The following is a 113466-nucleotide window of genomic DNA, read 5'->3' as shown; positions in this document are numbered from 1 at the left end:
CCGCTACGGCCACTTCATCGGCGGCGAGTACGTCGAGCCGGTGCGGGGCGGATACTTCGAGAACCCCTCCCCCGTCACCGGCCGGCCGTTCACCGAGGTCGCGCGGGGCACGGCGGAGGACGTGGAGAGGGCCCTGGACGCGGCGCACGCGGCGGCGCCGGCCTGGGGCCGCACCTCGGCGGGCGAGCGTTCGACGCTCCTGCTGCGCATCGCGGACCGGATGGAGCAGCACCTGGAGGCCCTCGTGGTCGCCGAGACCTGGGAGAACGGCAAACCGGTCCGCGAGACCCTCGCCGCGGACCTGCCGCTCGCGATCGACCAGTTCCGTTACTTCGCGGGGGCGCTGCGCGCCCAGGAGGGGGCGCTCAGCCAGCTCGACGACGACACGGTGGCCTACCACTTCCACGAGCCGCTGGGTGTGGTCGCGCAGATCATCCCGTGGAACTTCCCGATCCTGATGGCCGTGTGGAAGCTCGCGCCGGCGCTGGCCGCCGGGAACGCGGTGGTCCTCAAGCCGGCCGAGCAGACGCCGGCTTCGGTGCACTTCTGGCTGAGCCTGGTGTCCGACCTGCTGCCGCCGGGGGTGCTGAACATCGTCAACGGCTTCGGCGAGGAGGCGGGCAAGCCGCTCGCGTCGAGTCCGCGCGTGGCGAAGGTGGCCTTCACCGGGGAGACCTCGACGGGGCGCCTGATCATGCAGTACGCGGCCGAGCACTTGAAGCCGGTCACCCTCGAACTCGGGGGCAAGAGCCCGAACCTCTTCTTCGACGACATCTGGACCACCGACGACGACCTGCGCGACAAGGCCCTGGAGGGCTTCACGATGTTCGCGCTGAACCAGGGCGAGGTCTGTACGAGCCCGTCGCGCGCGCTGATCGAACGCGGCCGGTACGGGGACTTCCTGGAGGCGGCCGTCGCCCGCACCGAGCTGATCGTGCCGGGCCACCCGCTGGACACCGACACCATGATCGGCGCGCAGGCCTCCGAGGAGCAGCTGCGGAAGGTCCTCTCGTACGTGGAGATCGGCCAGCGGGAGGGAGCGAAGATCCTCACGGGCGGCGGCCGCATCGACCACGGCGGCGATCTGGCGGGCGGCTTCTACGTCCAGCCCACCATCTTCGAGGGCGACAACCGGATGCGCATCTTCCAGGAGGAGATCTTCGGTCCGGTGGTGTCGGTGACCTCGTTCGAGGACTTCGACGACGCGGTCCGCATCGCCAACGACACCGCCTACGGCCTGGGCGCCGGCGTCTGGACCCGTGACATCAACACGGCGTACCGCGCGGGCCGCGCCATCCAGGCGGGCCGCGTCTGGACGAACTGCTACCACGCCTACCCTGCCCACGCCGCCTTCGGCGGCTACAAGCAGTCGGGCATCGGCCGCGAGACCCACAAGATGATGCTGGAGCACTACCAGCAGACGAAGAACCTCCTCGTCTCGTACTCCCCGAAGCGGCTCGGCTTCTTCTAGGCCGCCGGGAGCCGGTGCGGCCCGGCATGGCGCTCCCTGGAGCGCTATGCCGTTATTACGTGGATATCCTATGAAGTGTGATCGAGTCTGGAGGGCCGCGGCTCCGTCGCCTCCACGGTGGGGGGACGCTCGTGCGGCTGTCGCCGGTCGTCCTGACCATCGTGATCGCGGGGCTGGCCTACGCCACGCCGCCGGAGATGGCCTTCAGCCGGCTCCTGCCCGCGGCGCCGGCGCTGGCGGCCGCCATGTGGCCGGTGCTGCCCACCGTCCTGCTCGGGACGGTCTGCCTCTTCCTCATGATCGGTCTCAGCCTCGTCTTCCCCGATCTGGGGACGTGGTGGACGGCCGCGGGGATCATCGCGGTCACCGTGGCCGCCGCCTACGGGAGCCACGCCCGGCTCCAGCGCGAGCGCACCCTCTTCCAGGTACGGCTCGTCGCCGAGGCGGCGCAGCAGGTGGTGCTCAGCCCCATGCCGCGCCGCCTCGGAAACGTCGAGATCGAGTCGCTGTACCTCGCGGCCGCCGCGGAGGCCCGTATCGGCGGGGACTTCTACGAGGTCGCCGACACGCCGTACGGGGTCAGGCTGCTCATCGGTGACGTGCGCGGCAAGGGCCTGCCCGCGGTGGGGGCGGCCGCGGCGATCGTCAACGCCTTCCGGGAGGCGGCCTACGGCGAGAGCGACATGGTGGACGTCGCGCGCAGGCTGGACGCCAGCAGCATGCGGTACAACGCCGCCTTCCCCGCCGACGGACCGACGGAGCGTTTCGCCACCGCCCTGATCGCCGAGATCCCGCACGGGGCCGGCCATATCGACGTCCTGAACTGCGGGCACCCGCCTCCCCTGCTCCTGAACGGCGGGAAGCTCCACGTCCTGGAGTCCGCCGCCCCTTCACCGCTGCTCAGCCTCGCGGACCTGATCGGTGACCACTACACCGTCGACACCTTCGACCTGGCCCCCGGCGACCTGCTGCTCTTCTACACCGACGGGATCGCCGAGGCCCGCGCCCGTAACGGCGAGTTCTTCCCGCTGGCGGCCTGGATGCGCCGCCGCTCCCCCACCCCGCCCCGCGAACTGCTCGCGGCCCTCCACCACGACCTCCTGCACTACAGCCGAGGCCGCCTCGACGACGACATCGCCGCCCTGGCCGTGCGCCTGGGCGGGCCTGAGGAGCAGGTTCCGGCGAGCGGTACGGACGGCCGCCGGATTCGCTGAAACCGCCCTGCGGGCGGGAGTGCTTCTGGCAAGATCCGTCCATGCACACCAAGGGGGACGGGCTCCGCGCCTGGGTGACCGGGCTGGACGACCGCGCACTCCGAGAACTGCTGCTGATTCCGAACATGTTGGCGCACATACCGGGGATCGCCGGCGCCCCGAACGGGCTGACCCCGCGCCTACGGCGCCGAGAGGTCCAGGCGGCACGTACCTGGCTGAGCCGCACCGGCGCGGGCGGTCTCGCGGTGATCGCACAGTACGCGTCGGACTGGACGACATACCGCTTGGAGCGGTGTCACGGGTACACGTCGGAGCAGTTGTCGGAGCTCGCCGTGGAGCCGCTGCGGAAGATGCTGGGTGAGCTCGATCCCGTGCTCGCCCAGATCACCTTGTACGGCCTGCGCGACAGTCCTGTCGCCGAGGGCGGGTCGGTGGAGGACCACTGGGACGACCTGTGGGCCGCCGCGTCGGCCATGGGGACGCTGTGCAGGTGCGAGCGTGGCGACGGACCGTGCCGGCCTGCGGGCAGATCCGAGGTCGCGTTCGCGGATGGGGCCGACCCCGGCGAGGAAGCCGTCGAGACGGATGGCATACGAGAAGAGGGCTACCCGTTGACCGTGGGGATCACAGAGGAGCAGCTGCTCGCGTCGCGACAGGCGTTGAGGGAGGGGGCGGCGGAACTGGGCCGGGTGCTGGAAGAGGCACTCGGACGAGTCCGGGCGGGACGGGCCGTTCCGGAGCTGCTGTCCGTGCGGTTGGAGGAATGGCGCGAGATCCGGTCCCGGATCGCGGAAGGACTCGCCGTCGGCGGCCGGGCGTGGTCGGCGGAAGCGGGACTTCCCGAACTCGACCTACATATCCAGGGGGTGCGGGCCGCCGGGGAGGAGCTCCGCCGGCTGGACCAGGACCGCGAGGGGCTGCGCCTCGTATTGGAGCGGACCGCGTCCGACGCACCGCACCGCATTCCGCTGCAGCAGTCGCTGACGGCGCTGGAGGCGCGCATCGGCGAACTCGTGGCGGCGGGGGCCCATGCCGTATGCGCCGCACCGGGAGGGGTCGGGCCCACCGGTCCGGTCGAAGGTTCCGAGGCGGCAGGCCAACCGGAATCGGGCCCGGCGACGGAGCACGCACCGGCGACGGACGAGCTTCCGGAGCCGGCCGTCGAGTCCGGCCCGGCCACGGTGTCCGCCGTGGAGTCGGGCCGGGACCCGGGCTCGGAACCGGACCCCGTTGACGTCCCGGACGCGGAGCCGGCCGCGGTCCGGCCCCCGGAGGCCGGACCGACGGCCCTGGCGGCGGACTCCGTCCCCATGCGGCAGGCGGGCGCCACGCCGGTCACCGACGCCGAGGCCGTTCCCGGGCCGGGGCCCGGGCCGACCATCGGGGCCGGGGCGCCGGCGGCCGACACGGACACCCCCGGCGCTCCGGCGGGATCCGTCCCCGCTTGGCAGACCGAACCCGCCTCGGCACCCGAGGCGGAGGCCGTGCCCGACCCCGGCCGAGCCGGCGCCGCCGGGGCACTGGCCCCGCCCGAGAAGCGTGCAGACACGGATGCCCCTGCCGTCCCCGCGGAGACCGCGGCGCCGCCCGTGGCGGAATCCGTCCCCACTCAGCAGGCGGGGGCCGCGCCCGAGCCGGGGGCCACGGCTTCGGCTGCCGTCCCCACTCGCCGTGCAGCCGCCGCGTCGGCGCCCGACCCCGAGGGCGGTCCCGTGTCGGCCGTGCCCGACGGAGCGCGGGGCCCTGCGGCGAAGCGGGCCGAGACCGGCGCGACCGTACGGGCTCCCGGTGCGGTGGCGGCGGCCAAGGCGGCCTTTCTGCCCTGGAAACCGCCGGTGGTGGACGGTGTCGGGGAGGCCGCCGTGGCCCGGCTGATCGCCCAGGGCCGCTTCCAGGAGGCGTACTGGCTGACGGCCGGCTCGGCGGAGCCCGCACACCGCACCGATTGCCTCGCCTTCGCCGAGGCGGCCTTCGCCTGCGGCGACGAGGAGGAGGCCGTGGCCGTGATGACCGGCTTCGACCCGGAGATCCAGTTGCTCCAGGCCGACCGGCCTGCCCTGGTGCTGGCCGCCGTGGCCTCGCTGCGGGCCGGTCTGCTGGTGGGCTGGCCCAACGACCTCCTGATCCAGACGGACCTCTCCTCCACCGTGCCCGGCCCCTGGGGCAAGCTTCTCGAGCGGGCCGTCGACGCGCTGCGCCGGTACCACCGCCTCGACCTGGGCGCGACCCGCCTGGTCACCGACGACATGTCGGGACTCACCCCGGACCACCTCGCCTCCGAGGCCGCCGCCCTGCGCGACGCCCTGCGGCGCCAGCGCATCGGATACACCCGCGCGACCCAGGTCAGGACCCGTCTGATCGGTTCGGACCAGCCCCTGGGGAAGGCTCTGGACGGAGTCTGCGCCTGGGCCGCCGACCCGGCCGGGGCCGCCGGCCTGGACCAGATCTGGGAGCTCTTCCGCAAGCGCGGCTCCGCGGAACGCATGATCGAAGAGGCTGACGCCGAGATCCGCACGCCCAAGCAGGCGAAGGAGCCCATCGAGGCCGCCGCCAAGCGAGCCCTGTTGCGCAGCATCGAACAGGTGTCCGATCTGCTCTGCCGCGCGCGTGCTCTGGCCGCCCCCGTCGTCGACGAACGCGCGGACAGCACCACCGGCCTCCGTCACGCCCTGGACCAGGTACGCCTCGAAACGCCCCCGCCGGGCGTCGAAGGGGCCGCCCTGCTTCGGCTGCGCACCTGGCTGCTGGACGGTGACCGCTCCCCCGGCACCGCCGTCCCGGCACGCGACCCCGACGCCGTACGCGTGCTGGACCGACCCCAGGCGGAGGCCCTGCTCGCGGCGCCGGAGCTCCCGCGGTCGGCCGCAGGTACGCCCCGGCCCGACGCGGAGGGCTTCACCGAGGCCGTCCTCACCCTGCTGGAGCCGGTCGACGTGCGCACCGTACTGCGGACGTACGTCGAGCGCGGCGACCTGCACCTCGCCGACGCCCTGGTCGCGGCACTGGAACAGGACCTCGTCCCCGCCCTCCCGCAAGGCCTCGAATCCGTACCGCGCGATTGGCGCCAGCTGCGCGACCCGGAGTGGACACGCTGGAGCACGGTCCACCGCAAGGCCCACGCCGCAGTCGGCGCCCTCCTCGCCGAACTGCGCGCTCAGCAACTGGACATGCTGACGGAGCGGGAACTCGTCGGCCGCCTCGAAGAGCTCCGCCGACCCGTTCCGGAGGGGGCGTTCGGCCGTGCCTGCGCGGGCCTCGGCGTCCTGGAGGGCGAGATGCGGGCGAAGGTCCAGGAGTACGTGGAGCACCTCCACGAAAGCCTGGCCGCGCTGAACCCGGCAACCGAGGAACTGCAACGCCTCACCTCGCTGCTCGACGCCGGGGACACGGTCACCGCCGAGGAATGCCTGGCACTGCTGCGCGAGGGAAAGCCCCTCCCCGACTGGAGCAGTCCGGACTCGGGGGCGGAGCTGGAGCGCTTCACCGCCGGGATCGAGCTGTCCGGGGTGCGCAAAGCCACCGGAGCCCAGGGTTACTCCGCCCGACCGTGGGCCGACTTCTACCTGGACGGGGAGCCCCTCACCGAGGGCGCACGGAGCGGGCTGGACTCGTGGGACGCCCTATGCCGCCCCGCCACCCGCGGCTCGGAGTGGCAGCGCCACATCCCGTCGGTCCTGCGCGTGCTGGGACTGGAGTGTCCCCAGACACCGGTCCGGGACCAGCAGCACGAGGTGCGCGGGGTCCTGCGGCTCATGGCGCGGGCCCGGGCGAGCGAGACGGCTCCCGGCTACGTGGCGGCCCTGGGGTCGGCCGCGTCCTCGTACACGATCCTCGTCGTCTCCGACGAGCAGCGCGGCCGCAGTCCGCTGGAACTGCTGGACAGCAGCGACTCCGGGGCCTGCCTGATCCTTTACCTGTACCCGCTCGGGCTGAACGGGCGCCGGGAGATGGCGGCTCGTGCGCGCACTGCCTCCTCCCAGCAGGCGCTGGTGGTGGACCCCGCCGTGTTCGGGTGGGTCGCGGCGCGCTCCCCGCGGTCCTTCCGGGCCACCCAACGGGTCACCCTGCCCTGGACGGCGTACAACCCATACACGCCGTTCGTGGCCGGGCTCGTACCGCCGGAGGTCTTCTACGGGCGGCAGGAGGAGATCGCCGCCGTCACGGACCCGCTCGGCGCGCTGTTCCTCTACGGCGGGCGCCAGCTGGGCAAGTCCGCCCTCCTTCGCAAGGTGCAGGCGTCCTTCCCCGGCACCCCCGGCCACAAGGCCATCTACGTCGACCTCAAGGCGCGCGGGGTGGGTGAGGCCGAGCCCGCCGAACGCATCTGGGCGGTGCTCGGGGACGAGCTGCGGCGCGTGGGCGTGCTCGGCGATTCAGCGGATGCCGTCCACGCGCCTGACGTGCTGCTCGACCGGGTGGAGAGGTGGCTGGAGGAGAGCCACGACCGGCGGGTGCTGGTGCTCGCGGACGAGGCCGACGCCTTCCTGACCGCGGACTCCAAGGCCGTACGCGGGCGGGGCGGCGAGGCGACCTTCTCTAACGTCCTGCGGCTGAAGGGGCTGATGGACCGCACCGACCGGCGCTTCAAGATCGTCTTCGCGGGTCTGCACCAAGTGCAGCGCTTCAGCCACCTTTCCAACGTGCCTTTGACGCACGGCGGTCCGGACGTACTGATCAGCACGCTGAAGCCGGCCGAGGCGCAGCGACTGGTCGTCGAGCCGATGGCGGCCTTCGGGTACCGCTTCGAACGGCCCGAGCTGGTCTGGCGGGTCCTCGCCGCGACGAACTACCAGGCGTGCCTGGTCCAGATCTTCTGCGAGCGGCTCGTCGCGGCCCTGCGCGGGAAGTCGCTCGCCTCGGCGAAGTGGCCGATCACGGTCACCGACGAGGACGTCCGGTCCGTGACCGGATCCGCCCAGGTCCACCGGCACATCGCGGAGCGGCTACGGATCACGATCAACCTGGAGGACCGCTACCGGGTCCTCGCTCTGGTGATCGCGCTGCGCAGCCAGGAGGACCGCTATCGGTGCGGCTACGACGCCGACGAGCTGCTGAGGGCGGCCAAGGAGCGCTGGCGGGAGGGGTTCAGTTCGCTCACCGCCAGCGACGTACGGATCTACCTGGACGAGATGGTCGGGCTGGGCTTGCTGATCCAGCTTGCCGACGCGCGCCTGTACGCCGTCCGCAGCCCGAACGTCGTCAGCATGCTGGGCACCCGGGAGGATCTCGAACTCGAATTGCAGCAGACCGAGTTCGACCTCCCCTACGACTACAACCCGCGCTTCTCGCGGCGTTTCGTCGGTCCTGACGGCGAGGGCATCGCCCGCTACAGCCCGTTGACAGAACACCAGCTCCACCTGGTCACGACGCCGGGGGTGGCGGCGGTGTGCCTGACCGAGGCACACGGCCCGGTACTCGTGAAACGCGCGGTGAAGTCGTACTCCACGGCGCGCGCACTGGACTTCCGGGAGGCGGCGCCCGGGGACCTGCCCCGGGCGTGGACCGCGGACGCGGACACCCGGCCCTTCCTGCTCCTGGCGGACCTCCGGGGCCGCGGGCCGGCCGAGGTCACCGAATGGACACAGGCCCTGCACGCCCACGCCTCCCCGCCGGAGGGCGGCACGCCCCACCGGACGGCCGTCCTGCTGATCGACCCGGCCGAGCTGGGCCGGAAGGACGAACTCATCACGTGTGTGGTGCGTCCCGAACGGTGGACCGCGGACAGCCTGCGCGCCTGGCCCGAGTGTCCGTTCGACACCCCCGACAAACGGCGACGGGTCACCGAAGTCACCGGCGGCTGGCCACACCTGTTGGAGCGGACCGTACACCGCATCACCCGCGAGGGCTCCACGCTCGAAGCGGCTCTGGAGGACGCCCGGGACTTCATCGGGCGGCGCGACTTCGCCCGCGTCCATCTGGAGCGCGTCGGGCTCGACGCCCAGCTGACCCAGGTGCTGACCGAATGGAGCCAATATGTGGAACCGGGCGAGGGGTGTGACTACGCCGACATCGCCTCCGTCACGGGGCTGCGGATCGACGAGGTCGGATCGCTCGTGGAACGGCTGCTGGACCACGGGGTACTGGACGACGGACCGGAGGGCTGCTCGCTGGACCGGATCACCTTCCGGGCGCTCCAGGTCCTGTCGGAACTGTCGTGACTTCCGGGCCACGACCGCCCTCCGGGACCCAGGTGACCACGCTGCCCGGAACGCGGTTGTGGATGCGCGGGCTGCTGGGTGACCTCGGGGCGGGTAAAAGCTGCCTGTGCCTGTTGCCCGAGACCCAGTTGACCGGCGCACCGGCCGCCGCCGAAGTCCTGCTGGACGAGCTGCTGCACGAGCTGACGGACTTCGTCGTCGTCCCCGCGCCGGGGGACGGCGCTGCGCCGCCCGGAGGCCCCGCCCCGGCCCCGCCGCCCGCCGTGTCCCCGGAACCGTGGGGCGGCATGGAACCGATCCTGGACTACGACGACGGCCTGTCCGCCTTCTCGGCCGTTCGGACACGTAACGCGGCGGTGCCGCGTGCGCGCGCGGAGTCGGCGGCGCCGGACCCCCGCAAGGAGGAACCCGACTCCCACTCCCTGGCCGACCGGATCATCAAGGAACTCGGCGACGCGGCCTCCGACGGCTCGGACCGGTGCCAGGAAGGCACGGGGATCGAGGGGCTCCTCGAACGCCTCACTACCGATCCGGGCGGCCCCGGTGCGACTCGGGTGATCGTGGTACGCGGCTGGCGTGAGCCGGCTCCGGCCGCCGCAACCGATCTGCTGCGCCGACTGTCCGCCACCGTCAAGGCGGCCGGCCTGCCCCCGGACCTGCGGCCGCGGCTACTGGTGGTGACCACGCCCACGGGGCTGCCCGTCGAGCTGCCGGAACAGATCGTGCGCGAGGACGTCGGCGTGCACTGGTGGTGGGGCGCCCTCGGCCGACTGGACACCGCGACCGTGGTGGCCATGGCCCGGCCCCGCCCGTCCGGCCCGGCCGCCCGGCACCAGCTCCTCGAAGCGGTGGCGCAGGCGACCGTGGTCGAAGTGTGCGGGCCCTTCCTCGATCTGGCGGCGCGCCTGTCGGTCGAGTGGGACGGACTCCCCGACGGTCTTCCCGAGAGGTTACGACGCCTCACGGCCGGACGGGCTTCCGACCGGGTGCCGATGCCCGGTCCGCGCGGTGCGGAGACGGCCGCGCCCCCGCTCCACCCGAACGCCTCGCTGCGCCCCGAATGGAACCTGGGCGCCCTGGACAGGTGGGAAGGCCGGGTGCGCCGCCGCCCCGACGGCGGGCTCGAAAACGAAGACGGGGTGCGCACCAGTATCTGGCTGGCGCAGAACCACGCCCTGCTGCCCCTGCTCGACGACGCACGTGAGCGGTTCGCCGAGGTGATCGGGGCCCGGGCGCGCTTCTCCGCGGCCGAGCTCACCGCCCTCTACGGCCGGCAGGCCGAGATGGAACTCGGCGCGATGTGGCGCGCCCACCTCCAAGGCCACGTCCGGCTCACCCAGCGCGAGGCTGACCGGCTGCGCACCCTGTGGATGTCCCGCAACAAACTCGCCCACCGCACGGCGCTCGACAACACCGCCCTCGAAGCGCTGGTCGACGTGCTGTGCTCCTGAGCGACGGCATCTCCCGCGAGAAAACCAGGGCGCCTCCTTCTCGCCGCCGACGCTACCGGTCCCACGCCGGCGGCTGCCCCCGGGTAACGCGAGAGCGGTCTACTCCCAGTCGTCCCACGGCGGCTCCGTCTCGTCGAAGTCGAAGGGCGGCTCGTCGCCCTCCGCCGCGGCGGGCCGCGACTCGGGTACGGGGCCGGCCGGCGGCGCGGCGGTGGAAGCGGCCGGGGCGGGCTCGGCGCCGGCCGGGGGCGTGGCGGCGCATTCCGCCAGGGTGGCCAGGACGCCCTCGCCGTACTTGGCGAGCTTGGCCTCGCCGACCCCGCCCACCGTGGCCAGCTCCTCCACCGAGCCCGGCAGCAGGGTCGCGATCTCCCGCAGCGTCGCGTCGTGGAAGACGACGTACGCGGGGACGCCCTGCTCGCGGGCCGTCGCGGCGCGCCAGGCGCGCAGCGCGAGGAACACCGGCTCGGCCGCCGCCGGCAGGTCGACCGGCACGCGGGCCGCGCCCTTCCCGGAACGCGAACCGGACTCCTTGCGCGGCGGGGCCACGGGCGCCTTCTCCTTGCGGAGCATGACGGTGCGGCGACCGCCCAGCACCTCGCCGCTGTCGTCCGTCAGGACCAGCGTGCCGTAGTCGCCCTCCACCGCCAGCAGCCGCTGCGCCAGCAGCTGGCGGACGACGCCGCGCCACTCCGCGGTGCCCAGGTCGGCGCCGACGCCGAAGACCGACAGGCCGTCGTGGTCGAACTGGATGACCTTGGCGGTCTTCTTGCCCTGGAGGATGTCGATGATCTGCCCGGCGCCGAACTTCTGGCGCCGCTCCTTGGCCAGCCGCCACACCGTGGACAGCAGCTTCTGCGCGGCGACCGTCCCGTCCCAGGACTCCGCCGGGGTCAGGCACGTATCGCAGTTGCCGCACGGTTCGCCGGACTGGCCGAAGTACTCCAGCAGCCGCGAGCGCCGGCAGTCGACCGTCTCGCACAGCGCGAGCATGGCGTCCAGGTGCATGCCCAGGGACCGGCGGTGCGCCTCGTCCCCCTCGGAGCCCTCGATCAGCTTGCGCTGCTGGACCACGTCCTGGAGCCCGTACGCGAGCCACGCGGTGGCGGGCTCGCCGTCGCGGCCGGCGCGGCCGGTCTCCTGGTAGTAGCCCTCGACGGACTTCGGCAGGTCCAGGTGGGCCACGAAGCGGACGTCGGGCTTGTCGATGCCCATGCCGAAGGCGATCGTCGCGACCACCACGACCCCGTCCTCCCGCAGGAAGCGGGCCTGGTTGGCGGCGCGCGTCCGGGCGTCCATCCCGGCGTGGTACGCCACCGCGTCGATGCCCTGCTCGACCAGGAACGCGGCGGTCTTCTCCACCGAGGACCGGGACAGGCAGTAGACGACTCCCGCGTCCCCCTCGTGCTCGGTGCGGATCAGCTCCAGGAGCTGCTTGAGCGGGTTGTTCTTTGGGGCGATGCGGTACTGGATGTTCGGCCGGTCGAAGCTCGCGACGAACTGCCGGGCCTCCTCCAGGCCGAGCCGCGCCACGATCTCCGCGTGCGTGGCCTCGGTGGCGGTGGCGGTCAGCGCGATCCGCGGCACCTTCGGCCAGCGCTCGTGCAGCATGGACAGCGCGAGGTAGTCGGGCCGGAAGTCGTGGCCCCACTGGGCGACGCAGTGCGCCTCGTCGATCGCGAACAGGGACACCTTGCCCCGGTCGAGCAGCCGCCGCGTGCCCTCGCCGCGCAGCCGCTCGGGCGCCAGGTAGAGCAGGTCCAGCTCGTCGGCGAGGAAGGCCTGCTCGACGGACTGGCGCTCCTGCGGGTCCTGCGTCGAATTGAGGAAGCCCGCCCGCACCCCGAGCGCGGTGAGCGCGTTCACCTGGTCCTGCATCAGGGCGATGAGCGGCGAGATCACCACGCCCGTGCCCTCCCTGACGAGCGCCGGGATCTGGTAGCAGAGCGATTTGCCGCCGCCGGTCGGCATCAGCACGAGGGCGTCGCCGCCCGCGACGACCTGATCGATGATCTCCTGCTGCGCACCGCGGAAGGAGCTGTAGCCGAACACGCGGTGCAGTACTTGCAGCGCGTCGGAGGTGTCGGGGGGAGCGTCCGGAAGGGCCATTCGAGAAGCCTAGCGGCCCCCGCCGACCCCCCCGACCGCACGGCCCGAACCTGTGGACAACCCGGCGCCACGGGTCCGGCCCCGCCCGGTACGGGGCGGGGCCGGACCGTCCGCCGAAGGCTACGGCGCCATCTCGTACGCGCCGGCCAGCGCCTCGACGCGCTCCCAGACGCGGGCCGAGCGGGCCTCGTCGACGACGGGGCGCCGGACCGCGCCGAGCGCCCACTCCTGCTGGGCCGCGGTGGCGCTGTCCTTGCCGTGCAGCTCGACGGCGTGCGCGGAGAAGTCGCGCACGAGGACGGCGAACAGTTCGTCGAGCACGTCCTCGTCGAGGCCGGTCAGCCGGGCCTGCTCCAGGATCAGCTGGCCGTGGACGACGAGCGCGAAGAGCTGGCCGACGGCGAGCAGCAGGTCGAGATCGCGGCTCTGCTCCTCGTCGGGGGCGGCGGTGGTCACGAACGCGCACAGGGCGTCGGCCTGCTCGCGGAAGCGGGCGACGTTCGGGACGGCGGCGTAGACGTCGTAGGCGGGGCGCCAGTCGTGGAAGCGTACGGAGCCCAGGCCGCGGGCCGGTCCCTGCCGGAAGAGGAAGCCGTCGTCGGCGGCGTCGTGGCGGGTCGGTACGGGGGCGTACGCGACGGGCTCCAACAGGTGGTTGCGCATGAACTTGAGGATCAGCGCCAGGTTGACGTGGACCGTGCCCTCCAGCTTGGGCAGGCCGCGGATCTCGACGGCCGCCTGGGCGAAGTAGTTGTCCTTCTCGAAGCCCTTGGCGGCGATGACGTCCCACATGAGGTCGATGACCTTCTCGCCCTCCGTGGTCACCTTCATCTTCGTCATCGGGTTGAAGAGGAGGTAGCGGCGGTCCTCGGGACCGGCGGAGCGGAAGTAGTCGACCGCGCGGTCGCTGAAGAGCTTCATGCCGACGAGGCGTACGTAGGCGTCGGCCAGCTCGCGGCGCACGTGCGGGAACGCGGTGACCGGGCGGCCGTACAGGATGCGGCCGTGCGCGTGGGTGACGGCCTCGTACATCGCGTGCTCGCAGATGCCGATGGAGGCGGTGCAGAGGTTGAACTTGCCGACGTTGACGGTGTTGAGGGCGGCGTCGAAGGCGGCGCGGCCGGTGTGCAGGACGTCGGCGGCGGACACCGGGTAGTCCTCCAGGCGGAACTCGCTGACGAACTTGGAGGAGTCCACGACGTTCTTGACCAGGTGGTACGCCGGGTGGCGGCTGTCGGCGGCGAAGAAGACGTAGCCGTCGGGGCCCTCGACGTCGGTGCGGCGGCCGAAGACGGAGACGAGGCCCGCGGCGTTGCCGTTGCCGATGTAGTACTTGGAGCCGGTCGCGCGGAAGCCGCCGTCGCCGTCCGGCTCCAGCAGCATGTCCGTGGAGTAGATGTCGGCGCCGTGGGTCTTCTCGGACAGGCCGAAGGCGAAGACCTCGCCCTGCTCCAGGAGCTCGGCGGCGCGGGCGCGGGCGTCGGCGTTGTCGCTCTGCCAGACGGGGCCGAGGCCGAGGATGGTGACCTGCCAGGCGTACCAGTAGTCGAGTCCGTAGAACCCGAAGACCTCGTTCAGGGCGGCGATGCGGGCGGTGTCCCAGCGCTGGTCCTCGCGTCCGGCGGCGGAGGCCGGGGTGAGGAAGGTCGCGAACAGGTTCTCCTTGGCCGCGAACGCGAGGAAGTCGCCCAGCCAGGCGCGCGTGCGGTAGTCCTCGATGAGCCGGCGCTTGCCGCGCGCCTCGAACCAGTCGACGGTCGCGCGCAGCAGCCTGCGGGTCTCGGGGTCGAAGTGCGCCGGGTCGTAGGTGCGCGGGTTGAACAGCAGGTCGTCGGCCATGGAGGTCGCCTTCCGGGTGCGGTCGGGGAGGGGTCGGTCGGGGGGTATGCGCGTCAGCTGGGCGCGGGGCCGGCGGCGAGCCGGTGGAGGGTGGCGAGGACGTCGTCGAGCCAGGCGATCGTCATGCGCTCGTACGCGATGCCGCCGCGCAGCACGACGTGCTGGAGCTCCTGTCCGGCGTCGAGCGGGGCGGGCGCCTCCGGGCCGGTGAAGTCGCGCAGCTCGCCGGCCAGGTAGTGGGCGAGCCGGTCGCCGTGCGCCGCGCGGTGCCGTTCGACCTCGCCGACCAGGGCGGCCGGGTCGTCGAAGGCGGCGCCGCGGATCTTCACGGCGAGGTCGTGGCGCAGGCTTTCGGGGTCGATCGGTTCGTGCAGCCAGCGGGCGAGGGCGGCGCTGCCCGGGGCGGCAACGGAGTACTCCTTCTTGTCCGGCCGGCCCTGCTGCGGCACCTCGCGGACGGCCAGCAGGCCGTCGCGTTCCATCCGCCCGAGCACGCGGTAGATCTGCTGGTGGGTGGCGGTCCAGAAGTGGCCGATGGAACGGTCGAACCGCCGGGCCAGCTCGTAACCGGAGCCCGGTTTCTCCAGCAGGGAGACGAGTATCGCGTGGTCGAGCGCCATGCCCCGATCTTTCTATGCAACTCGTTGCATAGACAAGATCCGGCGCCCCGGTGAGACGCGGCTCACCCCGGCCTCCCCCACACACGTGTGGCCCCGCACGTCACGGGACGCGCGGGGCCACACACCGGATGGTGCGGGTGCCGGTCACCAATAGTGGCGCCGACCGCCGACGGCGTGACCGACCGAACCCAGGATCCACAGCACCGCCCCGATCACGAGCAGAACGATTCCGATCGTCCACAGGATGGAGATACCGGTCACGAAGCCGATGATCAGGAGGATGAGACCAACGATGAGCATGGTGTCCCTCGCTTTCCCGTCAGGAACGCGGCGGTGGATCCGCCGGGGGTGTCTCACTTGACGTTCTACCCTGCGCTCGCGTCCTTAGCCGGGTGCCGGCCCCGAAATATCGAACCGTCGGCCGAGCCCAAGGAGGTCAGAGGGGTTCGACGTCCAGGAACGCCGCGAGGGCCGCCTCCTCGGTCGTGGCGGCGCCCGGGGAGTCGGCGCCGCCGGGCTCGCCCGGCAGGTGCTGCTCCGCCCAGATGACCTTGCCGTCCGGCGTGTAGCGGGTGCCCCAGTGCTCGCTGAGCTGCGCCACCAGGAACAGCCCGCGCCCGCCCTCGTCGGTGGTGGCGGCGTAGCGCAGGTGCGGGGCGGTGCTGCTGCCGTCCCACACCTCGCAGGTCAGGGTGTGGTCGTACAGCAGCCGGACCCGGACCGGGGTGCCGCCGTGCCGCAGGGCGTTGGTGATCAGTTCGCTGAGGATGAGCTCCGTGGCGAAGCCGAGTTCCGCGAGGCCCCAGGCGTCGAGCTTGCGCGCCGCCGCGTTGCGTACGGTGGCCACCTCGCTGGGCTCGAACGGCACCTCCCATTCCGCGACCCGGTCCGGGCCGAGGACGCGCGTACGGGCGATGAGCAGGGCCACGTCGTCGGACGGCCGGGTGGGCAGCAGCCGGTCGAGGACGGCCCGGCAGCTCTCCTGCGGATCCCGGTCCGGGTGGCTCAGCGCCGCGCGCAGCAGTTCCAGCCCCTCGCCGATGTCGCGGCCACGCTCCTCGACCAGCCCGTCGGTGTACAGGACGATCTGGCTGCCCTCCGCGAGGTGCAGCTCGGCGGTTTCGAAGGGCATGCCGCCCAGGCCGAGGGGCGGTCCGGCGGGCAGCTCCAGGATCTCGGTCGTGCCGTCGGGGGCGACCACGAGGGGCGGCAGGTGCCCGGCCCGGGCGGCCGTGCAGAGCCGGGAGACCGGGTCGTAGACGGCGTAGAGGCAGGTCGCCCCGAGGACGCCGCCGCCGGTGTCCTCGGCTTCGTGGTCGATGCGCTGTACGAGGTCGTCCAGGCGGGCGAGAAGCTCGTCGGGCGGCAGGTCGAGGGAGGAGAAGTTGTGCACGGCGGTGCGCAGCCGGCCCATGGTGGCGGCGGCGTGCAGGCCGTGCCCGACGACGTCGCCGACGACCAGCGCGACGCGGCTGCCCGGCAGCGGGATCACGTCGAACCAGTCGCCGCCCACCCCGGACTGCGCGGGCAGGTAGAAGTGCGCCACGTCGACGGCGCTCTGCGCGGGCAGGGCGCGCGGCAGCAGGCTCGTCTGGAGGGTCACGGCGAGGGCGTGCTCGCGGGTGTAGCGGCGGGCGTTGTCCATGCTGACGGCCGCGCGGGCGACGAGTTCCTCGGCGAGCGAGAGGTCGTCCTCGTCGAAGGGCTCCGGCTTCTCCGAGCGCCAGAAGTTGACCACGCCGAGTACGACGCCGCGGGCCGTGAGCGGGGCGGCGATCAGCGAGTGGATCCCGTAGTCGACGATGGCCCGGGCGCGCGGCGGGTCCTGGGCCTGCCAGCCCGGGGCGGCGCCCAGGCTGGGCACCAGTTCGGCCTCGCCGGTGCCGAAGCCGCGGGCCTGGGGGGTGGACGGCAGGAAGTCGATCAGCTTGCCGCGTGGGTAGAGGGGGTGGTCGGAGCGGATGCCGCTGACGGCGGTGCGGCGCATGTCGGCGCCCGGTGCGGGCTCGTCGCCGTCGAGGACCTGGTCGGCGAGGTCGACGGTGACGAAGTCGGCGAAGCGGGGGACGGCGACCCGGGCCAGCTCCTCGGCCGTACGGACCACGTCGAGGCTGGTCCCGATGTCGACCCCGGCGTCGTACAGCAGCTTGAGGCGCCTGCGGGCGGTGTCGGCGCGGGCGGTCAGCACCTGCATCTCGGTGGAGTCGCGGATGGTGACGGCGCTGCCGTCGCGGCGGCCGCCGGGGTGGGTGGGGCGCTGGTTGACCACGAGGAGCCGCTCGCCGGTCTCCAGCACCTCGTCGGTGGCCACCCGGCCGGAGAGCAGCAGGTCCGCCATCCTGCGGTCGAGTCCGGGCACGTCCCCGACGGAGCGGCCCTCGGCGTCGTCGGGCAGGCCGAGCAGCCGTTTGGCCTCGTCGTTGGCCAGCAGCAGCCGCCCGTCACCGTCGGTGATGAGTACGCCCTCGCGGACGGCGTGGAGCACCGCGTCGTGGTGCTCGTACATCCGGGTCATCTCCTGCGTGCCGAGCCCGTGGGTCTGGCGGCGCAGGCGCCGGCTGATCAGGGCGGTTCCGGCGGTGGCCAGGGCGAGGCCGGTGGCGATGGCCAGGAGGATGACGGGGAGCTGGCGGTCGACGACACCGGACACGTTCTTCACGGTCAGGCCCGCCGAGACCAGCGCGGTCACCTTGCCGTCGGGCGAGGTGACCGGCACCACCGCCTGGATCTCCCGGCCGAGCGGCCCGTCGACGCTCTCGGTGTAGGTGTGTCCGGCGAGGGAGGGCCCGATGGTGCCGACGAAGCGTTTGCCGATGCGGTCCGGCTTGGGGTGGGTGTAGCGGATGCCCTTGGTGTCCATCACCACGATGAAGTCCACGCCGGCTTGCTTGCGGGTCGCCTCGGTGACGGGCTGCAGGAGGGCGGACGGGTTCGGGTTCTTCAGGGCCGTCTGGAGGCCCACCGAGTGGGCGAACGTCTCGGCGACGGCGACCGAGCGGTTGCGCGCCTCCCGGTCGATGTCGTGCTTCGACTGGAGCAGCAGGGCCAGCAGGGCTCCGGCCGCGAGCAACACCACGATCGCCACCTGGAGGACGAATACCTGTCCGGCGACGGTCCTGAAGCGCTTGCCTAGGGGTGACCGCACCGACGTGCCCGGCACGGCTGGCGGCGAAGAAGGGTCACACGCCCAGTTGTAGCACTTTCGCTTGCCGCCGGCCCCCGGCAAGCGCAAACGGGTTCCGCCCGCCCTGTGCCGTTTCCCGCGCGGCGGCCGGTCCGGCGGCCGTTACGCCAGGGGCGCGGCGGGCGCGCCGATGGCGGCGGCGGCCGCCTGGGACGGCGTCGGGGCGGGCGTGACCTGCGGTGTCGGCGCGGCCGGCGGGGTGGGCGTGGCCGGCGGGGTGCAGGTGACCTCGTCGCGCGGGGTGTAGTGGGTGGTGAGGTCCTGGCGCCCGACCTCCTTGCCCCCCTGGACGAAGACCCGGCCCACGGAGACGTCGAAGCCTTCCAGCGGGGTCTGGACCTCGCAGTCGGGCCCGCTGCCCGTGCGCTTGCCGGGGGGCGTGATGTGGCTGCGCGGCCCCTTGGTGGCGCGTACCTCGTCGTACTTCTTCGTGCCGAGGAGGGTGATGGTCAGCGAGGTGTCGGTGGACCGGGCCTGGACGTAGAGGGCGTGGCCGGAGTCGTTGACCCAGCGCAGGTCCAGCGAGCCCCAGGCCACGGTGGCCTCGCGGCCTTCCGGGTAGCGCTCGATGTAGAACGAGTGGGCGCCGTGCTCGACGAGCCGGACGCCCGCGAAGAACGCGGCGTTGTACATGGTGGTCGCGACGGCCGAGACGCCGCCGCCGGGCGACTTCACGTACTGGCCGTCGTTGATCATGATGCCGTCGACGAAGCCGTTCTCCTTGGTGCGCTCGCCGACGGTCCGGTTGAAGCTCCACTCCTCGCCGGGCCGGACGACGGAGCCGTTGATCAGCTGCACGGCGCGGCCGATGTTGGTCGTGCGGTAGGGCGCGGCGGGAAAGTTGACCGTGAAGGAGGAGACCTTCTCCTTGATCCCGAGGCGCTCGGCCTCGGCACTGCTGAGGTCCGGTTCGACCGGCTGGGTGGCGACCTCGCCGCTGCGGGCGGCGCCGGTACGGGTCAGCAGGGGCAGCACGGCCTGGCCGAGCGCGGCCTGGGTGACCTGCTGCCCGGTGCGGCTGTCGGCGTCCACGACCGCGCGGCCGGCCGCGTCGACGCCGAGGACGGCGTCCCGCGGGGCCTGCACGGCCCGCTCCACGGGGCGGGCCACGGCGGGGTCGGCCAGCAGGCCCTTGGAGTCGAGGGCCGGGACGAGGCGGCCCTGGGCGTCCGGCTCCATCTTGAGGTGCGCGCCGAGGACGGCGGGGCCTATGGGTATCCGTCGGCCCGCGACGGCGACCGTCACCGGCCCCGACATCGCGGGCCGCGCGAACTGGTTCATGGCCCGCCCGGTCTCCTCGGCGCCGACGCGCGGCTCCTGGCGATCGACCGGCAGCACGACGGGGGCGGCGGCGCCGGCTAGGTAGGCCGCGCGGACGGTGTCGAGGGCGCGGTCCGCGACGAGGTCGATGCCGGGCCGCGGTTCTACGGCCTTGACGGCACCCTTCTCGAACGCGATCGACCCCTCGCGGACCTCCTGGCGGGTGTCCGCGTCGATGCGGTCCAGGGCGGCGCGGGCGGTCGGCTCGTCGAAGCGGACCACGGGCTCCACGTCCCGGCCGCCGGAGCTGAGGAGCCGGCCGATGACCGTGACCGGGTCGTGGCCCGCGCGGGCGGCCCGGTCGACGGTCGCGGCGGTGTCGAGGGACAGGCCGAGGGAGGCCGGGTCGGCCTTCTCCACGTGGTCGCCGATCTTCATGGCGACGGGGGCCGCGGCGAGGGGGCCGAGCTCGCGGGCCAGCGTCCGCCGGGCTTCCGCGCGGCTCATCCCGCCGAGGTCCACGCCCCGGACCCGGGTGCCCTGGTCGATGTCGCCGCCGGTCATGAGACCGGTGACGTAGAGGCCGCCCAGTCCGAGGACGGCGGCGCCGCCGACCAGCGGCACGGCGATGCGCCAGTTGCCCGTCCAGTTGCCCGCGCGTCCCATGTCACTCCCGTCAGACGGCCAATGCGAACCTTCATGATTGACCCGAAAGGGGTAATTTGGCTTGATTTGCGAGTGAGGTGTAATCGTTCTCACTCCGGTCCGGAACGTGCGGGGACACGCGAAGGCGCCCGCCCGAGCGTGAGCTCGGACGGGCGCCTGGCGTGCGGGTGCGGCCGGTGGATCAGGCCTGCGGGACCGGGTACGTGGGGTACTCGACGCCCGAGACGTGCTGGACGACGCGCACGACCTGGCAGGAGTAGCCGAACTCGTTGTCGTACCAGAGGTAGAGGATCGCGTTGTCGCCGTCGACCTTGGTGGCGCCCGCGTCGATGATCGAGGCGTGGCGCGAGCCGACGAAGTCCATGGAGACGGCGTCGGGCGCGGTGGTGAAGTCGATCTGGCGCTTCAGCGGCGAGTGCAGCGACACGTCCCGGAGGTGGTCGAGGACCTCCTCGCGGGTGGTCTCGCGGCCCAGGCGCAGGCTCAGGATGGCGATCGAGACGTCCGGGACGGGGACGCGGATCGAGCTGCCGGTGATCGGCGCCTTCAGGTCCGGCAGCGCCTTGGCGACGGCGGAGGCGGCACCGGTCTCGGTGATGACCATGTTGAGCGGCGCGGACCGGCCGCGGCGGTCGGCCTTGTGGTAGTTGTCCAGCAGGTTCTGGTCGTTGGTGAACGAGTGGACGGTCTCCACGTGGCCGCGCAGCACGCCGTACTCGTCGTCCATCGCCTTCAGCGGCGGGACGATCGCGTTGGTGGTGCAGGAGGCGCAGGACAGGATCCGCTCGTCCGGCTTGATCGTGTCGTGGTTGACGCCGTGCACGATGTTCGGGACGTCGCCCTTGCCCGGGGCGGTCAGGACGACCTTGTCGATGCCGGGGCGCAGGTGCTTGGAGAGGCCCTCGCGGTCGCGCCACTTGCCCGTGTTGTCGATGAGGATGGCGTCCTTGACGCCGTACGCCGTGTAGTCGACCTCGGACGGGTCGTTGGCGTAGATCACCCGGATCGCGTTGCCGTTGGCGATGATCGTGCTGGTCGCCTCGTCCACGGTGATGGTGCCCTGGAACTGGCCGTGGATGGAGTCGCGGCGCAGCAGCGAAGCGCGCTTGACCAGGTCCGCCTCGCCGCCGCCGCGCACGACGATGGCGCGAAGGCGCAGGCCGTTGCCGGAGCCGGCCTTCTCGATGAGCAGGCGGGCGACGAGACGGCCGATGCGGCCGAAGCCGTACAGGACGACGTCGCGGCCCTCGCCGCGCTCGATCTTGTTCGCACCGGTGGCGCCGGCGACGGACTCGGCGGTGAACCGCTCGACCGACAGACCGCGGTCGTCTTCCTTGTACGTCGCGGCGAGCATGCCCAGGTCGATCTGGGACGGGCCGAGGTCCAGGGTGGTGAGCGCCTGGAGGAAGGGGAACGTCTCGGTGACCGAGAGCTCCTCGCCCGCGATCTGGCGGGCGAAGCGGTGGGTCTTGAGGATGCTGACCACCGACTTGTTCACCAGGGAGCGGCTGTGCAGCAGGATCGTCACGTCCCGCTCGCGGTGCAGCTTCCCGATGATCGGGATCATCGACTCCGCGATCTCTTCGCGGTTCTTCCAGTTGGTGAACGAGTCCTCGTTGACAGTCACAGATCCATCTTTCGAGCTAGGCAGCGCTCATATGCTAACCCCTTCGAAATTTTGTCCTTCCGGTGGTCCCTGCTACGGCGATTTCGCGGCCCGGCGGCCGAGGGGCAGGAGGTACTGGAGCGGCTGCTCCAGGTCGTCCAGGCCCAGGAGCTCGTGTGCCAGGTCGTCGTGGAAGCCGCCCAGCGGGGTGCCGCCCAGGCCCAGGGCCGACGCCGTCAGCAGCAGGGTCTGCGCCAGGTGGCCGGTCTCCAGCAGGGCCAGGCGCAGCGCGCGCAGGCCGTAGCGGCGGCGCAGCAGGCCGAGGTCCACGTACAGGCCGAGGACCACGGGGGCCTCGTCGACGCCGATCCAGTCCGGGTCCGTCGCCGGGCGGGACAAGTACGTCGAGAGCGCCTTGACGTCCTCGACCGGCGCTGCGGGGCCGATCCGGCGCAGGGTCCTGCGCTCGGGCACGCAGTCGTACGTACCGGGCTCGACGCCGGCCACGTCCAGCACCAGCAGGCGTACCCGGGCCGTGTACAGGGCGCCCGCGCTCGGGTAGGGGCGGTGGGTCAGGGTGCGCTCCGAGCCGTCCGCGAGGCGGGTCGCCGTCCGCCCGCTCTCGGCGAGGGCGTGCCACAGCAGGGAGCCCAGCGCGGCGGCGTCCAGCGGCCCGGTCAGCGGGCCGCGCGCGGAGGCCCGGGCGGCCAGGACGGCGCCCAGTGGCACCTCGGGCAGGGGCGCCGCCGGGAGGGGGATCTCGGGGAGCGCGGCCGCGGCCGACGGACGGGGGCCGGGGTCCCTCAGCGGCCGCAGGGCGGTGTCCTCGCCGCGGCCGATCTGGAATTTGCTGCGCTCCAGGTACTGCAGGTCGGGGGCGGTGTGCCCGGGCGGGAAGAACGCGGCCGGCTCGTCCGTCTCCAGCAGGGTCCGGGCCGCCAGCCGGCACACCGCCCGCTCCTCGTCGGGGCCGACGCCGAGCCGGTTGAACAGCATGTGCAGCTGCGAGCCCCACACCCACTCCGAGACGGCCGGCGAGAGCCCGCCCCCGGCGGCGGCGCGCAGCCGGGTGTCGGCCTCGCGGACCCGGTCGGCCCAGTACGTGAGCCAGGGCCGGGCCGCGCCCGCCCCGGCGAGCCCCTCCCGCAGGGCCGCCGCGCGACGGACCAGCCCGGCGCGCTGGGCGGCGTACACGGTGTTTACCCGGGTGTGGACCGCCGCGCCGGGCAGCAGGGGCAGGTCGGTGACCCAGCGCCAGCCGGCCGCGTGCCGGCGCAGCCAGCGGGCGGCGGCCAGGCGGTCCATGCCGAGGGCGTACGCGGTCGCGTGGGCAAGGTCGGCCGCACGGGCCAGCCGGGCCGCGTCCGCCGCCGGGCCGGAGGCGTCCCGCAGGGCGTCCAGCACCACGCGGGTGGAGCCGGCGAAGACCTCCTCGGCGACCGGCAGCGCGCGCGGGCCGCCGTAGCGCTCCGTCTCGGGCTCGTACGGGACGGCGCGGACCTCCCCGTGCCGGGAGGGCCAGGGGCCGGGCACGGCGGGCACCTCCCGCGCCGCCCGGGCCAGCTCCCCCGGCAGCCGGCCGGCGGCCTGACCGGACAGCCCGCGCACGCGGATCCGCAGGTGGGGGCCGTCCTCCCCGTACCGGATGAAGAACCACCCGGCGGCGTCCCCCGAGGCGACCAGGCCGTCGAGGAGCGGGGCGACGGAGCGCACCAGGAAGGCGTCGGTGTCGGCGGTCGCGGAGTGCAGGAAGAGGTGGAGGCCGTGCCAGGCGTGGGACGGGCCGGACGGGCCGGTGGCGGTCGGGCCGGTCGGGTCAGTGGCGGTCGGGTCGGTGGCGGTCACGCGCGGGCCGTCCTCGGGGTGTCGGGGGTCAGGGATCAGGGGGTCAGGGGAAGGGGTGCGGATGCGGCGCCAGGTCCTCGGGGCGCAGGGGCCGGGCGGTGCGGCCCAGCCGGTACGGCACCTCCAGCAGCCGGGGCAGGCCGCGGGTGCGGCGGTTGACGTGGCCGAAGGTCATCGGCAGCGCGCCGGGGACGAGCACCTTCACGCAGTGCAGGCCGAGCCCGGCGCGCAGGCCCGGCTCGCTCTGGTCGACGGCGATCACCTCCAGGCCGGCCCGCGACAGCCGCTCCACCGTCGTACGGAGCAGCTCGGACAGGTCGCCGACCGGCTCGGGCGCCCCCGGCCAGGCTTCCGCGACGCAGACGCGCGGGGTGTCGGCGAAGAGGAACTCCAGGCGCGGGCCCGCTTCGGGCAGGGCGTTCAGGCCGACGTGGTCGTCCAGGGTCACCACCCGTGCGGGCTCGCGCAGCATGGGCCGCAGCCGCGCCGGATCGCGCGGGGCGCCCGCCGCGAGGGAACGCGCGGGGGCCTCCAGGACGTTGGTGACCACCTCGGCCACCGCCGAGCGGATCGCCGCCCGCGGATCGTGGTGCGCGCCGGCCGCGAGGAACATCCGGGGGGCGTCGGGGTGGTCGCCCCGGTGGCGGCAGACGGCGATGACCGCCGGGACGCCGAAGTCGTTCGTCGCGTCGAGGAGGGAGAGGCGGTAGCCCGCGAGGGCCGCGCGGTCCGCCAGCAGGGCGGTGTCGAGGTCGTCCGGCGGGAGTTCGACGCGGCGCAGCGGGGTGGCCGCGTACCAGGCCATCAGGAAGGCGTCGCGCTCGGCGACCTCGAACAGGCCGTAGAGGGCGGCCTCTTCGGGGCTGTTGCCGAGGCCGCAGCCGTTGGAGGACTCGTAGACCACGCGCGGGCCGTCCGGTACGTCCCAGTAGGCGACGTGTTCGGGTACGGCCGTGGCCCGCCGGCGGGTGAGCGACCAGGCGCGCACCCAGTCCAGTTCGAGGTCGGGGGTATAGGGGACGGACCGGGAGGCCGGATGCCCGTGGTGGGCGGGGTCGGGCAGGCCGAACCGCTCGGGGTCCACCGCGCGGTCGGGGCCGAGGGCGGCGAACGAGGCCCGCAGGTCGGTGCGGCGGGCGGTGGGGCGCATCCCCGCGTACCGCTCGACGCCCTCGAACAGCGCGATCCGCTCGCTGGCGGGGAAGTCCCGGGCCCGGCCGTAGCCGCCGTCCTCGACGAGCCGGCCGTCGGTGACGAAGGCGGCGGTGAGCGAGAAGGGCGAGTCCTCGGCGCGCAGCAGCCGGCGGACCGGCCCGAACCGCTCGTCGTAGAGCGCCGCGCGCAACCGCTCGGGCGTCGTACGGGGATTGGGGGCGCGCAGGACGTACGGATCCGGGAGCGCGCGGGGCCCGGCGGGCAGCGGCGCGGGGTCGGCGGCGGAGTCGGCGGGCAGCGGGCGGCAGACGGCGCAGCCGCCGACGGGGCGGATCCGGTGCGCCGACCAGGTGGCCCGCTCCTGGTGGACGACGTACACGAGGGCGGTGTCGAGGCCGGCGGTGGCCTGCGGGCCGGTCGCCTCGGCCAGCAGCTCCAGGGCCAGCGCGCCCGCCGCCTCCGCGAGCGCCGGGGACGGTACGCCGGCCAGCGCGAGTTCCGCGCTCTGCCAGGGCACCCGGCCCCCGGCCGTGGCCAGCCGCTGGTACTCGGCGCAGCACAGGCAGGCCGCCGCACCGGGCCGCAGCACCGGGCCGACCACCAGCAGCGCCCCGTCGCACCGGACCGGCACCAGCTCGACGGGGTGGCGCAGCGCGTGCCGGCTCAGCTCCTCGGCCAGGCCCAGCGTCCACCGCGTCAGCAGGACCACGCCCGGCCCGGCGGTGACCGCCCCCGCCGACGCGGCGTCGAGAAGCGGCACCCCCAGCTCACCGAGCGGGCCCGCCTCCGGGGCGTCGGCGCACCCGAACGCCCCCAACTGGTCGGCGGATCCCACCCACCGGGCCGGCGCGTGCCCGGGGGCTCCGCCGAGTCGGGTCATCGCGGTCACGAAGCGGCCTCCGGAGTGCGCAGGGCGGCGAACCCGAACGACGGCAGCCGGTCGGCGAGTCGACCGGTCGGCCCGGGCGACGGGGGCACGGTGTGAACGGCTCCCGCCGGTGCGGGCCCGGGGGCACCGCCGAGCGGAGTCATGGGGGTCACGAAGCGGCCTCCGGGGTGCGCAGGACGGTGAAGCCGAACGACCAGAGCCAGTCGGCGAGTCCACCCGCCGGGCCGGACGGCGGGGGCTCGGTGTGGAGGGGGCCCGTCAGTCGGGTCAGGGCGTGTTGGAAGGCCTCCTCGCGGGTGGCGACCCCGGCGAGCCAGTGTCCGGTCCAGCCGGGGTCCTCCCAGGCGGCCGTCCGCGCCCCGGCGGCGGCCAGCGCGGCCGCTGCGCCCCCCGAGGGCCGGACGGCGGCGGAACCCCCGGTGACGGTGGCCACGGCGGCCAGCCCCGCGAACGCGGCCGCGTCCCCCGGGGTCGCCTCGACGGCCTCTCCGAGCACCCGGTCCCCCTCCACGACGGCCCGGTACACCTCCGCACCCGGAGCGGCGCGGACCACGTACAGCCGGGCGGGGACGGCGAGGCGCTCCGTGAGGGCGGCCCACCAGTGGCGGGCCTGCGCATGCCCGGACCAGCGCTCCGGGGCCACCGGCGACGACCCGGCGCCCCGCGCGGCGCTCGCGCGCAGGGCCCGACCCCGGGCGTGGGCGGGGTTCGCGCCCACGGTGAGGCCGGCTCCGTCCAGACCCAGTTCGGCCGCCCGGCAGAACACCTCCAGGCGCGCCAGGTCCAGCCTCGGGGCGCCCCCGGTCAGGGTCGTCCCCGGCAGCGCGCAGGCGGCCAGCGGCACCGGCAGCTGCGGCAGCTCCCCCGGCCCCGGGTCGGGCAGCACCCCGACCCGGTCGTCGCCGAGGGCGGCCACCCGGCGCAGTGCCTCGCGCAGGGTGTCGGCGGGGTCGAGGGCCCGGCCGGTGTGGCCGGGCCCGAGCCAGGTCCGGTACCCGGCACGCGCCGGGCGGTCCCGCGCGAGCAGCACCGTGGGCAAGCCGGCCGGCAGCCCCCCGTCCTCACCTTCCTCCGCCGGATCCGCCAGCCCCGCCACCGCATGGAGCAACCGCTGCGCGGCCGCCCCCGCGAGCAGCGCGACCGCCGCCCCCGCGACCGCCCCCGCGGCAGGACCCGCGTTCCGGGCGAGGCGGGCCTCCAGCGCGGTCGCGGTGGCGTCGAGCGGGCCGGGGGCGGTGACCGGGGTGACGTAGCCGCCGGCTCCGCCCCGGCCCGCCGCCACGGCCGAAGCGCCGTCCGGGCCGTGGGCGAGGAGATGGACCCGGTCCTCCGGCAGGGCCGGATCGGCGGTGAACGTGACGGGCAGCCCGGACCGTTCCAGGGCCCGCCCGGCGGCCAGGGCCAGCGGGGCCCCGACGGCAGACGCCACCACCTCCGCCCGCGCCGCCCCCAGCGCCCGCGCCGCCCCGGCCGGATCCGCCGCGCTCACCGCGAGCCAGCGGTCCACGGAGCCGCGTACCGGGCCGGGGGGCGCGGTGACCAGCAGGTCGTGGGCCTCCAGTTGCGCGACCAGGGCTTCCACGGCCGCCCGTACGGCGGAGCCCGCCGCCAGCCCGGCCAGGAGGGCCTCGACCCCGTCGGCCCGCAGCCGCGGTTCCAGCGAGCGCCACAGCGCGGGCAGCCCGGCGCCGCCCTCGATGGTGACGCTGCCGCGCCGGCCCCGCAGGTGGAGGCCGCCGCGCAGCGGGGTCACGGCGGTGCCGGGGCGCAGCCGGCGCACGGCCGCGCTCACGCGCCGCGCTCCACGGCGCCGATGGCGGCGCCGATCTCGGCGCGCCAGTCGCAGCCGGTGAGGGCGGGTACCGCGCGTACGACGAGGTGGGCCGCCAGGTAGCGCTCCAGCGGGCGGACGTCGCACAGGGCGAGGAGCCGGTACAGGGCGTTGGTGCAGGCCCGGTGGATCAGGTAGTCGGGGCGGCTGAACATGGCGCCCCGGGGGTCCGAGCGGGCCAGCAGCCGGTGGAACTCGCTGTACCGGGTGCGGGCTTCGTGGTTCCAGCGCTCCTCCGCCGCCGCGTCCCCGGTGGCGGCCGCCCGGGCCCGGTAGGCGAGCGGGTCGCCGCGCAGGTCCGTCCCGGCGTCGTGGCGGGCGCGCACCCGCTCCCAGGCGCCGGCCGAGAACTCCGCCCAGCCGCGCTCCCAGCCCCGCGCGCCACCGCCGGCGACGCGTCCGACGAGGGTGGTCACGGCGTCGCCGGCCCGTTCGGCGTGTTGCTCGAAGCGGGCTCGCACCCGCCCGTCCGGGTCGTCGTGGACGAGGAAGTCCTCCAGGTGGGAGACGTACGAGTAGTGGGCGCCGGCCAGGCCCCCGGGGTGGGCGGCGGCGTGCGCGGCGAGCGCGGTGACCGCCAGCTGGAGCCGGGCCGGCGCGCCGTCCCCGTGCCCGCCGAGGAAGCCGGCGCCGGCCCGCAGTGCGTCGAGCCCGTCGCGCAGCAACTCCTCGCGCAGGGCCGTCCCTTCCTCGCCGAGCAGCGCGCCCGGCGCGGTGCGGTCGGCGGGCTCGACGCGGACGGTGTTGTCCGGCTCGACGGGCCCGTACGGCGGCGGGACCAGTTCGGCGCGCCCGGCCTCGGCCGCCCGTTCCAGCAGCTCGGCCTCCGTCAGGCCGGCCCGCGAGGGGTGGGCGCGGAGCCAGTCGCGCAGCCGCGCGGCGGCGGCCTGCGCGGCGGGGCCGACCCGTGCGGGCGGTCCCTGGAGGCGCAGGCGCAGGTGGGGGCCGTGCAGCCAGTGCCGTTCGATGTGGGCGGTGAGCCCGTCGGCGGCGCAGGAGGCCGCCAGCGGCAGCATCACCTCGCGCAGCAGCGGCGCCTTGACCGGGTGGTGGTGGAAGGCGATGACGTCGAGCGCGGCGCCGTTCATCGGCTCGCTCCGGCCCCGGCCCGGTAGACCTCCAGGACCAGTTCGACCGCGCGGGCCGGGGCGGCCAGGCCGCCGGGTGCGGGCAGCGCCTCTTCGAGGACCGCGCCGTCCGGGTGCCGGGAGAGCCATTTGGGCAGGCAGCGCAGGTGCAGGGCGTTGCCGAGGTCCACGAAGTGCGGTTTGGGCCGGTTCAGCCGGGTCAGGAAGTCCTCGGCCGCCCGGCCGGTGGGCGCGGTCCCGGCCGGGTGCAGGAAGAGCTGTTCGGGCAGGTCCAGCAGCGCGCGCCAGCGGGCGGCGGCCTCGGCCGGGACGGGCGCGGCGGCGAGGTCGGCGCGCAGCTCCCGCACCACGCCGGGCGGCAGTTGCCAGCGGCGGCGGCGCAGGACGACGTGCCGGTGGCGCAGCCGGGGGCTGTGCGCGACCCGGCCGCCGGGCGCGGGCAGGGCGCGCGAGGGGGCCAGGGCCCGGAAGTCGACGACGCCGTGGGGGTGGTCGCAGAGGTGGGCGCCGATGCGGCGGGGCAGCAGGACGGGGGCGAGGAACCCGGGGTAGAGGACGTCGAGGAGTTCGCCGGTGGCGCGCAGCCGGAAGCGCACCTGGTCGGTGGGTTCGTCGTGCACGAGGTCCAGGTCGCCTTCGCCGATCGAGGCCCGGCCGCGGTCGGGGCCGATCTCGTCCGGAACCAGCAGGGGGTGGAGGTTGGCGTTGAACCCGCCGACGGGCCGGATCTGCGCGGCCCGGGCGCCGGGGTCCAGGCCGCGCCGGATCTCACGGGAGGTCGCGGCGGTGGCGCGCGGGTCGAGGGCGTCGAGGAACCGGCTGCCGAAGCGGCCCCAGCCGCCGTACACGTGGTTGACGGCGAGCAGTCCGCGGCCGGGGTCGCGCTGGAGGAAGTAGGCGTAGCTGAGGGGGCGTTCGACGGCCCAGCGCGGCAGCCGCCCGCCGAGGGACCGGACGGGACCGGGCGGGAGGACGACCTCGTGGGCGTCGGCGGGCGCCCCCGCACGTGTTTCCCGTACGTCGGCCAGGAACGCGGCGCGCATCTGCGCGAGTTCCTCCGCCCCGGTCGGAAGGCCACTCGGGCCGGCGGCGTCCAGGTCGCCGAACCGCCCCAAGGACTCCCAGGCCTCCGCGACCTCGGCTCCGAACTCCCACGGGCGGGGGCAGGTGCCGCCGCGGCCGTAGCGCGCGACGAACCGGTCGCGGACGAGGCGCCGCAGCAGGTGGCCGAGGTCGAACAGCTCCGCCAGCGGGGTGACTTCGGCGAGCGCCTCGTGATCGGCGGCGCCGAGGAAGCCGTCGAGCGACGGCGGGAGCGGGGCGACGACGTCCTCGGAGAGCACCGACAGCGGGGCCGAACCGGGCGGGACGGGACGGCCAGCGTCGGCGAGTTCGGCCGCCCAGCGCTCGGCGAGGCCGGCCAGCAGGGCGGGGCGGTCCTCGGCGGGGGCGGCGGCGAAGAAGGCGGTGGCCCGGCCGAGCCCGGCGATGCGGTCGGCCCGCGCCCCGTCCCCCGCCGCGTCGGCCACCCCGGCCGCCCCGGCCGAGCGCAGCCAGGCGGCGATGCGCTCCAGCGGGTCGGGGTCCTGTGCCGGCACCGGATCGGCGGGAACCAGCAGACCCGCCTCGCGGAGGCGTTCGAGGAAGGCCGCGGCGGCGGCCCGCCGGTCCGGGCCACCGTCCGCGTCCCCCCGTAAGGCGGCGGCGAGCCGGTCGGTCAGCTCCGCCATCGCCAGCGGGCTCGCGGCCAGTTCGGTGACCAGGCTCAGCGGGCCGCTGCCGGGCAGCTCCGCCTCGTCCTCCCGGGCCACGAGGTAGCGGCCTCCGGCGAAGGCGGTCCGGTCCCGCGCATAGGCCGCCCGCCCGTCGGCGGTGGTCCGCGCGGTGCTGGTGATCCGGTGCGGGAGGGCGGCCCGGCGGTGCGGGGCGTCCAGCAGGGCGAGGGTGAGGGCGGTGGTCAGGGTGCGGTTGGCCCGGACGACCGCGTGCAGGGAGCCGCCGAACAGGTCCGCCCCGCCCCAGGAGGCCACCGGTCGGGCCGGCTCCGCGGGCAGGGGGCCCCAGCCGACGGCGGTGAACCAGGACAGCGGGCTGGTCTTGGTGCTGGCCCGCAGGGCGTGCCGCAGGACTCCGGCCTCCTCCTTGCGGGCCCGCCGGTCGGCCGCGCCGGTGCCCGCCCGGAGCACGGCCCGCAGCAGGTCGGCGCTGGTGAGGGCGACGGCCTTGGCGAGCGCGGGCTCGCGGCACAGCCCGGCCAGGGCCGCGCGTTCGGCGGCCAGGGCCGGTGCGGTGGCGGCGTCGAGGGCGGCGAGGAGACCGGCGCGGTCCGCGCGCAGCCCGGTCCAGGTGGCGAGCCGGGGGACCCGGGCGGGCAGGTCGCCGAGCCGGGCCAGCAGCGCGGGGCGGGGTTCGCGGCCGTTGTGCAGGGCGCGGCGCAGGGGGAGGACGACGTCACGGTGGAAGCCGGCCGGATGGCCGCCCCGGCTGTCGTGCAGGTCGTCGCAGAGGGGGCCGGTGGTGCGCCGCAGTTCCGTTTCGACCCGGTGCAGGCGGCCCAGCAGGGCACGGTACCTCTCGGCGTCGGGGCGCTGGGCGGGATGGGCGAGCACGGTGGCGCGGACCAGCGCGTACGGGGCGGACCGCACCCGGTAGCCGGGGGCGTCGGCGCCCGTACCGCCCCATGGCTCCCGCGAGGACAGCGGTGTGGGCTGCGGCATGGGACTCCCCCGTTCCGGTCGGTCGGTGATGAGTGGTCGGTGACGGTGCGGTGTTCGGTGGGGGCGGGCCTCCCGCCGCACACGGAGTGCGGCGGGAGGCCCCGTACGGGGAGCGGGGTCAGAGGGTGGGGGTGTCGGTGGCGGGCTGCGCGCAGGAGGAGGAGCCCTGGCAGGAGCACGAACCCCAGGACGCTCCCCCTTCGGGCAGCGCCGCGGTGTCGCGCATCGAGGTGACGGTGAGGTCGCCGAGGTCGAGCTCCAGGTCCTGGAGGTCGAAGGCGGCGGCGGGTGCGGTGTCGGACATGGGTGTCTCCCGGGGGTGGAAGTGATAGCCGAATGTGCGCGGAATGAAATCGGCAGCCGCGGCGGTTCTTTTCCACCTGATTCCGCGACTGCCTTTCACCGGAAGTATGGCAAGACGCGGAGGGCGGCGGCAAGCATCGGAGAAATATGCCAGCAGCCCCCGAAAACCTTTCCTCCACCACCAAAAAACAGGGGTTTCACCAGGTCACAGCCACTGGATAGCGAACTCCAGACACCTTTCCGAAAACACTGACAGCCGCTCGGGCGAATTAAGTCAGCGACGCGTCAGCACCGCGTCAGAATTACGGCACCCCAAAACCGTCCGCGCGGCCGAATGCGCAACAGAATGCACAGCCGAATCCGGGTCCGCATCCGAGCCGGCCCCCGGAGCCCGGCGGCGCGTGGCCGCCGGGCGCGGCGGGCGCGGTCGGGTTCGGCCCCACGGGTCCACACCGGGTCCGCACCGGGCCCGCGCCGGGCCCGCGCCGGCCCCCGATGCGTCCGAGCGGCCCTCGCGGCATGCGCTTTCGAGTGACACCGCCGCCCGGGCTCGGGCGCGGCGGCGGCCGGGTACTCGACCATCTCAGGCGGCCGGTCATGTTCCGGTCACGAGTTGCCGATCAGGCCGGGCACCGCACGTCGGAGGCCGGGCCGCCGCTGGGAGAACCCGTGTACGTCCTGCTCGTCGCGAGCGCCTTCAACAGCCTTACGCAGCGCGTCCACGCCGAGCTGCGCGACCACGGCCACCGGGTGGCGGTGGAACTGGCCCTGCCCGGCGTCCGCCTGGCCGACGCCGTGCGGCGCCACGATCCCGACCTGGTCCTCGCCCCGATGCTGAAGACGGCGCTCCCCGAAGAGGTCTGGGCGGCCCGCACCTGCCTGATCGTCCACCCGGGGCCGGTCGGCGACCGGGGCCCCTCCTCCCTCGACCGGGCCGTGCAGGAGCAGGTGACCCGCTGGGGCGTGACCGTGCTCCAGGCCGGGGCGGAGATGGACGCGGGCGACGTGTGGGCCTGCGTCGAGTGCCCGGTGCCGCCGGTCGCCAAGAGCGACCTGTACCGGGGGGAGATCGCCGACGCGGCGCTGCGGGCCGTGCTGCTCGCCGTCGAGCGCGTCGCGTCCGGCACCCACGTCCCCCTCCCCCAGGACCCGGCCGCCGCCCGCACCCTCCCGTACCTGCGCCAGGACGCCCGCCGCATCGACTGGCAGAGCGACTCCACCGACCGGGTCCTGCGCACGCTGCGCGCCGCCGACTCCCAGCCGGGCGTACTGGACGAGCTGCTGGGCGGGGAGTGGTACCTGCACGGCGGCCACCCGGAGCCCCGGCTGCGCGGCCGGGCCGGTGAGCTGCTGGCGACGCGGGCCGGCGCGGTCTGCCGGGCCACCGCCGACGGCGCCGTGTGGATCCCGGAGCTGCGGGCCCGCCGGATCCCGGGAGAGCCGGCGCCGGTGAAGCTCCCCGCCACCCTCGCGCTCGGCGACCGGCTGCCCCCGCTGCGGGAGCACCCCGCGCCGCCGCCGCACGCCGACGCCCGGGGCCGTACCTGGGCCGACATCCGCTACCGGGAGGAGGGGCCGGTCGGGTTCCTGTCGTTCGCCTTCCCCGGCGGCGCCATGAGCACCGAGCGGTGCCGCCGGCTGCTGGACGCCTACCGGGCCGCCTGCGCCCGGCCCACCTCGGTGCTCGTCCTCGGCGGGGGCCGCGACTTCTTCTCCAACGGGATCCACCTGGGCGTCATCGAGGCGGCCGCCGACCCGGCGCGGGAGTCCTGGGAGAACATCAACGCCATGGACGACCTGGTCGAGGCGGTCCTGACGACCACCGACCGGCTGGTCGTCGCCGCGCTCGGCGGGAACGCCGCCGCGGGCGGGGCGATGCTGGCGCTCGCCGCCGACGAGGTCTGGTGCCGTGCGGGCGTGGTGCTGAACCCGCACTACCGCCTGATGGGGCTGTCCGGCTCCGAGTACTGGACGTACACGCTGCCGCGCCGCGTCGGGGCGGCCGCCGCGGACCGGCTGACCTCGGAGGCGCTCCCGGTGAGCGCCGCCGCCGCGCAGCGGGCCGGGCTGGTGGACCGGATCGTCGACTGCGCGCCGCAGGCCTTCGCCGGGGAGGTCGCGCGGCTGGCGGCGCACCTGGCGGCGCTGCCCGCCGCCCACTCCCGGACGGCCGCCAAGAAGGCGCTGCGGGAGCGCGACGAGGCGGCCCGGCCGCTGGCCTCGTACCGGGAGGCGGAGCTGGCGGCGATGCACCGCACCTTCTTCGACCCCGGGGCGCCCTACCACGCCCTGCGCCGGGCCTTCGTACGCAAGGAGGCTCCGGCGGGGACGCCACCGCACCTCGTCCGGGCCCGTCCCGCGCGGCCCGCCGCGGCCGTCACCCCACCGGCCGTACATGACGGGGCGTCCGGGCCGGGGGGCTGTTAGCAAGAAGGGTGGGGCCGACCGGCCCGCCGCGCATCCCGCCCCGTACCCCTCCCCGCCCGTCCCGAAGGAGGCATCCGTATGGATGCAGCACCGTCCGCCCCGGCAGAGGACCCCCCGATCCACATCCTCTGGATCAACGCGGGGCTGAGCTGCGACGGCGATTCCGTCTCGCTCACGGCAGCGATGCAGCCCAGCATCGAGGAGATCGTCATGGGGGTCCTGCCCGGTCTCCCCAAGATCGCCGTGCACTGGCCCCTGATCGACTTCGAGTGCGGCCCCGTCGGGGGCGCGGACACGTTCATCGAGTGGTTCTTCAAGGGCGAGCGGGGGGAGATCGACCCGTTCGTGCTGGTGGTCGAGGGATCGATCCCCAACGAGAAGATCAAGCCCGAGGGTTACTGGTGCGGGTTCGGCGACGACCCGCAGACCGGTCAGCCCATCACCACCAGCGAGTGGATCGACCGGCTGGCCCCCAAGGCGCTGGCCGTGGTGGCCATCGGCACGTGCGCCACGTACGGCGGCATCCACGCGATGGAGGGCAATCCGACGGGCGCCATGGGCGTGCCGGACTACCTCGGCTGGGACTGGACGTCCAAGGCCGGGATCCCGATCGTGTGCGTGCCCGGCTGCCCGATCCAGCCCGACAACTTCTCCGAGACCCTCACCTACCTCCTGTACCAGGCGGCGGGCTCGGCGCCGATGATCCCGCTGGACGACAAGCTGCGTCCCACGTGGCTGTTCGGCGCCACCGTCCACGAGGGCTGCGACCGGGCCGGCTACTACGAGCAGGGCCAGTTCGCGCACGCCTACGACTCCCCCAAGTGCCTGGTCAAGCTGGGCTGCTGGGGGCCCGTCGTCAAGTGCAACGTGCCCAAGCGGGGCTGGATGAACGGGATCGGCGGCTGCCCGAACGTCGGCGGCATCTGCATCGCCTGCACGATGCCCGGCTTCCCCGACAAGTTCATGCCGTTCATGGACGAGCCCCCCGGCGCGAAGGTCTCCAGCAAGGCGAGCGGCGCGTACGGCGCGGTGGTCCGCAAGCTGCGCTCGATCACGGCGCACACCGTGGACCAGGAACCGAAGTGGCGCCAGAGCGGCCGCACGCTGACCACGGGCTACCGCCCGCCCTGGTGAGCGCCGGCGGCCTCCTCCCCCGCACCGCACGCACCCACCCCCGCACCGAAGAAGGGTCACGGCAGACACGATGACACCGAAGACGAAGGCGGCCGGCGACGGCAGCGGCCTGGTCGAGATGGCCTGGGATCCGATCACCCGGATCGTGGGCAGCCTCGGCATCCACACGAAGATCGACTTCAAGCAGAAGCGGGTCGCGGAGTGCTACAGCACCTCGTCGGTCTTCCGCGGCTACAGCGTCTTCATGCGCGGCAAGGACCCCCGCGACGCGCACTTCATCACCAGCCGGATCTGCGGGATCTGCGGTGACAACCACGCCACGTGTTCGGTGTACGCGCAGAACATGGCCTACGGGGTGAAGCCGCCCCACCTCGCCGAGTGGATCATCAACCTCGGCGAGTCGGCGGAGTACATGTTCGACCACAACATCTTCCAGGAGAACCTGGTCGGGGTCGACTACTGCGAGAAGATGGTCCGCGAGACCAACCCGGGCGTCCTGGAGAAGGCGGAGCGCACCCCGGCCCCGCACGCCGGCGAGCACGGCTACAAGACCATCGCCGACATCATGCGCTCCCTCAACCCCATCGAGGGCGAGTTCTACCGCGAGGCCCTCCAGGTCAGCCGGTACACCCGCGAGATGTTCTGTCTGATGGAGGGGCGCCACGTGCACCCCTCCACCCTCTACCCGGGCGGCGTCGGCACCATCGCCTCCGTGCAGCTCTTCACGGACTACCTGAGCCGCCTGATGCGGTACTGCGAGTTCATGAAGCGCGTCGTCCCGCTCCACGACGACCTCTTCGACTTCTTCTACGAGGCCCTGCCCGGGTACGAGGAGGTCGGCCGGCGGCGCGTGCTGCTGGGCTGCTGGGGCGCGCTCAACGACCCGGAGCACTGCGACTTCACGTACGCCAACATGACCGACTGGGGACGGAAGATGTTCGTCACCCCGGGCGTGATCGTGGACGGCAAGCTGGTCACCAACGACCTCACCGAGATCAACCTCGGCATCCGCATCCTGCTGGGCAGCTCGTACTACGACGACTGGGAGGGCCGGGAGCAGTTCGTCACGCACGACCCGCTCGGCAACCCGGTCGACCCGCGCCACCCGTGGAACCAGCACACCATCCCGGCCCCGCAGAAGCGGAACTTCGACGACAAGTACAGCTGGGTGATGTCGCCGCGCTGGTTCGACGGCAAGGACCACCTCGCGCTGGACACCGGCGGCGGCCCCATCGCCCGCCTGTGGTCCACGGCGCTGTCCGGACTGGTGCAGACCGACTACGTGCAGGCCACCGGCCACAGCGTGGTCATCACCCTGCCGAAGACGATGACGAAGCCCGAGACCCGCTTCGAGTGGAAGATCCCGCAGTGGAGCAACGCGCTGGAGCGCAACCGCGCCCGCACGTACTTCCAGGCCTACGCCGCCGCGATCGCGCTGCACTGCGCCGAGAAGGGGCTGGCCGAGGTCCGCGCCGGACGCACCCAGACCTGGGAGAAGTTCGAGGTGCCGGACGAGGGCCTGGGCGTCGGCTTCACCGAGGCGGTGCGCGGCGTGCTGTCGCACCACATGGTGATCCGCGACGGCAAGATCGCCAACTACCACCCGTACCCGCCGACCCCGTGGAACGCCAGTACGCGCGACACCTTCGGCACCCCGGGCCCCTACGAGGACGCCGTGCAGAACACCCCGATCTTCGAGGAGAACTCCCCGGAGAACTTCAAGGGCATCGACATCATGCGCGCGGTGCGCAGCTTCGACCCGTGCCTGCCCTGCGGGGTCCACATGTACGTGGGCGGCGGCAAGACGGTCAAGACGATGCACGTCCCCACCGGCCTGAGCGGACTGGGCGGATGAGCGCCGCCACGGACGCCCGGCAGGCGGGCGCGCGCGTGGAGGAGGTCCTCGACGGGCTCGCCGCCGGCGGGGACCGCGCGGCGTGCGCGGCGGCCGAGGAACTGGTGCGCGTGCTGATGGACTTCTACGGGGCCGGGCTGGCCCGGATCGTGGAGCGGGTCGGCGCCCGGGCCCTGGCCCCGGTGCTGGACGACGAGCTGGTGGCGAGCCTGCTCTCGCTGCACGACCTGCACCCCGAGGACGTCCGGACGCGGATCGGGCGCGCGCTCGGCGCCGCCGGGGACGCGATGGAGCTCGTCGGCTTCGAGGAGGCCACCGGCGTGCTGCGGGTGCGCCCCCGGGCCGCGGCGGCCTCCGGCTGCGGCTGCGGGAGCGGTTCGGCGGAGGAGGCCGCGCGGGGGCTGGAGGAGGCGCTGGCCTGCTTCGCGCCCGAGGTGACGGCGGTGGAGGCGGAGCCCGCTCCGGCCCCGGCGCCGCCCCTGCTCCAGATCGGGACCCGCCCGAACGCCCCGGTGCGGGTGCCGTGACGGCGCCCGGCGTCCTGACGGGCGGCCCGCGCGGCCTGCGCCGGTTCGCGGGCCCGCGCCCGCCCCGCCCCGAGAGCTGCGAGCTGTGCGGGACGGTGGTGGCCGAGGACGGCCACCGCCACCTGGTGGAGACCGAGAAGCGGACGCTGGTCTGTGCCTGCATCGGCTGCGCCCTGCTGTTCGACCGGCCGGGCATCGTGACGGGCCGCTTCCGCGCGGTCCCCGACCGGTACCTGGCCGACCCCGGGCACCGGCTCGACGACGGAGCCTGGGAGCTGCTGCAGATCCCGGTCGGCGTGGCGTTCTTCTTCCGCAACGCCGCGCTCGACCGGCTCGTCGCCCTCTACCCGAGCCCCGCCGGGGCCACCGAGAGCGAACTCGACCCGGAGGTCTGGCAGCGCGTCCTCGGCGCGGGCCGGCTCTCGGATCTGCTCGAACCCGACGTGGAGGCGCTGCTGCTGCGCCGCTCGGAGGGCCGCACCAGCTGCCACCTCGTACCGATCGACATCTGCTACGAGCTGGTGGGGCGGATGCGGCTGCTGTGGCAGGGCTTCGACGGCGGGGCCGAGGCCCGGGCCGCGCTGGACGCGTTCTTCGAGCGGGTCGAGCGGCGCTCCCGGGTGCTGGCCGAGGGAGCGCCGTCATGAGCGGCGCCACCGACCTCGCCTTCTCCTGCGTCGGCGTACGGGCCGACCCGTACGCCGCCGGCCCGACGCTGGTCTTCCGGCTGCGGATCAGCGCCGGGGCGGGGGTGCGGGTGCACGCGCTCGCGCTCCGCTGCCAGCTGCGGATCGAGCCGGCCCGGCGGAGCTACGCGGACGGCGAGGTGGCGGCGCTGGGCGACCTGTTCGGGGAGCGGTCCCGCTGGGGCAGCACGCTGCTGCCGGTGCAGTTCGCGCAGGTGGCGCTGATGGTGCCAAGCTTCACCGGGGAGACCGAGACCGATCTGGTCGTGCCCTGCACCTACGACATGGACATCGCGGCGACCCGCTACTTCAGCGCCCTGGAGGAGGGCGAGGCGCCGCTGCTGATGCTGTTCTCGGGGACGGCCTTCACCGGCGACGGCGGCTTCCGGGTCGAGCCGGTGCCCTGGGACCGCGAAGCCTCGTACCGGATGCCGGCGGCGGTGTGGCGGGAGATGGTCGAGCAGCACTTCCCGGGCTGCGGCTGGCTGCGGCTGCCGGGCGACCTGATGGCGGAGCTGCTCGCCTTCCGCTCCCGGCACGCGCTCGCCTCCTGGGAGTCGACGGTACGCCGGCTCCTCGACGGCGCCGAGGGCGGCGGCGAGCCCGGGGGCGGGACGGCGCCGCCCCCGCTGCGGCTGGGGACCGTGCGGCCGCGGGTCACCGTCACCGAGAGGGCGGCCCCGTGACCGCCGCCACCGAGCGGGACTCCCGCTTCGACACCGCCCGGCACGTCGCGGACGCCGTCCTCTTCGAGGGGTACGTGCTCTACCCGTACCGGGCGTCGGCGGCCAAGAACCGGCTCCGCTGGCAGTTCGGCGTCCTCGTCCCGCCCGCCTGGGCCCCCGCGCACGGCGAGCACTCCTTCCAGCGCACCGAGGTCCTGATGGAACCCCGGGGCGAAGCCGTGCTCCACCTGGAACTGCGCTTCCTGCACGGCCAACGGCGCACGGTGGAGCGCCTGCGCGCCGACGGCGGCTTCGAGGAGACCGCCGAACTGCGCCTGCCCGACCGGATCCTGGTCCCCTGGGACGAGGGCACGGAGGAACGGGTGGAACTGGCCGTCCCCGTCGCCTCGCTGGCCGGGGAGAAGGTCGTCCTCCCCTTCACCCGGCCGGCCCGGGAGGAGAGCGAACCCGTACGGGACGCCGAGGGGCGCGTCCTCGGCCGGCTCGTGCGGCGCACCGCCGAGGCCGAGGGCCTCGTACGGGTCTCGGCGACCGCACTCGACGGCCCCTACCGGGTGCTGCGGCTCACCGCGGTCGTGGAGAACACCAGCCCGTGGACCCCGGACGGCGCGGACGCCACCCGGGAGGCGGCCCTGCCCCGCTCGCTGGTCGGCGCGCACCTGCTGCTGGGGCTCAGCGCCGGCTCGTTCCTGTCGATGACCGACCCGCCCGAGTGGGCCAGGGGCGCCGTCGCCGCCTGCGAGAACCGGCACACCTGGCCGGTGCTGGCGGGCGGCCCCGGCCGCTCCGACGTGGTCCTGTCCTCCCCGATCATCCTGGAGGACCACCCGGCCATCGCGCCCGAGAGCGCCGGGGCGATGTACGACGCCCTGGAGATCGACGAGATCCTCGCGCTGCGCACCGCCACGCTCACCGACGAGGAGAAGCGGGAGGCGCGCGGCACGGACGCCCGGGCGGCCGCCGTGATCGAGCTCGCCGAGTCGATGCCGCCGGAGGTGCTGGAGCGGCTGCACGGGGCGGTGCGCGGACTGCGCGAGATCACCGGCCCGGACGCCTTCGACGGACCGCCCGCCCTGACGGAACTCCCCGCCGAGGAGGCGGTGTTCCGGCCCGACACCCCCTGGTGGGACCCGGCCGGCGCGGACCCGGCGGGGCCCGTCCCGGACCGGGTCACGGTCGACGGGGTCGAGGTGGGCGCGGGCAGCCGGGTCGTGCTGCGGCCGGGACTGCGCCGGACCGACGCCCAGGACCTGTTCCTCAAGGGGCGTACCGCGCTGGTCGAGACCGTCCTGCACGACGTCGACGGCGGGGTGCACCTCGCCGTCACCGTGGAGGGCGACCCCGGCGCCGACATCCGCCGGGAGCAGGGCCGGTTCCTGTACTTCCAGCCGGACGAGGTCACCCCCCTGGAGGACGCGTGAGCGGCGGCGGGGGCGGCGGCCCGGTGCTGGTCGCCGGGATCGGCAACGTCTTCCTCGGCGACGACGGATTCGGCGTGGAGACGGTCCGCGCCCTGAGCGCCCATCCCCTGCCCGAGGGGGTCGAGGTGGTGGACTTCGGGGTGCGCGGGGTCCACCTCGCCTACCAGCTCCTCGACGGCTACGACACCCTCGTCCTCGTCGACGCCACCGCGCGCGGCGGCGCCCCCGGGACGCTGTACCTGATCGAGGCCGGGGAGCCGGGGGGCGCCGTCGGCGCGCCGGCCCTGGACGGCCACCAGATGTCCCCCGACACCGTCCTGGCCCTGTTGGGCACCCTGTGCGCGGGCACCGGCGCCACCCCGCCCCGGCGCACGCTCGTCGTCGGCTGCGAACCCGCCCGCGTCGAGGAGGGCATCGGGCTGAGCGCCCCGGTGGCCGCCGCGGTGCCGGAGGCCGTACGGATGCTGCTGGACCTGCTCCGGCGCCAGGACCCGTACGGGGCCGAGGGGGAAGACGGGGACGCCGTCCCCGTGGGCGCCGCCGAACCGACCCCGCGCGAACCGAGGAGAACCCCATGAAGAAGGCCGTCATCGCCGTCACCGGCGTGGTCCTGGTCGCCGTACTGGCGCAGGCCCTCCCCGACCTCAGGCGCTACCTGCGCATCCGCTCCATGTGAGCACCCGGGACGCCCCGCCCGCCCGAATGGCGTACGGGGCGTCCCGCACGTCGGCGTGCCCGCCCGTCGCGCCCGCGTCCGGCCGGTGTAATGAGCCCCGGCAGGACGGAGTCCCATGCACGAGATGTCGATCGCCATGGCGGTCGTTGGCCAGGTGGAAGAGGCGGCCCGGACGGGCGCGGCGAGCGCCGTGAGCCGGGTCGAGCTCCAGGTCGGTGAGCTGGCCGGGGTGGTTCCGGACGCCCTGGCCTTCTGCTTCGAGCTGGTCTGCGCCGGGACGGTGCTGGAAGGCGCCGAGCTCGTGACGCGGCCGGTGACGGCCCGCGCGCGCTGCGGCGCCTGCGCGGGCGAGTGGCCCGTGGGCATGCCGCCCGACCTGTGCTGCCCCGCCTGCGGCCGGGCCACTCAGGTGGAGCTGCTCTCGGGGCGCGAGTTGTGCGTGCTCAGCGTGACCTGGGAGGACGCCGCGCCCGTGGCCCCCCGCCGCGAACCGATCTCCGAGGAGGCCTGAACCATGTGCCGAGTGGTCGACCTGCACCAGGCGGTGCTCGCCAAGAACGACGGCGCCGCGCGCTCGCTGCGCGCCGCGCTCGCCGCGCGCGGGACGGCGGTCGTCAACCTGCTGTCCAGCCCCGGCAGCGGCAAGACCGCCCTGCTGGAACGGGAGTTGACGCTCGCGCGGGAACGGGGCGTGCCGGTCGCCGCCCTCACCGCGGACCTGGCCACCGAGAACGACGCCCTGCGGCTGGCCCGTTCGGGCGTCCCCGTCAAGCAGGTGCTCACCGACGGGCTCTGCCACCTGGAGGCGCCGATGCTGGGGCGCCACCTGGCGGGGTGGCTGCCGGAGGACACCCGGCTGCTCTTCGTGGAGAACGTCGGCAACCTGGTCTGTCCGGCCTCGTACGACCTCGGGGAGTCGCTGCGCGTGGTGCTGGCGTCGGTGACGGAGGGCGAGGACAAGCCCCTCAAGTACCCGACCGCCTTCGGGCTGGCCCAGCTGGTGGTGGTCACGAAGACCGACATCGCGGCGGCCGTGGAGTTCGACGAGGCCGCCTTCCGCGCGAACGTCCAGCGGGTCAACCCGGGGGTGGAGGTGCTGCTCACCTCGGTCCGCGCGGACGAGGGCACGGGCCTGCTGCTGGAACGGGCCCTGGCGGTCGCCGCGGGTGCGGCGGCGCACGTCCCCGTGATGGCCCGCCAGCGCCTCGCCGAGGAGCGGCACGCGCCCGACTGCGACCACGACCACGAGCACGACGACGAGCACGACCACGAGCACGAAGACGGCGACCACGGCCACGAGCACGGCCCGGGGCACACGCACACGCACCCGCATCCGCACGTCGACACCCACCGCCACGGCCACGGCGACCGCCACGCCCCGGCCGGTCCGGCCGGTCCGGCCGTCGCGCCGGCCCGCTGATGGAGGCACCGGAGCGCCGCCGGGTCACCGTGCGCGGGGTGGTCCAGGGCGTCGGGTTCCGGCCGTACGTGTACACCCGGGCCACCGGTCTCGGTCTCGCCGGGCACGTCACCAACACCCCGGACGGGGTGGTCGCCGAGGTGGAGGGCGCCCCCGCCGCCGTGTCGGAGTTCTGCGAGCGGCTCGCCGCCGACGCGCCCCCGCTGGCCGTGGTGGACGCCGTCCACCACCGCCGGGTGGCGCCCGTCGGGGACGCCGGGTTCACCATCATCGCCTCGCGCACCGGCGGCCCCGGCCGGACGCTGGTCTCCCCGGACGTCGCCACCTGCGCCGACTGCCTCGCCGAGCTCGCGGACCCGGCCGACCGCCGCCACCGCCACCCCTTCATCACCTGCACCCACTGCGGCCCCCGCTTCACCATCGTCACCGGGCTCCCCTACGACCGGGCCCACACCACGATGGCCCGCTTCCCGATGTGCCCCGACTGCGCCCGGGAGTACGCCGACCCCGCCGACCGCCGCTTCCACGCCCAGCCGGTCGCCTGCCCGGCCTGCGGGCCCCGGCTGCGACTGCTCGCCGGGCGGCCGCCGCGCGAGGTGACCCACGCCGACCCGGTCGCCGGGGCCCGTGCGCTGCTGGCCGACGGCGCGGTGCTCGCCGTGAAGGGGCTCGGCGGGTACCACCTGGCCTGCGACGCCACCCACCCCGGGGCCGTCGCCGCGCTGCGCCGCCGCAAGGACCGCGGGGCCAAGCCGTTCGCGCTGATGGCCCGGGAGCCCGCCGACGTCGAGGGCCTCGTCCGGCTGGGCCCCGAGGAGCGGGAGCTGCTCACCGGGGCGGTACGGCCCATCGTGCTGCTGCGCCGCCGCCCGGACGGCGCCCCGCTGCCCGGCGTCGCCCCCGGCAGCCCCGACCTCGGCGTGATGCTCCCGTACACCCCCCTCCACCACCTGCTGCTCGGCCTGGACGGCGACCCGGAGGGCCCGCGGCTGCTGGTGATGACCAGCGGGAACCTGTCGGGCGAGCCCATCGTCACCGACGACGCCGAGGCCCTGGAGCGCCTCGCCCCGCTCGCCGACGCCTGGCTGACGCACGACCGGCCGATCCACGTGCCCTGCGACGACTCCGTCGTACGGGTCTGCGACGGGGAGACGGTGGTGCTGCGCCGCTCGCGCGGGTACGCGCCGCTGCCGCTCACCCTGCCGCTGCCGGTCCCGGCCACGCTCGCCGTGGGCGGTGACCTCAAGAACGCGTTCTGCCTCGGCGAGGGCCGCCGCGCCTGGCTGTCGGCCCACATCGGCGACATGGACGACCTCGCCACCGGGTACGCCTTCGCCCGCGCCGAGCGGCAGCTGGAGTCCGTCACCGGCGTCTCCCCCGCCCGGCTCGCCGCCGACCGGCATCCCGGCTACCGCTCCGGCCGCTGGGCCCGCGAGCAGGCCGGCGGGCGCCCGCTGGTCCTCGTACAGCACCACCACGCGCACGTCGCCTCCGCGCTGGCCGAGCACGGCCTCGACGGGACCCGCGAGGTCATCGGGGTCGCCTTCGACGGCACCGGGTACGGGGACGACGGCGCCGTGTGGGGCGGGGAGGTGCTGCTCGCCGACTACGCCGGCTACGCGCGCTTCGCCCACCTGGCCTACGTACCGCTCCCCGGCGGCGACGCGGCCGTACGGCGGCCCTACCGCATGGCCCTGGCGCACCTGTGGGCCGCGGGCCTGGACTGGGCGCCGGACCTGCCCTGCGTGCGCGCCTGCCCGCCCGGGGAACTGCGGGTCCTGCGGACGCAGTTGGAGCGGGGGCTGAACTGTGTGCCCACCTCCAGCATGGGCCGGCTCTTCGACGCCGTGTCGGCGCTGGCGGGCGTCTGCCAGCACGCCGGGTACGAGGCGCAGGCCGCCATCGAGCTGGAGGGCGCCGCGGTCGGGGTGCCCGACGCCCCGCCCGACGCCGCCAGCGGTTACGCGTTCGCCCTCCGTACGCCCCCCGCCGGGGCCGCGGGCCCGGTCACGGCCGACCCGGCGCCGGTGCTGGCCGCGGTGGTGGCCGACGTACGGGCCGGGGCGGGGCGGCCGTTGATCGCCGCGCGCTTCCACGGCGCCGTCGCGGACCTCGTCGCCACGCTGTGCGGGCTCGCCCGGGACCGGCACGGCCTGGACACGGTGGCGCTGACCGGCGGGGTCTTCGCCAACACCCTGCTCTCCTCCGCCTGCGCACGGCTGCTGCGCGCGCGGGGGTTCACCGTCCTGCGGCACGGCGCGGTCCCGCCGGGCGACGGCGGGCTGGCGCTCGGCCAGCTCATGGTGGCGGCGGCCGCGCCCGTCACGGAACACCCACAGCGAGGAGAAGCCCATGTGCCTGGCGGTACCCGGCAGAGTGATTGAGATCGGGGAGAAGGACGGCACCCGGATGGCCACCGTCGACTTCGGCGGCGTCCAGAAGGAAGTGTGCCTGGAGTACCTGCCGGACCTGCGGGTCGGCGAGTACGCCATCGTCCACGTGGGGTTCGCGCTCCAGCGCCTGGACGAGGAGTCGGCCCGGCAGACCCTCGAACTCTTCGCGGAACTCGGCCTGCTCCAGGAGGAGTTCGGCGATCCCTGGGAGCAGGCGGCCGAGGCCGCCGGCGGCGACTGGCCGTTCGCCGACGAACCGGCGGCGCCCGCCGCACCGCACACGGCCGACGTCCGGCAGGAGGAAGTACCCCGGTGAAGTACATCGACGAGTTCCAGGACCCCGCGCTGGCCCGGCGGCTGCTGGACGACATCCACGCGACCGTGACCCGGCCCTGGGCCCTGATGGAGGTGTGCGGCGGGCAGACGCACACCATCATCCGGCACGGCATCGACCAACTGCTCCCGGAGCAGGTCGAGCTGATCCACGGGCCGGGCTGTCCGGTGTGCGTGACGCCGCTGGAGGTCATCGACAAGGCGCTGGAGATCGCCTCCCGGCCCGGGGTGATCTTCTGTTCGTTCGGGGACATGCTCCGCGTCCCCGGGACGGGCCGCGACCTGTTCCGGGTGCGGAGCGAGGGCGGCGACGTACGGGTGGTGTACTCCCCGCTCGACGCGCTGCGGATCGCGCGGGAGAACCCGGAGCGGGAGGTGGTCTTCTTCGGCATCGGCTTCGAGACCACCGCGCCGCCCAACGCCATGACGGTGTACCAGGCCAGGAAGCTCGGCATCCGCAACTTCAGCCTGCTGGTCTCGCACGTCCGGGTGCCCCCCGCGATCGAGGCGATCATGCGGTCGCCGAGCTGTCGGGTGCAGGGCTTCCTGGCCGCCGGGCACGTGTGCAGCGTGATGGGGATCTCCGAGTACCCGGAGCTGGCGGAGCGCCACCGGGTGCCGATCGTGGTGACGGGCTTCGAGCCGCTGGACATCCTCGAAGGGGTGCGGCGGGCGGTGCGGCAGCTGGAGCGCGGGGAGCACACCGTCGACAACGCGTACGCGCGAGCCGTCCGCCCGGAGGGCAACCCGGCCGCGCTCGCGATGCTGGAGGACGTCTTCGAGGTCACCGACCGGGCCTGGCGCGGCATCGGCGTCATCCCGGACAGCGGCTGGCGGCTGTCGCCGCGCTACCGGGAGTTCGACGCCGAGCACCGCTTCTCCGTCACCGGGATCACCACCCGGGAGCCGGCCGCGTGCCGCAGCGGGGAGGTGCTCCAGGGGCTGCTGAAGCCGCACGAGTGCGAGGCCTTCGGCGGTCTGTGCACCCCCCGCAATCCGCTCGGCGCCACGATGGTGTCCAGTGAGGGCGCGTGCGCGGCGTACTACCTCTACCGGCGCCTGGACCTGCCGGCGCCCGCCACCGCGGGCTCCGCGCCGGATCCCGTACCGGATCCCGTACCGGATGCCACGCCGGATCCCGCACCGGCCCCCGTACCGAACGCCGCGAACGCCGCGAACGCCGCGCTGGAGGCGAGCCCCGTTGCCTGAGACCGCACCGTCCGAGGCCGTCCTCGACGTCACCGGCTGGACCTGCCCCGCCCCGCTGCGCGACCACCCCCGGGTCGTGATGGGCCACGGCGGGGGCGGCGCGCTCTCGGCCGAACTGGTCCAGCACCTCTTCGCCCCGGCCTACGGCGGCGAGGCTCTGGCCCGGCTCGGGGACTCGGCCGCCCTCACCCTGGGCGGCGCACGGCTGGCCTTCTCCACCGACTCCTACGTGGTGCGCCCGCTGTTCTTCCCCGGCGGGAGCATCGGGGACCTGGCGGTCAACGGCACCGTCAACGACCTGGCCATGAGCGGGGCCCGGGCTGCTTACCTCTCCTGCGGGTTCATCCTGGAGGAGGGCGTCGAGATGTCCGTGGTGGCCCGGGCCGCCGAGGCGCTGGGCGCCGCCGCGCGGGCCGCCGGCGTGGAGGTCGTCACCGGGGACACCAAGGTCGTCGAGGCCGGTCACGGGGACGGGATCTACCTCAACACGGCGGGGATCGGGCTGATCCCGGACGGGGTGGACCTGCGCCCGCAGCGGGTGGTCCCCGGGGACGTGGTGATCGTCAGCGGCGAGATCGGCCTCCACGGGGTGGCCATCATGAGCGTGCGCGAGGGCCTGGAGTTCGGGGTCGACATCGAGAGCGACTGCGCGGCCCTCGGCGGGCTCGTACAGGCCATGCTCGCGGTCACCCCGGACCTGCACGTCCTGCGCGACCCCACCCGGGGCGGACTCGCGGCCTCCCTGAACGAGATCGCGGCCGCCTCCGGCACCGGGGTCGTCCTGCACGAGGGCAGCGTCCCGGTCCCCGAGGCCGTCGCGAACGCCTGCGCCATCCTCGGGCTCGACCCGCTGTACGTGGCCAACGAGGGCAAGCTCGTCGCGTTCGTGCCCCGCGAGCATGCCGACGCCGTCCTCGACGCGATGCGCGCCCATCCGCTGGGCCGCCGCGCGGCGGTGATCGGCGAGGCCGTCGCCGCACACCCGGGCATGGTCGTGGCCCGGACCGGCCTGGGCGGGACCCGGGTGGTCGACCTGCCGCTCGGCGAGCAGCTTCCGCGGATCTGCTGAGGCCGTCCCGCGAGCCCGCCGACCTGTCCACGGCGGCGGGCTCGCGGTCCGTGTTTCGACATGGCGGCAGGCCCCGCGGGCGCCCGGTTCCCCGCATGATCGGTTGCTCCGCCCCCGATCCAGGAGCCGCCCCCATGTCCGACATCACCGTCCGCGCCGCCCGCCCCGCCGACTTCGCGCACTGGCGCGTCCTCTACCGCGGTTACGCCGACTTCTACCGGGTGGAGCAGACGGAGTCGGCCGCCGCCACCGTGTGGGGGTGGATCAACGATCCCGCTCACGAGGTCGGCGCGCTCGTCGCCGAGGACGGCGCGGGCCGCCTCCTGGGGCTGGCGCACTACCGCCCGTTCGCCCGGCCGCTGTCCGCGACGGTCGGCTGCTTCCTGGACGACCTGTTCGTGGCTCCGGAGCACCGCGGTTCGGGCGCCGCCGACCTGCTGCTCGGCGCGCTGAGCGAGCTGGCGCGGGAGCGCGGCTGGAGCGTGGTCCGCTGGATCACCGCCGACGACAACCACCGGGCCCGCGCCAAGTACGACCAGGTGGCCACCCGCACCATGTGGGTCACGTACGACATGGCCCCGGCCGCCGCACCGGCTCAGGCCGACTCCTAGGAGTCCGCTCGATTTTCCGACGGTCCATCAGGTCATCCGTCCCGGACCCTTGACTCCGCTCGCGGCACTCGGGATTCTCGACGCACTGTTTGTGCGGGGCATGACAATTCATGCCCGGATTCGTCCGCGCCCCTCCGCCGACCGAAGACGCGAGTGATGACCTTGACCCCTCACCCCCGCCCGCGACGCCCCCGCCGCGGGCGCCGCCGGCCCTTGGCACTCCTGTCGCTGTTCGTCGCCGCCGTCCTGGCCGTACTGCTGGGACCCGTACCCAGCTCCTCGGCCGACACCGACTGGTGGACCCCCACCGCCCGCCCCCAGCCCGACGCGCAGGTTAACGTCACCGGCGAGCCCTTCAAGGGCACCGACGCCCAGGGGCGGGTCCGCGGCTTCGTCGACGCGCACGACCACATCATGTCCAACGAGGGCTTCGGCGGCCGGCTCATCTGCGGCAAGCCCTTCTCCGAGCTCGGGGTCGCCGACGCGCTCAAGGACTGCCCCGAGCACTACCCCGACGGCACCCTCGCCGTCTTCGACATGATCACCAAGGGCGGTGACGGCAAGCACGACCCCGTGGGCTGGCCCACCTTCAAGGACTGGCCCGCCCACGACTCGCTGACCCACCAGCAGAACTACTACGCCTGGATCGAGCGTGCCTGGCGCGGCGGCCAGCGGGTGCTGGTCAACGACCTGGTCACCAACGGGGTCATCTGCTCGGTCTACTTCTTCAAGGACCGCGGCTGCGACGAGATGACCGCGATCCGCCTGGAGGCGCAGAAGACCTACGACATGCAGGCCTACATCGACACGATGTACGGCGGCCCGGGCAAGGGCTGGTTCCGCATCGTCACCGACTCCGCGCAGGCCCGCGACGTGGTCAAGCAGGGCAAGCTGGCCGTCGTCCTCGGTGTGGAGACCTCCGAGCCCTTCGGCTGCAAGCAGGTCCTGGACGTCTCCCAGTGCAGCAAGGCCGACATCGACCGGGGCCTGGACGAGCTGCACCGGCTGGGCGTGCGCAGCATGTTCCTGTGCCACAAGTTCGACAACGCCCTGTGCGGGGTCCGCTTCGACGAGGGCACCCTGGGCACCGCGATCAACGTGGGCCAGTTCCTGTCGACCGGCACCTTCTGGCAGACGGAGAAGTGCACGGGACCGCAGAAGGACAACCCGATCGGCCTCGCCCCGGCCCCGCAGGCCCAGAAGGAGCTCCCGGCCGGCGTGTCCGTCCCGTCGTACGCGGCCGACGCGCAGTGCAACACCCGCGGCCTGACCGACCTCGGCGAGTACGCCGTACGCGGGATGATGCAGCGCAAGATGATGCTGGAGGTCGACCACATGAGCGTGAAGGCCGCGGGCCGGGCCTTCGACATCATGGAGTCCGCGTCCTACCCGGGCGTGCTCTCCTCCCACAGCTGGATGGACCTCGGCTGGACCGAGCGCCTCTACAAGCTCGGCGGTTTCGCCGCCCAGTACATGAACGGCTCCGAGGCCTTCAGCGCCGAGGCCAAGCGCACCGACGCGCTGCGCGAGAAGTACCACGTGGGCTACGGCTACGGCACCGACATGAACGGCGTCGGCGGCTGGCCCGGCCCGCGCGGCGCCGGCGCCCCGAACGCGGTGACGTACCCCTTCCGCAGCACCGACGGCGGTTCCGTCCTCGACCGGGTGAGTGCCGGGCAGCGGACGTGGGACCTCAACACCGACGGCGCGGCGCACTACGGACTGGTCCCCGACTGGATCGAGGACATCCGGCTCGTCGGCGGCCAGGACGTGGTGGACGACCTGTTCCGGGGCGCCGAGTCCTACCTCACGACCTGGGGCGCCACCGAGCGGCACCGGGCGGGGGTGAACCTCGCGGCGGGCGCCGCCGCCTCGGCGAGCTCCGCCGAGTGGAACCCGTTCACCAGCTACGCGCCGGGCCGGGCCGTGGACGGTGACCGGGACACCCGCTGGGCCAGCGACTGGAGCGACGACCAGTCCCTCACCGTCGACCTGGGAAGCGCGAGCCTGGTGGGGCGGGTGACGCTCGACTGGGAGCGCGCGTACGGGAAGGCGTACCGCGTCGAGCTCTCCACGGACGGCTCGGACTGGCGGACCGCCTGGTCGACGACGACCGGTGACGGCGGCCTGGACACCGCGCTGTTCGCCGGGACCACGGCGCGCTACGTACGCGTCCACGGCGTCGGCCGCGGCACGCAGTGGGGCTACTCCCTGCGCGAAGTGGGCGTCTACGGCGGCTGACGCCGCACCGACCGGGGCCGGCCGGACCAGACCCCCTGGTCCGGCCGGTCCGGCCGGCCCCGTACGTACCGGAAGGACCCACCATGGCCAGGATGCCCTCGGCCGAGCGGCGCCGGCAGCTGACCGAGGCGGCGATCCGCGCGATGACCCGCGACGGCGTCGCCCGGACCACGACCCGCTCGATCGCCGCCGAGGCGGGCGTGTCCCTGAGCGTGTTCCACTACTGCTTCGAGTCCAAGCAGGCGCTGCTGGCCTCGGTCATCGACGCGATCACCGCCCACTACGTCGCCGTGGTCAAGGAGGCCATCCGGCCGCGGGCCACCGTGCGCGAGAGCGTCCGGGCGGGCTTCCAGGCGTACTGGGACCACGTCCGCGCGCGGCCCGGCGAGCACATGCTGACGTACGAGCTCACCCAGTACGCCCTGCGTCAGCCCGGCTTCGAGCACCTGGCCCGCCGCCAGTACGAGCTGTACTGCGAGACGCACGCGGAGCTGCTGGCCCAGCTGCTGCGGGAGAGGGACCTCGACCCGCGGGTGCCGGTTGCGGTGCTGGCCCGCTACCTGGCGGCCATGACCGACGGGCTGACCCTGAACGCCCTCGTCCTCGGCGACGCCGGGGCCGCGGCCGGCGTCCTGGACCTGGTCACCGAGCACGTCGTCGCCCTGGTGGAGCCGGCGGCCGGGGCCGGCCCGCGGCCGCTCAGCCCGGATCGGCTGCCTGCCACACCGTGGTGACGTTGCAGAACTCCCGGATGCCGTGCCCGGACAGCTCCCGCCCGTACCCCGAGCGCTTGACCCCGCCGAAGGGCAGCGCGGGGTGGGAGGCGGTCATGCCGTTGAAGAAGATCCCGCCGGCCTCCAGGTCGCGCACGAAGTGTTCGACCTCGGCGTCGTCGCGGGTCCAGACGTTGGAGCTGAGGCCGAAGGGGGTGTGGTTGGCCCGTTCGACGGCTTCGGCCAGGTCCGCGGCCCGGTAGAGGGTGGCGACGGGGCCGAAGGTCTCCTCCTGGTCGATGCGCATGTCCGGGGTGATGTCGGCCAGGACCGTGGGCGCGTAGAACCAGCCGCCCGGGTGGTCCGCCGGGCGCCCGCCCCCGCACAGCACGGTGGCGCCCTTGCCCACCGCGTCCTGGACGAGTCCCTCCACGTCGTCGCGGCCCGACTCGGTGGCCAGCGGGCCGACCTCGGTGGCTTCGAGCATCGGGTCGCCGACGGTGAGGGCGTCCATCCCGGCCGTGAAGAGCCGGGCGAACTCGTCGTAGACGTCGGTGTGGACGATGAACCGTTTGGCGGCGATGCAGGACTGGCCGTTGTTCTGCACCCGGGCGGTCACGGCGGTGCGGGCCGCGCGGGCGATGTCCGCCGACGGCATCACCACGTACGGGTCGCTGCCGCCCAGCTCCAGGACCGTCTTCTTGACCTCGTCTCCGGCGACGGAGGCGACCGCGCGCCCGGCGGGCTCGCTGCCGGTCAGGGTGGCCGCCGCCACCCTCGGGTCGCGCAGGACGGCCTCGACGGCGCGCGAGCCGATCAGCAGGGTCTGGAAGCAGCCGCGCGGGAACCCGGCGCGGTGGAAGAGGTCCCCGAGGTAGAGGGCGGTCCCGGGGACGTTCGAGGCGTGCTTGAGCAGGCCCACGTTGCCGGCCATGAGGGCGGGCGCGGCGAAGCGGATGACCTGCCAGAGCGGGAAGTTCCACGGCATCACGGCGAGCACGACCCCGAGCGGGCGGTAGTGGACCCGGACGCGGGAGGCGCCCGAGTCGCGTACGTCGTCCTCGGCCGGGCGCTCGTCGGCGAGGAGGGACTCGGCGTGGGCGGCGTACCAGCGCATCGCCTTCACGCATTTCGCGGCCTCGGCGCGGGCCGCCGCCAGGGGCTTGCCCATCTCGGTGGTCATCGTGCGGGCGATCTCCTCCGCGTCGGCCTCCAGGACGGCGGCCGCGCGGGTGAGGAGTGCGGAGCGTTCGGCGAAGGTGGTGCGCCGGTAGGTGGCCGCGGTCCGCGCCGCCTCCGCGAGGGCGCGCTCGATGCCGTCGGCGCCGAGCTCGTCGAAGGTGCGCAGCGTCTGGCCTGTCGTGGGGTTCACGGTGGCGATGGGCATGGTCCGGCCTTCCTGCGAGGTGTCCGCCCCACCGACCCTGCCCCCGCCCCCGCCGCCGCGCAAGACGTGGAACGGGCCGCCGGCCCTCGTACGGGCACCCGTCGCGCACCCGCGGCCGGTCGGGACAGGCCGCGGCGGCCACGCGCCCGGCGGCTACCGGCCGCGGCGGGGCTTGCCGCGTTTGGCGGGCTTCGGGGCGGCCGAGCCGCCGCGGGCGGGCTTGCCCGTCGTCTTGCCGCCGCTCTTGGCACCCGACTTCCCGGCCCCGGTCTTCGCGGCGCCCGGCTTGCCCGTGGCGGCCTTGCGCTGCTTGGGCTGGGGCGGCGTCGGGGGACGGCCTCGGGTGCTGTTCACCGTCCGGCCCCGGACGATGCCGATGAACTCCTCCACCAGGTCGGTGGTCCGCTCCTCGGGCCAGCACAGCGCGATGCGCGAGGCGGGGGCGTCCGTCACCGTCCGGTACGTGAGGTCCTTGCGGTGGTGCAGCCGGGCCAGCGACTGCGGGACGAGGAGGACGCCGATGCCCGCCGCCACCAGCTCGATCGCGTCCGCCGTGGTCGCGGGACGCTCGAAGGCGGGGCGGCCCGGCGGGGTGTCCCAGCCGAGCACGTCGTCGAGGGGGTGCAGCACGATCTCGTCGGCCAGGTCCTCGGTGGACACCTCTTCCACGGCGGCCACGAGGTGGTCCTTCGGGATGACCACCACGGTGGTCTCGGTGTACAGCGGGATCGCGCTGAGGTCCGTACGGTCCACGGGCAGCCGGACGAACCCGGCGTCCGCGTCACGGGCGCGCAGCGTCCCGTACGCCTCGGCGGCGCTCACGCCCACGAGGGTCAGCGGGACGTCGGGCAGCCGCTCGTTCCAGATCCGCACCCACTTCGTGGGCGTCACTCCCGGGACATAGGCGAGCCGGAACGAAGGGGGTACATCCGAGCCTGTCACTCCGCCAGGTTACCGGTCGTGGTCGGAGGTAGCGCACACGCTCGATACCCTTGACCCCATGACGTCGCACCAGAGCACCCAGACGATGAAGCCCGCCACCGCGGCGAAGAAGCTGGGTGTGTACCTCGAAGCCACCCCCGCAGAGTTCCAGGAGGGTGTGGTTTCGCGCTCCGAGCTGAACGCACTCCAGACCGAGCCGCCCGCCTGGCTCGTGGAGCTGCGCCGCAACGGCCCGCACCCGCGGCCCGTCGTCGCGGCCAAGCTCGGCGTGTCCATCGCCGGTCTCGCCCGCGGCGGGGTCACCGAGGCCCTCACCACGGACCAGATCGAGGCCATCAAGCAGGACAACCCGGAGTGGCTGCAGAAGGAGCGCGCCACCCAGGCCGACGTCCGCAAGGAGGCCGTGCGCATCAAGGAGAAGAACGCGCAGAAGTCCGAGAAGCAGTCCGGCGACCCCCGCTAGTCCCCCGCCGGCCCGCCGGTCCGCGGCGCGTCACCCGAGGGGACGCGCGGAGGCCGGCCGCTCCGGCGGCGGCCGCCGCCCCGGCGCGGGCCGTCAGCCGGGCAGGGTGACCAGCCCCGCCTCGTAGGCCATGATCACGAGGTGCACCCGGTCCCGGGCGCCCAGCTTGGTGAACAGCCGGGCCACGTGCGTCTTGGCGGTGGCCTCCGAGATGAACAGCTCCGCGGCGATCTCGCTGTTCGACCGGCCCCGCCCGACCAGGGTGAACACCTCCCGTTCCCGGTCCGTGACCCCGGCGAGCGGCTGTTCGCCCCTGCGCGGCGCCCTCGCGCCGGGGCCGCGCGTGAAGTCGGCGATCAGGCGACGCGTGACACCGGGGGCGATCAGCGCGTCCCCGGCGGCCACCACCCGGACCGCCGCGAGGATGTCGTCCAGGGCCATGTCCTTCACCGCGAACCCGCTCGCGCCCGCGCGCAGCGCCCCGTAGACGTGCTCGTCCTCGTCGAAGGTGGTCAGGACCAGGACCCTGGGCGCGTCCGGCTCCGCCGCGATCCGGCGGGTGGCCTCGATGCCGTCCATGCCGGGCATGCGTACGTCCATCACCACCACGTCGGGGCGGTGCTCGGCGGCGAGCCGGACGGCGTCCGCGCCGTTGCCCGCCTCGGCCACCACCTCCAGGTCATCCGTGTCGGCCATGAGCATGCCCAGGCCGGAGCGTACGAGCGGCTGGTCGTCCACGAGCAGGACGCGTATCCGGCTCACCGGCCGGCCCCCGCTCCGTCACCGGCGGCCGGCAGCGGCAGTTCCGCCGCCACCCGGAATCCGCCCTCGGGCCGGGGTCCGGCGCTGAGGCTGCCGTGGAGGAGGGCGACCCGCTCGTACATGCCGGTGATCCCGAAGCCGCCCCGGCCGGCCGGGGCGGACGCCCCCCGGCCGTCGTCGACGACCTCCACCCGCAGCCCGTCCGCCGAGAAGTCGAGGCCCACCCGGGCGTGGGCGGCGGGGCCCGCGTGCCGGACCACGTTCGTGAGGGCCTCCTGCACGATGCGGTACACCGACAGGTCGATGTCCGGCGGAAGGCGCCGCTCCGCCCCCGTCCTGTGTACGTCGACCCGTACCCCGGCGTCCGCCAGCGAGGCCGCCAGGGCGTCGAGTGCGGCCAGGCCGGGCGCGGGACCCGTCGGGACGTGGCCGCCCTCCCCGTCCGGCTGGGCCCGCCGCAGGCCGGTCAGCGTGCGGCGCAGGCCCGCCAGGGTCTCCCGGCTGGTGGTCTCGATGGCCGCCAGCGCCTTCCGCGCGTCGTCGGGCCGGGTCCCGATCACCCGGCTGCCGGCGCCCGCCTGGATGGCGATCACGCCGATGCTGTGGGCGACCATGTCGTGCAGCTCCCGCGCGATGCGCAGGCGTTCCGCGGTCAGGGCTTCGGCCACCTCCGACTCGCGCAGCTCGGCGGCGTGCTCGCGGCGCTGGCTCAGCAGCAGTCCGGCCAGGCCGGCGGCGGCGGTCCCGAGGACCGTGACGAGCAGGCTGCTCGTCATGGCGTCGGGTCCGTTCGCCATCGCGGCGACCACCGGCACCTCCACCAGGCCCACGGCGACGGCGGCGATCACCGCGTGGCGGCGCGGGCGGGTGGCGACGACGACCCCGAAGACGATGGCGACCGGTACGAAGGCCAGGTAGCGGTCCGGCACCAGTGAGCTCCCCTTGACCGAGAAGGCCAGCACCGTGACGACCGTCAGGGTGAGGGCCAGCGCCGCGGCGGGCCGGCGCCGCAGCAGCCCCGTGAGCAGGCCGAGCCCGAGCGTCAGGACGGCCGCGAGCAGCGACCCGGTGGCGCGGGAGATCCCGCCCACCAGCAGCAGGGCGACGAAGACGTAGAGGACGCCTCCGCCCCAGTCGAGGAAGGCCGAGGCCCCTTTTCGGCTGGTGGCGAGGGGTGCGGGCAGCGCTGTCGTGTTCATGCCCCGACCCTAGAACGCACCCCGGCCCGTGGGCGTCGGCCGCCGGGCGTACACCCCGGGGCGGATGTCGGCGTACCGGGCGGGGCCGTGCTGAAACCCGTTCGGCCGTGGGGCGTTAGAAGGGCGGAACGAGCGCCACGCACGAGGACGAGGAGCGAGATGACCGACCCCACACCAGCAGGACCGGGCCGCCGGAGACTGGCCGCCCACTGCCGGCACATCAGCGAGGACCCCTCGTTCGGGATGGCGGTCTTCGTCGTGATCCTCCTCAACGCGGGGCTGATGGGCGCGGAGACGTACAGCGGGCTGGCCGCCGCGCACCGGCAGGTCCTGCAACTGGCCGAGCAGGGCTGCCTGACCCTGTTCACGCTGGAGATGCTGCTGCGTCTCGGAGCGCACGCCGACCGGCCGAAAGCATTCTTCAGGGATCCGTGGAACGTCTTCGACCTGTTGATCGTCGCCTCGGCCTTCGTGCCGTTCCTGCGCGAGAACACCACCGTGCTGCGGCTGCTGCGCCTCGCGCGCGTCCTGCGCACCGCCCGTTTCCTGCCGCACCTGCGGATCCTGCTGATCGCGGTGGGGCGCAGCCTGCCGGGCACCGCCAGCTTCCTGTTCGTGGGCGCGCTGGTGGTGTACGTGTACGCGATGGTCGGCTGGGTCTGCTTCGCGCACTCCGACCCGCAGCACTACGGGTCGATCGGCCGGGCGGCGCTCACCCTGTTCCTGCTCACCACCCTGGACGGCCTGACCGATGCCGTCCGGGCGGGGCTGCAGATCTCCCGGTTCAGCATCGTCTACTACGCCTCGTACGCGCTGCTCGCCTCCTTCGTGCTGGTCAACGTCCTGATCGGGGTGGTGCTCAACTCCCTGGACGAGGCGCGGGAGATGGAGGAGGCGCAGGCGCGGGCCCGGGAGCGCGCCGGGCGGGGCACCGACCCGGCCGACGAGGTCCGGGAGCGGATCGTCGCCGCCCGGCTCGCCCTGGCCGACCTGGAGGCGAGCCTCGCCCACGTCCCCTCCGGCGCCGCCGGTACGGCGGAGCGGCAGCTCGAAAACGCCGGGCGGACCGCACCCCGGGGGATGTGACGGAAGTCTGACGGACGGCCGTCCGCCCTGGCGCCGGGGTGGCGGCGGGTGGTCGAATCGGCGGGTGAGCACAGACACGCGTACGGAGGACCCCGACGGGCACGGCGCCCCGGTCGGCCGGCGGCTGGTCCTGGGTACGGTCGGGCTCGGCGCGGCCGCGCTGGTGGCCGCGCCCGTGCTGCGCCGGGCCGTGGAGAGCGGCCTCGGCGCGGCCGCCGGCAAGGATCCGACCGGGCTGACGGGGCTGCTGCCGAACGGCGGCGGGTTCCGCTACTACTCGGTCGCCGCCTCCGTCCCCCGGCGCGGTCCGGCCGACTACCGGCTCACCGTCGACGGCCTGGTGGACCGGCCGGCGACGTACGACCTCGACGCCCTGCGGCGGCTCCCGCAGACCCGGGTGGTGCGCGACGTGCAGTGCGTCACCGGCTGGCGGGTGCCCGGCACGCCCTTCGAGGGGGTGCCGGTGGCCCGGCTGCTGGACGCGGCCGGGGTGCGTCCTGAAGCCCGGGCGATCCGCTTCAGCTGCTTCGACGGCACCTACACCGAGAGCCTGACGCTGCCCCAGGTCCGCCGCGACGACGTGCTGGTGGCGCTGCGCATGCGGGACGCCCCGCTGGGGCACGACCACGGCGGGCCGGCCCGGCTGTACGTCGCGCCGATGTACTTCTACAAGTCGGCCAAGTGGCTGTCCGGCATCACCGTCACCGACGGGGTGGAGCCGGGCTACTGGGAGCGGCTCGGCTACGACGTCGACGCCTGGGTCGGCCGCTCGAACGGACGTGACGATGCCCCCACGGTCTGATCTCCCGCCCCGCGTGCGCCGCTTCAGTGCCGCCGAGCGCTGGGTGCACCGTACGACCGCGGTCCTCGCCGGGGTGTGCGCCGGCTCGGCCGCCACTCTGTACCTGCCGCCGCTCGCCGAGCTCGTCGGGCGCCGGCACCTGGTGGTCACCGTCCACACCTGGTCGGGCCTGCTGCTCCTGGTGCCGTTTCTGCTGGGGCTGCTCTCCCGCGCCTTCCGCGCCGACCTGCGGGTGCTGAACCGGTTCGGGCCGCACGACCGGGTCTGGCTGCGCGCGGTGCTGCGCCGCCGGGGGCCGCGGCCGGCCGGGAAGTTCAACGCGGGCCAGAAGGTCTACGCGGCGTGGCTGGCCGGTGCGGTACTGGTGATGCTGGGCACCGGGCTGCTGATGTGGTTCACGGGGCTCGCGCCGCTGGTGTGGCGGACCGGGGCCACCTTCGTGCACGACTGGCTGGCCCTGGCACTGGCCCTCGTACTCGCCGGGCACATCGGCAAGGCCCTGGGCGATCCGGAGGCCCGGCGGGGCATGCGCACCGGCTTCGTGGGCCGGTGGTGGGCCGAGCGGGAGCACCCGCTGTGGCGGCCCGGGGACTGAGCCCCGGGCCGGGCCCGGTCAGCCGCCGTCGCGGACGGCGACGATGCCGTTGAACACGCCGACGTAGGCGGTGCCGTCGGGGCCGAGGGTGATCGGCGCCCAGTTGTTGTCGTACAGCGGGCCGGTGCCGGTCAGCTGCCGCCAGCGGCGCTCACCGGTGCGGAAGTCCACCGCGGTGAGGTACCAGGCGTCGATGCCCCAGGCGTTGGGTTCCTTCTCGTAGAAGTAGAGCAGCCCGTTGCCGGTGGAGAGCTTGGGGACGACGGAGGGCGAGCGGACGGCGCTCTGCCAGACCGTGTCGCAGCCACTGCCGTCGGGGCGCACGTCGATGCGGCTGACGCCGCCGGGGACGGACGTGCCGAGCAGCAGCGAGGTGGGGTTCTCGTAGCCGAAGTTGTTCTCGACGACGATGCTGTCGCCCCAGGTGATCAGGGAGTTGTCGGTGGTCGAGGCGCCGGAGCCGAAGACGGGCACCGCGCAGACCAGCCGCCGGCCGTCGGGGACGTCGGTGCCCCGCTTGTAGACCAGGACGTGCATCCGGTCGTCGGCGTTGTCGGTGATGGCGACGTAGCCGTGGCCGAAGAGGTCCGGGGTGGTGCCCGAGCCCTGGTTCACGGAGCCGGGCTTGGTGCCGGTCCCGCGGTCGTACGTCTGGCGCCACTGGGTCTCGGGGGTGCCGTCGGCGGTGGCGCGGAAGCTGTAGAGCGCGTGGTCGGTGACGATGGAGACCCCGTCCTCGGCGACCGAGAAGGAGTTCTGGATCTCCTCGCCGGCGAGGCGAACCGAGCGGACCGTCCCCGTGCCGGGATCGACGGTGCCGACGCGGCCCTGGCGGGTGACCCACCAGATGCGGCCGTCCCAGTCGGGCATGACGGAGGTGACGGGGTCGCAGGTGCCGCTGGGCCGGAGGTTGGTCCAGCCGACGCAGTCGTGCGGGACCTGGCCGGTGAGGTCCCAGTCGTCCTCGACGGTGAACGTCCAGCTGCCGTCGGGGCGCTGGGCGTGGGCGAGGCGCAGGACGTGCTGGCGGGAGTCGGCCAGCACGGCGCGGTCCTGGTCGTCGAGGTAGAAGTACGCGCCGCCCGAGGTGTCCTTGAAGATCTTCGTGAAGTCGAGCGAGGTGATCGCCTCGACCGTCGAGGAACGCTGCGGGAGCGGGTACTCCGCGAGCGCGGCGAGCGTACGGGGCTCCAGGAGCTTGACCTTGAAGCCGGAGAAGGTGCCGCAGACGGTGACCAGCCGCCCGCCCGCGTCGAAGGTGGCGGTGGCGCACTCCCCGCCGAGGGCGGCGATCTTCTCGCTGGTGACCCGGGGGCTTCGGCCGAGCGGGCCGGACCACGGCGAGGTGGCGCTGCCGGCCGCGTCGGAGTGCATGCCGCTGCGGCCGTTGGGCGCGAGGTGGGGGTGCTGCGGCGGAGCCACGCCGGGCAGCGGGGCGGCGACGGCCGGAGCGCCGTCGTAGTGGCTGACCAGGCGGTGGCCGGGGGCCTGGGGGATCGCCTCGGCGTGGGCCGCCGGGGCCAGCCCGTACAGCACCGTCAGTGCGGCGAGGGCGGGGGCCACGGCGCAGTCCAGCGTTCTCCGGAACATCCGGGCGTCCTCCTGTCCTGTTGTCCTTCGGGCCTGTCGACCACGTGTCCGGCATCGCGCACGCCGCTGCCAGACGCTAGGCCGCGCCGCCCGAGGAGTCCATGGACGGGCCGCGTGCTTCACGAACGCGCAACAAGCCGGGGACCAACGTCCGCAGGGGCCTTGCCCGGTCGGCGCTGAACGTGCCATATATGTCTAGACCTTTAACGGCAGTTCCCGGCCAGGAAGCGCAGGAAGGCACCCCGTGCGACGCACCGCTCCCCCGCGCCCCCTCACCGCGGCCCTCGCCCTGTGCCTGGCCCTCGGCGCGCTGACCGCGGGCTGCGACGAGGGCGACACCCGGCCCCCGCACCCGCCCGGCGGTCTCACCGCCCAAGCGGCCAGCGCCACTTCGGCCCACGTCATGTGGCACTCCGCCGATCCCGCCGACGGGGTCACCGGTTACCAGGTGTTCCAGGCCGGGCGGCTGGTCCGCGAACTCCCGGCCGACAAGACGATGGTGGACGTCACCGGGCTCAGCGCGCTGACCGCCTACGACTTCACGGTCCGCGCCCGGGACGCCGCCGGGAACCGCTCCGCGCCGAGCGCGCCCGTCCGGGTCGCCACCCCGGCGGCCAGGGCCGAGGACCACCAGGCCCCGACGGCGCCGCCCGCCACCACCGGCCGCGCGGAGGGCCCCCGTACCGTCCGGCTGGAGTGGGAGGCCGCGACGGACGACGCGGGGGTGACGGCGTACGACGTCTACCAGGGCGGCGTCCGCATCCACACCACCGGCCCCGGCGAGCACGGCACCGCCCTGACCGGCCTCCAGCCGGGCACCGCCTACTCCTTCACCGTCCGGGCCCGCGACGGCGCCGACAACTCCTCGCCCGACGGGCCGGCCGTCGCCGTGACCACCCCGGCGGACGCCGCCCAGGGCCCCGGCACGGCGCCCGGCGCGTTCACCGCGACGGCCTCCCCCGGCACGGTCGACCTCGCCTGGACCCCGCCGGACACCGGGCACCCGGTCGGCGAATACCAGCTCTACGTCAACGACCGGCCCGTCACCGTCATCCAGTTCGGGGCCGGAGCCGTCCCCGCCGGCCGGGCCTCCTACCGGCTCGCCACGGCCGAGCCGGCCGGGACCGTGTGGACCCTGAAACTCCGCGCCCGGCTGCCCGACGGCAACTGGGGGGCCTTCTGCGAGGAGCGCCGGATCACGCTCGCCGGCTGAAGGAATCCGCCCCGGGCGGGCCGGGGCGGGCGGGACCGGACCGCGATCGGGTGCCGATCCGACGCTTCCGGCACTGCCGCGAAAGAAGATCGCGCAGAATACAACCGTGTTCGGTGAGTACTCGGTCAACGACAATCAGGCATCCTCCGCAGGCCGCGGCCCTGCGCCAGACTCTGGCGCCGTGCCGGGAAACCTGCCGCCGGAAGCGGCGAGCTTCGTCGGCCGGGAGCGGGAACTCGACCGGCTGGACGCCCTGTTGGACGACCGAAGACTGATCACCCTGACCGGGGTGGGCGGTGTGGGCAAGTCCCGCCTCGCCCGCCGCGCCGTCGCCCGCGCGGCGGCCCGGGCCGACGGCGTCTGGTGGGTCCACCTCTCGCCGCTGCGCGACCCCCGGCTGCTCACCGCGACCGTGGCCCACGCCATCGGTCTCGCCGACCACTCCGCGCACGCCCTCGACGAGGAGCTGTGCGCCTGGATGGCCGACAAGCAGCTCCTCCTCGTCCTCGACACCTGCGAGCACCTCGTCTCCGCGGTCCGCCACCTCGCGGCGGAACTCCTCCAGTCGGCGCCCGGGCTGACCGTGCTCACCACCTCCCGGGAGCGGCTCGGATCCCCCGGCGAATGCGTGCTGGAGGTGCTCCCGCTGCCCTCGGAGGGCCCCGACAGCGACGCCCTGGCCCTCTTCCGGGCCCGCGCCCTGGCCGCCGCCCCCGAGGCCGTCGCGGTCTTCACCGACCCGGGGCGGGTCCACCTCGCCACCGAGGTGTGCCGCCGCCTGGACGGCATCCCGCTCGCCCTCGAACTGGCGGGCGCCCGGCTGCGGTTGTGGACGCTGGAGCAGCTGGCGCAGCGGCTCGGCACCCGCTTCGAGGTCCTCGCCCACGGCCGGGCCGCCCGGCCGCCCCGGCACCGGACGATGCGGACCGCGATCGGCTGGAGCCACGAGCTGTGCGAACCGGTGGAACGCCTGCTGTGGGCCCGGCTGTCGGTGTTCACCGGCGACTTCGACGTGGCCGCCGCCCGGGCGGTGTGCTCCGGCGGGCCGCTGGCCCCGGCCCGGGTGGAACGCGTGCTGGAAGGCCTGGTCGGCAAGTCCGTCGTACGGCGTTCCGAGGAGCGGGGAGCGGGCGCCCGCTACGTGATGCTCGACACCATCCGCGAGTTCGGCCACGACTGGCTCGCGGAGCTCGCCGAGGTGCGCACCGTCGCCGACCGGCACGCGCACTGGTACGCGGCGCTGTGCCGGGCCGCCGAACAGGGGTGGATGGGGCCCGGCCAGGTGGACTGGTACCGCAGGATGACCGCCGAGCACGCCCAGGTGCGCACCGCGCTGGAGCACCTGCTCGCCGCCGAGCCCGCCGCGGCCCTGGAGATGGCCGGCGCCCTGTGGTTCTTCTGGTTCGCCTGCGGCCACGTCCACGAGGGCCGGGGTTTCCTCGAACGGGCCCTGGAGCAGGCCCCGCCCGGGGGCGCCGCGCAGGCCCAGGCGCTGTGGGCCGTCGGGCTGACGATGCTGCTCCAGGGGGACATGGAACGGGCTCGGGAGACCGGCGCCCGGTGCACCCGGGTGGCGGCCGTGCTCGCCGACCCGGAGCCGGAGCTGCGCGCCGCCTACCTGCGGGCGGTGTCGGTCCTGATGCCGGGCGACCCCCGGACGGCGCTCGCGCTGGCGGGGCCCCGGGCGCGGGCGGGCCACGGCGGGCGGGCCACCGGGGCGGGCTGGCTGATGTGCCGGCTGGCCACCGGATACGCCCTGTGCGACCTGGGGCGCTTCGAGGAGGCCGCCGAGGAGGCCCGGGAGCTGCGGGCGTCCTGCGTGGAACTGGGCGAGCGCTGGCTGCGGGCGTACGCGGACTACGTCCTCGCCGTCGCGGCGCTGGGGCTCGGGCAGCACGGGGAGGCGGCCCGGCACGTACGGGCCATGCTCTCCGGGAAGCGGTTGCTGGGCGACCGCTTCGGCATCGCACTCGGCCTGGACGTGCTCGCGGCGGCGGTGGCGGGCCTGGGCGACGGGGAACTGGCCGCGCGGCTGCTCGGCACCGGGCACGCGTGGTGGCGCACCGTCGGGCGGCCGCAGATGGGCGGGTCGCCCTCGCTGACGGCCCTGCGCGACCAGGGCGAGCGGCAGGCACGGGCGGCGATCGGCGACGCGGCGTACGAAAGGGCGTTCCTGAGCGGTGCTGCGGCGCCCACCGGCTGAGGCGCGGCCGGCGGACGCCGTAATTCCGGGGCTCCCGTCAGTACGGGAGGGGTCTGCCCGACGGTGTACGGAGGTCCAGGTCTCGGGGGGCGGGCTTGGGGACGGGCTTGCGGATCAGCTGCTGGCGCATGCTGCCTCCTCGGCTCAGACCAGGGCCGGCCGACGGGGTTCCACCGTCCGGCCTTCGGGGAGCAGTTCACCGGTGTCGTCGAACACCACCACGCCGTTGCAGAGCAGGCTCCATCCCTGTTCGGGGTGGGAGGCCACGGTGCGGGCAGCGTCGTGATCGGCGCTGTCGGCAGGCGGGCAGGGGGGCTGGTGGGAGCACATGGCGCACCTCCTCGCGATGTGGGGCGGGAGGGCCGGTGGTCACCCGGTCGAATCCGCGATCCACGGTGGCGGTGAGTATTACTGATCGCCACCCCCCGACGGAACCCATAATCGAGGTCCAGTTCAGGGTGTGTATGCCCGCTTACCATGCGCTCATGCCGCTCATCCGGATCATTCGCCGCACTCCCCTGCCGCCCGCCGAGGCCTGGCGGCGGGTGACGGACTGGGAACGGCACGGCGCACCGGTCCCGCTGACCCGGACGATCATCGACACGCCGCCGCCGACGGGCCTCGGCACGCGCTTCACGGCGCGCACGGGCGTGGGCGGGATCACGTTCGACGACCCCATGGAGATCGTGCGCTGGGACCCGCCGCGGCTGGTCCGGCTGGAGAAGCGCGGCCGGGTCGTGACGGGCTGGGCGGAGATCGAGGTCCGCTCCGCCCCCGGCGGTGGCGCGGAGGTCCGGTGGCGCGAGGAGCTCCGGCTGCCCGCCCTGCCGCGCTTCCTGGACCCGCTGACGGCCGGTGCGGGCCGCCTGCTGTTCGGCCACGCCCTGACCCACCTCCTGCGGCCCTGAACGGCCCGGCTAGGGTGCCGTGATCACCGCACGATGATCACCGCGCACCAGGAGACCACCGTGGCCACACCCCCGCCACCGCCCGGCCCGGGCCCCTACGGCCCGTACGCCCCGACGCCGGGCCCCCAGGGCCCGTACGCCGCCCCGACGCAGGCGCCGCCCCCGTACGCCGGGCCGTACGGGCCGCAGCCGGGGGCCGCCTACGTCCACCCGTACCCGCCGGGCGTCACGGGCTGCCGGGTGTGCGGGGCGGTGCCCGCCGCCCCCGGCACGGTGCGGGGCCACCAGGGCCTGCTCGTGCTGATGCGTTTCCTCAGCGCGCCGGGGCCGTTCTGCCGCGACTGCGGCACCGCCACCTACCGGCGGATGTCCGGGGACACCCTGTGGCAGGGCTGGTGGGGTCCTCTGTCGCTGTTCATCACCCCGGTGACGCTGCTGGTCAACCTGGGCCCGCGGGCGGCCTTCCGGCGCCTCGGCCCTCCGGTGGGCGGCTTCCGGCCCCCGCTGGATCCTGGGCCGCCGTTGTGGCGGCGTCCGGCGGCGCTGCTCTTCCTGGTGCCGGTGGCGCTCCTCGTCCTCGCCGTCACGGCCCTCCTCGTGATCGGCGTGGCGGTCGGCGACGACGAGCCGCCCACGCTGGGCGTCGGTCAGTGCGTGCGCAACGCGGGCGACTGGCACGAGCAGGACCTGCGGGTGGTCCCCTGCGGCTCGCTGTCGGCCGAGTTCCGCGTCGCGCGGCTGCTGGAGCCCGGCACGACCTGCGCGGACGGGGAGTACTACGCGGACCTCCGGTACGGGCCGGGCGGCACCCGGACCAACTGCCTCGCACCCCTGCGCTGACCCGCGGCCAGAGGAAAGAGGGGACGGGGCCACCGGCCCCGCCCCCTCCCCCTCTCCGCGGCTAGCGGATCGGCATGCCCGAGAGGGTCCGGGCGATGACGAGGCGCTGGATCTCGCTGGTGCCTTCGAAGATCGTGTAGATCGCGCTGTCCCGGTGCATCCGCTCCACCGGGTACTCCCGGGTGTAACCGTTGCCGCCGAGGATCTGCACCGCCTGGGCGGTCACCTTCTTCGCCGTCTCGCTCGCGAAGAGCTTGGACATCGAGCCCTCCGCCGAGGTGAACGGCTTGCCCGCCACCGCCATCCAGGACGCCCGCCACACCAGCAGCCGGGCGGCGTCGATTCGCGTGCGCATGTCGGCGAGCTGGAAGGCGACGCCCTGGTTGTCGATGATCGGGCGGCCGAACTGGGTGCGGGTCTTGGCGTAGTCGAGAGCGACCTCGTACGCGGCCCGCGCGGTGCCCACGGCCATCGCGCCGACCGCGGGCCGCGAGGCCTCGAAGGTGGCCATCGCGGCGTTCTTCACGCGCTCGCCGCCGCCGGCCGCCGCCCGCTCGCGGGCCCGGGCGAGCCGCTCGTCGAACTTCTCCTTGCCGCCGAGCAGGCAGGACCCGGGTACCCGTACGTCCTCCAGGACCACTTCGGCGGTGTGCGAGGCGCGGATGCCGTGCTTCTTGAACTTCTGGCCCTGGGACAGGCCGGGGGTGTGCGGCGGCACGATGAAGGAGGCGTGCCCCTTGGTGCCGAGCTCGGGGTCGACCACGGCGACGACGATGTGGACGTTGGCGATGCCGCCGTTGGTCGCCCAGGTCTTGGTGCCGTTCAGCACCCACTCGTCCTTGGCCTGGTCGTACACCGCCCGGGTGCGCATCGCGCCGACGTCGGAGCCGGCGTCCGGCTCGGAGGAGCAGAACGCGGCGACCTTCACGTCGTCCGGGGTCCCGTACATCTGCGGGATCCAGGTGCCGATCTGCTCCTCGGTGCCGTTGGCGACGACGCCGATGGCGGCGAGCCCGGTGCCGACGATCGAGAGGGCGATGCCCGCGTCGCCCCAGAAGAGCTCCTCCATGGCCATCGGGATGCCGAGGCCGGTCGGGTCGAAGAACTGCTGGGCGTAGAAGTCCAGGGAGTAGATGCCGACTTTGGCGGCCTCCTGGATGACGGGCCACGGAGTCTCTTCCCGCTCGTCCCATTCCGCGGCCGCGGGCCTGATCACGTCGGCGGCGAAGCCGTGGATCCAGTCACGCACCTGCTTCTGGTCGTCGTTCAGCTCCATGGTGAATTCCGCCATGTCCCCTCCAGCTGTCTCACACGGTCGCCGGCGGTCCCGCTCAGCGCGTTACTGTCGGTAACCCCAACAGTGGCGCCAGTCTGTTACCGGTCGGTAAGCACTGTCAAGCGCCGCCGGATCGAACACGAGGGTGTGCGGGGTGTTACGTTGCGTGGGCGTCACGCACATCGCCAGGGCGGGGAGAGAAACACGTCATGCACACCACACAGCAGGCCGGTGAGCCGGGAGCGGCCGAACGCCGTCGGCGGGAGCTGCTGGAGGCGGCGGACCGCGTCGTGCTCAGGGACGGCCCCAAGGCCTCCATGAACGCCATCGCGGCCGAGGCGGGCATCACGAAGCCGATCCTCTACCGGCACTTCGGCGACAAGGCCGGGCTCTACCAGGCCCTCGCCGTCCGGCACACCGACGCCCTGCTCGGCTCGCTGCGGGCCGCGCTCGACGCGCCCGCCGAACGGCGCCGCCGGGTGGAGGCCACCCTCGACACCTATCTCGCCGCCATCGAGGCCCGGCCTCAGGTGTACCGGTTCCTGATGCACCCCGCCGAGGACCCGCAGAGCCCCGAACGCGGCTTCGACGTGGGCCTGCACTCGGCCCCGCTGCTGCGCCGGCTCGGCGAGGAACTCGCCGAGGTCATCGGCGAACGCGTCGACCTCGGCCCGGGCGGCGAACGGCTCGCCCGCATCTGGGGGCACGGCATCGTCGGCATGATGCACGCCGCCGGGGACTGGTGGCTCGGCGAACGCCCCTGCGGCCGGGCCGAACTGGTGGCCGGGCTCACCGACCTGCTGTGGGGCCGGCTGGCCACCGCGGGCAACCGCGCGGACGGCCCGGGCTTCTAGCCGGTGCCGCCCGGCCCGCACCCGGCCGGGCATCCGGCCCCGGCACCCGGCCCCAACGGCTCAGCGCGAGCGCGCGGCCGACGACCACGGGGCCCGGCGGATCGCCCGGCGCAGCCGACGGGCGCGCAGCCCGGTCACCCGGTCCGCGTACACGGTGCCGTCGAGGTGGTCGCACTCGTGCTGGAGGCAGCGGGCGAAGAAGCCCGTGCCCTCGATCCGTACGGGGGACCCGTCGGAGGTCACCCCTTCGACGACCGCCCGGTCGAAGCGGACGGTGCCCGCCTCCAGTCCGGGCAGCGACAGACAGCCCTCGGGGCCGCGGAACTCGTCGCCGTCGGCGAGGACCAGACGGGGGTTGACGACGTGGCCCACGTGGCGGACGTCCTCGTCGTCGGGGCAGTCGTAGACGAAGACGCGCTGCCCGGTCCCGACCTGGTTCGCGGCGAGGCCGACGCCCTGGGCGGCGTACATGGTGGCGAACATGTCCTCGATGAGGCGGTCGAGTTCGGGCCCGAAGGCGGTCACCTCCGCACAGGCGGAGTGGAGCACCGGATCACCCAGCAGGCTCATGGGGCGGACGAGGCCGGTGGTACCGGGGATGGGGCGCTGTCGCATGGCCGTAAGGGTACGACGGGCGAAGATATGAGGAGATCCGCGGCCGCCCGGGGGCGCCGCGGTCAAGGCCCCGGCCGGTACTGGATAGGCTGGGGCCGACCGACGCAAGGAGGACAAGGGACGATGGCAGGCAACACGGAGCCGCTTTCGCCGCGGGCCAAGCTGGCCGTGACGGCGGGCAAGGCCGCGGCGGCGGTGTCGCGGGCCGCGGGACGCGGAAGCGGATCGGTGATCGGTGGCAAGGTCGCACTCAGGCTGGACCCCGATCTTCTCGGCGCGCTGGCGCAGCATCTCGATGTCGTCCTCGTCTCCGCGACGAACGGCAAGACCACGACGACCCGGCTGATCGCGGAGGCCCTGCGGGCCAGCGGGCCGGTCGTCTCGAACGCCCTCGGCGCCAACATGCCGGCGGGCATCACCTCGGCCCTGGCCGGCGGCTCGGACTCCAAGTACGGCGTCATCGAGGTCGACGAGAAGTACCTGGCCGGGGTGGCCCGGGACGTCACCCCCAAGGTGATCGCCCTGCTGAACCTCTCCCGCGACCAGCTGGACCGCGCCGCGGAGACCCGCATGCTCGCCGAGAAGTGGCGTGAGGGGCTCCAGGGCTCCAAGGCGGTCATCGTCGCGAACTGCGACGACCCCCTGATCGTGTGGTCGGCGTCCTCCTCGCAGAACGTCGTGTGGGTGGCCGCCGGGCAGGAGTGGAAGGACGACGCCTGGTCGTGCCCCTCCTGCGGTGGCGTCATGCAGCGCCCGGGCGACGACTGGTTCTGCGGCGAGTGCGGCTTCCGCCGCCCGACCCCCAGCTGGGTGCTCTCCGGCGACCACGTGCTCGACCCGCACGGCAGCGCCTGGCCGATCCACCTCCAGCTGCCGGGCCGCGCCAACAAGGCGAACGCCGCCACCTCGGCCGCCGTGGCCGCCGTGTTCGGCGTGCCCCCGCAGGTCGCGCTGGAGCGCATGTACCAGGTGCAGGCCGTCGCCGGACGGTACGACGTCGTGAACTTCATGGGCCGCGAGCTGCGGCTGCTGCTCGCGAAGAACCCGGCGGGCTGGCTCGAAACGTTTTCGCTGATCGACCCGCCGCCGACGCCGGTGATCCTCTCGGTGAACGCGCGCGGCGCCGACGGCACGGACACCTCCTGGCTGTGGGACGTGGACTACCCGCGCCTCGTCGGCCACCCGATCTTCGTGATCGGCGACCGCAAGCTGGACCTCGCGGTCCGCCTGGAAGTGGCCGGTCTGGATTTCCGGGTCTGCGAGACCCTCGACGAGGCCGTGCAGCTCGCGCCGCCCGGGCAGATCGAGCTGATCGCCAACTACACCGCCTTCCAGGACGTGCGCCGCCGCGTCGGCAACTAGCGCCCCGTCAGAACCGCAGAGGACAAGAGCATGAGCGACAACAGCCTGCGTCTGGTGTGGGTCTACCCGGACCTGCTCAGCACGTACGGAGACCAGGGCAACGCCCTCGTGGTGGAGCGCCGGGCGCGCCAGCGCGGCCTGGACGTCCAGCGCGTGGACGTGCGCAGCGACCAGCCCATCCCCACGTCGGGCGACATCTACCTGATCGGCGGCGGTGAGGACCGGCCGCAGCGGCTGGCCGCGGACCGGCTGCTGCGCGACGGCGGCCTGGAGCGCGCCGTCTCGAACGGGGCGATCGTCTTCTCCGTCTGCGCCGGGTACCAGATCCTCGGCACGGAGTTCGTCAACGACATGGGCCAGCGCCAGGAGGGGCTGGGCCTGCTGGACGTCGTGACCACGCGCGGCGAGGGCGAGCGGTGCGTCGGCGACGTGCTGGCCGACATCGACCCGCGGCTGAACCTGCCGCCGCTGACGGGCTTCGAGAACCACCAGGGCATCACGCACCTGGGCCCGACGGCCCGGCCCTTCGCCCGCACCCGGCTGGGCCGCGGCAACGGCACCGGGGACGGCACCGAGGGCGCGTACAACGACACCGTCTTCGGCACGTACATGCACGGCCCGGTCATGGCCCGCAACCCGCTGATCGCGGACCTGCTGCTGAAGCTGGCCCTCGACGTGAACGCGCTGCCGGCCATAGACGACCGCTGGTACGAGGCGCTGCGCAACGAGCGCATCGCGGCGGCCACGCAGCCCGCGTAAGGCCCGTCCGCACGGCGCGTCGGCCCGGATCCCCCTGGGGGGTCCGGGCCGACGTCCGTTCGTACGACGGATGCGACCAGCATGTGGAGGATGGTTCAGTCCATCCGGGATCCGCTTGTAGGCTGGCTTCCAGTTCCAACCGGACGACGTGGTCCGGTCGTCGGCCCACGTTGCAAAGGTTCTTCCTGCCATGCGCATTGGTGTGCTCACTTCCGGCGGCGACTGCCCCGGCCTCAATGCCGTCATCCGTTCCGTCGTGCACCGTGCCGTCGTCGACCACGGCGACGAGGTGATCGGTTTCCGCGACGGCTGGCGGGGTCTGCTGGAGTGCGACTACCGCAAGCTCGATCTCGACGCCGTGAGCGGCATCCTGGCCCTCGGCGGCACCATCCTCGGCTCGTCCCGGGTCCAGCCCGCGCACCTGCGCGACGGCGTGGAGCGGGCCCGGGGGCACGTCGCCGACCTGGGTCTGGACGCGATCATCCCGATCGGCGGTGAGGGCACCCTGAAGGCCGCCCACCTGCTCGCGCAGGCCGGGCTGCCGATCGTCGGCGTGCCGAAGACCATCGACAACGACATCGCCTCGACCGATGTCACCTTCGGTTTCGACACGGCCGTCGGCGTGGCCACCGAGGCCCTGGACCGGCTGAAGACCACGGCCGAATCGCACCAGCGGGTGATGGTCGTCGAGGTCATGGGCCGGCACACCGGCTGGATCGCGCTGCACTCGGGCATGGCCGCCGGCGCGCACGCGATCGTCGTGCCGGAGCGCCCCTTCGACATCAAGGAGCTGACGGCGATCGTCGGCGAGCGGTTCTCGGCGGGCAAGCGGTTCGCGATCGTCGTGGTCGCGGAGGGCGCCAAGCCGGCCGAGGGCTCGATGGCCTTCGAACAGGGCGGTACGGACATGTACGGCCACGAACGGTTCGCCGGCATCGGCAACCGGCTGGCCGTCGAGCTGGAGGCGCGGCTCGGCAAGGAGGCCCGTCCGGTGATCCTGGGCCACGTCCAGCGCGGCGGCACGCCCACCGCGTACGACCGGGTGCTCGCGACCCGCTTCGGCTGGCACGCGGTGGAGGCGGCGCACCGGGGCGAGTTCGGCATGCTGACGGCGCTGCGCGGCACGGACATCGTGATGGTGCCGCTGGCCGAGGCCACGTCCACCCTCAAGACCGTCCCGGACGCGCGCTACGACGAGGCGCAGACCGTTCTGTGATGTTTCCCCCCTGCTGAGTGCCGCCCCCGGACGCGATCGCGTGCGGGGGCGGCACTACTGTGGTGGGGCGCCACAGTCAAGGGAGTGAACAGATGGATCACAGCGGGCACGGCATGGACATGGACATGGACATGAAGATGGACATGAACATGGACCTGCCGCCGTTCACCCTCGGGCGCGGGCTGGAGTTCTCCTTCGACGCCTTCTTCCTGTTCGGCTCCCTCATCGGGCTCGCCCTCTACGGGTGGGGCGCGCTGCGGCTGCGCCGGCGCGGGGACGCCTGGCCGGCGGGCCGTACGGCCGCCTTCGTGATCGGCGTGCTGAGCGTGGCGCTGATGATGTGCACCAAGCTGAACGACTACGGCATGGTCATGTTCAGCGTCCACATGGTCCAGCACATGGTGATCAGCATGGTCAGCCCGATCCTGCTGCTGCTCGGCGCGCCGGTGACGCTGGCGCTGCGCGCGCTGCCGCCCGCGGCCCGCGGCACCAAGGGGCCGCGCGAGCTGCTCCTGATGCTGCTGCACAGCCGGTACATGCGGATCGTCACGCACCCGGCCTTCACCATCCCGATGTTCATCGCGAGCCTGTACGGGCTGTACTTCACCCCGCTGTTCGACTTCCTGATGGAGTCGCGGACGGGCCACATCGCGATGATGGTGCACTTCCTCGCGGTCGGTCTGATCTTCTTCTGGCCGATCATGGGCGTGGACCCGGGCCCGCACCGCCCCGGCTACGTGATGCGGATGCTGGAGCTGTTCGCGGGCATGCCCTTCCACGCCTTCTTCGGCATCGCGCTGATGATGGCGAGCGAGCCGATGATCTCGACGTACGCGAACCCGCCGGCCTCCCTCGGCGTCGAGCCGCTGCTCGACCAGCAGTGGGGCGGCGGCATCGCCTGGGCCTTCAGCGAGATCCCCTCGGTGCTGGTGCTGATCGCGCTGGTCTACCAGTGGTACCACTCGGAGCAGCGGGCCGCGCGCCGCTCGGACCGGGCCGAGGACCGCAACGGTGACCAGGAGCTGGCGGCGTACAACTCGTATCTCGCCTCGCTCCGAGGGCGCGGCCAGTAGCGCTGGAGCGGTCCGGGGCGCCACCATGGGGCATGACCGGATCCGTTAAGGCGATGGCCGTGACGACCTTCGCCGCCCTGGTGGCCGTCTCCGCCTATTCCGTGGCGCTCGGCAGCAACGGCTGGCTGTGGTTCGGCTGGGTGGTGCTGGGCCTGCTGACCCTCGGCGCGGCCGCCACCGGCGGCGGCTGACCGTACCGCGCCCGTCTCCCGGCCGGGCGCGGCCGCGGCATGTCCATCCGGCACCGGTTCCGTCACACTGATCGGATCGTCAGGTGAAGGGAAGCGCCGGGTGTTCTACCACTTGCTCAAGCACGTGCTGCTCGGTCCGCTGCTGCGGCTGCTGTTCCGGCCGCGGATCGAGGGGCTGGAGCACGTCCCGCCGGACGGGGCGGCCATCGTCGCGGGCAACCATCTGTCCTTCTCCGACCACTTCCTCATGCCCGCGATCCTGCGGCGCCGGATCACCTTCCTCGCGAAGGCCGAGTACTTCACCGGTCCGGGCCTCAAGGGCCGGCTGACCGCCGCCTTCTTCCGCAGCGCCGGCCAGATCCCGGTGGACCGCTCCGGCAAGGACGCCGGGAAGGCGGCCCTGCGCGAGGGCCTGGGGGTGCTGGCCAAGGGCGAGCTGCTCGGGATCTACCCGGAGGGCACCCGCTCGCACGACGGGCGGCTCTACAAGGGCAAGGTCGGGGTGGCCGCGATGGCCCTGGGCGCCGGGGTGCCGGTGGTGCCCTGCGCGATGGTCGGCACCTTCGAGATCCAGCCGCCCGGCCGGAAGATCCCGAGGATCCGGCGGGTGACCATCCGTTTCGGCGCTCCGATGGAGTTCTCCCGGTACGCGGGGATGGAGGGCGAGCGGGCCGTGCTGCGCGCCGTCACCGACGAGATCATGTACGCGATCCTCGGCCTCTCCGGCCAGGAGTACGTCGACCGGTACGCCGGCGAGGTCAAGGCCGAGGAAGAGGAGAAGCGGAAGAAGGCCCGGCGCGGTACGCGCTGAGCCTCCTCCCGCTCTGTCGTGCTCTGTCGTGCTCGGTGTTCCCGGTGCGGCCTAGCGGACTGCCGGGAGCTCCTCGGGCGCCGGCAGGGCGGCGTCGGCGGACTGCGTCAGCGCCTTCGCGGCGGCCGGGGCGGGCGCGACGGGCGTGGCGTGCGGGCCGCACTTCACGTCCTTGGCGTCGACCTTGCCGGTCAGCAGGTAGGTGTCGACCCGCGTGTTGATGCAGGGGTTCACCAGGCTGGTCACACCGTGCGAGCCGGCGTTCTGCTCGGTGATCAGGCGCGAACCGGCCAGCCGGCGGTGCAGCTCGACACCACCCTGGTACGGGGTGGCCGCGTCACGCTCGGACTGGACGATCAGGACCGGCGGCAGACCGTGCTTGGCGCCGACCTCGATCGGGGTGCTCTGCTTGGACTTCCAGGTCGCGCAGGGCAGGTTCATCCACGCGTTCGACCAGGTCAGGAACGGGTACTTCTGGTGCAGCGCGGTGTTGTCGCGGTCCCACTTGGCCCAGCTGGTCGGCCACTTGGCGTCGGCGCACTCGACCGCGGTGTAGACGGCGTTGCTGTTCTCCGACGCGGCGTTGCCGGCGGTGTCGGACATGTCCGGGGCGACCGCGTCGATCAGCGGCTTCTCGTCACCGGCGACGTAGGCGGCGAACGCCTTCGCGACCGGGACCCACGAGGAGTCGTAGTACGGGGCGCCCTGGAAGAAGCCGATGAGCTCGGCCGGACCGGCGACGCCGCCCAGCGGGTTGGCCTTGGCCTTGGCCCGCAGCTCCAGCCACTTGGCCTCGACCTTGGCGCGGGTGTCGCCGATGTGGAAGACGGAGTCGTTCTTGGCGACCCAGTCCTCCCAGTCGTTCCAGCGCATCTGGAACGCGACGTCCTGCTCCAGGTTGGCCTGGTACCAGATGTTGTCCTGGGCCGGGTTGACCACACTGTCGACGATCATGCGGCGCACGTGGGTCGGGAAGAGGGTCGCGTAGACCCCGCCCAGGTAGGTGCCGTAGGAGACGCCGAGGTAGTTGAGCTTCTGCTCGCCGAGGGCGGCCCGGATGACGTCCAGGTCGCGCGCGGTGTTGGGCGTGGTCATGTGCGGCAGCATCTCGCCGCTGCGCTCCTTGCAGCCGTCCGCGTACTCGGCGGCGAGCTTGCGCTGGGCGCGCTTGTCGGCCTCGTCGGAGGGGACCGGGTCGGCCTTGGGGGCCTTGACGAACTCCTGCGGGTCGATGCAGGAGATCGGCGCGGAGTGGCCGACGCCGCGGGGGTCGAAGCCCACGAAGTCGTACGCCTTGGAGGTGTTCACCCACAGCGGGCTCTTGTTGGTGATCCGCAGCGGGAAGCGCATGCCGGAACCGCCGGGGCCGCCCGGGTTGTAGACGAGGGCGCCCTGGCGCTCCGCCTTGGTGCCCGTGCTGACGGCGCGGTCGACCGCGAGGTCGATGGTCTTGCCGAACGGCTTGGTGTAGTCGAGCGGGACCTTGACCCAGCCGCACTGGACGGGCTTGGCGTAACCCCAGTCGGCGGGACAGTCCTTCCAGTCGATCCCGGCGCGCGCGGCGCGGGCGGCGGCGATCTGGGCGCCGACCGCCTCGGCGGCGCCGTTGTCACGGCCTGCGGAGGCCGCCGAGGCGGACGGCGCCAGCAGCAGGCCGGCTGCCAGTGCACCGGTGATGAGAGTGGCGGCGCTCCCCAGCGCCGCGGTGCGTATCACGTGGTTGTTCCCCCTGCGTATGTGCCGCCGTGGGCGGCCGGGTTCGGTCGGGTTTCGGTCGTCGGCGTGCAGGGGGATCCTTGCGCCTGACCGATACCCGACAACAGAGCACGGTCGACTTCTTTGCCAACCCGATAACCGGAGACGGGTGTACCGCTGAGCGGTGTCCCATTCGCCCCGAGTACGACCCCGCGTCACCACCCGTACGTGTCGGTCCCCTTGCGCGTCACCAGCCGTACGTCCCGGCCGCCGCGTCCAGCAGTTCGCGCAGCCGCAGCGCGTCCGGGGCCAGCGCCGTCACCAACACGGCCGGGCCCGCGAGCGGGGTGAGCGCCGCGAACTCCCCCAGCACCCGCGCCGGGGGCGGATCCGCCTCGAAGCGCGGGTCCACCACGAGGAGCTGGCCGAGCGCCCGGTGGCCGGCGATCCCCGCCGGGCCGTCCCAGCCGCCGGGGGCGCCCGGGCCGCAGCACAACTCCTGGTCCAGCAGGGGCCGGCCGCCCCGGCGGACCGTGAGCCGCGCGCGCAGCAGGCCCGGGGCCTCCGCGGTGCGGCCCAGCACCTGTTCCTCGCGCAGCATCAGCCGGGCGGTGGGGGCCAGTTCGGCCCGGGTGCGCACGCGCAGGTCGCTGCCGCGTACGGAGACCAGCGGCTCGGGCAGCCAGCGCACCTCCGCGTCCTCGGCGAGGGCGAGCCGTACGTCGTACCGGGCGGGCTCGCCGCCCCGGCCCGGCAGGGCCAGGGTGGCCGCCGCCGAGCGCAGCAGCAGCCGGGCGCCCGGCCCCGCCTCGGCCTCCACCGTGAGGTGGTCGCCGCCGAGGGGGGCGCTCATCGCGCCGACCAGCATCACCCCGGCCTCGGCGCCCTCGCCTCGGGTGCGGCGCAGGGCGAGCGGCCCCTCCCCGGCCAGCAGGGGCAGGGCGGTGCCGCCGCGCCCGTCGCGGACGGCGCCGATGCGGGCGGTGGCGCGCAGTCCGGTGGCGGGGAGCGCGGGGAGGGGGAGTGCGGCGGCGGGGGGTGCGCTGGTCACCGTACGATCCAGGCGGCGATCCGCTCGCGCACCCAGCCGGCCACCGGGGCCACGCCCTCGGCGGAGCGCAGGGACTGGAAGGCGACGGGCAGTTCGCCGCGCTGCTCGGCGGCGTCGCGGGCCATCCGGTCCAGGTCGGAGCCGACGTACGGGGCGAGGTCGGTCTTGTTGACGACCAGCAGGTCGGCGGTGGTGACGCCGGGGCCGCCCTTGCGCGGGATGTCGTCGCCGCCCGCCACGTCGATGACGAAGATCTGGGCGTCGACCAGGCCTCGGGAGAAGGTGGCGGTCAGGTTGTCGCCGCCGGACTCGACGAGGATGAGGTCGAGGGGCCCGACGTTCTCCTCCAGCTCCTCCACCGCCTCCAGGTTCGCGGAGATGTCGTCGCGGATGGCGGTGTGCGGGCAGGCGCCGGTCTCGACGGCGCTGATCCGCTCGGGCGGCAGGACGGCCTCGCGGAGCAGGAACTCGGCGTCCTCGCGGGTGTAGATGTCGTTCGTGACGACGGCCATGGACAGTTCGGCGCGCAGCGCCCGGCAGAGCGCGGCGACGGTGGCGGTCTTGCCGGAGCCGACGGGTCCGCCGAGTCCGATGCGCAGGGCGCGGCGGGTGCCGTCGGCGCGGCGCGGGTCCGCGCTGTGGGTGTGGCGGTGCGGGTACGTCACGTCGTGGTCGAGGTGCACGGGTTCTCCTTGAAGTCGTGGGGGTGGCCGGTCGGCGCGCCGCGCGCTCAGGACGCGAAGAGGCGTACCGGCCAGTCGGCATGGGCCTGCGCGGCGATCTCCAGCAGGGGCGAGGAGGGGGCGGGCAGGGCGTCCGCGCCCTCGGTGCGGGCGAGCAGGGCGGCCTCGGCGGCCCGGGCGGCGACGGCGTCGAGCTCGGGTGCCAGCCGGGCCAGCACCCCGGTCGCCTCGAAGGGGTCCAGGCCCAGCAGCCGCACCGTGGCGGTGGCCGGCCCGCTGACGCTCTCGTACGCGGACACGTGCGCGGCGTCCAGGGCGCCGAGCCCGGCCGCCCGGGCGGTGACCCCGAGCACCACGGGCTGGTGCGCCCCGCGCGGGAAGGCCGCGGCCAGCGCGTCGAGCGCGGGGTCGGGCCAGGTGGCGCGGGCGGCCCGCAGGAGCTGGCGGCCGAGCCGTCGCGCGGCGGCGCGCAGCGCGGGCGAGGGGGTGCGGGCGTCGGCGGCGGCGTCGAGTTCCACCGGGTCGAGGCCGAGGGCGGCCGCCGCCGCGAGCGCGGCGGCGGTCAGCCCGGCGGTGTGCAGGCGGCCGCGGCAGAAGTCGGCGAGGCTCGCCGCGTCGTGGATGCGGCCCGCCTTGCAGGCGGCCTCCGCCCCGCCGGAGTGCGCGTGGCCTCCGGCGGGGAAGCGGCCGTCCGCGAGGACGAGCAGCGCGGCGAGGCTCATCGGAGGGGCTCCCCGCGACCGTGTCCCCGCACGCCGCGGGGCGCCGGAAGGGTCCGGCGCATCGGAAGGGTGCGGCCCATCAGAACAGGAAGTATCTCTGCGCCATGGGCAGTTCCGCCGCGGGCGCCGGCTCCACGACCTCGCCGTCGATGCTGACGGTGAAGGTGTCGGCGTCGACGTGGACCCGGGGCATCGCGTCGTTGTTGCGCATGTCCGTCTTGCCCACCTTGCGGGTGTTCTCGATGGCCACGAACGGCTTGCCCAGACCCAGCCGTTCCGGCAGGTCGTCGTCGAGCGCGGCCTGCGCGGTGAAGTTGAGCGAGTTCAGCGCGGGCGCGCGGCCGATGCTGCCGAACATGGGGCGGGGCAGGACCGGCTGCGGGGTGGGAATGGAGGCGTTGGCGTCGCCCATCTGCGCGTAGGCGATCTGGCCGCCCTTGACGACCACCTCGGGCTTGACGCCGAAGAAGGCCGGGTTCCACAGCACCAGGTCGGCGAGCTTGCCCACCTCGACCGAGCCGACCTCGCGGGCGAGGCCCTGGGCGACGGCGGGGTTGATCGTGTACTTGGCGACGTAGCGGCGGGCCCGGTGGTTATCGGCGGGACCGTCTCCGGCCAGGAAGCCGCGCCGCTTCTTCATCACGTGGGCGGTCTGCCAGGTGCGCATCACGACCTCCCCGACCCGGCCCATGGCCTGGGAGTCGGAGGAGATGATGGAGATGGCCCCCATGTCGTGCAGGACGTCCTCGGCGGCGATGGTGGAGGGCCGGATCCGGGATTCGGCGAAGGCGAGGTCCTCGGGGACGGCCGGGTTGAGGTGGTGGCAGACCATCAGCATGTCGAGGTGTTCCTCGACCGTGTTGACGGTGTGCGGCCGGGTCGGATTGGTCGAGCTGGGCAGGATGTAGGGCTCGGAGACCACGGTGATGATGTCGGGAGCGTGCCCGCCGCCCGCGCCCTCGGTGTGGTACGAGTGGATCGTCCGGCCGGCGATGGCCGCGAGGGTGTCGCCCACGAAACCGGCCTCGTTGAGGGTGTCGGTGTGGATGGCGACCTGCGCGCCGGTCTCGTCGGCGACGCTCAGGCAGGCGTCGATGACGGCGGGGGTGGCCCCCCAGTCCTCGTGGATCTTGAAGCCGAGGGCGCCGCCGCGCAGCTGGGAGCGCATGCCCTCGCGGGACATGGTGTTGCCCTTGCCGAGCAGCCCGATGTTGACGGGGTAGGCCTCCAGGGCCGCGAACATCCGGGCCAGGTGCCAGGGGCCGGGGGTCACGGTGGTGGCCTTGGAGCCCTCGGCGGGGCCGGTGCCGCCGCCGACGAGGGTGGTGATGCCGGAGGCGAGGGCCTCGTCGATCACGGTTGGCGAGATGAAGTGGATGTGGGTGTCGATGGCGCCCGCGGTGACGATCTTCCCGTTGCCGGCGATGATCTCGGTCTCGGGGCCGATGACGAGGGCCGGGTCGACCCCGTCCATGGTGTCGGGGTTGCCGGCCTTGCCGATCCCGCAGATCCGGCCGTCGCGGATGCCTATGTCGGCCTTGACGATGCCCCAGTGGTCGAGGATCACGATGCCGGTGATCACGGTGTCGGGGGCGCCCTCGGCGCGGGTGGTGCGGGCCTGTCCCATGGACTCGCGGATGACCTTGCCACCGCCGAAGACGGCCTCGTCACCGGAGTTCCCGGGTCCGCCGCTGAGGTCCTCCTCGATCTCGACGAAGAGGTCGGTGTCGGCGAGCCGGATCCGGTCGCCCTTCGTCGGTCCGAACAGGTCGGCGTACACCTGGCGTGAGATCTCAGCCATCGAGCGGCCCTCCGGTCTCCCCGCGCAACCCCGGTACGGTGCGCAGCCCGCCGAGCGGGACGAGTTCCACGGCGACCGGGATGCCCGGCTCGAAGCGGACGGCGGTGCCGGCGGCGATGTTCAGGCGCAGGCCGTGCGCGGCCCGGCGGTCGAAGTCGAGGCCGGGGTTGGCTTCGGCGAAGTGGTAGTGGGAGCCGACCTGGACGGGCCGGTCGGCGGCGTTGAGCACGGTGAGACGGGTGACGGGACGGCCCTCGTTCAGGCGCACCGGACCGTCCCCGAAGGCGATTTCGCCGGGGATCATCGGGCTGCTCCCGTTCAGACGATGGGGTCGTGGACGGTGACGAGCTTGGTGCCGTCCGGGAAGGTCGCCTCGACCTGGACGTCGTGGATCATCTCGGGGATCCCCTCCATGACCTGGGCGCGGGTGAGCACGGTACGGCCGGAGGCCATCAGCTCGGCCACGGTCCGCCCGTCGCGGGCGCCTTCGAGGATGTGCGAGGTGATCAGCGCCACGGCCTCGGGGTGGTTCAGGAGGACCCCACGCGCCCTGCGCTTTTCGGCCACGTCGGCGGCCACGTGGATCATGAGTCTCTCTTGTTCGTGCGGTGTCAACTGCACCTGATATCACCAAGCTTCCGGGACATGATCAACATCGCGCCAGGAAGACCGTACCCGTCTTCAACACTCTGTTGACCTGTGCATATCCATGCCAAGCATGTCTTGCCCAACACGGGCAGAGGCTTTCCGTCCCGATCGCCGGTCCTTTACCGGCCCATGGCTGAATCTTGACGGAAAGCCGGACCGCACACGCTACGGCCCGCAGTTTTCCGCCGAGTTAACCCATGTTTCAGGCGTCAGCAGCCGCGGGCGCTCCGGCCGGCCAGGGCAGCGCGATCCACACGGTCTTGCCGCCGTCCGGGGTCGGGCTGACCGAGAGCCGGCCGCCGGCCTCCGCCGCGAGCCAGCGGATGATCACCATCCCACGGCCGTTGTCCTGCTGCACGGCGGCGGGGAGCCGGCGGGGCCAGCGCGGGTGACTGTCGGTCACGCCGACCCGCAGCCATTCCTCGCGTTCGAGGCGGATCTCGACGGTAAAGGTGGGCGACTGGCCGAAGGTGTGCTGCACCGCGTTGGTGGCCAGCTCCGAGACGATCAGCCGGACGGCGTCGGCGGTCTCGGCGTCCCGGGACAGACCCCACTCCCCCAGCACCTGCGAGACGTACCGGCGGGCGGCGGCGACCGAGACCGGGTCGCTCGGCAGAGTGACGGAGGCTTCCTGCTGATCTGCCATGGCGACGTCCCTTTCCCACCGGGGCGCAGCCGCCCCGGACCTTACGCTGAGCGCCAGAGTGTCACCCATGGTGCCGTCGTTTCCTCCGTTCCCCCAAGATATGCATATATCTGTCCCTCAATGCGGTGAACTCTGCTACGGAAGAGCGTATTTGGACGGCAGACTGGTGCGAGCTGTGCCGGTGGAAGGAGAGCGGGTATGCAGCACGGTCCCGCGGTGCGTCGGCGCAAGCTCGGCGAGGAACTGCGCGCCCTCCGCGACCGCGCCGGGCTCACCAGTGGTGAGGTCGCCCGGATCGTCGGATGGCACCAGTCGAAAATAAGCCGTATCGAGACGGGTCGCAGTGGCGTGAAGTCGGAGGACATCCGGCTGCTGCTCGACGCCTACGGAGAGGTGGTCAGCGTCCAGCAGCGCGCCCTGCTGGAGGCGCTCGGGGCCTCGGCCGCGGGCCCCGCGCCGAGCGGGGCCGCCGCGGGCGGACGGCAGTGGTGGCACGACTACCGGGGCCTGCTCCCGCAGGAGTACCGGGACTTCATCAGCCTGGAGGCCGGGGCCCGGGCGGCCCGGACGGTGGAGCTGTCGGTGGTGCCGGGTCTGCTGCAGACCCCGCAGTACGCGCGGGCCGTGACCCGGGCCGCGCTGGGCGGGCTCCCGGAGCCGAAGGTGGACGCGCTGGTCGACGTACGGCTGGCACGGCAGGCGGTGCTGCGGTCGGATCCGCCGCTGGAGCTGAGCGCCGTACTGGACGAGGCGGTGCTGCGGCGGCAGATCGGGGGGCCGGGGGTGATGCGCGAGCAGCTGAGGCACCTGGTGGAGGTGGCGCGGCTGCCCCAAGTGCGGCTGCAGGTACTGCCGTTCACCGTGGGGGGTCATCTCGGCCTGACAGGACCGTTCGTCATCTTCTCATTTCCGAACATCGCCGATCTGGATGTGGTGGTACTCGACCATTTGACGAGTAGCCTCTATCTGGAGCGGAAGGAAGACCTGGAGGCCTACGGCGCCGCGTTCCGCACCATCCAGGCGCATGCCCTCCCGCCCCATGACTCGTCGGATCTCATCAGCTCACTCGCTGACGACGCGTAAGGAGGCACCCCCCGTGTCCGCAACCCCCTTATCCGCCCGCGGACTTCTGCACAGCGCGCGGTGGCGGCGCAGCAGCCGCAGCACCGGAATGAACAACTGCGTGGAAGCGGCCGCCCTGACCGGCGGTCTGCTGGCCGTCCGCGACTCCAAACGGACGGACGGACCGGCCGTGCTCTTCACCGGGCCGGCCTGGGACGGCTTCCTCGCCTGCGTACGGGCGGACGTGCCCGGCCCGCTCTAGGGCGGGCGGTGCGCCTACCGGTCCGTGGCCCCGGCCGGAGCGGTCCCCAGGACCGTCGCGACGGCCCGCCCGATCTCCTCCCCCGTGAGATCGGCCCGAGCGGTCAGCCGCAGCCGGGAGACACCGTCCGGCACCGACGGCGGACGGAAGCACCCCACGGACAGACCCGCCCCGCGGCAGTCGGCGGCCCAGCGCAGTGCCGCCGCCGCCGACGGGGCCCGTACCGACACCACGGCCGCGTCCGGCCTGACCGCGGTCAGGCCGGACGCGGTGAGCCGCCCGTACAGCTCGGCGGCCACCTCCCGCACCCGGTCCGCGCGCTGCGGTTCCCGCCGCAGCAGGCGCAGACTCGCCAGCGCGGCGCCCGCGGCGGCCGGGGCGAGCCCGGTGTCGAAGATGAAGGCGCGCGCGGTGTTGACCAGGTGCCGGATCACCTTGGCCGGCCCCAGCACCGCCCCGCCCTGACTGCCCAGCGACTTCGAGAGGGTCATCGTCGCGACCACCCCGGGCGCGCCGGCGAGACCGGCGGCGTGCAGGGCTCCGCGGCCGCCCGCGCCGAGCACCCCCAGGCCGTGCGCGTCGTCGACCACCAGGGCCGCGCCCGCGTCCCGGCAGGCCGCCGCGTGCCGCGCCAGCGGGGCGGCGTCCCCGTCCACCGAGAAGACCGAGTCGGTGACGAGCAGAGCCCGGCCGTCGTGGGCGGCCAGGGTCTTGGCGACGGCTTCCGCGTCGCCGTGCGGGGTGACCGCGACCTCGGCCCGCGAGAGCCGGCAGCCGTCGACGATCGAGGCGTGGTTCCCGGCGTCGGAGACGACCAGCGCACCCCGCCCGCTCAGCGCCGTCACGGCGGCGAGGTTGGCCGCATACCCGGAGGAAAGCACCAGGGCCGCCTCGAAACCGGTGAAATCGGCCAGCTCCCTTTCGAGTTCGGCGTGCAGCTCTGTCGTCCCCGTGACCAGCCGGGAGCCGGTGGCGCCCGCTCCCCAGCGGCCGGCCGCCTCGCACGCCCCGCGCACGGTCTCCGGATGCCGGGACAGGCCCAGGTAGTCGTTGCTGGCCAGGTCCAGCAAGGGCGAGGAGGCGGACCTCGGGCGCAGGGTCCGTACCAGCCCCGCCCGCTCGCGGTCCCGCTCCGCGCCGTCGATCCAGGCGAAGACGTCCTCGGGTCCGGGGGTGTGCTGGCTCATCGGCGGTCCTCGTGTTTTGTCGGCAGTCGACAGATCTGCTCGACCCTAGCCGCCGGGGCCGGAGGGACCGGTGTGGCGATCCACACACTCCCTTCAGGCCATGTTGTCCGATCTCTCCTTGGCCGGGAGTGCTCGTGTGGTCCAGGATCGGGCTCATGGACCTGCTGAACACCCTGGTGGAAAAGGGACTGCGGCGCGAGCTGCCGACCCGCGAAGAGGCGCTCGCCGTACTGGCGACCTCCGACGACGAACTGCTCGACGTGGTGGCCGCGGCCGGCAAGGTGCGCCGCCAGTGGTTCGGGCGCCGCGTCAAGCTGAACTACCTGGTCAACCTGAAGTCGGGGCTCTGCCCCGAGGACTGCTCGTACTGCTCCCAGCGCCTGGGGTCGAAGGCCGAGATCCTCAAGTACACGTGGCTGAAGCCGGAGGAGGCCTCCCAGGCCGCCGCGGCGGGCGTCGCGGGCGGCGCGAAGCGGGTCTGCCTCGTGGCCAGCGGACGCGGTCCGACGGACCGGGACGTGGACCGGGTCGGCAAGACGATCGCGGCCATCAAGGAGCAGAACGAGGGCGTCGAGGTCTGCGCGTGTCTCGGCCTGCTCTCCGACGGCCAGGCCGAGCGGCTGCGCGACGCGGGTGCCGATGCCTACAACCACAACCTCAACACCTCCGAGGCCACGTACGGCGCGATCACCAAGACGCACACGTACGCGGACCGCGTCGACACCGTCCGGAAGGCGCACGCGGCCGGCCTGTCGGCCTGCTCGGGCCTGATCGCCGGCATGGGCGAGAGCGACGAGGACCTGGTCGACGTCGTCTACTCGCTGCGCGAGCTGGACCCGGACTCCGTGCCGGTCAACTTCCTGATCCCCTTCGAGGGCACCCCGCTCGCCAAGGAGTGGAACCTCACCCCCCAGCGCGCCCTGCGCATCCTCGCGATGGTCCGCTTCGTCTGCCCCGACGTCGAGGTCCGGCTCGCGGGCGGCCGCGAGGTGCACCTGCGCACGATGCAGCCGCTCGCCCTGCACCTGGTCAACTCGATCTTCCTCGGCGACTACCTCACCAGCGAGGGCCAGGCCGGCCAGGCCGACCTCGACATGATCGCGGACGCCGGTTTCGAGGTCGAGGGCGCCGGTACGACGACCCTTCCCGCACACCGCTCCGAGGCCGCCGCCGGCGGGGGCTGCGGCTCCCACGCGGGCGGTGCCTCGCTCTGCGGTCCGGGCGGCGACAGCGCCGACCCGGCCGCGGCGGGCTGCGGTTCGGCGTGCGGCGGCTGCTCCGGACACGAGGCGCAGGCGCCCGTCCCGGCGCAGGCCGAGGCGGGCGGGGTGCGGCCGGACCTGGTGGCCGTGCGCCGCCGCGGCGCGGGAACGGACCTCGCCCCCAATGCGTGACCCGTTCCCCCTGCACGACCCGCTCGACCGCTCCTCGGACACCGGGCGGCTGCTGGACCTGGACCGGCAGCACGTGTGGCACCCGTACGGCCCGATGCCCGGGCGGCAGGAGCCCCTGGTGGTCTCCTCCGCCTCGGGGGTCAGGCTGCGGCTCGCCGCTCCGGCGCAGGGACAGGAGGAGCTGGTCGACGCCATGTCCTCCTGGTGGTCGGCGATCCACGGCTACAACCACCCGGTGCTGAACGGGGCCGCGGCCGCGCAGCTGGGGCGGATGTCCCACGTGATGTTCGGCGGGCTCACCCACGAGCCCGCCGTCCGGCTCGCCGCCCGGCTGGTGGAGATCACCCCGCCGGGGCTGGAGCACGTCTTCCTCGCCGACTCGGGCTCCGTGTCGGTCGAGGTCGCCGTCAAGATGTGCCTGCAGTACTGGCGTTCGCTCGGCCGCACCGGCAAGACCCGGCTGCTGACCTGGCGCGGCGGCTACCACGGCGACACCTGGCAGCCCATGGCCGTCTGCGACCCCGACGGCGGCATGCACGATCTGTGGCAGGGCCACCTGCCCCGGCAGGTCTTCGCGGACGCGCCGCCCGGCGGCTTCGACACCCCCGTGGACCCCGCGTACGCGGACCACCTGCGCACCCTGATCGCGGCGCACGCCGACGAACTGGCCGCGGTGATCGTGGAGCCGGTGGTGCAGGGCGCGGGCGGCATGCGCTTCCACCACCCCGGCTACCTGCGGGTGCTGCGCGCACTGTGCGACGAGTACGGGGTCCTGCTGATCCTGGACGAGATCGCCACCGGGTTCGGGCGCACCGGCGCCCTGTTCGCGGCCGGCCACGCCGGGATCACGCCGGACGTGATGTGCCTGGGCAAGGCGCTGACCGGCGGCTACCTCACCCTCGCGGCCACCCTGTGCACCGAGCGGGTGGCCGAGGGGATCTCGCGGGGGGAGGTGCCGGTGCTCGCGCACGGGCCCACCTTCATGGGCAACCCGCTCGCCGCGGCCGTGGCGCTCGCCTCCGTCGACCTGCTGCTCGGGCAGGACTGGGCGGGGGAGGTCAAGCGCGTCGAGGCGGGCCTGCGGGAGGGACTCGACGGAGCGCGCGCGCTTCCGGGCGTCCTGGACGTGCGGGTGCTCGGCGCGATCGGCGTGGTCCAGCTCGACCATCCGGTGGACGTGGGGGCGGCGACCCGGGCGGCGGTCCGGGAGGGCGTCTGGGTCCGCCCGTTCCGCGACCTGATCTACGTGATGCCCCCTTACGTCACCGGCGACGCCGATGTCGCCCGGATCTGCCGGGCCGTCCTCGCGGCCGCCCAGGAAGGCTGACATGCCCGTACTCGTCGTGTCCGGTACCGGCACGGAAATCGGCAAGACCGTGGTCACCTCGGCGATCGCGGCGGCCGCCGTGGCCGCCGGCCGTTCGGTGGCGGTCCTCAAGCCCGCCCAGACCGGGGTCGGCCCCGAGGAGCCGGGGGACGCCGCCGAGGCCGTCCGGCTCGCCGGACCGGCGGTGACCGCGGCCGAACTGGCCCGGTATCCCGAGCCGCTGGCGCCCGGCACCGCCGCGCGGCGGTCCGGGCTGGCCACCGTCGCGCCCGCCGCGGTCGCGGAGGCCGCCGCGCGGCTCGCCGCCGACCACGACCTCGTCCTGGTGGAGGGCGCGGGCGGACTGCTGGTGCGCTTCGACGAGGACGGCCACACCCTGGCCGACGCGGCGCGGCTGCTGGCGGCCCCGGTGCTGGTCGTCGCCCCGGCGGGGCTCGGCACGCTGAACTCCACCGCCCTGACGGCGGAGGCCCTGCGGGCCCGGGGCGTGAGCCCGTTCGGGGTGGTCATCGGCAGTTGGCCCGCGGCCCCGGACCTGGCGGCCCGGTGCAACCTCGCCGACCTCCCCGAGGTGTCCGGGATGCCGCTGCTGGGCGCCGTCCCGGAGGGCTCGGGCGCCCTGACCCCGGCGGCCTTCCGCACGACGGCCCCGTCCTGGCTGGCCCCCCGCCTGCACGGCACCTGGTCGGCGGAGTCCTTCCTAGGGGCCTGGCCGGCCTGACCCGGGGCGCGCCCGCGCCGACCGACCGACGCTCTCCGCCGCCGCCCGGCGCACCACCCCCGCGTGCTTCCATGCCGGACCGCGTGGTTGCCCGGGCCCAAGCCCCCTGGTGATCACCGCCGCCGGGCTCGGAGGGCGCTCAGGTGCGGGGCGTCGGGCCCCGTCAGCACCCGGGCCGAAGCCCTGTTCCGCCCCAGCCGGGGGGGACGGCATCCGGCGGGGGCCCGTCAGCACCACCGGGAGGGCACCCCGTGCCTCGGTCAGCCGGTCCCGGCGCCGGGCGCGCCCTCTCCCGAGCCCTTGAGCACGTCCAGCACGACGCCCTCGCCGACCATGCAGCCCGCGCCGCCCGGGCTCAGTGGCCGCCCTGGGGCTCCCGGCAGCCGCCCTCCGGGTAGGGGCCGTGGGGTTCCGCCCGGGGCGGGGTGCCGAGGCGGCCCGATACGCAGGGGCCGGCGCCGGGGAGCCGCAGGTCGAAGGCGGGGGCCTGGACGTCACCGGCGGCCACCGGGTAGCCGAGGCTCCGTAGCAGGGCCTCCAGTTCGGCGGTGCCGGCCGGCGCCTTCGCGGTGAGCGCCGACCTGATCCGGTCCGCGTGGGCCCGCCCCAGGCACTCGGCCTCGGCGGAGAGCCCGGCCGGCCGGCGGAAGGCGTGGTTCTCCGCGTACTTGCGCGCCTCGGGATCGGCCGGAAGCTCAGGCTCCGCGGTGGACGGGTCCGGGGCGCCCGCACCGGCCCCCGCGCAGCGGGCGGCCACCTCGGCGAAGAACACCTCCGGGCCGGAGGGCCGCGCGGCGGGCGCGGCCGCCGGGGGCTTCGGCGGGGCGGCGTCGCAGCCGGTCAGCATCAGCAGTCCTGCGGCCACGGCCCCGAGCCGGGTCATGCGGAGTATCACGGTGGTCTCCCCCCTCATGGGCCCCGCACGGCGCACGGGCCCGACCGCCGATCATCGCAGCCGCCCCCGCCGGACCGCCGCGGTTGCCGGAGTTCCGGTTTCGCGGCACGCCGGCGCGGGGAACAGCCCCCCAGGGCCCGAGCGCCCGCACCCGCTGCCGATCCGCGTCCGGAGGTCCGCCATGCCGCCCGCACCTCCCCCCGATCCGGTCCACCACCCGTGCTTCGCCCGCTTCTACGCCCGCGCCAGCACCGCCGCCGAGACCCGCGCCGGCCTGGGCACGCTGCGGGAGGAACTCCTCCACGGCCTGTCCGGCCGCGTCATCGAGATCGGCGCGGGCAACGGCCTGAACTTCCCGCACTACCCGCGCGCCGTCTCCGAGGTCGTCGCCGTCGAACCGGAGCGCACCCTGCGCCGGCTCGCGGCCGCCGCCGCGCTGCGCGCCGAGGTGCCCGTGGACCTCGTACCGGGCGTCGCCGAGGCGCTCCCGGTCAAGAGCGAGGCCTTCGACGCCGCCGTGGCCTCCCTGGTGCTGTGCACCGTACGCAGCCTCCCGCGCGCCCTCGCCGAACTCCACCGGGTGCTGCGGCCCGAGGCGGAGCTGCGGTTCCTGGAGCACGGCCTCGCGCCGGGCCCCGGCATGGCCGCCGTCCAGCGGACGCTCGACCGGACCGTGTGGCCCCGCCTCTTCGGCGGCTGCCACACCGCCCGCGACCCGCTCGCCGCGATCGAGGCGGCCGGCTTCCGTATCGTCTCCCACCGCTCCTTCCGCCTCCCGGAACGCGGCCCGGCCCTCCCCACCTCGTACTGCGTGATCGGCTCGGCCCGCCGCTCGCTCGACTAGGACGCGGCGGCGTCCGCCGGCGCAGTCGGCAGTGCGGTCGCCAGCAGGTCGCGGAGCCAGCGGTGCCCCGGGTCGGCCGAGTTGCGGGGGTGCCAGGCCATGCCGATGTCGAGGGGCTCCAGGGCGAGCGGGATGGGGAAGGTCCGCAGCCCCAGCGCGGTGACGGTGCCGGGGAGCCAGTCGGCGAGCGTGAGCGCGACCAGGTCGCTCTCACGGGCGAGCAGCATCGCGCTCGTGTGGCTGGGCACGACGACGGCGGTCCGGCGGCGCAGTCCGAGTTCCGCGAGCGCCCCGTCGATGGGGCCGAAGCGCTTGCCGAGCCGGGAGATGCCGATGTGGTCGGCGGCGGCGAAGCGGCGGGCGTCGATCCGCCCGTCGAAGAGGGGGTGCCCGCTCCGGGCGACGCCGACCAGGGACGTGCGGGTGAGGTGCCGGGTCCGGATCTCCGGGTCCAGGTGCCCGAGGACGCCCAGTTCCACGTCGACAAGGCCCTGGCGCAGCGCCGGTCCGCCCTCCACCGCCTCCGGCAGGAAGACCACGTCGACGTTCGGGGCCTCGGCGTGGATCCGTTCCGTCAGGCTCCCGGCCAGGCCCGCCACGAGCAGTTCGGCGGCCTGCACGGTGAAGGTCCGCTGGAGGTGCGCCGCGTCGAACCCGGCCCCGGGCCGCAGGACGTCGTCGCAGCCGCGCAGCAGCGCCGCCACCTCCTCGCGCAGTTCGACGGCGCGCGGCGTCGGCACCAGGCCCTGGCCCGCTCGCACCAGCAGCGGGTCGCCCGCCGCACGGCGCAGCCGGGCCAGGGCGCGGCTGACCGCCGCGGGGGAGGTGCCGAGCCGCTCGGCGGCGCGGGTGACGCTGTTCTCCTGGAGCAGGGCGTCCAGGACGCGCAGCAGATTCAGATCCAAGACCGCTCCTGAACTGGGTCTTTACGCAGCGGGCAACTATTCGATGCCGATCTTTGCATGGTTTCGGAGCCTCCGGGCGCGGAGAGTGAGGACGTCCGCGAAGACGCGGGCGGCTCTTCTTCCGATCGTTCAGGGGTTCCTTCATGCAGCAGCTCTCCCGCGCCGACCGTACGGGCGACGTCCTGGCCGTGGTCAGTCAGAGCGGGCCGACGGTCTCGTTCTTCGACGCCGCCTCCGACGCGCTCCTCGGCACCGTGGAAGTCCTCGCCGAACCGCACGAGTTGTGCTTCGACCCCACGCAGCGCCTGCTGTGGTGCGCCTCGGCCTACCGCAGCGGCTACTACCACGCGAACAGCGGCCGGCGCACCGAACTGATCGTCATCGATCCCGACACGCGCCGCGTCGTCGAGGTCATCGACCTGGCGCCCGAACACGGGCCGCACGGGCTGGCGCTGGATGCTGCGCGCGGGCGCCTGTACGTCAGCGTGGAGGGCTCGGCGGACCGGCCCGGCGGTGTCGTCGTGGTCGACACCCGGACGCGCGAGCCGCTGGGCAGGATCGACACCGACGCGCCCGGCCCGCACTGGTTCGCCATCGACGCGGCCGGGACGACCGGCTACGCCACCAACAAGGAGGCGCCGTTCGTCTCGGTCGTCGACCTGGAGAGGGGGGTCCTGACGGGCAAGGCCGAGGTGCCCGGCAGCGAGGGCCTGGCCGTGTCCGCCGACGGCTCGCTGGCCTACGTCGGAGCGCCCTACTTCTCCGTGGAGGGCGACCGGCCGGTCAACGGGATCCGGGTGGTGGACGGGCGGTCGGCCCGCGTCGTGGACGTCTGGCCGACCCAGGACACGGTCATCCCCGTGCATCTGACGTCGACGGGGCTGCTGCTCGCCGGCGAGGTCTGCGTGACCCCCGATCCGGCGTCCCGCCTCGGTCGCCAGGCGCCGGGCCGGCTGACGGTGTTCCGGGCCGCGAGCGGCGAGCGGCTGGGGGAGGTCGGGGTCGGCTTGTTCCCCCTGACCATCACCTCCTCCCCCGACGGCCGGCTCGCGTACGTGGCCAACGTCGTCTCCTCCACCGTCGACGTGATCGACCTGGAGACGCTGCTGCCCGTGGCCCGCCTCGACGTCGACCGGCGCGGCGAACCCGGCGCCCACGGCATGGCGTACGTCCCCCGCCCGGCCTGAGGAACCGGCGGCGGCGCGGGTCGGGCGAACGGCTCGACCCGGCGCCTCGCGGGTCGGTCATGATCGGCGGCCGAGCGCGCCGGGACGACGGGACGCCACCGGCTTCCGCTCCGCGAGACGGCTCCTCTCGTATCCTCCGAAAGTCCGACGCGCACCCTTTGCCTTTCCTTTACCATGGGTGCATCGACCCCTCCGACGAAAGGTGTGAGCGTCCGCCCATGGGCGAGCCTCCCAGTCCCCGACATCCCCGTACGCGCACGCGCCCGCGTCACCGCACGCGGCCCCGCGCGGCTCTCCGCCTCCTGACTGATCATGGGACGGAGGTGACCGAGCGATGACCGAAGTGCTCCTGCTCGTCGTGGCACTGCTGCTGTGCCTGGCCTGCGGCGTCTTCGTCGCGGCCGAGTTCTCCCTGACCACGGTCGAGCGCAGCGAGCTCGAACGCGCCGTCGAGCGCGGTGAGCGGGGCGCCGACAGCGCCCTGGCGGCCGTCCGCAGCCTCACGTTCCAGCTCTCCGGGGCCCAGCTCGGCATCACCGTGACCGGCCTGGTCATCGGCATGATCTCCAAGCCCTCGATCGCCGCCCTGCTCCAGGGCCCCTTCGAGGCCATGGGCCTGTCGGCCGGGGCGGCCTCCTCCACCGCGCTGATCCTGGGCACGGCCGTGTCAACCGTCGTCCTGATGGTGGTCGGCGAGCTGGTGCCGAAGAACTGGGCGATCTCCTCTCCCCTGGCCATCGCCAAGCGCGTCTCCACCGCCCAGCGCGTCTTCAGCCGCTCCTTCAAGCCGCTGATCAGCCATCTGAACACCACCGCCAACCACCTGGTGCGGCGGTTCGGCATGGAGCCGGCCGAGGAGCTGGCCTCCGCCCGCAGCCCGCAGGAGCTGGTGGCCCTGGCCCGGCACTCCGCTAAGGCGGGCGCGCTGGAGAAGGACACCGCGGAGCTGTTCGTGCGGACCCTGAACCTCGCCGACCTCACCGCGGAGAACGTCATGACCCCGCGCGTGCAGGTGACCGCCCTCGACGTGCAGGCCACCGCCGAGGACGTGGCCAACGCGACCATGGCCACCGGCCTGTCCCGCTTCCCCGTCTACCGGGGCAGCCTCGACACCGTCGTCGGCACCGTCCACATCAAGGACGTACTGGCGCTGCCCGCCGAGGAGCGGCACCGCCATCCCGTCGCGCGGCTGCTGCGCGAGCCCCTTCTCGTACCGGAGTCCCTGACGGTGGACCGGCTGCTGGACCGGCTCTCCGGCAAGCGGACGATGGCCGTCGTGATCGACGAGTACGGGGGCACCGCCGGCGTGGCCACGCTGGAGGACATCGTCGAGGAGGTCGTCGGCGAGGTGCGCGACGAGCACGACCCGCACGAGACCTCCGACCTGGCCCCGGCCGGAACGGACGAGTCCGGGCGGGCCCTGTACTCCGCCGACGGCTCCGCCCGTACCGATCAGCTCCGGCAGATCGGACTGCGCGTCCCCGACGGCCCGTACGAGACGCTCGCCGGGCTGATAGCGACCGAACTGGGCCGGATCCCGGCCGTCGGCGACAGCCTGCGGCTGGACGGCTGGCACCTGGACGTGGTCGACGCCAGCGGGCGCCGCGCCGCGCGGGTCCTGCTGCGCGCCCCGGCCGAACCCGCCGGCGGCGATGACGGCGACGACCGTACGGAGGAGGGCCGATGACCGCCATCCAGCTGCTGATCGGCCTGGCGACCCTGGTCGTCAACGCCTTCTTCGTCGGCGCGGAGTTCGCGCTGATCTCGGTCCGTCGCAGCCAGATCGAGCCGTACGCCGAGCAGGGCGACCGCCGGGCCCGCGCCGTGTTGTGGGGCCTGGAACACGTGTCGGCCCTGATGGCGGCGGCCCAGCTCGGCATCACGCTGTGCACGCTGGTGCTGGGCGCGGTCGCCGAACCGGCCATCGCACACCTGCTGGCCCCGGTCTTCGACCTCGTCGGGGTGCCCTCCGGGCTGACCCACGCCATCTCCTTCGTGGTGGCGCTGGCCTTGGCGACGTACCTGCACATGCTGTTCGGCGAGATGCTGCCGAAGAACGTGGCGCTGTCCGAGCCGGTGCGCACCGCGCTGCTGCTCGGACCGCCGCTGGTGACCCTCACCCACGCCCTGAAGCCGGCGATCTTCGCGATCAACGCCTTCGCCAACGCCCTGCTGCGGCTGCTGCGGGTGGAGGTGAAGGACGAGGTCTCGGCGACGTTCTCGGACGACGAGCTGGCCCGGATCGTCAAGGACTCCAGTGACGCGGGGCTCATCGACGGCCGGGCGCGCGAGCGGCTGCACGACGCCCTGGAGCTGGGGCGGCGCCCGGTCACCGATGTCGTGCTGCCGGTGGACGGGGTGGTCACGGCCCGGGAGGGGATCACCCCGGCCGGGCTGGAGCGGCTGTCGGCCGAGTCGGGTTACTCCCGCTTCCCGGTCGTGGACGCGCAGCGCCGGATCCTCGGGTACCTGCACGTCAAGGACGCCCTGGACGCGCTGGAGCGGGATGTTCCGTTCCCGCGCTCCGAACTGCGGGCCATCGCGCAGGTGCGGGCGGAGACCCCGCTGGACGACGTACTGACCGCCATGCGGCACAACCGGACGCACCTGGCGGCCGTGCTCGGGGCGGACGGGACCATGACGGGGCTGGTGACGATGGAGGACGTCCTGCGCGAGCTGTTCGGCCGGCCCGCGTCGGCGTAACGGCCACCACGACGCCCGGGGCCGCTGCTGCCCGGCCCCGGCCCCGCGGGGCCGGGGTACCGCGCGGTAGCATCGCTCCGCCATGGAGATGAATGCCTCGTACACCAGTTTTGTCGCGGTCGGCGACTCCTTCACCGAGGGCATGTCCGACCTGCTCCCGGACGGCTCCTACCGAGGCTGGGCCGACCTGCTGGCCGCCCGGCTCGCCGCGCGCGAGCCGGGCTTCCGCTACGCCAACCTCGCGGTGCGCGGCAAGCTGATCGGGCAGATCGCCGGTGAGCAGGCCCCGGTGGCCGCCGCGATGGGCGCCGATGTGGTGACGCTGGTGGGCGGCCTGAACGACGCCCTGCGGCCCAAGGTCGACATGGGCCGGGTACGCAGCCACCTGGAGGAGGCCGTGGCCCTGCTGGCGCCCTCCTGCAAGCACCTGGTGCTGATGCGTTCGCCGGGCCGCAACGGGCCGGTCATGGAGCGCTTCCGGCCGCGCATGGAGGATCTCTTCGGCATCCTCGAAGAGCTCGCCGCGCGGCACGGCGCGCTGCTGGTGGACCTGTACGGGGCCCCGGTGCTCGGCGATCCGCGCCTGTGGGACGTCGACCGGCTCCACCTGAGCGCCGAGGGGCACCGCCGGGTGGCGGAGGCCGTGTGGCAGGCCCTGGGCCTGCCCGCCGAGGAGGACTGGCGGGCCGGGCTGCCTGCCGCCGTGCCCCCGGGCTGGCAGCTGCGGCGGACCGAGGACCTGCGCTTCGCCCGGCAGCACCTGCTCCCCTGGATCGGCCGCCGGCTGACGGGCCGCTCCTCGGGCGACGGCCGCCCCGCCAAGCGGCCGGAACTGCTGCCGTACGCGTCCCCGCCGCCCTCGTAGCAATCCACAACCGCGGGCCCTGCCCCCACCTGCGTAAACGCACAGCCGCGGCCCAAGTAGAATCCCTACACGTGACAGCCAAGCCCCGCATCCCCAATGTCCTGGCCGGCCGCTACGCCTCCGCGGAGCTCGCCGTCCTGTGGTCCCCCGAGTACAAGGTGACGCTGGAGCGGCGGCTGTGGCTCGCCGTGCTGCGCGCCCAGAAGGACCTCGGCATCGAGGTCCCGGACGCCGCCCTCGCCGACTACGAGCGCGTCCTGGAGACGGTCGACCTCGCCTCGATCGCCGAGCGCGAGAAGGTCACCCGGCACGACGTGAAGGCCCGGATCGAGGAGTTCAACGCCCTCGCCGGTCACGAGCACGTGCACAAGGGCATGACCTCCCGCGACCTCACCGAGAACGTCGAGCAGCTCCAGATCCGCCTCTCGCTGGAACTGGCCCGGGACCGTACGGTCGCCGTCCTGGCCCGCCTCGGCAAGCTGGCCGGCGAGCACGCCGAGCTGGTCATGGCCGGCCGCTCCCACAACGTCGCCGCGCAGGCGACCACCCTGGGCAAGCGCTTCGCGACGGCCGCCGACGAACTGCTGGTCGCCTACGACCGCCTGGAGAACCTCCTCGCGCGCTACCCGCTGCGCGGGATCAAGGGCCCGGTCGGCACCGCGCAGGACATGCTCGACCTGCTGGGCGGCGACACCGCCAAGCTGGCCGACCTGGAGCAGCGCATCGCCGCGCACCTCGGCTTCGCCCAGGCCTTCACCTCCGTCGGCCAGGTCTACCCGCGCTCGCTGGACTACGACGTGGTCACCGCCCTCGTGCAGCTGGCCGCCGCGCCCTCCTCGATCGCGAAGACCATCCGCCTGATGGCGGGCCACGAGCTGGTCACCGAGGGCTTCAAGCCCGGCCAGGTCGGCTCCTCCGCGATGCCGCACAAGATGAACACCCGCTCCTGTGAGCGCGTGAACGGCCTGATGGTCATCCTGCGCGGCTACGCCTCGATGACCGGCGAGCTGGCCGGCGACCAGTGGAACGAGGGCGACGTCTCCTGCTCCGTGGTGCGCCGGGTGGCCCTGCCCGACGCGTTCTTCGCCTTCGACGGCCTGCTGGAGACCTTCCTGACCGTCCTCGACGAGTTCGGCGCCTTCCCGGCCGTCGTGGCCCGCGAGCTGGACCGCTACCTGCCGTTCCTCGCCACCACCAAGGTGCTGATGGGCGCGGTGCGGGCCGGGGTGGGCCGCGAGGCCGCCCACGAGGTCATCAAGGAGCACGCGGTGGCCTCCGCTCTCGCCATGCGCGAGCAGGGCGCCGAGCGCAACGAGCTGCTGGACAAGCTGGCCGCCGACGAGCGGATGCCGCTGGACCGCGCGCAGCTGGACGCCCTGATGGCCGACAAGCTGTCCTTCACGGGCGCGGCGGGCGACCAGGTGGCGACCGTGGTCGCGCGGATCGAGGCCATCGCCAAGGAGCACCCGGAAGCCGCCGGGTACGCGCCGGGGTCGATCCTCTGACTCCCGACGAACTCGAAGCCGCCCGTGGCCGCGTCATCCCGGACGTGGTCGCGGGCGGTCTGCGCGTGCTCTTCTGCGGGATCAATCCGGGTCTCCTCTCCGCCGCGACGGGCCACCACTTCGCCCGCCCCGGCAACCGCTTCTGGCCGGTGCTGCACCTGTCCGGCTTCACGCCCCGCCGGCTGGCCCCGGCGGAGCAGGAGGAACTCCTCACCTACCGCCTCGGCATCACCAACGTCGTCGCCCGTGCCACCGCGCGTGCCGACGAACTGAGCGCGGAGGAGTTCATCGAGGGCGGCCGCATCCTGACGGAGAAGGTGGAACGGCTGCGCCCCGACTGGCTCGCGGTGGTCGGCGTGACCGCCTACCGCACGGCCTTCGGCGACCGCCGGGCGGCCATCGGCCCCCAGGCCCGCACCATCGGCCCCACCCGCATCTGGGCCCTCCCCAACCCGAGCGGCCTCAACGCCCACTGGACCGCGGAGACCATGGCCCAGGAGTACGCCCGCCTCCGCGAAGCGGCGGAGACGCACACGCCCTGATCCCCCGCACCACCCTGCCCTCGCCCCCGGTGGCTCCTGGTGAACGAAGCCGAACCGCCGGCCCGCCACCGGGCGCCGGCCTGGCGCGGGTGACGTCCCTCCGCTGCCCTCCGGCCCGGCCAGACCGCCTGCCCCGCCCGGCCACCGCCCTGATCCGCCGTTCGGGAGCTAGGGAGGATCGGTGACGGTGATCGCCGCCACCAGGGCCCAGGAGTCCTCCTCGCCCCATTCGGTCACGCAGGCCACCAGCCACCGGTCCCCGGCCCGCCACACGTGGACATGGTCGGTGGTGTTCCTGAGTTCCTCCCAGGGTTCCGGTATCTCCTCCGGGACGGCCGGCGACCGCAGCGTGAAGACCAGCGGTACTCCCCAACGCCCGGTCAGTGCCTGGGTGAGAGCCGCGTAGTCGGCGCTGATCTGGTCGGCGGCCTCCGCCCGGCCCGCGCCGTCTCCATCCCGGAAGTCCCCGGTCTCCTCCAGTCGGACCAGGTGGTGCCCCGGGCCGCTGCTGTGCCGGCCGAGACGCACCGGCGTGTCCACGAAACTCTGGGCCCGCAGCCGGTCGATCAGGTCGAGATGCTGTGCCGTGGTCATGCCGTCAGTATTCAGGTGCCCACTGACAACTGGCCCGGCGTCACGCGTCCCGCCGCCGCACGGCCAGCCAGCCCGCCGCCAGGGCCGCGAGGACCCACAGCCCGGTCACTGCGAGCCCCGTCCACGGACCGAGCGCCCCCTCGGCTTCCATCCGCATCACGGCCTGCCCGGCCCGGTCCGGCATGAACTGCCCCGCGCCCCCGACGACCTGGCCGACCACGAAGGGAACGATGAGCAGGAAGGGTATGAGCAGGCTCAGCACCAGCGTGCCGCTGCGCACCAGCGCGGTCAGGCCAGCCGCCAGCAGGGCGATCAGCGTCAGGTACACCCCGCTTCCGAACACGCCCCGCAGCGCCCCCGGGTCGCCCAGCGAGAGGGCGGAGTCCCCCATGAAAGCCTGGCCGGCGGTGAAGGTCACCAGTCCGGTGAACTCACCGACCACGAAGGCCGGTCCAGCCACCGCGGCCACCTTGGCGAGGTACAGCCGGGTCCGGTTGGGTACGGCGGTCAGCGAGACCCGCAGGGCTCCGTTGCGGAACTCGCCGGCGAAGGCGGTGGTGCCGAAGGCGACGGCCGCTATCTGCCCGAAGTTGACGCCGAAGAAGGCGCCGAGCAGACGGTCTTCCCCCATGGCGCCCGGTTCCGACGTGCCTATGGCGGCAGCGGTCAGAACGGTGAGGCCGGCCGTCGCGGCGAAGACGGCGAGGAGTGATCCCAGGACGGGACGGGCGGTTCGTATCTTGATCCACTCCGAGTGCAGGACGGAGACGGTGGGCAGAGCGGCGGCGGTCACGGCGGTGGCTCCCATCGGGTTCAGGCGGCGGTGGCGGAGTACGGGGTGCGGTCGGCGGTGAGGTCGAGGTAGGCCCGCTCCAGGGAGACCCTCTCGTCGGCCAGTTCCAGGACGGGAATGCCCTCACGGGCGGCCAGGGAGCCGATGTGCTCGGCCCGTATCCCCTCGACGGTCCAGCGCCCCTCACCGGCCGCGACCAACTGGAGGCCCTCCCGGGCCAGAACGGCTTCCAAACGCCCCGGATCCGAGGTCCGCAGCCGCACCCTGGGGCTGCTGCGGGCGTCGATGAACTCCTCCAGCGAGGTGTCGGCGAGCAGCCTTCCCTGTCCCAGCACGACGAGGTGGTCGACGAAGGCCGCGGACTCGGCCATCAGGTGGCTGGAGACGAACACCGTCCGCCCCTCGGCGGCGAGGCCGCGCATCAGCTCGCGGATCCAGATGATTCCCTCCGGGTCGAGGCCGTTGGTCGGCTCGTCCAGCAGGAGCACGGCCGGGTCGCCCAGCAGGGCGGCCGCTAGGCCCAGGCGCTGGCGCATCCCGAGTGAGAAGGTGCGCACGCGGCGGTGGGCGACAGCGGCGATGCCGGTCTGCTCCAAGACCGTATCGACCCGGCCGGGCGGGATCCCGTTGCTGACGGCGAGCACGAGGAGATGGTCCCGGGCCTTGCGGCCCGCGGCGGCCGCCTGGGGGTCGAGCAGGGCTCCCACCTGGCGGAGGGGCCTGCTCAGTTCGGTGAACCGGCTCCCTCCTATGGTGGCGGTGCCGGAGGTCGGCCGGTCCAGGCCCAGCAGCAGGCGCAGCGTCGTGGACTTGCCGGCCCCGTTGGGTCCGAGAAAGCCGGTGACCCTCCCGGGCAGCACGTCGAAGGTCAGATGGTCCACCACTCGGTGCTTGCCATGGTCCTTGGTCAGTTCGCGGATCTCGATGCGGTTCATGGCTCAAGATTCGCCGCCGGGCCCACCCTCGCCCCTCCCCCATGCGAGGGTGGCGTCTCCCCCACGTGGGGGAGACGCCACCACCTCGGCCCCTGCCACGATGAGGGCATGATCCGACTCATCCGTGCCCCGTTCCGGCCGGTGACGTACTCGCGCTGGCTGCACTTGTGCGTCCCGCTGCTGCTCCTCGCCCTGTGGATGTTCATCAACCCCGGCCGGCCGTGGATGCCCCTGCTGATCGTCATACCGTTCGGGTTCGTGCCGTGGGTACGGCTGGCGGAGGGGCTCCAGGCCCAGTTCCTGCTGACTCCGCAGGACCGGGGCAGCGAGGAGAGCGCCATCAGTTCGGCGCCTTCGGCCCGTTGGACGGACCGCTGGCGTACCGTGCTCTGGCTGGAGGTGCGGCTGGTGGTGAGCGGCGTCGCCATGTTCGCCACCGTGTGGCTCCCGGTCACGACCGTGGAGCTCGTCACGATCGCCGTCGGGCACCCACTGGACTCCGACATGGCCGTGCCCTTCACTCCGTCGCCCTGGGTCGCCGCTCTGCTCGCACCCGTGCCCCTGGTCGTGATGCTCCTGGCCGTGGTCCTGCTGGGCGATCTGATCACCGTCATCGCGAAGCAGCTCCTGGGGCCGTCGGCGTCGGAGCGGCTGACGGCGCTGGAGGCGCGTACGGAACAACTGCTGGAACGGACGCGGATCGCGCGCGAGCTGCACGATTCCATCGGGCACGCGCTGACCGTGGCGGTGGTCCAGGCCGGGGCGGCGCGGGCGGCCAACGATCCGGAGTTCACGGACCGCGCCCTGAACGCGATCGAGGAAACGGGCCGGGCCGCGCTGGAGGATCTGGAGCGGGTGCTGCTCGTCCTGCGGGAGTCGGCGCGGCCGCCGTCGCAGCGGCCGACCCTGGCGGAGGCGGACCGGCTGCTGGAATCGGCCCGCGCCTCGGGGGCCGCGGTGGACGCGCAGCTGACCGGTCCGCTGGATAAGTTGCCTGGCCCGGTCACCCGGGAGGGCTACCGGATCCTGCAGGAGGCGCTCACCAACGTGCTGCGGCACTGCGGTCCCGTGCCCGTGAAGGTACGGATCGAGATGGCGGTGAACCGGCTGGACTTGGAAGTCACCAACCCGCTGCCGGAGCGCCCCCCGGTCATGACGGGCGGCGGAAGCGGCCTGCGCGGCATGCGGGAGCGGGCCGCGCTGCTCGGCGGCGAGGCCGACACCGGCCCCCACGAGGGTGGTTGGAGAGTGCGCGCCCGGCTGCCGCTGGAGCGAATACGCTGATCGGATGCCGGTTACCGTACTGCTCGTCGACGACGAGCCCCTGGTGCGCGCGGGTCTGCGTGCCGTCCTGGAAGCACAGCCCGACATCGAGGTGGTGGGTGAGGCCGCGGACGGGGCCTCCGTCATCCCGCTGGTGCGCCGGCTGCGGCCGGACGTGGTCGCGATGGACGTGCGGATGCCGCTGCTCGACGGGATCGAGGCGACCCGGGCGGTCCTGCGCTCGGTGGACGCGCCGCCGAAGATCCTCGTGGTCACCACCTTCGAGAACGACGAGTACGTCTACCAGGCGTTGCGGGCCGGCGCGGACGGGTTCCTCCTCAAGCGGGCCCGGCCTTCGGAGATCGTCCACGCGGTCCGGCTGGTGGCGGAGGGCGAGACGCTGCTCTTCCCGGCGGCGGTACGGGCCCTGGCCGCCGAGTACGGCAACCGGCAGGCACGGGCGGCGCTGCGGGAGGCGGCGCTGACCGAGCGGGAGGAGGCGGTACTGAGGCTGATGGCACGGGGCCTGACCAATGTGGAGATCGGCAGGGAGCTGATCGTCGGCACGGAGACGGTGAAGTCACATGTCAGCGCGATTCTGGGCAAGCTCGGGGCCCGGGACCGCACCCAGGCGGTGATCACCGCCTACGAGTCGGGGTTCGTCTCCCCGGCCTGAGAGGAGGGGCTGATTCCGGCGGATGGGGGGCTGCTCCTCGCCGCCGCGCCGGGCGCGCAGTACGATCCGGCTGACAGGGCCGCTAGCTGGGAGGACACACGTTGGGGCAGCTGACCGGCGGGGATCCCTCTCTGCTCCGGCGGATCAATTCGGCCGTGGTGCTCCGGGCACTGCGCGCGGCCGAATCGCCGACCCTCACCGACCTCACCCGAGCGACCGGGCTCTCCCGGCCGACCGTCGAGGGGGTCGTGGAGGGGCTGATGGGTACCGGGCTCGTGATGGAGGCCGGTGCGGAGGAGGGCGCGCGCCGCCAGGGACGACCGGCGAGGCGCTTCCGCTTCCGTGCGGAGGCCGGGCACCTGCTGGGCATCGAGATCGGCTCGCACCGGGTCGCGGTGCTGCTGTCCGGGCTGGACGGCCGCGTGATCGGAGCCGGGACGAAGGAAGTCGCCGAGACGGCGTCGGCCGACGAGCGGCTGGAGCGGGTCAGGACGGCGGTGGCGGATCTCCTGCGCCGGGCCGGTGTGCCCCGGGACTCCCTGCGGGCGGTCGGTGTGGGCAGCCCCGGCATCGTGGAGGCGGACGGCACGGTGCGCCTCGGAACGGCCCTGCCCGGCTGGACGGGGCTGCCGCTCGGGGAGCGGCTGCGGCGTTCGTTCCGCTGCCCCGTGCGGGTGGAGAACGACGCCAACGCGGCGGCCGTCGCCGAGCACTGGAAGGGCGCGGCACGGGATACGGACGACATCGTGTTCGTGATGGCCGGGCTGAGTCCGGGCGCGGGCTCGTTGATCGGCGGGCGGCTGCACCGGGGTTTCGGGGGTGCGGCGGGTGAGATCGGCGCGCTGCACCTGCTGGGGCGCGAGGCGACGCCGGAGCGGCTGCTCTCCACGACGGGCGAGCCGCTGCACCCGCTGGACGAGCCGGCCGTAGCCGAGGTGTTCGCGATGGCCAAGCGGGGTGACGAGCGGGCGGTGGCCGCGGTGGAGCGGTTCCTCCAGCGCCTCGTGCACGACGTGGCGGCGCTGGCACTGGCCATGGACCCGGAGCTGGTGGTGGTCGGCGGCTGGGCGGCGGGGCTTGACGGGATCCTCGAACCGTTGCGGCGGGAGCTGGAGCGGTACTGCCTGCGCCCGCCGAAGGTGGCGCTGTCGCTGCTCGGCGAGGCGGCGGTGGCCACGGGAGCGTTGCGGCTGGCGCTGGAGCACGTGGAGGAAGAACTGTTCGCGGTGGAGAAGACGGTCACCGCCCGCCGCTGACCTGTCCGGCCGGTTCGAAGCCCCCGAGCCGCGGCCCGTCCCGCCGCCCCTCCACCTGGCGATGGCCTCCCATCGGTCCACCGGACGGCCCCGGCCACAAGCCGGTTCGGCCGGGCGACCCCGCGCGACCCGGCGGAACCGGGCGGCCAGGCGGGCTGGGCAACGAGCGGCGGGGAGGGTGGGTCCGAACGCGCGCGGATTTCGAGGAACCCCGGCCACAGGCAGCCCGCATGCGGCGACAGCCACCAGGCCGTGTCCGTCGACCCCGCGACCCCGGCCTACCGGACGGCCCCGGCCACGAGCCGGGTCGGCCGGGCGGCCATGCGCGGTCCCAGGCCGCCAGGCGGAACCGGGTGGCCAGGCGGGCCGGGCAGCGAGCGGCGGAGAGGGCGGGTCAGGACGCGCCCGCTCGCCCTCGCGGACTTGACGGAACCTCAGCCTCAGGCAGCCCGCATGCGGGGACAGCCACCAGGCACCCGGCCGTGCCCGTCGACCTCGCGACCCCGAGCTACCGGACGGCCCCGGGCCACCGGACGGCCCCGGCTACGAGCGGGGTGGCCGGGCGGTCAGGCGGGCCGGGGGCGGGCGCCGGACGGGGGGTTAGGAGGCGGCGCGGGTTTCGGTGATTTCTACGCCGGTGTCGCCGAAGGTGAGGCGGCAGGTGTCGGCGCGGTAGGTGGCCACCGAGACGGCGGCGGTGCCCTCGGTGGTGAAGTAGCGGGTGGTGACCAGCAGGACGGGGGCGCCGGGGAGGCGGTCCAGCTCCTTGGCGTCGTCGGCGCGCGCGGAGCCCAGCTCGACGGAGCGGTCCTGGCCGTCGAGCGCGAGCCGCTGGAGTTCCCGCAGGACGGCGCGCGCCCGTGCCGGTCCGGCGGGGGCGTCGATGGCGGAGAGCCCGGGCACGGACGCCGCGGGGACGTACAGCAGCTCGGCGGCGACGGCCTGGCCCTGCGTGACGCGGGTCCGGCGGACGACGTGCACGGGGCCGCCGGGAGCGGTGCCGAGGAGCTTCAGGACGGCGGTGCCGGGTACGGCCTCGGTCGCGTCCACGGGCTCCCAGCCGTCGGCGCTCTCGCCGGGCCAGCTGTGCCCCGTACTGCCGACGGCGACGCCCACGCGCGGCGGGGCGACGGTGGTGCCGACGCCGCGGCGGCGCTGCAGGCGGCCTTCGAGTTCCAGCTGCTCCAGGGCCTGACGCAGGGTGGCGCGGGCGACGCCGAAGCGGGCGGCGAGCTCACGCTCGTTCGGCAGCACCTCGCCGACGGCGAAGTCCTGGTCGAGCGCGTCGCTGAGCACGGTCTTCAGGTGCAAGTACTTCGGCTCCGGCACCGATTCGAGCTGCGTGGTCCCCACCCTGACTCCTCCTGCGATCGCCGCCAGCGCCGTGTCCGAGCGGCCGTTCCGCGTCGCCGTTGCGCGCCGCAGTTCCGTGCCTTTGTTTATTAAAGGTTCCTGCACTATCCCTGCGACGATAGGACGGCGCACCCCCTTGGTCAAGACCAATCCTCACCCCTTTGCCGGGCAGATCGGGCATATGTCGCAAGCCGTTCACAGGATGTTCTCGCCGCCCCTGCGACCGCCCCGCCGCGCCCCACCCCCTCCGGAGGGTTGTAGCGGAGGGCTACCGGGCGGTAATCATGGGAGCAGTCGTTACTGACGGCCTGTCTCACACGGTTCAACCGACGAGGAGCAGCATGACCGCCACGGTCTCCTTCACGATCGATTCGCCGCTCGGCCCCCGCCCCGCCACCGTCACCTACGAGCGCAAGGGCGCGGGCGAACCGCTCCTCCTGCTGCACGGCATCGGCCACCACCTCCAGGCCTGGCAGCCGGTGACCGACATCCTGGCCGCCGACCACGACGTCATCGCCGTCGACCTGCCGGGCTTCGGCGCCTCCGCCCCGCTGCCGGCGGGGACTCCCTACGACCTCGTCACCGTCACCCACGCCCTGGGCGCGCTCTGCGCCGCGCTCGGTGTCGCGCGCCCGCACGTCGCGGGCAACTCCCTGGGCGGGCTGCTGGCCCTCGAAATGGGGCGGAGCGGTCTCGTCCGCTCGGTCACCGCCCTGTCCCCCGCCGGGTTCTGGTCGCAGGCCGAACGGCGCTACGCCTTCGCGACCCTGCGCGCCATGCGGGCCGGCGCGCGCGTGCTGCCCCGGGCCGCCCTGGAGCGGCTCTCGCTCAGCGGCCCCGGCCGGGCCGCGCTCACGGGCACCATCTACGCCCGCCCGGCACGCCGCTCCCCCGCGGCCGTGGTCGCCGAGACGCTCGCCCTGCGGGAGGCCACCGGCTTCGAGGAGACGCTGACCGCGGGCGGATCCGTACGGTTCACCGACGACGTGCCCGGGATCCCCGTCACGATCGCGTGGGGCAGCCGCGACCGGCTGCTGCTGCCGCGCCAGGGCGTACGCGCCAAGCGGACGGTGCCGGGCGCGCGGCTGGTCCGGCTGCCCGGCTGCGGTCACGTGCCGATGAACGACGATCCGGCGCTGGTCTCCCGCGTGATCCTCGACACCGCCCGGGCCGGATCCGCCGCGCCCACCGGAGCCGCCCGGCCCGGTGCGGCCGGCGCGTCACACGGCTCGGCCAAGTCCCGTCCCGCCATGACCGGCTGACGGCTGTTCATCCGGGGTTCGCGTGGGAGACGCGGCCGGTCCGGTGTGCGGCGGCACACTGGTCCGGCCCGCCCCCGCCGGCCCCTGGAGACGCACGATGGCCCCGATGCCGCACACCCGACGGTCCCTGCTCGGCGGTTCCCTCGCCGTCCCGCTCGGGCTCGCCCTGTCCACGGCCTTCGCCGCGCCCGCCCTGGCGGCCTCCTCCGGGGCCCCGGCGTTCGCGCGTTCCGGCCGCCCGGCGGCCCTCTGGGGGACGCAGACCGGCGAGATCACCTCCCACTCGGCCACCGTGTGGACGCGCTCCGACCGGCCCGCGCGCATGTACGTGGAAACCTCCCCGAGCGAGTCGTTCCGCTACGGCGTGCGCCGCCACGGCGGCCCCTTCCTCGGGCCCGCCACCGACTTCACGGGCACCGCCACCCTGCGCGACCTGCCGCCCGGGCGGCAGATCCACTACCGGGTCGTGCTCACCGACCCCGACGACCCGCGCCGCTCCGGCGAGCCGGTGCGCGGCACCTTCCGCACCACGCCCGTCTCCCGCTCCGGTGACGTGCGCTTCCTGTGGTCCGGCGACCTCGCCGGCCAGGGCTGGGGCATCAACCCCGAGATCGGCGGCTACCGCGTCTTCGAGGAGATGCGGCTGCGCGACCCGGACTTCTTCCTCTTCAGCGGCGACACGATCTACGCCGACGGGCCGATCCAGGCCGCCGTACCGCTGCCCGACGGGCGGATCTGGCACAACGTCACCACCGAGGAGAAGGCGAAGGTCGCCGAGACCCTCGCCGAGTTCCGCGGGAACTTCCGCTACAACCTCCTCGACCGCAACCTGCGCGAGTTCTACGCCCAGGTGCCCGTCCTCGCCCAGTGGGACGACCACGAGGTGCGCAACAACTGGTACCCGGGCCAGCTGATCGACGACCCGCGCTACACCGTCAGGGACGTCGACACCCTCGCGGGCCGGGCCCGCCGGGCCTTCGGCGAGTACTTCGCGGTCACCGACCTGCGCGGCGGGCGCGCCGAGGGCCGGATGTACCGGGTGATGCGGCACGGCCCGCTGCTGGACGTGTTCGTGCTGGACATGCGCACCTACCGGGACGCCAACTCCCCCGGCCGGCAGACCGACGACCCGGTCGGCATCCTGGGCGCCGAGCAACTGGCCTGGCTGAAGCGGGAGCTCGTGCGTTCCCGGGCGACCTGGAAGGTGATCGCCGCCGACATGCCGCTGGGCATCGTCGTGCCCGACGGGGCGGTGGACTTCGAGGCCGTCGCTCAGGGCGATCCGGGGGCTCCGCTGGGGCGCGAGCTCCAGATCGCCGACCTCCTGCGCCACATCAAGCACCAGCACATCACGGGCACCCTCTGGCTCACCGCCGACGTCCACTACACCGCCGCCAACCACTACGCGCCCGAGCGCGCGGCCTTCGGCGACTTCGCGCCGTTCTGGGAGTTCGTGTCCGGGCCCGTCGGCGCGGGCGGTTTCCCGGCCGGGCGGCTCGACGCCACCTTCGGACCGCGTACGGCGTACGTGCAGTCGGCGCCGGTCGCCAACATGTCCCCGGCCGAGAACCCCCCGTACTACGGCGAGGTCGAGATCGACGGCGGCAGCGGCGAGCTCACCGTCCGGCTGCGCCGCCAGGGCGGCGGCGTACTCTTCACCCAGGTGCTCCAGCCGGGCCGCGTGGGACAGTCGTGAGGCACGGGCCCGCCGCCGGACCGCCCGCCGCCCTCCGGGCCCCCGTTCCGCCCCCCGCGCCCCCATCGGAAATCCTCCCGAAAACCGGAGGAAATAGGCCAGATCGACACTTAACCAGTCGGTCACAGAGCGTTCGTGATCACGCAACACCCCTGGGCCACAGTGGTGTGCATGACTGACCGTACCCCCGCCGCCGCCTCCGCCGCCCCGCGCCCGCACCGCCCCCACCACTGGCGCCACGACCTCGTCGAACTCGCCGCCCTCTTCTGCGCCGTGGCGGTCGCCGACGGCCTCGCGAACCTCGTCGCGCACGGCCCCGAAGGCCCCGTCCTGCTGGTCGCCTCGGCCGTCGCGCTGATCATCACGGCGGCCTTCCACACCTGGTGGGCCCGCCGCCACAGCCATGCGCCGCCGCAGCCGGACCCGGCCCCCTCCGATCCCGCGCCGCGCCCGGCCACCGGCGCGGCCTCCCCCGCCACCACCGCCACCCTCTGGCGGATGCGGACGACCGTACGCGACGAGCCCGGGAGCCTGGCCGCGCTCTGCACGGCGCTCGCCGGGAACGGCGTCGACATCCTGAACCTCCAGACCCACCCGCTCCCCGAGGGCGGCACGGTCGACGAGTTCCTGCTGCGCGCCCCGCAGCAGCTGCCCTCCGGCGACCTCACCCGCGCCGTGGCCCGGGCCGGCGGCCACAGCACCTGGATCGAGCGCGCCGACGCCCACGACCTGGTGGACACCCCCACCCGCGTCCTCGGCTTGGCCACCCGCACCGCCCTGGACGCGGCCGAACTCCCGCTCGCCCTGCGCCAGCTCCTCGGCCGCTGCACCATCCACTCGATCCCCGCGACCACCCTCTCCGGCCGCCCCAACGCCGGCGCCGACGCCCCCGTCGAGGGAGTCCTGGAGCCCACGTCGATGCGGCTGCGCGACCCCTCGGGCGGCGCGATCACCATCGAGCGGCCCCACCTGCCCTTCACCCCGACCGAGTTCGCCCGCGCCCGGGCCCTCGTCGAGCTCGACGCCCGCCTCGGCCCCCGCGTCCCGCGCAGCCACGACGTCCTGACCCTCCCCGAGGGCAACGAGATCACCGTGCGCCGCGCCGACGGCGCCGACCTCCCGGCCGCCCGCGCCATGCACGACCGCTGCAGCGCACGCACCCTCGGCCTGCGCTACCACGGCCCGGTCGCCGACGCGGACCGCTACCTCGGCCACCTGCTGAGCCCCCGTTTCGGCCGCACCCTCGCCGCCACCACCGCCTCCGGCAAGCTCGTCGCCCTCGGCCACCTGCTGTGGGACGGCGACGAGACCGAGGTGGCCCTGCTCATCGAGGACGACTGGCAGCGCCGCGGCATCGGCTCGGAGCTGCTGCGCCGTCTGCTGGCGATGGCCGTCGAGACCGGGTGCGACAGCGTGTACGCCGTCACCCAGGCCTCCAACACCGGCATGGTCGCCGCGATGCGCGGCCTCGGCCTCCCCCTCGACTACCAGATCGAGGAAGGCACGCTCGTGATCACGGCCCGGCTGGACACGACCCCGGTCCCCTCGCGCCTGCCCTACGAACTCCCGAGCGCCCAGGCCCCGTACGAGCCCCGCAGCCCCCGCTGACCGCCCCCGCGCCGCCCCGGAATCCGAGCCGTTCCGGGGCCGTTCGCGGGCGGCGCGGCGGATCCCGACAGGAGCCCGGGGCCAAACGGTGATGACGCGGGGGCGTCCCTCGTACGAAGATGGCCGCATGTCAGAGACCCTCCACAGTGACAGCGCAGCGCGTCTGCCCCGTCAGGTCGCCGACGCCTACGTCGACGACCTCATCGCCATCGACCCGATCCAGGGCACCTACCTCGGCATCGCCGCCAGCTCCGGCAAGCTGCCGGACTACTCCCCCGCCGGCCGCGCCGCCGCCGCGGACCTGTCGCGCGCCACCCTCGCCCGGCTGGACGCCGCCGAGCGGCTGTCCGGCGCGGACACCGACGCCGAACGCCGCTGCGGCCGCCTGCTGCGCGAGCGGCTGAACGCCGAACTCGCCGTATACGAAGCCGACGAGGACCTCCGCGCGGTCAGCAACATCCACTCCCCCGCGCACGCCGTCCGCGAGGTCTTCACGCTGACCCCGGCCGACACCGACGAGGACTGGGCCGCGATCGCCGAGCGGCTGCGCGCCGTACCGGCCGCCTTCGCCGGCTACCGCGAGAGCCTCGCGCTCGGCCTGGAGCGCGGGCTGTACGGCAGCCCCCGCCCCACCGCCACCTTCGTCGAGCAGCTCACCACCTGGGCGGGCCAGGGCGCGGACGGCTCCCGGGACTTCTTCGGCGCGTTCGCCGCCGACGGCCCGGATTCCCTGCGCACCGAACTGGACGAAGCCGCCGCGACCGCCACCGCCGCGGTGGCGGAACTGCGCGACTGGATGCGGGACGTGTACGCCCCGGCGGTCGCGGACGCGCCCGACCCGGTGGGCCGCGAGCGCTACGCCCGCTGGTCGCGCTTTTTCAACGGCACGGACCTGGACCTGGACGAGGCGTACGCCTACGGCTGGTCCGAATACCACCGGCTGCTGGCGGAGATGAAGGCCGAGGCGGCCAAGATCCTGCCGGGCGACCCGGACCCGTGGGACGCGCTGCGGCACCTGGACGAGCACGGCACCCACATCGAGGGCGTGGACGAGGTCCGCGACTGGCTCCAGGGCCTGATGGACGAGGCCATCGAGAACCTCGACGGCACCCACTTCGACCTGGCCGAGCGGGTCAAGCGCGTCGAGTCGATGATCGCCCCGGCGGGCGGCGCGGCGGCGCCGTACTACACCAACCCGTCGGAGGACTTCTCCCGGCCGGGCCGGACCTGGCTGCCGACGATGGGCCAGACCCGCTTCCCCGTGTACGACCTGGTCTCGACCTGGTACCACGAGGGCGTTCCGGGCCATCACCTCCAGCTCGCGCAGTGGACGCACGTGGCCGACCGGCTCTCGCGCTACCAGGCCACCGTCGGCCTGGTCAGCGCCAACGCCGAGGGCTGGGCCCTGTACGCGGAGCGCCTGATGGACGAGCTGGGCTACCTCAAGGACGCCGAGCAGCGGCTGGGTTACCTGGACTGCCAGATGATGCGGGCGGCCCGGGTGATCGTGGACATCGGCATGCACCTGGGGCTGGAGATCCCGGCGGACTCGCCGTTCCACCCGGGCGAGCGCTGGACGGTGGCGCTGGCCCAGGAGTTCTTCGGGCTGCACAGCGGCCGGCCGGCGGAGTTCGTCGAGAGCGAGCTGACCCGGTACCTGTCCATGCCCGGCCAGGCGATCGGCTACAAGCTGGGCGAGCGCGCGTGGCTGCTGGGCCGGGACAACGCCCGGGCCGCGCACGGCGACTCCTTCGACCTGAAGGCGTGGCACATGGCGGCGCTGTCGCAGGGCTCGCTGGGCCTGGACGACCTGGTGGACGAGCTCTCGAAGCTCTGACGCGCGGGCCGTACGGACGCGGGCGGCCGGCTCGCGTCCGTACGCACCCCGGGCAGCTCCGTACGGACCTCGGCAACCTCCGTACGCGCCTCAGCAGCCGCAGTCGTCCGAGTCGGTGGGGGCGGTGAGCGGGTCGGCGCCGTCGCGCCGCTCCGTGCCCTGCCAGGTCTCGACCTCGAAGCCCTCCCGGATCCAGTACTCGATGCCGCCGAGCATCTCCTTGACCTGGAAGCCGAGTTCGGCCAGGGCCAGGGCGGCGCGGGTGCCTCCGTTGCAGCCGGGGCCCCAGCAGTAGGTCACCACGGGCAGCGCCTTGTCGAGGAGCCGCTCGGCCTCGGCCGGGATCCGCGCGGTGGGCAGGTGCACGGCCCCGGGCACGTGGGCCTGGTCCCAGGCGGGGGTGGAGCGGGAGTCGACCAGCTGGAAGCCCGGTTCGGCGCCCCGCTCGCGGTGGGCCGCGAAGGCGGAGGCGACATCGGAGACGTCCGCGTGGAAGGCCAGGCTCGCGGCGAAGTACGCGGCCGCGGCGGCCGGGCTCGCGGGCGGCACCCGGAGCACCGGGTTGGCGGGGGCGGTGATGTCGGTGACCTGCGCGTTCGTCGTCATGTCGGAGAATCTACGAAGCTTCGGCCGCCCGGTGAAGCGAACTTCCCCGGCCTTGCCCCTGTCCTGCCGGGGATTGCCCTGCTAGACCTGCCCCATGACCGGTTATTCCCCCGACGCCACCGACTGGCGGATCCTCGAAGCCCTCCAGCGGGACGGCCGGGCCAGCTTCACCCAGCTCGCCTGCACCGTCTCCATGTCCGCCAGCGCCGTCACCGAACGGGTCCGCCGCATGGAGGAGGCCGGGATCATCACCGGCTACACGGCGGTGGTCGACCCCGAGAAGCTCGGCAAGGCGATCCTGGCGCTGGTGCGGCTGCGCTACCCGCACGGCAACTACAAGCCGTTCCACGACTTCCTGCGGACCGCGCCGGAGATCCTGGAGGCCCACCACGTCACGGGGGACGACTGCTTCGTCCTCAAGGTGGCCACCCGCTCCATGGCGCACCTGGAGGAGGTGACGGGCCGCATCTCGGGGCTGGGTCCGGTCACCACGAACATCGTCTACTCCTCCCCGCTGCCCCGGCGCCCGCTCAGTCCGTGACCCCCGCCGTGCGGTGGCGCACGACCGAGCCGCCGCGCTGCTTGACGATCTCCAGCTGGGCCTGGACCCGGGTGCGCAGGTCGCCGACGTGGCTGACGATGCCGACGCTGCGGTCGCGCTCGCGCAGCGAGTCCAGTACGTCGAGCACCTCGTCCAGCGCCTGGTCGTCGAGGCTGCCGAAGCCCTCGTCGATGAAGAGGGTGTCCAGGCGCATGCCGCCGGCCTCGTCGGTGACCACGTCGGCCAGGCCCAGCGCCAGCGCGAGGGAGGCGAAGAAGGTCTCGCCGCCCGAGAGGGTCGCGGTGTCCCGCTCGCTGCCGGTCCAGGCGTCGAGCACGTGCAGCCCGAGGCCGGAGCGCCCGCGTCCGCTCGCCCGGGCGTCGGAGTGGACGAGGGTGTAGCGGCCGCCGGACATGCGCAGCAGGCGGACGGTCGCGGCGGCGGCGACCTGCTCCAGCCGCGCGGCCAGTACGTACGCCTCCAGCCGCATCTTGCGCTCGTTGTCGGCGGAGGTGCCCGCGGTGAGTCCGGCGAGGCGGGCCACCCGTTCGTAGGCTTCGCGCAGCGGGCCGAGGGCGCGCAGCTCCTGGTCGGCCTGGCGGGAGAGCCGGTCCAGCTCGGCGCAGCGCACGCGGGCGGCGTCGACGGCCGATCCGGCGGCCCGCAGCAGGGCGGCGGCGCGTTCCTCCGCCGCCCCGGCGGCGGCCGGGTCGGCCGGGGGCAGGGCGGCGGCCGCGGCGGTGTCCCGCTCGGCGCGGCGGTCGGCGAGCATCGCCTCCTCGGCCTGCCAGGCGTCGGCGCGGTGCTGGAGGGCGGTGCGCTCGTACTCGGGCAGTACGGCGTCGGCGGCCGACTCGACCGTCTCGAAGCCGGCCTTGAAGGCGGCGTCGGCCAGCTGGTCGTCGGCCTCCTTCAGCCGTGCGGCGGTGACCTCGGCCCGGCGCAGCGCGCTCGCGGCGCCGGTGACCATCCGGATCCGGTCCTCCAGGACGCGGGCGCGGGCGGCGACGCTGGGCGCGTCACCCCGGACGAGGACCAGTTCGGCTTCGAGGGCGGCCTGCTCCCGGTCCAGGGCCTCGCGCCGGGAGGCCCGGGCGGCGGCCCGGCGTTCGGCGTCGAGCCGGTCGGAGCTGCGCGCGTCGTGCTCCCGTTCGGCGCGGGCGAGGCGCTCGCGGGCGGCGTGCAGCCCGGCGGCGTCCGCGTGGGCGGCGGCGTGGCGGGCGCTCAGGTCGGCGGTGAGGGCGAGGAGTGCGGCGGTGGTGGCCTCCCCGGCGGCGGACGCGGCTTCGGCCTCGGCCTCGCGCAGGGCGGCGAGCCGGCGCTCGACGGCGGCCCGGCGCTCCTCGGCCTCCTCGAAGCGGGCGTGGGCGGCGTCCTCGGCGGCCCGGTCGACGTGCCCGGCGGCGGGGCGGGCCGGCGCCGGGTGCTCGGCGGATCCGCACACCGCGCAGGGTTCCCCGGCCGTCAGGGCGGCGGCGAGTTCGGCGGCGATGCCGCGCAGCCGGGCCTCCTTCAGCTCCAGCCAGCTCTCCCGGGCGGCGTACGACTCCTCGCGGACGGCGGCCAGTTCGCCGCGGCCGGCTTCGGCTTCGGCGGCGAGGGCGTCGCGCCGGCGGGCGGCGGTGAGCTGCATCCGGGCGGGCTCCAGGCGCCCCGCGAGCTGCTCGGCCAGGGTGGCGGCCTGCTGCGCGGCGTCGACCCGGTCCTGGAGGGCGGCCCGGGTGGCCTCCCAGCGGGCGAGCCACTCGGCGGACTCCTGGTGCTGCTCCTCGGCGTCCCGGGACTCCCGCTCCAGGGTGGCCCGCTCGCGGCCGATCTCGGCGCTGCGCTGTTCCGCGCGCTGGGCGGCGCCGACCGCTCCGAGGTCCTCCCGCAGCCGCTGCTCGACGGCGGCGAGCTGTTCGGTGCCCGCTTCGGCCAGGGGCGACGGGAGTTCGGCGCGGGCCAGGCTCTCGGCGTGCGCGGCGGTGAGGTGGGCGGCGGCCGCGGCCCCGCGCAGCTCCAGGGCGGGGGCCACGAGGGCGCCCCGCCGGGCCCGGTCCAGGAGGCCGCGCACCCGCTCGCGCTCCGGCGCGGCCTGCGCCAACAGGGCGGCCCGGCGGGCGGTCTCGGCGTGGCGGCGCTGGAGCCGGTCGAGTTCCCGGGCGTCCGCGGCTGCGCGCCGGGCCGCGTGGTGGCGTCCCTCGACGGCGGCGAGCGCGTACTCGGCGACGCTGAGCCGCTCCCGGGCGGAGCAGCGGGCGACGGCCGCCCACGCCCGGACGGCGTCGGCGAGGCCGGGGTCGCCGGGCTGGTGCGCGGGCAGCGGCCAGGCCCGCAGGTCGGCGCTGTCCCCGGCGGCCTGGGCGAGCCGCTGGGCGGCGGCCAGCACCTTCTCGTCGCCGGTGCGCACCTTGGCCTCGGCGGCCCGGCGGCGCTCGGCGAGCAGGGTTTCGACGGCGGCGAAGCGGCGGGTGTCGAAGAGCCGCCCGAGGAGCCGGCCGCGGGCCTCGGCCCCGGCCCGCAGGAACTGGGCGAACTCCCCCTGCGGCAGCAGCACGACCTGGCAGAACTGCTCGCGGCTCATGCCGAGGAGCTGTTCGATCTCCTCGCCGATCTCCTGGTGGGAGCGGCTGAGCGCGGTCCAGCCCGTGCCGGTGTGCTCGCGCAGCCGGCTCTGTGCCTTGTCCTTGGTGGTGCCGGTGCCGCGTTTCTTGGGGCGGTCCTGTTCGGGGCTCCGGGTGATCTCCAGGCGGCGGCCGCCCGCGGTGAGTTCGAGGGTGACCTCGGTGGCGGTGCCCGGGGCGGCGTGGTCGCTGCGCAGGGTGGTGCCGGGGGTCTGGCGGGAGCCGGGCACGGAGCCGTAGAGGGCGTAGCAGACGGCGTCGAGGACGGAGGTCTTGCCGGCGCCGGTGGGGCCGTGGAGCAGGAAGATCCCGGCGCCGGAGAGGGCGTCGAAGTCGATGCTCTGGGGTTCGGCGAAGGGCCCGAAGGCCGTGATCTCCAGCCGGTGCAGCCTCATCGCGCCTCCCCCTGGCCCGGTTCCTCGCGGGCGGCCAGTACGCGCACCTCGTCGAAGGCGCCGCGCAGCACGGCCCGTTCCGCCTCGTCGGCGCTCCCGCCGCGGACGTGGGCGACGAAGTCCTCGGCGATCTCCTGGTCGCTGCGCCCCCTGAGGCGCTGGGCGTAGGAGGCCGCGGTGTCCTCGGCGCGGCCTTCGGGGTCGAAGGCGAGGCTGAGGGTGTGCGGGAAGCGGGCGGTGAGCCGGGCCATCGGGTCCTGGGGGCGGACCGGGTCGGTGAGGGTGGCCTCGATCCAGCTGTCCTCGCGGCCGGTCAGCGCGGGATCGTCGAGGAGTTCCCGCAGGCGGCCGCGCAGCCGGGCGAGCGGGCGGGGGACGGGGGTGTCGATCCGCTCGGCGGTGATCTCGCCGGCCGGGCCGAGCTCGACCAGCCACATGGTCTTGCG

At 74.1% G+C, this 113466-nt stretch carries 96 protein-coding genes (2 of these 96 only partly in view); 57 read left to right on the top strand and 39 right to left on the bottom strand.

Annotated features, from left to right (window positions below; all coding sequences use genetic code 11):
* From exaC to ACZ6ZT_RS03915, 4 genes are all read left to right on the top strand, one after another.
* Nucleotides 1-1471 carry the 3' portion of an acetaldehyde dehydrogenase ExaC gene (gene exaC, locus ACZ6ZT_RS03930; RefSeq protein WP_469715260.1) on the top strand. It extends 53 nt beyond the left edge of the window, so the window shows 1471 of its 1524 coding nt (coding positions 54-1524); the start codon falls outside the window, past its left edge; its stop codon occupies nt 1469-1471.
* Nucleotides 1472-1602: 131 nt separating this feature from the next.
* A complete protein-coding gene (locus tag ACZ6ZT_RS03925) occupies nt 1603-2685 on the top strand; it encodes a PP2C family protein-serine/threonine phosphatase (RefSeq protein WP_469715258.1) in 1083 nt (360 codons plus the stop codon).
* A gap of 41 nt (nt 2686-2726) precedes the next feature.
* Nucleotides 2727-8843 (top strand): hypothetical protein, encoded by a 6117-nt coding sequence (locus ACZ6ZT_RS03920; protein ID WP_469715256.1) that lies wholly within the window; start codon nt 2727-2729, stop codon nt 8841-8843.
* 32 nt (nt 8844-8875) lie between these two features.
* The gene (locus ACZ6ZT_RS03915; protein WP_469715255.1) at nt 8876-10294 is read left to right on the top strand and encodes a hypothetical protein; all 1419 of its coding nucleotides are present in this window, start codon (nt 8876-8878) and stop codon (nt 10292-10294) included.
* A 99-nt stretch (nt 10295-10393) separates the two neighbouring features.
* Here the strand turns inward: ACZ6ZT_RS03915 and recQ are convergent, their stop codons facing one another.
* From recQ to ACZ6ZT_RS03850, 13 genes are all read right to left on the bottom strand, one after another.
* Nucleotides 10394-12403, bottom strand: a complete 2010-nt coding sequence (gene recQ / locus ACZ6ZT_RS03910; protein WP_469715254.1) for a DNA helicase RecQ — start codon at nt 12401-12403, stop codon at nt 10394-10396.
* A 120-nt stretch (nt 12404-12523) separates the two neighbouring features.
* Nucleotides 12524-14242 carry an acyl-CoA dehydrogenase family protein gene (locus ACZ6ZT_RS03905; protein ID WP_469715252.1) on the bottom strand — a complete coding sequence of 573 codons (1719 nt, stop codon included), beginning with the start codon at nt 14240-14242 and terminating at the stop codon, nt 12524-12526.
* 53 nt (nt 14243-14295) lie between these two features.
* Nucleotides 14296-14862, bottom strand: a complete 567-nt coding sequence (locus ACZ6ZT_RS03900) for a PadR family transcriptional regulator (RefSeq protein WP_469715251.1) — start codon at nt 14860-14862, stop codon at nt 14296-14298.
* A gap of 144 nt (nt 14863-15006) precedes the next feature.
* A complete protein-coding gene (locus tag ACZ6ZT_RS03895; protein WP_469715249.1) occupies nt 15007-15162 on the bottom strand; it encodes a DUF6131 family protein in 156 nt (51 codons plus the stop codon).
* 136 nt (nt 15163-15298) lie between these two features.
* Nucleotides 15299-18007 carry a SpoIIE family protein phosphatase gene (locus ACZ6ZT_RS03890; RefSeq protein WP_469715248.1) on the bottom strand — a complete coding sequence of 903 codons (2709 nt, stop codon included), beginning with the start codon at nt 18005-18007 and terminating at the stop codon, nt 15299-15301.
* Nucleotides 18008-18148: 141 nt separating this feature from the next.
* Entirely contained in the window at nt 18149-19972 is a 1824-nt protein-coding gene (locus tag ACZ6ZT_RS03885) for a VanW family protein (protein ID WP_469715246.1), read from the bottom strand.
* A 181-nt stretch (nt 19973-20153) separates the two neighbouring features.
* On the bottom strand, nt 20154-21599 hold the full coding sequence (locus ACZ6ZT_RS03880; protein ID WP_469715244.1) for a glyceraldehyde-3-phosphate dehydrogenase: 1446 nt from the start codon (nt 21597-21599) through the stop codon (nt 20154-20156).
* Nucleotides 21600-21671: 72 nt separating this feature from the next.
* Nucleotides 21672-23423 carry a thiopeptide-type bacteriocin biosynthesis protein gene (locus tag ACZ6ZT_RS03875; RefSeq protein ID WP_469715243.1) on the bottom strand — a complete coding sequence of 584 codons (1752 nt, stop codon included), beginning with the start codon at nt 23421-23423 and terminating at the stop codon, nt 21672-21674.
* 43 nt (nt 23424-23466) lie between these two features.
* Nucleotides 23467-25458: a TOMM precursor leader peptide-binding protein gene (locus ACZ6ZT_RS03870; protein WP_469715816.1), complete on the bottom strand. Its 1992-nt coding sequence runs from the start codon at nt 25456-25458 to the stop codon at nt 23467-23469.
* A 157-nt stretch (nt 25459-25615) separates the two neighbouring features.
* Complete coding sequence (locus ACZ6ZT_RS03865; protein ID WP_469715241.1) at nt 25616-27259, bottom strand: hypothetical protein; 1644 nt, start codon at nt 27257-27259, stop codon at nt 25616-25618.
* Nucleotides 27256-28386, bottom strand: coding sequence for a lantibiotic dehydratase C-terminal domain-containing protein (locus ACZ6ZT_RS03860; protein ID WP_469715239.1), 1131 nt, complete (start codon nt 28384-28386; stop codon nt 27256-27258). Before ACZ6ZT_RS03860 ends, ACZ6ZT_RS03865 begins: the two co-directional genes overlap by 4 nt.
* The gene (locus ACZ6ZT_RS03855; protein ID WP_469715238.1) at nt 28383-31103 is read right to left on the bottom strand and encodes a lantibiotic dehydratase; all 2721 of its coding nucleotides are present in this window, start codon (nt 31101-31103) and stop codon (nt 28383-28385) included. Before ACZ6ZT_RS03855 ends, ACZ6ZT_RS03860 begins: the two co-directional genes overlap by 4 nt.
* A gap of 118 nt (nt 31104-31221) precedes the next feature.
* Complete coding sequence (locus ACZ6ZT_RS03850; protein WP_469715236.1) at nt 31222-31407, bottom strand: thiazolylpeptide-type bacteriocin; 186 nt, start codon at nt 31405-31407, stop codon at nt 31222-31224.
* A gap of 668 nt (nt 31408-32075) precedes the next feature.
* Here ACZ6ZT_RS03850 and ACZ6ZT_RS03845 point away from each other — a divergent pair.
* The 18 genes from ACZ6ZT_RS03845 (at nt 32076) to ACZ6ZT_RS03760 (ending at nt 50828) form a co-directional block, all read left to right on the top strand.
* Entirely contained in the window at nt 32076-33833 is a 1758-nt protein-coding gene (locus ACZ6ZT_RS03845; RefSeq protein ID WP_469715235.1) for an enoyl-CoA hydratase-related protein, read from the top strand.
* Nucleotides 33834-33911: 78 nt separating this feature from the next.
* On the top strand, nt 33912-34967 hold the full coding sequence (locus ACZ6ZT_RS03840) for an NADH-quinone oxidoreductase subunit B family protein (RefSeq protein WP_469715234.1): 1056 nt from the start codon (nt 33912-33914) through the stop codon (nt 34965-34967).
* Between the two features lie 70 nt (nt 34968-35037).
* The gene (locus ACZ6ZT_RS03835) at nt 35038-36822 is read left to right on the top strand and encodes a nickel-dependent hydrogenase large subunit (protein WP_469715232.1); all 1785 of its coding nucleotides are present in this window, start codon (nt 35038-35040) and stop codon (nt 36820-36822) included.
* A complete protein-coding gene (locus ACZ6ZT_RS03830) occupies nt 36819-37349 on the top strand; it encodes a hypothetical protein (protein WP_469715231.1) in 531 nt (176 codons plus the stop codon). The genes ACZ6ZT_RS03835 and ACZ6ZT_RS03830 overlap by 4 nt, the downstream gene beginning before the upstream one ends.
* On the top strand, nt 37346-37996 hold the full coding sequence (locus ACZ6ZT_RS03825; RefSeq protein WP_469715229.1) for a DUF5947 family protein: 651 nt from the start codon (nt 37346-37348) through the stop codon (nt 37994-37996). Before ACZ6ZT_RS03830 ends, ACZ6ZT_RS03825 begins: the two co-directional genes overlap by 4 nt.
* Nucleotides 37993-38721 (top strand): DUF6084 family protein, encoded by a 729-nt coding sequence (locus ACZ6ZT_RS03820; RefSeq protein WP_469715228.1) that lies wholly within the window; start codon nt 37993-37995, stop codon nt 38719-38721. Before ACZ6ZT_RS03825 ends, ACZ6ZT_RS03820 begins: the two co-directional genes overlap by 4 nt.
* Nucleotides 38718-40142, top strand: coding sequence for a hypothetical protein (locus ACZ6ZT_RS03815; protein ID WP_469715227.1), 1425 nt, complete (start codon nt 38718-38720; stop codon nt 40140-40142). Before ACZ6ZT_RS03820 ends, ACZ6ZT_RS03815 begins: the two co-directional genes overlap by 4 nt.
* Nucleotides 40139-40720 carry a hydrogenase maturation protease gene (locus ACZ6ZT_RS03810; RefSeq protein ID WP_469715226.1) on the top strand — a complete coding sequence of 194 codons (582 nt, stop codon included), beginning with the start codon at nt 40139-40141 and terminating at the stop codon, nt 40718-40720. Before ACZ6ZT_RS03815 ends, ACZ6ZT_RS03810 begins: the two co-directional genes overlap by 4 nt.
* Nucleotides 40717-40818, top strand: a complete 102-nt coding sequence (locus ACZ6ZT_RS03805; protein ID WP_469715225.1) for a DUF6893 family small protein — start codon at nt 40717-40719, stop codon at nt 40816-40818. Before ACZ6ZT_RS03810 ends, ACZ6ZT_RS03805 begins: the two co-directional genes overlap by 4 nt.
* A 115-nt stretch (nt 40819-40933) precedes the next feature.
* Entirely contained in the window at nt 40934-41329 is a 396-nt protein-coding gene (locus ACZ6ZT_RS03800) for a hydrogenase maturation nickel metallochaperone HypA/HybF (protein WP_469715224.1), read from the top strand.
* A 3-nt stretch (nt 41330-41332) separates the two neighbouring features.
* Nucleotides 41333-42238 (top strand): hydrogenase nickel incorporation protein HypB, encoded by a 906-nt coding sequence (gene hypB, locus ACZ6ZT_RS03795; RefSeq protein WP_469715222.1) that lies wholly within the window; start codon nt 41333-41335, stop codon nt 42236-42238.
* Nucleotides 42238-44622, top strand: a complete 2385-nt coding sequence (gene hypF, locus ACZ6ZT_RS03790) for a carbamoyltransferase HypF (RefSeq protein ID WP_469715221.1) — start codon at nt 42238-42240, stop codon at nt 44620-44622. The genes hypB and hypF overlap by 1 nt, the downstream gene beginning before the upstream one ends.
* Nucleotides 44591-44947 carry a HypC/HybG/HupF family hydrogenase formation chaperone gene (locus ACZ6ZT_RS03785; RefSeq protein WP_469715220.1) on the top strand — a complete coding sequence of 119 codons (357 nt, stop codon included), beginning with the start codon at nt 44591-44593 and terminating at the stop codon, nt 44945-44947. The genes hypF and ACZ6ZT_RS03785 overlap by 32 nt, the downstream gene beginning before the upstream one ends.
* On the top strand, nt 44944-46173 hold the full coding sequence (hypD, locus tag ACZ6ZT_RS03780) for a hydrogenase formation protein HypD (RefSeq protein WP_469715219.1): 1230 nt from the start codon (nt 44944-44946) through the stop codon (nt 46171-46173). The genes ACZ6ZT_RS03785 and hypD overlap by 4 nt, the downstream gene beginning before the upstream one ends.
* 79 nt (nt 46174-46252) lie before the next feature.
* The gene (gene hypE, locus ACZ6ZT_RS03775) at nt 46253-47242 is read left to right on the top strand and encodes a hydrogenase expression/formation protein HypE (RefSeq protein WP_469715814.1); all 990 of its coding nucleotides are present in this window, start codon (nt 46253-46255) and stop codon (nt 47240-47242) included.
* 134 nt (nt 47243-47376) lie between these two features.
* On the top strand, nt 47377-47853 hold the full coding sequence (locus ACZ6ZT_RS03770) for a GNAT family N-acetyltransferase (RefSeq protein WP_469715218.1): 477 nt from the start codon (nt 47377-47379) through the stop codon (nt 47851-47853).
* 156 nt (nt 47854-48009) lie between these two features.
* Nucleotides 48010-50094 (top strand): galactose-binding domain-containing protein, encoded by a 2085-nt coding sequence (locus tag ACZ6ZT_RS03765; RefSeq protein ID WP_469715216.1) that lies wholly within the window; start codon nt 48010-48012, stop codon nt 50092-50094.
* 83 nt (nt 50095-50177) lie between these two features.
* Nucleotides 50178-50828 (top strand): TetR/AcrR family transcriptional regulator, encoded by a 651-nt coding sequence (locus ACZ6ZT_RS03760; RefSeq protein WP_469715215.1) that lies wholly within the window; start codon nt 50178-50180, stop codon nt 50826-50828.
* On the opposite strand, the gene ACZ6ZT_RS03755 is transcribed toward ACZ6ZT_RS03760, so the two are convergent.
* Nucleotides 50794-52194, bottom strand: a complete 1401-nt coding sequence (locus tag ACZ6ZT_RS03755) for an NADP-dependent succinic semialdehyde dehydrogenase (protein WP_469715213.1) — start codon at nt 52192-52194, stop codon at nt 50794-50796. The two genes, ACZ6ZT_RS03760 and ACZ6ZT_RS03755, sit on opposite strands and share 35 nt — an antisense overlap.
* A gap of 153 nt (nt 52195-52347) precedes the next feature.
* Nucleotides 52348-53136, bottom strand: coding sequence for a LysR family substrate-binding domain-containing protein (locus ACZ6ZT_RS03750; protein ID WP_469715212.1), 789 nt, complete (start codon nt 53134-53136; stop codon nt 52348-52350).
* Between the two features lie 58 nt (nt 53137-53194).
* Between ACZ6ZT_RS03750 and ACZ6ZT_RS03745 the strand changes: the two genes are divergently transcribed.
* Nucleotides 53195-53599 carry a DUF5997 family protein gene (locus ACZ6ZT_RS03745; RefSeq protein WP_469715210.1) on the top strand — a complete coding sequence of 135 codons (405 nt, stop codon included), beginning with the start codon at nt 53195-53197 and terminating at the stop codon, nt 53597-53599.
* Nucleotides 53600-53692: 93 nt separating this feature from the next.
* On the opposite strand, the gene ACZ6ZT_RS03740 is transcribed toward ACZ6ZT_RS03745, so the two are convergent.
* Both ACZ6ZT_RS03740 and ACZ6ZT_RS03735 read right to left on the bottom strand, forming a co-directional pair.
* Nucleotides 53693-54361: a response regulator gene (locus ACZ6ZT_RS03740; protein ID WP_469715208.1), complete on the bottom strand. Its 669-nt coding sequence runs from the start codon at nt 54359-54361 to the stop codon at nt 53693-53695.
* Nucleotides 54358-55560 carry a sensor histidine kinase gene (locus tag ACZ6ZT_RS03735; protein ID WP_469715207.1) on the bottom strand — a complete coding sequence of 401 codons (1203 nt, stop codon included), beginning with the start codon at nt 55558-55560 and terminating at the stop codon, nt 54358-54360. The genes ACZ6ZT_RS03740 and ACZ6ZT_RS03735 overlap by 4 nt, the downstream gene beginning before the upstream one ends.
* A 159-nt stretch (nt 55561-55719) precedes the next feature.
* Between ACZ6ZT_RS03735 and ACZ6ZT_RS03730 the strand changes: the two genes are divergently transcribed.
* The 3 genes from ACZ6ZT_RS03730 (at nt 55720) to ACZ6ZT_RS03720 (ending at nt 58043) form a co-directional block, all read left to right on the top strand.
* A complete protein-coding gene (locus ACZ6ZT_RS03730) occupies nt 55720-56646 on the top strand; it encodes an ion transporter (protein WP_469715206.1) in 927 nt (308 codons plus the stop codon).
* 64 nt (nt 56647-56710) lie between these two features.
* Nucleotides 56711-57448 carry a molybdopterin-dependent oxidoreductase gene (locus ACZ6ZT_RS03725; protein ID WP_469715205.1) on the top strand — a complete coding sequence of 246 codons (738 nt, stop codon included), beginning with the start codon at nt 56711-56713 and terminating at the stop codon, nt 57446-57448.
* On the top strand, nt 57432-58043 hold the full coding sequence (locus ACZ6ZT_RS03720) for a cytochrome b/b6 domain-containing protein (RefSeq protein WP_469715204.1): 612 nt from the start codon (nt 57432-57434) through the stop codon (nt 58041-58043). The genes ACZ6ZT_RS03725 and ACZ6ZT_RS03720 overlap by 17 nt, the downstream gene beginning before the upstream one ends.
* An 18-nt stretch (nt 58044-58061) precedes the next feature.
* Here ACZ6ZT_RS03720 and ACZ6ZT_RS03715 read toward each other — a convergent pair whose 3' ends face one another.
* Nucleotides 58062-59633: a hypothetical protein gene (locus ACZ6ZT_RS03715; RefSeq protein WP_469715202.1), complete on the bottom strand. Its 1572-nt coding sequence runs from the start codon at nt 59631-59633 to the stop codon at nt 58062-58064.
* A 244-nt stretch (nt 59634-59877) separates the two neighbouring features.
* Between ACZ6ZT_RS03715 and ACZ6ZT_RS03710 the strand changes: the two genes are divergently transcribed.
* Nucleotides 59878-60846, top strand: a complete 969-nt coding sequence (locus tag ACZ6ZT_RS03710; RefSeq protein WP_469715201.1) for a fibronectin type III domain-containing protein — start codon at nt 59878-59880, stop codon at nt 60844-60846.
* A gap of 181 nt (nt 60847-61027) precedes the next feature.
* Entirely contained in the window at nt 61028-63049 is a 2022-nt protein-coding gene (locus ACZ6ZT_RS03705; RefSeq protein WP_469715200.1) for an ATP-binding protein, read from the top strand.
* Between the two features lie 144 nt (nt 63050-63193).
* Here the strand turns inward: ACZ6ZT_RS03705 and ACZ6ZT_RS03700 are convergent, their stop codons facing one another.
* On the bottom strand, nt 63194-63379 hold the full coding sequence (locus ACZ6ZT_RS03700) for a DUF5999 family protein (RefSeq protein ID WP_356877810.1): 186 nt from the start codon (nt 63377-63379) through the stop codon (nt 63194-63196).
* 155 nt (nt 63380-63534) lie between these two features.
* Between ACZ6ZT_RS03700 and ACZ6ZT_RS03695 the strand changes: the two genes are divergently transcribed.
* Both ACZ6ZT_RS03695 and ACZ6ZT_RS03690 read left to right on the top strand, forming a co-directional pair.
* Entirely contained in the window at nt 63535-63957 is a 423-nt protein-coding gene (locus tag ACZ6ZT_RS03695; RefSeq protein ID WP_469715197.1) for an SRPBCC family protein, read from the top strand.
* 33 nt (nt 63958-63990) lie between these two features.
* On the top strand, nt 63991-64797 hold the full coding sequence (locus tag ACZ6ZT_RS03690) for an LppU/SCO3897 family protein (RefSeq protein ID WP_469715196.1): 807 nt from the start codon (nt 63991-63993) through the stop codon (nt 64795-64797).
* A 61-nt stretch (nt 64798-64858) separates the two neighbouring features.
* On the opposite strand, the gene ACZ6ZT_RS03685 is transcribed toward ACZ6ZT_RS03690, so the two are convergent.
* The gene (locus ACZ6ZT_RS03685) at nt 64859-66088 is read right to left on the bottom strand and encodes an acyl-CoA dehydrogenase family protein (RefSeq protein WP_469715194.1); all 1230 of its coding nucleotides are present in this window, start codon (nt 66086-66088) and stop codon (nt 64859-64861) included.
* Nucleotides 66089-66282: 194 nt separating this feature from the next.
* On the opposite strand from ACZ6ZT_RS03685, the gene ACZ6ZT_RS03680 reads away from it, so the two are divergent.
* Nucleotides 66283-66927 (top strand): TetR/AcrR family transcriptional regulator, encoded by a 645-nt coding sequence (locus ACZ6ZT_RS03680; protein ID WP_469715193.1) that lies wholly within the window; start codon nt 66283-66285, stop codon nt 66925-66927.
* 60 nt (nt 66928-66987) lie between these two features.
* Here ACZ6ZT_RS03680 and def read toward each other — a convergent pair whose 3' ends face one another.
* Complete coding sequence (gene def / locus ACZ6ZT_RS03675) at nt 66988-67542, bottom strand: peptide deformylase (protein WP_469715192.1); 555 nt, start codon at nt 67540-67542, stop codon at nt 66988-66990.
* A gap of 123 nt (nt 67543-67665) precedes the next feature.
* Here def and ACZ6ZT_RS03670 point away from each other — a divergent pair, with 123 nt between their 5' ends.
* The 6 genes from ACZ6ZT_RS03670 (at nt 67666) to ACZ6ZT_RS03645 (ending at nt 72954) form a co-directional block, all read left to right on the top strand.
* Complete coding sequence (locus ACZ6ZT_RS03670) at nt 67666-68904, top strand: MurT ligase domain-containing protein (protein WP_469715190.1); 1239 nt, start codon at nt 67666-67668, stop codon at nt 68902-68904.
* Between the two features lie 30 nt (nt 68905-68934).
* The gene (locus ACZ6ZT_RS03665) at nt 68935-69663 is read left to right on the top strand and encodes a type 1 glutamine amidotransferase (protein WP_469715188.1); all 729 of its coding nucleotides are present in this window, start codon (nt 68935-68937) and stop codon (nt 69661-69663) included.
* Between the two features lie 190 nt (nt 69664-69853).
* Nucleotides 69854-70879: a 6-phosphofructokinase gene (locus tag ACZ6ZT_RS03660; protein WP_469715187.1), complete on the top strand. Its 1026-nt coding sequence runs from the start codon at nt 69854-69856 to the stop codon at nt 70877-70879.
* 92 nt (nt 70880-70971) lie between these two features.
* The gene (locus ACZ6ZT_RS03655) at nt 70972-71952 is read left to right on the top strand and encodes a cytochrome c oxidase assembly protein (protein ID WP_469715186.1); all 981 of its coding nucleotides are present in this window, start codon (nt 70972-70974) and stop codon (nt 71950-71952) included.
* A 32-nt stretch (nt 71953-71984) separates the two neighbouring features.
* A complete protein-coding gene (locus tag ACZ6ZT_RS03650) occupies nt 71985-72143 on the top strand; it encodes a hypothetical protein (protein ID WP_469715184.1) in 159 nt (52 codons plus the stop codon).
* Nucleotides 72144-72243: 100 nt separating this feature from the next.
* On the top strand, nt 72244-72954 hold the full coding sequence (locus ACZ6ZT_RS03645; protein WP_469715182.1) for a lysophospholipid acyltransferase family protein: 711 nt from the start codon (nt 72244-72246) through the stop codon (nt 72952-72954).
* A 51-nt stretch (nt 72955-73005) separates the two neighbouring features.
* Here ACZ6ZT_RS03645 and ACZ6ZT_RS03640 read toward each other — a convergent pair whose 3' ends face one another.
* The 8 genes from ACZ6ZT_RS03640 to ACZ6ZT_RS03605 all read right to left on the bottom strand — a co-directional run bounded on the left by ACZ6ZT_RS03640 (nt 73006) and on the right by ACZ6ZT_RS03605 (nt 80200).
* Entirely contained in the window at nt 73006-74670 is a 1665-nt protein-coding gene (locus tag ACZ6ZT_RS03640; protein WP_469715181.1) for an alpha/beta hydrolase, read from the bottom strand.
* Between the two features lie 226 nt (nt 74671-74896).
* Nucleotides 74897-75700, bottom strand: coding sequence for an urease accessory protein UreD (locus ACZ6ZT_RS03635; protein ID WP_469715180.1), 804 nt, complete (start codon nt 75698-75700; stop codon nt 74897-74899).
* On the bottom strand, nt 75697-76383 hold the full coding sequence (gene ureG, locus ACZ6ZT_RS03630) for an urease accessory protein UreG (RefSeq protein WP_469715178.1): 687 nt from the start codon (nt 76381-76383) through the stop codon (nt 75697-75699). Before ureG ends, ACZ6ZT_RS03635 begins: the two co-directional genes overlap by 4 nt.
* A 47-nt stretch (nt 76384-76430) precedes the next feature.
* On the bottom strand, nt 76431-77105 hold the full coding sequence (locus tag ACZ6ZT_RS03625; protein WP_469715177.1) for an urease accessory protein UreF: 675 nt from the start codon (nt 77103-77105) through the stop codon (nt 76431-76433).
* 79 nt (nt 77106-77184) lie between these two features.
* Entirely contained in the window at nt 77185-78906 is a 1722-nt protein-coding gene (locus ACZ6ZT_RS03620) for an urease subunit alpha (protein ID WP_469715176.1), read from the bottom strand.
* Nucleotides 78899-79210, bottom strand: a complete 312-nt coding sequence (locus tag ACZ6ZT_RS03615; RefSeq protein ID WP_469715175.1) for an urease subunit beta — start codon at nt 79208-79210, stop codon at nt 78899-78901. The genes ACZ6ZT_RS03620 and ACZ6ZT_RS03615 overlap by 8 nt, the downstream gene beginning before the upstream one ends.
* 14 nt (nt 79211-79224) lie before the next feature.
* Nucleotides 79225-79527, bottom strand: a complete 303-nt coding sequence (locus tag ACZ6ZT_RS03610) for an urease subunit gamma (protein WP_280919855.1) — start codon at nt 79525-79527, stop codon at nt 79225-79227.
* A 229-nt stretch (nt 79528-79756) separates the two neighbouring features.
* The gene (locus ACZ6ZT_RS03605; RefSeq protein ID WP_469715172.1) at nt 79757-80200 is read right to left on the bottom strand and encodes an ATP-binding protein; all 444 of its coding nucleotides are present in this window, start codon (nt 80198-80200) and stop codon (nt 79757-79759) included.
* Between the two features lie 198 nt (nt 80201-80398).
* Here ACZ6ZT_RS03605 and ACZ6ZT_RS03600 point away from each other — a divergent pair, with 198 nt between their 5' ends.
* Nucleotides 80399-81283 carry a helix-turn-helix domain-containing protein gene (locus ACZ6ZT_RS03600; protein WP_469715170.1) on the top strand — a complete coding sequence of 295 codons (885 nt, stop codon included), beginning with the start codon at nt 80399-80401 and terminating at the stop codon, nt 81281-81283.
* Between the two features lie 13 nt (nt 81284-81296).
* A complete protein-coding gene (locus ACZ6ZT_RS03595) occupies nt 81297-81524 on the top strand; it encodes a DUF397 domain-containing protein (RefSeq protein ID WP_469715168.1) in 228 nt (75 codons plus the stop codon).
* 14 nt (nt 81525-81538) lie between these two features.
* On the opposite strand, the gene ACZ6ZT_RS03590 is transcribed toward ACZ6ZT_RS03595, so the two are convergent.
* Complete coding sequence (locus tag ACZ6ZT_RS03590) at nt 81539-82711, bottom strand: 8-amino-7-oxononanoate synthase (RefSeq protein WP_469715166.1); 1173 nt, start codon at nt 82709-82711, stop codon at nt 81539-81541.
* 155 nt (nt 82712-82866) lie between these two features.
* Here ACZ6ZT_RS03590 and bioB point away from each other — a divergent pair, with 155 nt between their 5' ends.
* The 3 genes from bioB to bioD all read left to right on the top strand — a co-directional run bounded on the left by bioB (nt 82867) and on the right by bioD (nt 86153).
* A complete protein-coding gene (bioB, locus tag ACZ6ZT_RS03585) occupies nt 82867-84105 on the top strand; it encodes a biotin synthase BioB (RefSeq protein WP_469715164.1) in 1239 nt (412 codons plus the stop codon).
* Nucleotides 84106-84199: 94 nt separating this feature from the next.
* Nucleotides 84200-85432, top strand: a complete 1233-nt coding sequence (locus tag ACZ6ZT_RS03580; protein ID WP_469715812.1) for an adenosylmethionine--8-amino-7-oxononanoate transaminase — start codon at nt 84200-84202, stop codon at nt 85430-85432.
* A gap of 1 nt (nt 85433) precedes the next feature.
* A complete protein-coding gene (gene bioD / locus ACZ6ZT_RS03575) occupies nt 85434-86153 on the top strand; it encodes a dethiobiotin synthase (protein WP_469715163.1) in 720 nt (239 codons plus the stop codon).
* A gap of 355 nt (nt 86154-86508) precedes the next feature.
* Here bioD and ACZ6ZT_RS03570 read toward each other — a convergent pair whose 3' ends face one another.
* The gene (locus ACZ6ZT_RS03570) at nt 86509-87048 is read right to left on the bottom strand and encodes a hypothetical protein (RefSeq protein WP_469715161.1); all 540 of its coding nucleotides are present in this window, start codon (nt 87046-87048) and stop codon (nt 86509-86511) included.
* A 181-nt stretch (nt 87049-87229) separates the two neighbouring features.
* Between ACZ6ZT_RS03570 and ACZ6ZT_RS03565 the strand changes: the two genes are divergently transcribed.
* Nucleotides 87230-87892 (top strand): class I SAM-dependent methyltransferase, encoded by a 663-nt coding sequence (locus tag ACZ6ZT_RS03565; RefSeq protein ID WP_469715159.1) that lies wholly within the window; start codon nt 87230-87232, stop codon nt 87890-87892.
* Here ACZ6ZT_RS03565 and ACZ6ZT_RS03560 read toward each other — a convergent pair.
* Nucleotides 87889-88797, bottom strand: a complete 909-nt coding sequence (locus ACZ6ZT_RS03560) for a LysR family transcriptional regulator (RefSeq protein ID WP_469715157.1) — start codon at nt 88795-88797, stop codon at nt 87889-87891. The two genes, ACZ6ZT_RS03565 and ACZ6ZT_RS03560, sit on opposite strands and share 4 nt — an antisense overlap.
* A 143-nt stretch (nt 88798-88940) precedes the next feature.
* Here ACZ6ZT_RS03560 and ACZ6ZT_RS03555 point away from each other — a divergent pair, with 143 nt between their 5' ends.
* The 6 genes from ACZ6ZT_RS03555 (at nt 88941) to mug (ending at nt 95599) form a co-directional block, all read left to right on the top strand.
* A complete protein-coding gene (locus tag ACZ6ZT_RS03555; RefSeq protein WP_469715156.1) occupies nt 88941-89984 on the top strand; it encodes a YncE family protein in 1044 nt (347 codons plus the stop codon).
* A 334-nt stretch (nt 89985-90318) separates the two neighbouring features.
* Complete coding sequence (locus ACZ6ZT_RS03550; RefSeq protein ID WP_469715154.1) at nt 90319-91671, top strand: hemolysin family protein; 1353 nt, start codon at nt 90319-90321, stop codon at nt 91669-91671.
* Complete coding sequence (locus ACZ6ZT_RS03545; protein WP_469715153.1) at nt 91668-92687, top strand: hemolysin family protein; 1020 nt, start codon at nt 91668-91670, stop codon at nt 92685-92687. Before ACZ6ZT_RS03550 ends, ACZ6ZT_RS03545 begins: the two co-directional genes overlap by 4 nt.
* Before the next feature lie 82 nt (nt 92688-92769).
* A complete protein-coding gene (locus ACZ6ZT_RS03540; protein ID WP_469715151.1) occupies nt 92770-93552 on the top strand; it encodes an SGNH/GDSL hydrolase family protein in 783 nt (260 codons plus the stop codon).
* Between the two features lie 71 nt (nt 93553-93623).
* A complete protein-coding gene (gene purB / locus ACZ6ZT_RS03535) occupies nt 93624-95057 on the top strand; it encodes an adenylosuccinate lyase (RefSeq protein WP_469715150.1) in 1434 nt (477 codons plus the stop codon).
* Nucleotides 95054-95599, top strand: a complete 546-nt coding sequence (gene mug / locus ACZ6ZT_RS03530; RefSeq protein ID WP_469715810.1) for a G/U mismatch-specific DNA glycosylase — start codon at nt 95054-95056, stop codon at nt 95597-95599. Before purB ends, mug begins: the two co-directional genes overlap by 4 nt.
* Nucleotides 95600-95767: 168 nt before the next feature.
* On the opposite strand, the gene ACZ6ZT_RS03525 is transcribed toward mug, so the two are convergent.
* The 3 genes from ACZ6ZT_RS03525 to ACZ6ZT_RS03515 are packed head-to-tail and all read right to left on the bottom strand — an operon-like array spanning nt 95768 to nt 97921.
* Entirely contained in the window at nt 95768-96193 is a 426-nt protein-coding gene (locus ACZ6ZT_RS03525) for a hypothetical protein (protein WP_469715148.1), read from the bottom strand.
* 40 nt (nt 96194-96233) lie between these two features.
* Nucleotides 96234-96986 (bottom strand): ABC transporter permease, encoded by a 753-nt coding sequence (locus ACZ6ZT_RS03520; protein ID WP_469715146.1) that lies wholly within the window; start codon nt 96984-96986, stop codon nt 96234-96236.
* A 20-nt stretch (nt 96987-97006) separates the two neighbouring features.
* Nucleotides 97007-97921 (bottom strand): ATP-binding cassette domain-containing protein, encoded by a 915-nt coding sequence (locus tag ACZ6ZT_RS03515; RefSeq protein ID WP_469715144.1) that lies wholly within the window; start codon nt 97919-97921, stop codon nt 97007-97009.
* 108 nt (nt 97922-98029) lie between these two features.
* Here ACZ6ZT_RS03515 and ACZ6ZT_RS03510 point away from each other — a divergent pair, with 108 nt between their 5' ends.
* The 3 genes from ACZ6ZT_RS03510 to ACZ6ZT_RS03500 all read left to right on the top strand — a co-directional run bounded on the left by ACZ6ZT_RS03510 (nt 98030) and on the right by ACZ6ZT_RS03500 (nt 101116).
* Nucleotides 98030-99205, top strand: coding sequence for a sensor histidine kinase (locus ACZ6ZT_RS03510; RefSeq protein ID WP_469715142.1), 1176 nt, complete (start codon nt 98030-98032; stop codon nt 99203-99205).
* A gap of 4 nt (nt 99206-99209) precedes the next feature.
* Nucleotides 99210-99860, top strand: a complete 651-nt coding sequence (locus ACZ6ZT_RS03505) for a response regulator transcription factor (protein WP_469715140.1) — start codon at nt 99210-99212, stop codon at nt 99858-99860.
* A 101-nt stretch (nt 99861-99961) separates the two neighbouring features.
* Nucleotides 99962-101116, top strand: coding sequence for an ROK family transcriptional regulator (locus ACZ6ZT_RS03500; RefSeq protein WP_469715138.1), 1155 nt, complete (start codon nt 99962-99964; stop codon nt 101114-101116).
* 600 nt (nt 101117-101716) lie between these two features.
* Here the strand turns inward: ACZ6ZT_RS03500 and ACZ6ZT_RS03495 are convergent.
* Entirely contained in the window at nt 101717-102469 is a 753-nt protein-coding gene (locus ACZ6ZT_RS03495; RefSeq protein WP_469715136.1) for a GntR family transcriptional regulator, read from the bottom strand.
* Between the two features lie 341 nt (nt 102470-102810).
* Between ACZ6ZT_RS03495 and ACZ6ZT_RS03490 the strand changes: the two genes are divergently transcribed.
* From ACZ6ZT_RS03490 to ACZ6ZT_RS03475, 4 genes are all read left to right on the top strand, one after another.
* Nucleotides 102811-103731, top strand: coding sequence for an alpha/beta fold hydrolase (locus tag ACZ6ZT_RS03490; protein WP_469715134.1), 921 nt, complete (start codon nt 102811-102813; stop codon nt 103729-103731).
* 106 nt (nt 103732-103837) lie between these two features.
* Nucleotides 103838-105427: an alkaline phosphatase D family protein gene (locus ACZ6ZT_RS03485; protein ID WP_469715133.1), complete on the top strand. Its 1590-nt coding sequence runs from the start codon at nt 103838-103840 to the stop codon at nt 105425-105427.
* Nucleotides 105428-105598: 171 nt separating this feature from the next.
* Nucleotides 105599-107035, top strand: a complete 1437-nt coding sequence (locus ACZ6ZT_RS03480; RefSeq protein ID WP_469715131.1) for a GNAT family N-acetyltransferase — start codon at nt 105599-105601, stop codon at nt 107033-107035.
* A gap of 127 nt (nt 107036-107162) precedes the next feature.
* On the top strand, nt 107163-108872 hold the full coding sequence (locus ACZ6ZT_RS03475) for a DUF885 domain-containing protein (protein ID WP_469715129.1): 1710 nt from the start codon (nt 107163-107165) through the stop codon (nt 108870-108872).
* Between the two features lie 90 nt (nt 108873-108962).
* Here the strand turns inward: ACZ6ZT_RS03475 and ACZ6ZT_RS03470 are convergent, their stop codons facing one another.
* Nucleotides 108963-109478: a rhodanese-like domain-containing protein gene (locus tag ACZ6ZT_RS03470; RefSeq protein WP_469715127.1), complete on the bottom strand. Its 516-nt coding sequence runs from the start codon at nt 109476-109478 to the stop codon at nt 108963-108965.
* 94 nt (nt 109479-109572) lie between these two features.
* Here ACZ6ZT_RS03470 and ACZ6ZT_RS03465 point away from each other — a divergent pair, with 94 nt between their 5' ends.
* A complete protein-coding gene (locus ACZ6ZT_RS03465) occupies nt 109573-110019 on the top strand; it encodes an Lrp/AsnC family transcriptional regulator (RefSeq protein ID WP_469715125.1) in 447 nt (148 codons plus the stop codon).
* Here the strand turns inward: ACZ6ZT_RS03465 and ACZ6ZT_RS03460 are convergent.
* A complete protein-coding gene (locus ACZ6ZT_RS03460; protein ID WP_469715124.1) occupies nt 110009-113020 on the bottom strand; it encodes an AAA family ATPase in 3012 nt (1003 codons plus the stop codon). The genes ACZ6ZT_RS03465 and ACZ6ZT_RS03460 overlap by 11 nt on opposite strands.
* Nucleotides 113017-113466: the 3' portion of an exonuclease SbcCD subunit D gene (locus ACZ6ZT_RS03455; RefSeq protein ID WP_469715122.1), read on the bottom strand. Its footprint extends 726 nt past the window's final position; only the last 450 of its 1176 coding nucleotides appear in the window; the start codon falls outside the window, past its right edge; its stop codon occupies nt 113017-113019. Before ACZ6ZT_RS03455 ends, ACZ6ZT_RS03460 begins: the two co-directional genes overlap by 4 nt.

Source organism: Streptomyces sp. NPDC102258, from assembly GCF_055584685.1.
This window is presented reverse-complemented; position numbering and strand designations above follow the sequence as displayed.

Bases quoted from the DNA above. Each gene is read 5' to 3' on its own strand.
- ACZ6ZT_RS03805 (WP_469715225.1), top strand. From the start codon at position 40,717: ATGAAGAAGGCCGTCATCGCCGTCACCGGCGTGGTCCTGGTCGCCGTA.
- ACZ6ZT_RS03555 (WP_469715156.1), top strand. From the start codon at position 88,941: ATGCAGCAGCTCTCCCGCGCCGACCGTACGGGCGACGTCCTGGCCGTG.
- ACZ6ZT_RS03860 (WP_469715239.1), bottom strand. From the start codon at position 28,386: ATGAACGGCGCCGCGCTCGACGTCATCGCCTTCCACCACCACCCGGTC.
- ACZ6ZT_RS03745 (WP_469715210.1), top strand. From the start codon at position 53,195: ATGACGTCGCACCAGAGCACCCAGACGATGAAGCCCGCCACCGCGGCG.
- ACZ6ZT_RS03920 (WP_469715256.1), top strand. From the start codon at position 2,727: ATGCACACCAAGGGGGACGGGCTCCGCGCCTGGGTGACCGGGCTGGAC.
- ACZ6ZT_RS03475 (WP_469715129.1), top strand. From the start codon at position 107,163: ATGTCAGAGACCCTCCACAGTGACAGCGCAGCGCGTCTGCCCCGTCAG.
- ACZ6ZT_RS03850 (WP_469715236.1), bottom strand. From the start codon at position 31,407: ATGTCCGACACCGCACCCGCCGCCGCCTTCGACCTCCAGGACCTGGAG.
- ACZ6ZT_RS03625 (WP_469715177.1), bottom strand. From the start codon at position 77,105: ATGAGCCTCGCCGCGCTGCTCGTCCTCGCGGACGGCCGCTTCCCCGCC.
- ACZ6ZT_RS03525 (WP_469715148.1), bottom strand. From the start codon at position 96,193: ATGACCACGGCACAGCATCTCGACCTGATCGACCGGCTGCGGGCCCAG.
- ACZ6ZT_RS03505 (WP_469715140.1), top strand. From the start codon at position 99,210: ATGCCGGTTACCGTACTGCTCGTCGACGACGAGCCCCTGGTGCGCGCG.
- hypF (WP_469715221.1), top strand. From the start codon at position 42,238: ATGGAGGCACCGGAGCGCCGCCGGGTCACCGTGCGCGGGGTGGTCCAG.
- ACZ6ZT_RS03685 (WP_469715194.1), bottom strand. From the start codon at position 66,088: ATGGCGGAATTCACCATGGAGCTGAACGACGACCAGAAGCAGGTGCGT.
- ACZ6ZT_RS03510 (WP_469715142.1), top strand. From the start codon at position 98,030: ATGATCCGACTCATCCGTGCCCCGTTCCGGCCGGTGACGTACTCGCGC.
- ACZ6ZT_RS03540 (WP_469715151.1), top strand. From the start codon at position 92,770: ATGGAGATGAATGCCTCGTACACCAGTTTTGTCGCGGTCGGCGACTCC.
- ACZ6ZT_RS03460 (WP_469715124.1), bottom strand. From the start codon at position 113,020: ATGAGGCTGCACCGGCTGGAGATCACGGCCTTCGGGCCCTTCGCCGAA.
- def (WP_469715192.1), bottom strand. From the start codon at position 67,542: ATGCGACAGCGCCCCATCCCCGGTACCACCGGCCTCGTCCGCCCCATG.
- ACZ6ZT_RS03490 (WP_469715134.1), top strand. From the start codon at position 102,811: ATGACCGCCACGGTCTCCTTCACGATCGATTCGCCGCTCGGCCCCCGC.
- ACZ6ZT_RS03900 (WP_469715251.1), bottom strand. From the start codon at position 14,862: ATGGCGCTCGACCACGCGATACTCGTCTCCCTGCTGGAGAAACCGGGC.
- ACZ6ZT_RS03515 (WP_469715144.1), bottom strand. From the start codon at position 97,921: ATGAACCGCATCGAGATCCGCGAACTGACCAAGGACCATGGCAAGCAC.
- hypB (WP_469715222.1), top strand. From the start codon at position 41,333: ATGTGCCGAGTGGTCGACCTGCACCAGGCGGTGCTCGCCAAGAACGAC.
- ACZ6ZT_RS03885 (WP_469715246.1), bottom strand. From the start codon at position 19,972: ATGGGACGCGCGGGCAACTGGACGGGCAACTGGCGCATCGCCGTGCCG.
- ACZ6ZT_RS03465 (WP_469715125.1), top strand. From the start codon at position 109,573: ATGACCGGTTATTCCCCCGACGCCACCGACTGGCGGATCCTCGAAGCC.
- ACZ6ZT_RS03670 (WP_469715190.1), top strand. From the start codon at position 67,666: ATGGCAGGCAACACGGAGCCGCTTTCGCCGCGGGCCAAGCTGGCCGTG.
- ACZ6ZT_RS03480 (WP_469715131.1), top strand. From the start codon at position 105,599: ATGACTGACCGTACCCCCGCCGCCGCCTCCGCCGCCCCGCGCCCGCAC.
- ACZ6ZT_RS03565 (WP_469715159.1), top strand. From the start codon at position 87,230: ATGCCGCCCGCACCTCCCCCCGATCCGGTCCACCACCCGTGCTTCGCC.
- ACZ6ZT_RS03615 (WP_469715175.1), bottom strand. From the start codon at position 79,210: ATGATCCCCGGCGAAATCGCCTTCGGGGACGGTCCGGTGCGCCTGAAC.
- ACZ6ZT_RS03590 (WP_469715166.1), bottom strand. From the start codon at position 82,711: ATGAGCCAGCACACCCCCGGACCCGAGGACGTCTTCGCCTGGATCGAC.
- ACZ6ZT_RS03905 (WP_469715252.1), bottom strand. From the start codon at position 14,242: ATGGCCGACGACCTGCTGTTCAACCCGCGCACCTACGACCCGGCGCAC.
- ACZ6ZT_RS03870 (WP_469715816.1), bottom strand. From the start codon at position 25,458: ATGACCCGACTCGGCGGAGCCCCCGGGCACGCGCCGGCCCGGTGGGTG.
- ACZ6ZT_RS03470 (WP_469715127.1), bottom strand. From the start codon at position 109,478: ATGACGACGAACGCGCAGGTCACCGACATCACCGCCCCCGCCAACCCG.
- ACZ6ZT_RS03830 (WP_469715231.1), top strand. From the start codon at position 36,819: ATGAGCGCCGCCACGGACGCCCGGCAGGCGGGCGCGCGCGTGGAGGAG.
- hypE (WP_469715814.1), top strand. From the start codon at position 46,253: ATGGGCCACGGCGGGGGCGGCGCGCTCTCGGCCGAACTGGTCCAGCAC.
- ACZ6ZT_RS03550 (WP_469715154.1), top strand. From the start codon at position 90,319: ATGACCGAAGTGCTCCTGCTCGTCGTGGCACTGCTGCTGTGCCTGGCC.
- ACZ6ZT_RS03730 (WP_469715206.1), top strand. From the start codon at position 55,720: ATGACCGACCCCACACCAGCAGGACCGGGCCGCCGGAGACTGGCCGCC.
- ACZ6ZT_RS03695 (WP_469715197.1), top strand. From the start codon at position 63,535: ATGCCGCTCATCCGGATCATTCGCCGCACTCCCCTGCCGCCCGCCGAG.
- ACZ6ZT_RS03735 (WP_469715207.1), bottom strand. From the start codon at position 55,560: ATGAACACGACAGCGCTGCCCGCACCCCTCGCCACCAGCCGAAAAGGG.
- ACZ6ZT_RS03690 (WP_469715196.1), top strand. From the start codon at position 63,991: ATGATCACCGCGCACCAGGAGACCACCGTGGCCACACCCCCGCCACCG.
- ACZ6ZT_RS03580 (WP_469715812.1), top strand. From the start codon at position 84,200: ATGCCCGGGCGGCAGGAGCCCCTGGTGGTCTCCTCCGCCTCGGGGGTC.
- ACZ6ZT_RS03835 (WP_469715232.1), top strand. From the start codon at position 35,038: ATGACACCGAAGACGAAGGCGGCCGGCGACGGCAGCGGCCTGGTCGAG.
- ACZ6ZT_RS03700 (WP_356877810.1), bottom strand. From the start codon at position 63,379: ATGTGCTCCCACCAGCCCCCCTGCCCGCCTGCCGACAGCGCCGATCAC.
- ACZ6ZT_RS03600 (WP_469715170.1), top strand. From the start codon at position 80,399: ATGCAGCACGGTCCCGCGGTGCGTCGGCGCAAGCTCGGCGAGGAACTG.
- ACZ6ZT_RS03760 (WP_469715215.1), top strand. From the start codon at position 50,178: ATGGCCAGGATGCCCTCGGCCGAGCGGCGCCGGCAGCTGACCGAGGCG.
- ACZ6ZT_RS03895 (WP_469715249.1), bottom strand. From the start codon at position 15,162: ATGCTCATCGTTGGTCTCATCCTCCTGATCATCGGCTTCGTGACCGGT.
- ACZ6ZT_RS03665 (WP_469715188.1), top strand. From the start codon at position 68,935: ATGAGCGACAACAGCCTGCGTCTGGTGTGGGTCTACCCGGACCTGCTC.
- ACZ6ZT_RS03785 (WP_469715220.1), top strand. From the start codon at position 44,591: ATGTGCCTGGCGGTACCCGGCAGAGTGATTGAGATCGGGGAGAAGGAC.
- bioB (WP_469715164.1), top strand. From the start codon at position 82,867: ATGGACCTGCTGAACACCCTGGTGGAAAAGGGACTGCGGCGCGAGCTG.
- ACZ6ZT_RS03840 (WP_469715234.1), top strand. From the start codon at position 33,912: ATGGATGCAGCACCGTCCGCCCCGGCAGAGGACCCCCCGATCCACATC.
- ACZ6ZT_RS03655 (WP_469715186.1), top strand. From the start codon at position 70,972: ATGGATCACAGCGGGCACGGCATGGACATGGACATGGACATGAAGATG.
- ACZ6ZT_RS03820 (WP_469715228.1), top strand. From the start codon at position 37,993: ATGAGCGGCGCCACCGACCTCGCCTTCTCCTGCGTCGGCGTACGGGCC.
- ACZ6ZT_RS03765 (WP_469715216.1), top strand. From the start codon at position 48,010: ATGACCTTGACCCCTCACCCCCGCCCGCGACGCCCCCGCCGCGGGCGC.
- bioD (WP_469715163.1), top strand. From the start codon at position 85,434: ATGCCCGTACTCGTCGTGTCCGGTACCGGCACGGAAATCGGCAAGACC.
- ACZ6ZT_RS03605 (WP_469715172.1), bottom strand. From the start codon at position 80,200: ATGGCAGATCAGCAGGAAGCCTCCGTCACTCTGCCGAGCGACCCGGTC.
- recQ (WP_469715254.1), bottom strand. From the start codon at position 12,403: ATGGCCCTTCCGGACGCTCCCCCCGACACCTCCGACGCGCTGCAAGTA.
- ACZ6ZT_RS03620 (WP_469715176.1), bottom strand. From the start codon at position 78,906: ATGGCTGAGATCTCACGCCAGGTGTACGCCGACCTGTTCGGACCGACG.
- ACZ6ZT_RS03855 (WP_469715238.1), bottom strand. From the start codon at position 31,103: ATGCCGCAGCCCACACCGCTGTCCTCGCGGGAGCCATGGGGCGGTACG.
- ACZ6ZT_RS03650 (WP_469715184.1), top strand. From the start codon at position 71,985: ATGACCGGATCCGTTAAGGCGATGGCCGTGACGACCTTCGCCGCCCTG.
- ACZ6ZT_RS03720 (WP_469715204.1), top strand. From the start codon at position 57,432: ATGCCCCCACGGTCTGATCTCCCGCCCCGCGTGCGCCGCTTCAGTGCC.
- ACZ6ZT_RS03680 (WP_469715193.1), top strand. From the start codon at position 66,283: ATGCACACCACACAGCAGGCCGGTGAGCCGGGAGCGGCCGAACGCCGT.
- ACZ6ZT_RS03660 (WP_469715187.1), top strand. From the start codon at position 69,854: ATGCGCATTGGTGTGCTCACTTCCGGCGGCGACTGCCCCGGCCTCAAT.
- ACZ6ZT_RS03485 (WP_469715133.1), top strand. From the start codon at position 103,838: ATGCCGCACACCCGACGGTCCCTGCTCGGCGGTTCCCTCGCCGTCCCG.
- ACZ6ZT_RS03755 (WP_469715213.1), bottom strand. From the start codon at position 52,194: ATGCCCATCGCCACCGTGAACCCCACGACAGGCCAGACGCTGCGCACC.
- ACZ6ZT_RS03545 (WP_469715153.1), top strand. From the start codon at position 91,668: ATGACCGCCATCCAGCTGCTGATCGGCCTGGCGACCCTGGTCGTCAAC.
- ACZ6ZT_RS03770 (WP_469715218.1), top strand. From the start codon at position 47,377: ATGTCCGACATCACCGTCCGCGCCGCCCGCCCCGCCGACTTCGCGCAC.
- ACZ6ZT_RS03715 (WP_469715202.1), bottom strand. From the start codon at position 59,633: ATGTTCCGGAGAACGCTGGACTGCGCCGTGGCCCCCGCCCTCGCCGCA.
- ACZ6ZT_RS03800 (WP_469715224.1), top strand. From the start codon at position 40,934: ATGCACGAGATGTCGATCGCCATGGCGGTCGTTGGCCAGGTGGAAGAG.